The organism is Dyadobacter sp. BE31 (assembly GCF_031457695.1).
In the GTDB taxonomy this organism is placed as follows: Bacteria; Bacteroidota; Bacteroidia; order Cytophagales; family Spirosomataceae; genus Dyadobacter.
The window spans coordinates 1-115,343 of the sequence record NZ_JAVDXA010000004.1 but is presented as its reverse complement, the minus strand read 5'-3'; the positions used below and the strand labels follow the sequence as shown (position 1 = coordinate 115,343).

Below are 115,343 nucleotides of genomic sequence, written 5' to 3'. Positions count from 1 at the left end.
CGGAATGTTCTCGCCGCCGAAGTTATCTGCCTCAAATTCATAATATTCGCGCACATCCACAAGCAAAACCTGTTCGGGATCCGCCTCCCGCAATGCCTCGAATTCGTCGTAGGACATTTCGCGCGTATTTTCCCCGGCAGGTTGTGCAGCTGGTTCCGGAGATTTTGCAGGAATCGCAGCGGCCGATCTCGAAAACTCGAAAATGGATTGAGTATTTGAAAGTGTATTGACAACCAGTAGTTTGCCAGACAGCGGTTCGCCAATGCCGGCGATGATTTTGATGGCCTCATTGGCCATGAAGGTGCCGATAATGCCGGGCAAAACGCCCATCACACCTGCTTCCGCACAATTATCGCCTTCCTCGGCGTCAGGGAAAAGGCACCGGTAGGTAGGCCCGCCCTGGTAGTTGAAAACCGAAACCTGTCCTTCGAAGCGCAGAATGGAGCCGAATACGAAGGGTTTGTCCAGGTTCACGCAAAAATCGTTGATGAGATAGCGCGTTTCAAAATTGTCGGATCCGTCGATGATCAGGTCATAGCCATGGAGCAAATCGGCTGCGTTTTCGGCAGTCAGGCGGTCGGGATAAGCGGTGAGGCGCACAAATGGGTTGAGTACCGAGAGCTTTTCAACCGCGGTAATGGCCTTGTTTTTACCCGTGTCATCGGCAGAGTATAGTATTTGCCGGTGCAGGTTGGTAAGGTCCACCCTGTCGTCGTCGATAATGCCGATCTCGCCCACGCCCGCAGCCACCAGGTATTGCAGCACGGGGCAACCGAGCCCGCCTGCGCCTACCACGGCCACTTTGCCGGCGCGCAGTTTTTCCTGGCCTGCCAGCCCCATTTCCGGCATGATGATCTGCCTCGCGTATCGTTTTCGTTCTATCGGTGTGAACATAATGATTGAATGACCGAATGATTGAATGACCGAATTTGTCTTATTCAGTCATTCAATCATTCAAAATTAAAGAAGCGTCCCAATCCTTCCAAACCGGCTCGTAACCCGCTCTCCGAATCATTTGGGCAATCTCGGCGGGGCTTCGCTCGTCCGAAATCTCGAACTGTTCGAGCGATTCCGGTTCGACCGCGTAGCCGCCCGGATTGGTTTTGGAGCCGGCGCTGATGGATGTTACACCCAATTGAATGCAATGGTTCCTGAATTTTTCGGATTCACGCGTGGAGAGTGACAGTTCTACCTCTTCGTTGAAAATCCGATAGGCGCAAATGAGTTGCACCAACTCCCTGTCGTTCATTTCCACTTTCGGTTCCAGGCCGCCCGAGAACGGGCGCAGGCGAGGGAAGGAGAGGCTGTAACGCGTTTGCCAGTAGGTCTTTTCAAGGTAATTTAAATGCAGGGCGGTGAAGAAACTGTCGGTGCGCCAGTCTTCCAAACCTATTAACACCCCCAAACCCATCTTGTGAATCCCCGCCTGGCCGAGCCGGTCGGGCGTTTCGAGGCGGTAGTTGAAATTCGCTTTTTTGCCTTTCGGATGATGTTTCCGGTAATCGTCCTGGTGATAGGTTTCCTGATAAACCAGCACCGAATGCAGGCCCAGCGGGATCAGCTCCTCATATTCGTCGCGGTCGAGCGGCTGCACTTCCATCGAAACCTGTGCGAAATGCTGGCGGATTAGTTCCAGCACTCTTTTGAAATACTCCACATGCACGGTCTGGTTCGCTTCGCCGGTCACCAGCAGCACGTGTTCGTAGCCCATGCTTTTGATCACTTCTACTTCTCGCAGGATTTCGCTGTCGGTTAAAGTGCGGCGACGCACCTTGTTATCCAGGCTGAACCCACAGTAGGTACATATATTGGTGCATTCATTGGACAAATACAGCGGCACGTACATTTGAATGGTATTACCAAAGCGCTTCCGGGTCAGCTGGCGACTCAGCTTTGCCATGGGTTCCAGGTATGCAGCTGCTGCGGGTGAAATCAGCGCCATGAAATCGTCCAATGTCCTTTTCGGAGCGGTCAGTGCCCGTTCCACATCGGCGGAGGTTTTGGCATAAATGGCTGCCTTCACCGTATCCCAGGAATACCGCGCGAATTCTTCTTTAAAGCTCATCCAAAAATGCGGTTAACGGGCTGCTGGCCACTGCCAGGTTTCCTTTCGATCCTAATCTGGCTTCGTAAGCCATTCTTCCCGACTGTACGGCGAGTTTGAAAGCCTCGGCCATTGCCACGGGATTCCCCGCCACCGCTATGGCCGTGTTGACAAGTACCGCATCTGCGCCGATCTCCATCGCTTTGGCAGCATCCGAGGGCGCACCGATGCCTGCGTCTACCACCACCGGCACTTTGCTCTGCTCGATGATAATTTCAAGAAAATCAATGGTTTTTAAGCCCTTGTTGCTGCCAATAGGCGAGCCCAGCGGCATTACTGCCGACGCGCCTGCTTCTTCGAGCCTTTTGCAAAGCACAGGATCGGCATGAATGTAAGGCAGGATCACGAAGCCCAGTTTGGCGAGCTCTTCGGTAGCCTTCAGAGTCTCGATAGGGTCGGGCATGAGGTACTTCGGATCGGGATGGATTTCGAGTTTCAGCCAGTTGGTCTCCAATGCCTCGCGCGCGAGCTGGGCCGCAAATACCGCTTCTTTCGCCGTGCGTACGCCCGAAGTATTGGGCAACAAATGGATGTGATTGTGGGTCAGGTGGCTTAGGATATCGTCGCCCGCGTCGTGTACATCCACACGGCGCAGGGCGACCGTCACCAGTTCGGAGCCGGAGGCGAGCAGCGCTTCCTCCATCACCGCCGCCGAACTGAACTTGCCGGTGCCGGTGAAGAGCCTGGATTGAAATGTTTTATCTGCGATAGTCAGCATAATGCTTGTTGGATTTGGTAAAATGTTTTTTGCGGATCAGTCGCGCCTATCAATGCGCCCGACATAGCCACGCCATGAAGGCCCGCCTCACGAAGCCCGCCGATGTCGTCGGGCGTAATGCCGCCGATCGCGATAATGGGCGTAGAATGCCCCGCCTCCCTCATTTGGAGCATTAATGTACGATAGCCGTCGATGCCGAGAATAGGGCTGAGGTTTTGCTTGGTATTCGTAAACCGGAACGGTCCGAGGCCGATGTAATCCGCTCCCTCATTGATGCGTCGCACAATATCATCCCAGGTATTGGCAGTGCCGCCGATCACCATTTTCTCGCCCACGAGCATACGCGCCTCGGGTACGGGCATGTCCGTGAGGCCCAGGTGCAGGCCAAAAGACTGCACCGCGAGTGCAACACGCGGAAAATCATTGATAATAAGCCTCGCCCCATAGCGATCACACAGCTGCGTGGCTTCCCAGGCAATGGGCAGCACTTCTTCCTCCGCCCGGTTCTTCACCCGCAGCTGAATCCACTGGCAGCCTGCCTCCAAAGCCAAGCGAATGCTGTCGATATGCGACATCGTGCCAGTTTCATTGGAGATAAAATGCAATCTATCTACAAAACCAGCTTCATCCTTTTTCTCCGGATCCCCGGGTTGAAACCCGGGGCAATGGACTGCTTTTGCTTTGGGTTTAATTTGCTTTTCTGCAAATGCATGCATTTCCAATGCCAAATCTATTGCCCCGGGTTTTAACCCGGGGATGCAGGATGATTGCTGAAATGATGATTGTTGAAATGATGATTGCTGAGATGATTTTAGAGATAATTGCAGTGATTTTAGATTTTCAAATTGAGCAATAGCATTGTCAGGATTTTGCCAGATGCTGCCCAGTACTGCTGCGCTATCAAAGCCCATCTCTAATGCGGATTTTAAGTTTTGTGCATGAATGCCTCCTAATGCAATGACTTCGTTTGGGAAGTTGTGTTTTTGCAATCTGAAACCGGCTGGCAGGTTCGAGGAATAGCCTTCCTTCGAAATACTATCAAAAACCGGCCCCAGGAATGCGTAATCAAAGCAATGGGCGAGTGTTTCAAGTTCTTTCGGATCATGTATGGAAGTGCTGATTGTGAAGCCATTGCTTTTTGATTTTTCCAATATCCCCTCGCTCTGGGTCAGCCTGTTATTTTCCGTAAAATGCAGCCCGGTAATGCCATAGTCATTTGCCAGCTCATGATGGTGATGCAGCGCAACACGCCCACGAAACCGTGGCTCGATCAGTTCCAGCAATGCGCGTAGCTCCGCCTCGGTCGCGCCGGGCTTGCGCACGTGCAGGCGTGCAAGCCCACGTGCGAAGAGCTGGTTGATAATAGTCGCCTCGCCAGGCAACATTTCGGGCCGTGTGATGACGATCAGTTCCATTACAGATAAATTTCGCTGCCTTTCTCCGCAAACTCCCGTGCCTTCTGCTGCATACCTTCCGCCACGGCTTCCTCGGTAGCCAGCCCGTTTTCTTCCGCGTAGTCGCGTACGTCCTGGGTGATTTTCATCGAACAGAAGTTCGGGCCGCACATCGAGCAGAAGTGTGCTACTTTGGCTCCTTCGGCGGGAAGCGTTTCATCGTGGAATTCGCGGGCGGTATCCGGGTCGAGCGATAGGTTAAACTGATCTTCCCAGCGGAACTCGAACCGGGCTTTGCTCAATGCATTGTCGCGGTACTGTGCGCCGGGGTGGCCTTTGGCGAGGTCGGCGGCGTGGGCGGCGATCTTGTAGGTGATCACGCCGTCTTTTACATCCTTTTTATTGGGTAATCCCAAATGCTCCTTCGGAGTTACGTAGCAAAGCATGGCGGTACCAAACCAGCCGATCATCGCCGCACCGATGGCCGAGGTAATGTGGTCGTAACCCGGTGCAATGTCGGTGGTCAACGGCCCGAGGGTATAGAATGGCGCTTCGTGGCAGTGCTGCAACTGCTTTTCCATATTCTCTTTGATCAAATGCATCGGCACGTGTCCGGGACCTTCGATGATAGTTTGCACATCGTGTTTCCACGCGATTTTAGTGAGTTCGCCCAGCGTTTCCAGTTCTGCGAATTGGGCGGCGTCGTTGGCGTCGGCAATGCTGCCGGGGCGGAGGCCGTCACCGAGCGAAAATGCTACGTCGTAAGCCTTCATGATCTCGCAGATTTCCTCGAAATGCGTGAACAGGAAGTTCTCCTTATGATGTGCCAGGCACCATTTGGCCATAATGGAGCCGCCGCGCGACACAATGCCGGTAATGCGTTTGGCCGTCAGCGGAATGTAACGCAGCAGTACACCCGCATGGATCGTGAAGTAATCCACACCCTGCTCGGCCTGTTCGATTAATGTATCGCGGAAAAGCTCCCAGGTCAGGTCTTCGGCTTTGCCATTTACTTTTTCCAATGCCTGGTAAATAGGCACGGTACCAATCGGCACGGGGGTGTTGCGGATGATCCACTCACGGGTTTCGTGGATGTTCTTGCCCGTAGAAAGGTCCATAATCGTATCCGCACCCCAGCGGCATGCCCATACGGCCTTTTCCACTTCTTCCTCTATGCTCGACGATACGGCCGAGTTTCCGATATTGGCATTGATTTTCACCAGGAAATTCCGCCCGATGATCATTGGCTCGCTTTCCGGGTGGTTGATATTCGAAGGGATTACCGCTCTTCCGGCTGCCACTTCTTCTCTCACAAATTCAGCGGTAATGTGGCTTTTTGGCGTGTTTGCCCCAAAGCTATGGCCCGCGTGCTGGTGTGCCAAAGTGCCTGCCTTGCCGTTCAATGATGCCAAATGTGCGTCGAGGCGCTGGTTTTCGCGGATGGCGATGTACTCCATTTCGGGCGTGATGATGCCTTTTTTTGCATAGTGCAGCTGCGATACGTTCTGTCCGGATTTGGCACGCAACGGCTTCGCATTGTGCGCGAATCGCAGATGATCGAGCTTCGGATCGGCGAGGCGCATCCGGCCATATTCGGAAGAGATCGTTTCCAGTTCCTCCACGTCCCCGCGCGAGCGTACCCATTCCGCACGCAATGCGGGAAGGCCCTTTTTGACGTCTATTTCAATATTAGGATCGGTGTAGGGACCGCTGGTGTCGTACACGGTAACCGGCTCGTTAGGCTCGCTTGCGCCGAGCTTGCCATGTATTCTGGTATCATTCAGCGAGATTTCGCGCATGGCTACCGAAATGTCGTGGATCTGCCCTTTTACATATATTTTCTTTGAATTGGGGAACGGGTCGCGGGTGATGGTTTCCGGCGTTTTTTCTGTTTTCATGATATTGTTTTCTGGTGAAATGGTGGATACAGGACAATGCAATGCTAGCCGCCTTGCGTGGCGGTAATGAGCGTGATCTGGTCGTTGGGAGAGAGCTGGCGTGTGGGCCAGTCGGATTTCGGGACTACCGATTGGTTGATGGCTACGGCGATGCCTTTGCCGGACGGAAACAGCTCGGATACGAGTTGCCCCACCGTGTAAGTGACGGCTATTTGCTTTGCCTGACCGTTTAGGATGATTTCCATTCCTGATTCAGTTTTAAATACAAAAAACCTTAGGAATGGACCTATGAAGAAAGAATAGACGGAGCTACGTGCACGGTAACTCCTGCTTTTCCCTTCGGCAGTACTAGCTGCATCAGGTTCAAAGGGTATGATCTCAGTCCGCATGTCGGGACACCCCTAAAGTTGAGGCAAAGCTATTCGAAATTCAGGATTTTCAAAAGAATTAGAAAAAAACGTAATGCGGATTGGGGATTAGGCGTGAAATTTTTTAAAATAATAAGGTATTTTTGGCTTCAATATTAAACCTGTATAACGACCTGCTTTATTTTGATGGATTTGATCATCAGAAGTGCTGCTCCTAAGGATCTGCCTTCGCTGTTGGAAATAATCAACCACGCTATTCTGAACACCACGGCTATTTATGATTACGAAGCCCGGACCTTAGAGCAACAAAAGGCCTGGTTTGAACAGATGTTCTATGACGGTATGCCGGTGATTGTGGCAGAATTGGAAGGCGAAGTGATCGGTTATGGGTCCTACAATATTTTCCGTCCGAAAATCGGATACAAATTCAGTGTGGAGCATTCCATTTACCTCGACGAAAAATCGCGTGGGATGGGTGTGGGAGGCAAGTTGCTCGGTAGCCTTATCCAGCGCGCCAAGGAATCAGGCCTGCACACAATGATCGGCTGCATTGACGCATCCAACCGCGCGAGCATTGAATTTCACAAGAAATACGGGTTTGTGGAGAAGGGATATTTGAAAGAAGTAGCCTATAAATTCGACCAGTGGCTGGATTTGGTTTATATGCAGCTGTTGCTTGAAGAGGATTGATATTTTGGGAGGATGGAACAGGGAGGAAGGGGAGGAAGTCAGGAATAGTCAAGAGTAGAAGCTGGTACAAATCTCCTGATTTGTACATATTATTCGAAGGCCTCCGGCCGGTCAATACAACTGCATCGTTTTGCAGTATTGACCGGCCGGAGGCCTTCGAATATCAGGCGCGAAGGGAACCTTCGCGCTATCTTCGTTTTTAATGGGCCCTGCCCGTTTCTACATAAGTATCTTCATCGCCGGTAGGCTTGCCTTGCCACCAGGAGGCGAGGATGGAGCCGGTAATGTTCATCAATGGTCCGAAAATCGCCGGTGCGAGGCCGACGGTCGCCATTTTACCCATCTCCTTGGCAATACCGGATGCCAGACCGCCATTTTGCATTCCTACTTCAATGGCTATCGTACGGCAGTCGCGCTCGCTCATGCGGAACAGGCGCCCCGACCAGTAACCGAGTGTATAGCCGGATAGGTTGTGGATCAGTACGAGGAGGAGCAATGCAGGCCCGATCGACAACAGACTGTCGCGGCCTGCTGCGGTGATGATCACGATAATGAATGCAATGCCTCCCATCGATACCAGCGGCATTGCGGCGTCGAGCCATTTTACTTTTCCGCTGAAAAGCTTATTGAAGATCAACCCGGCGCCGATTGGAATAATCACCATTTTGATAATATCCCACATCATATGCAGGGTGTCGATTTTCACGAATGCGCCCGCGAGCATACTCATGAGCACCGGCGTTACGATCGGCGCAAGCATGGTGGAAATGGCGGTAATGGTGATAGACAATGCCAGGTTCGCTTTCGCAAGGTAGGAGATCACATTGGAAGCCATCCCGTTTGGTGAGCAGCCGATGAGGATGATACCCGCCGCGATTTCAGGTGGGAAACCGCTGATGTTGGCCAGCGTATAACCGATGGTCGGCATGATGATAAAGTGGCTTACCACGCCGATGAGTACGCCTTTGGGCATTTTAACGACACCCACAAAATCACCGAAACTCATGGAAGTACCCATCCCGAACATGATGATCTGGATGAGTGGAGTGATCAAAGTTGAAAGTTTAAAGTTACCCACGGTGAGGAAATGCTGCGGATAGTACAATGCTGTGGTTACCGCCGCGAAAATCACGGTCGTGTAAGTAAAACCTTTTAATTTTTCATATCCTCTGAAACTGATGGCCAGCGACAGGAAGAATGCAATAAAGAAGGGGCCGGCCGAGGGAAGGCTTCCCGTGAAAGCGAGGTAAAGCGCTATCAGCAGGCAAACCGCGGCGACGGCGGACATGAGCTTGTAAATATTCATATAAATGTATTTAAAATGCAATTTTGAAAAAGCGAAAGAAAATTCCTGTCTGTTTCACCAAACAGGAAATGCTGAAAACCGGGCCGGATTACTCGCTTACCAGGTTCTTTTTTTCATGTATTCGTCTAGTTCCGAACGTTTCATAGGGATTTCGTTCGGGTTTTTATCGAGCCATTTCAGGAAGTCTGTTTTCAGGGCGTCGGTCCATTGGCTGTCGATCTGGCCCGGGGTGTATTTGCCTTCTTTCAGCATCTGAATGCCGAATTTGTCACGCAGTGCAATGAATTCGGCCGTTTGCACCACTTTCTCGACCATATGCGAGGGAATGAAGATCACACCTTCTTTTTTACCTAAAACCAAGTCGCCCGGAAGCACCACAGCGCGGCCGATGCGGATAGGGGTGTTGATGCCGGTTACTACCGCGTCTTTCAGATAGGAAGGATCAAAATCGCGGACGAAAGCATTGAAACCGGGAATTTTGGAAAGCCCGTCGAGGTCGCGTACGGAGGCGTCGAACACCACGCCATTGCCTGTTTTGGCGTAAATAGAGTTGGCAAGGTTATCGCCGATCAGCGTTCCTTCCACGATTTTGCCCATACCGTCGGCTACATATACGTCGCCTTTACCGAGCATGTCGATCGGCCAGGAGTTGGTGTTGCCAATGCGGCCCTGCTTGGCACCGCGATCTTTGATATTCTTCTCGATATCCGGGCGTGATGGCATGAACTGCGCGGTTAATGCGCGTCCGGCGATCACCACGTCGGGGTGTACGATTTTCCAGTTGCCTTCAAACTGGCAGTTGTAGCCTTCGTTTTTGAGTACTACCCAGGCTTCTTCGATATTGATGTCCTTTGCGCGGCGGACGAGGTCGTCGGAGATTTTCGGGCGGCCGTCGGCGAAGCGCTCACCTTTCCATTCGGAGGTCAGGAAAATCAGTTCTTCTTTCGGCATGGTCTGCGCCTTTGCGGTTTGCAGGGCTCCGAAGGTTAGGGTCAGGATGGTCGTTAAAGAGAGAATCGGTAGTTTCATAAGACAAGAAAGTGTACGGCAGGGATATTGAGTAGGTAAAATTAGGCAAAATATGAACGGAAGCCCTTTCGGATGCGGCCGCAAGGAACTTCCATATGCGATTGTTATCTTCTTGAAACGACGATCGGGTTGGTCAGACCGTTGAGGTCGTAAACCACTTTGCCTGCGCGGATGGTTACTTCCGCTTCGAGTTTCTGCTTACCCTGCACTTTCGCGCCGGTGTAATCGAAGAAACCGAATGTGCCGGTGTCGTTCATCTGGAACTTGCCGTCGAGCACACGGAGCACGGAAACGTCCGCACGCGAGCCCGCCGAAAGGTTACCCAGCTCTTCGCGGTGAATGGCTTGTGCGGGGGCCCAGGTACTGGCTTTGATCACGGCCGGCAGGTCCATGCCCATCGCGAGGAATTTGGACATGACATTGAGCATATCCTTCATCGCATTGTTCATACTGCCCGTGTGGATGTCGGTACTGATGGTATTGGGATAGAAACCCGTTTTGATGGCGGGGATCGCCTGTGAAAATGCAAAGCTGATACCGCCGTAACCCACGTCGAAAATGATGCCTTTCTTGCGTGCTTCATACACGAATGGCTTCACTTTACCCGCTTTTACGTCCACGATCGGTTCGCGGCTGGCCAGCTGGCCGAAGCAGTGCGTGAAAATGTCGCCGGGGCGAAGGTGTTTCATAAAAAGCTCTTCGATGGGTAATACCGGCTGGCTGCCGCCGAAGTCGATCATGACCGGGATATTGGCCAGCTTGCCGGCTTCCACAGCGCGGTCGGTAGGCGCCCAGTTGTAGCCGTTGAAGTGGGCGAGTTTGATACCCACAATGTATTCGGGATATTCTTTCGCGACTTTGGCGGTGGCGGCAGCGTCCATGTCCTCGACGTTCTGCTCGTATGTGCCGCCGCGCATACCTTCGCCTACGATGTTCAGGAACGAGAGCACGCGGGTGCGGGAAGCGTCGATGGTTTGTTTCTTGAAATCGGGGAAGGATTTCCAACCGGCGCAGCCTGCATCTACAACGGTGGTAACGCCGGTGCGGAATGTGAAGCCGTCGGGAGGAAGGGCGTTAGGACCGTTGCTGTAAGTCTGGTCCATTTTGGTGCCGAAGAAATTGTGCGAGTGCATGTCGATCAGGCCGGGTGTTACAAAAAGGCCTTTCGCATTCACCACCTGCACACCTTCCTTGGCGTCGATGTTTTTGGCAACGAGCATTACCGTGTCACCTTTCAGCGCGACGTCCATGATGCTGTTGATATTGTTTTTGGGGTCAATCACATGACCGCCTTTGATGACGATCGAATACTTCTGAGCCTGGGCGGCAAAACCGGCAGAACAGAAGAGGGCGGCGGCAATGAATACTTTTTTGATCATGGGTTTTGGTTTAGGAAAGAACTATTATGGTTAAGACAAAAAAACGCATTGTAATACCTCATTCACGGATCGAAAAATTTCAGGCTTAAAAAGCGATACGGACTGCCGATTTTGGTCGGCAATCCGTATCGGTCATTCACTTGGTAAACAGGCGGTGCATGGCTCCGCTTATTTATCCCACCAAACTTTGCTCGAAAGCGTGTTGGTGCCGCCCTGCCGGGTACGGGCTTCGTAGAAATTCTCTCTATTGTACTGCTCCTCCGTATCGGGGATCACGAAACGGGTCGGGATCTGGCCGCCGGTGAGGTTGCCGGGATAGTTGGTCGGCGTCAGCTTGGGATAGCCCGTGCGACGCCAGTTGGCGAAGATCTCGTATTCGTCTTCCAGCAGAAGGGATACCCATTTCTGCGTACCGATCTGTTCCATTTTCTGTGCTGCCGTTCCGGTCGCATTGAATGGGTTCGCTTTCAGGTAAGCGGCGATTTTGGCATCGGAAATGACACCGGCCGTTCCGAATAATGACCATTGTTTCAGACCGGAAGTAACCGCAGCGTTGTAGGATGCCTCGGCGGTAGCGCCGCTGTACCAGCCTCTCAGATTGGCCTCTGCGAGCAGCAGGTGTATTTCGGCAGGGGTCATAACGAGCAATGGCGCATTGTATTTCAAGATAGTCGCGGGGTTCGGCTCCGAGTATTGATCGAAATTGGTAGGCAGGCCGTTGAAAGCGGCATTTTGCATCCCTTTTTGCAGTGCGGTAGCCGTGTCGGCCACGTAAGGGGCTTTGTCGGATGCTCTGGTCCATACCACTGAAATCACATTCAGACGCGGATCGCTTGTGGTTTTCAGATGATCGATCAGCGTTTTTGCAAACTTGCCGCCTTCCACATTATCGCCACCGGGAGACACGTAGTCGGTGCTCATCAATCCGGCGGAGATGAAGTTGCGACTCGCGGTGATGGAGCCGTCCACGTAGTCGATCTTCGCCAGGTCCGCGTCAGCGGTGATTACACCGCCGGCGATTGCTTTCTTCACCCAGGTTTCAGCCATGGCAGGGTCCACCTCGGTCAGGTGCATACCCAGGCGTAGCATGAGCGAATAGCCGAACTTTTTCCATTGCGCCACATTTCCGCCGTAAATCAGGTCGGCAGTGCCGAAGGTAGGCTTGCTGGCGTCGAATGCGGCAATAGATTCTTCGATCTCTTTGAGCATGTCGGCATAGATAAAGGCCTGCGTGTCATACTTGGGAGTGAAGTTTTTGTCCGTAAGGGCCTTTCCCGCGTCTGTGTATGGGATGTCACCATAAAGGTCTGTGAGGCGGTGGTACAGGTATGCTCTCCAAATGCGCGAAACAGACGTTTTGTTCACATTATCCGGCGAGGTTTTCAACGCGTCGATTACCTGGGCAAGATCGATTACGGCTCCGGCCGTCGCAGGGTCGCCACCAAACAATGCCCAGTTGCCGGTTGAGTAGGTGTAATTGAAATATTTGTCACCTGCGGCAGGCACTTCCTTGTAAGTCGAGAAATGCTGCATCGACTGTCCGATCGTCAGGTAAGCCCCGCCGGTATAGTTGTTACTCACGGTCGTCAGCTGCGCCCGGGTAAACAGGAAGCCGGGCACGACATCCCTGGACGCATTCGGGTTTACATTCATTTCCTCGAAATTATTGTCGCAGGAGGAGATGAAGGCGGCCATCATGGCCATATATGATAGTTTCAGGAATTTGTTCATCGTCACAAAAATTTTGAATGATTAAAACTTCACTGTCAGGTTCACGCCGATGTTTCTGGTACGAGGTACACCAAATGCTTCCAGACCCTGCGCGTTGCCATTGGTATAGCTCGATTCCGGATCAAAGTACTTGTTACGCTTGTCTTTGTAGAGCAAAGCAAGGTTACGTCCGACGATCGAGATGGAAGCCGATTGCAGCTTGGCACCCAGTACGGAGAAAGCAGGCAGGTTGTAGCTCAGGATGATCTGGCGGAGTTTCACGAAATCATTGTTGAACGTGAAAATACCTGTGTAGTTTTTATCATTGTCATAGTAGGTATCAATGTCTTTTTTCTCCCATGTTTTAGAGAAAGGAGCCCCTTCCGGAGTTACACCCGTTACCGTCAGGCCGGTTTCACGACCAGGAAGCGTTTCCTTAGGCAAGCCGAAGCGGTAGGCATACTGGTACATGTTCGAATACACCACGCTTCCGAACTTGCCATCGATGAGGATGTTCAGGGAGAAGTTTTTGTATTTGAAGTTGTTGGTGATACCCATCGTCAGCGGAGGCGTACCGTTCCCCAGTTTTTCGAGGTTACCACGCACCGCATAACCGCTGGCCGTGTTGAATACCGTATTACCATTGGCGTCTTTCAGCTTGTTGTAACCCCAGACTTCACCATAGGTACCGCCCACGACGTTGTTGATCAGACCACCACCTACACCGGTACCGATACTCAGGCTTGGCAGGTTGTCGGCCAGCTTGACGATCTCACTTTTGTTGTAAGCCATATTATAGCTGATATCCCACGTGAAATTGGTGCGCTTCATCGCAGTTCCGGTCAGCAAGAGTTCAATCCCCTTGTTGCTCAGCTCACCCACATTCAACAAGGCGGAGGTGTAACCCGACGTCGCTGCGATATTGCTTTGTACGATGTCGTTTGTGGTCTTGCGGTTGTAGAGCGTAAGATCGATTCCCAAACGGTTTTGCAGGAATTTCGCTTCGATACCCGCTTCATAGGTAGTCGAAGTCAGTGGTTTCAGATCCGGGTTTGGTACCACCGCCGACGATAGCTGCTGAACCGGACGGCCGTTGTGGCCGCCTACTGCCATCGCATAGCTTTGGTAGATCTGGTAGGGAAGTACATTCGCGCCGCCCACTTGTGCCCACGAACCACGTAGTTTCGCGAAGCTTACCACTGTTGGCAGGTTGAAAGCTTCGGAGAGAATCAGTGAACCACCAACGGCAGGGTAGAAAATGCTATTGCTTTTGCTATTCAACACCGAGAACCAGTCCTGGCGGCCCGACAAGGTCAGGTACGCAAAGCCTTTGTAACCCAAATCGGCAGATCCGAAGATGGAGTTGATCGCGCTTTTGTTGTAAGTAGGCACCACGGTAGAGGTCGCGAGGTTCGTGAAGCTATAAAAGCCGGGAATCGTGAATTCCGAACCGTTGAAGGCGGTCTGGTCATAAATGCTTCTTTGCATGTTGCCACCCACCAGTGCGGAGAAGTTCAGGTCTTCGGAGAAGTCTTTCGAGTAATTCAGCGTCAGCATTCCGTTGGTTTCCGACGAGGTTACTTTCTTTGCTTCGTAGGTTCCCAGCGGCTGGTAGGCGTTATTGGTAGGTACTACGAACTCATAGTTGAAGTTGTAGTAATCGCGGCTTACGCTTCCCTTAATGAACAAGTTGTCGAGAATGTCATATTTAATGTTGGCCTGACCGAGAAAACGGTTTTTCTGATCTTCATTGATAAACTTGTTAATCACGAAATAAGGGTTCGGTGCGGCGGGTACGGGGTTCCACTCAATTTCTTTGCCGGTAACCGCGTCGTAGCCCGGAGCGAGGCTTCTGATATCCACGGTGTTTGCAACCAGGTAAGTGGCCCAGTGCGGATTGTAATCTGCATAACCAACTTTCGGACGGTTGTGGCCGTTCTCGATATTGTATTGAACAACCGTTTCAATGCTCAATTTTTTGCCTAGAAATGCATTCAGGTTCAGGTTCGCGATTCTTCTGGTAAAAGACGAATTGGGCACAATGCTGTTCGAGCTGGTGTTGTTCAGACCGAAACGGAAGTTGACATGTTCGTTACCTCCCGTAAACGAAAGGGAGTTGATGTAGTTGGTACCGGTGCGGTAGAAGTTTTTCAGGTTGTTTTTCTGAGGCGAATAAGGACGTTCCACCCCATCGAACTGGATTACCGGAGTACCGTCCATTTTCGCACCGTACGACAAGCGGCCTGAGCTTTTCGCTTTATCCTTGTCTGCCGGCTTCACGCCGTCCACACCCTGGCCGTACTCATATTGCCAGTCGGGAATGATCGAGAGGTTGTCTACCGAGAAGTTGCCATTGTATTCCACACCGATGCCTTTTTGCGCGCGGCCTTTTTTGGTGGTAATCAAAATCACACCATTGGAAGCGCGTGCACCGTAGAGCGCCGCTGCCGGGCCACCTTTCAAAACGCTGATCGACTCGATGTCGTCGGGGTTGATACCGCCGATACCGTCACCGCGGTCGGTGTTGTTACCATTACCATCCGAAGCATTGCCGCCGCCCGGAACGCTGTTGTCCATCGGCATACCGTTGATCACGTACAAAGGCTGGTTGTTACCGCTCAAAGAACCATTACCACGGATGATAATGCGGCTGGAACCACCAGGGCCTGTGGACATACCGGTGGCGTTAACGCCCGCGATCTTACCTGTCAACGCATTCGCCACGTTATTTTCACGGGCCTGTGTAAACTCGCTTCCTTTTACCTCGGTCACTGCGTAGGCCAATGCCTTTTTCTCTTTGGAAATACCCAAAGCCGTTACAACTACCTCATTCAGCGCTTTGGCCTCGGGTGCCAGCTGCACGTCCACGCTGGTTTGGCTACCCACTGTAACTTCCTGCGTGGTATAACCTACAAAACTGAAAACCAGAACAGCAGTTGCAACCTCGCCGTCGGGAATATCCAGAAAGAATTTACCTTCCGCATCACTGGAAGTCCCTCTCTGCGTGCCTTTTACGAGCACGCTCACGCCCGGGAGGCCTGCGCCGGTTTCATCCTTCACGGTTCCGGTAACGTTGCGCTTCGGCGACGCTTTAATGGCATTTTCTTCAACAGGTGCCTGTTCGCGGCGCAGGATAATGCGGTCCTGAACCACTTCGTAAGTAACTTTATGCGGGGTCAGAATTTTACTGAGAACTTCGGATAACGATTCGTCCTGAAATTTATAGGATGCTTTCTGATTGTTGAAGATCTGAGGGTTGTACATGAACTTAACCTTCGTCACATTCTCGATCTTTTCCAATGCCTTGTCTATCTCGGAATTGGCTAAACGCAAAGTCACTTTTTGTTCCAGCACACGTTGTCCGCGCACGTCGTTCGCATGAACGAAAGTACTGAACGCAATGGAGAGCAGGGCTTGATACAGAGTAATGCGCATGATTTTCTGTAAAGCATGGTGAAATTGTACTCTTTTTGACATAATTTTGATTTTTGTCGGGTTAAAATTCGGCATAATGATTCCCACAGCAGCCTCGTTCAGATGCTGTTAAGCGTACACAAGCGGGGGGATTGATCGGGTCGGTGGTGTTGCAGCATCATCGACCTTTTTGATGGAATAGTAATTAGTAGTGGTTTTGGGTCATAGGCAAGGGTGAATTTGTCATAAAGTATTGAGAGAAAGGTATTTTCAATAACATCCTTTGCTGTTGATGATGATGCTGGCATCGAGCTGTTCATACTGTGCGCCGATCGTCTTGCAAATCAGGTTGATCTTTTCGAACAGCGGTTCGTCGGAGAGCGAGGCGGTCAGGTAACAGTTCTGCATCACTTCCGCATCGAACACGATCTTCACACCGTATGATTTTTCCAATGCCGCAAACACTTCGGTGATTGGCGTTCCCTTGAATTCAAATGATTGTCTCTGTATTGGTAATTCCAGCAGTTTAGGATCTGGGATGAGGCTTCGGGTGAGTCGTAACTCATTGGGTGCGAATGTGATCTGCTGGTTGGGGGTCAGTACCATTCCACCAAGCTTGTCATCCGCATGCTGGCTCGCAATCGCTTCCTTCGTCATCGGGAATACGGATACTTTACCTGTTTTTACCACCACTTTCACCTCCTGGTCGTCGAATGCACTCACTTTGAAGCTTGTTCCCAGCACTTTCGTTGCAAGCGTATGTGCATACACGTAGAACGGTTTGTCGGGATTTTTGGCCACTTCAAAGAACGCTTCCCCCCTCAGGAACACCTCCCGTTTGCGGCCCTCGAACCGGCGCGGGTAGGTAATGCGGCTGTCGGGTTGCAAGAGCACCGAGCTGCCGTCTTCGAGAATTACCAGCTTAGCCTCTTTCCCGGAGTTCACCGCTTCTATCAGCGGCTCCTTGATCTGGCTGAGTATCACTTTATACTGATCCGATTGCTTCTGAGAAAGGGTCTGCTTGTTGTACCACCATCCCGCAAACATGAGGATCAGCACCGAAGCCGCCATATGGTACCAGTTGGGTCTGAAACGCAGCCAAATGGATGATTTTTTCGCGTTGTTTTCTCCAATGGCGTGCGATAGCCTGTATATTTCATTAGCCACTTCCTCATCCGAAATACGGTCGAATGCCGCTTCCGTCGCCGCCAGGAAGTTCCGGGCGCGATTAACGAGGTCCTGTTTATCCGGATTCTGTTCCAACCACTCGTCCCACAGGGCTTCATCGGCAGGGTTGTTGAACAACACCCAGCGTCTGAAAGATGGATCGGCGGCCAGTTCCTCCGGAAGAAAATTGCGGTAATGGAGCATATCAGGCAAATAATAATGCGGCTAATTTTAATAAGGATGCGAGAACATTACGCCGATACTCTCTTTTCGGAAATTAATTTTTGAAAAATTTTGGAAGGGCGAATAAAAATGCGGAACAACTAATGAAAACCCGGGTAACTAGCCGTTGGTTTACATATATCCACCGAATATTCATTGATTGATTTTTTGGGTATCATAAATTTGATAATCCTGGAACCGGGTTGTATTTTTATGAAACAAATCGAAGATAAATCTGGAAAATAAATTGTTAACTTAGGTAGAGGAACTGATATGAGATATTATATGACGCCGGACTATCGAAGAGCGAAAGGAGAGGCCATTCGTTTGTTGCAACAGTTTGGATTGGAGAAGCCGCCCGTCAATCCGATGGACATTGCGAAGGCTCTTGGTGTAAAGATCTCCTTTGTCGAATTTGAGAAAGATCTTAACAACATATCGGGTTTTTACGATTTCGAGGAGGATACCATATTCGTGAACAAGGACGAATATCCCCTGAGGAAGACTTTCACGATCGCGCATGAGCTGGGTCATAGAATATTGCACGCTGAATGGGCAAAATCCTCTGATTATAAAGTGCTTATGCGAGGTGATGTGCGCACGGACGATCCGAAGGAGGCAGAAGCTAATGCGTTTGCAGCCAACCTGTTAGTACCGCGGTTTATGCTCAATAAGTATTGGGAAGAGTTTTCTGCCACCCAGCTTTCGGAATTGTTCGTGGTATCTGTGCCGGTGATCAGAAACCGGATCTCTTTCGAATATGGAGTCTAAAAGGATTCAGGCTAAAAGGGGAATTGTAAAGGCCGAGTAGACAGACGTAGAGCTAGGGGAGAAGCAACTTGCAGCTCGTCAGATGGAGTTCGAAATTGCAAAAGAGCAAAATCGGCATGAAAAAGATATGCGAAGTACAGACCTTGGCTTTTTGGGTTGGTTCTTCGGTGACGGGCGAAATACACAAACGTTCGTCGCATTGATTGGCGTCCTTTCTGGCCTTGTGATTTTCGGAACTTGTCTGATTGCCGCATACAGAAAGCCTGCCGAGGCACATTTTTGGTCTGATGCGGGTTTGAAAGCGCTGGCATTTGCAGGTACTTCCTTGGGATATCTGTTTGGAAGAGGTGCTGTCAGTGCCAGAAAGTAGTGATCTCTTTCGTTGCGCTAAATGTATTTTTCTATCCACTTTATTTTCTTCAGCGGGATGCTGATGCCCCAACTTCCAAGAAATGCTGCAAGTAGTGTAATCAGAAACTTGCCGAACGCAGAAAAGGGTGCGTCAAGCAATGCATACTGCGTCCAGAGTACAAACGGGTAGTGCAGCAGGTAGATGAGATATGCGTGTTCGGAAAGTGAGTCCCAGGCCCGGTGGTGCCTTTTGGCCAACGCACGGAATGTAGTCATGAAAGCAATGCAGCTGAATGTGCAGGACAAAGTATAAATAGTAAAGTAAATGAGGTATCCCGGGAATTCGGAAAGGGTGCCGGTTTTGACGAGGGTAGTCAGGTAGGGTGACGCAACTGTGAGTGACGTATATAGAAGTCCGCACATGAATATCCAGAGCGGCCAGCGGCAGACGAGCGGAGCGGAAGGGCTGAACATTCCTTCGTTAAAATTCACATGGCCAAGCCACGTTCCCAGCAGGAAGTAGCCGAAGTACAATGCAGCGCGGCTGACTTGGAAATCGAAGGGGCCGAATCCGGTCCATTTATAGGGCCCCAGCCAGAATGCGAATGGAACGTACAATGCAAATGTGAACAAGAACGCGCAAATGATCAGGATGGCCGGTTGGTAGCTTCGCGGTTCTGTGCTTTTGGCACTTTCGAATTTTGACCTGCAAGCCATGTAAATGAACGCGAATATGATGTTGAACACAAACAACACCCATATGAACCATGGCGGCCCGACAGGCCATTGCTCGACGATGAAGAAATCCTCCACGTATGCGAGCGCGCCCATATGCCCGTGGGCGAGCACGTAGGAAGGATAATGTGCAACAAGGTTCAGGAGCGTGCCGCCGATCAGGAATGGAAGGAATAGCCGGTAGAACCTGTCACGGACAAAGGCGCCGGTGCCTTTTCGCTGAATACTCCTGATGACGAATAATCCTGCGATGAGGAACATCAACGACATGAAGAACACATCGTTGAAGTTTTCAAAAATATCCAGTCCAATCCAGCGCTGTGTGTCGACTACCGGGTGCGTAGACCGGATGTATGCAACCTTGTCGAAGCTCGCAAAGGTGGTATAGGCAAGAGATGAGTGGTGAGCAACCACCAGTACGGTCAGAAATGAGCGGAGGTAGTCAATCCAGAGGGTTCGGCTAGGGGTTTGTTGCATGGGCTAGGGATGGTTGCCGAAAAGATGCATTAAATAAAGGCCCGGTTGCATGCAGCCGCAACATCGTGTAAAAATTTGGCAAAGGCTTCGGGGGAGCGAAGGAAATTCGGCTAGAATTGCAGCGCGAAGCAAAGGAACAGCAGATTACTGATCGGATGAATGTGCTGTTTGAGCGCGGTGATCGCTTTAAAAAGGAGGTTTGCGACCGATTGCCTGTTCACCTGCATGAGATCGGCGATCTGCTCGTTGTCCATTCCTTCGAAGTATTTGAGGAAAACGGCTTCCTTTTGGCGGCGCGGAAGCTCTTCGATGGCACACCGCACTTTGACCTGATTTTCACTCATCAGTTCATTCCGTTCAATTTCGGTTTCGACTGTCTGATAATCGGAAATCTGGCGAGCTTCGTCGATGTCGATGAATGGGTGCGAGCCGTTGCTGCGGCGGAATTCCTGCATGAGCTGGTTGCGCAAAGCACGCAGGAAGTAGATGGTAACAAACTGTATTTGAATGTTCTGGCGCCGTTCCCAGATGTGGATCATCAGGTCCTGGATGGCGTCTTTGATGAACTCTCTGTCGGAGGTGAAATTGCAGGCGTAGTTGAAGAGCGTGCGGTATTGTTTGTCGGCTAGCTGGCAAAATGCCAGACTGTCCCCTGCCTGGCTTTGGTGCCAGAGATTTAAAAGAATTTCATTCTCCTCAGCGATGCGTTGTTTCTTGTTCAATTCTTATCGGGTCAGTTAAACAAATTAACTGTTAAATAGCCATAATCTAAAATATAAGTCCGACTTTATTTTTTGTGAGCGAATTTAATCCTGTTTAATTGTATTATTCCAAAATAAAAATTCGTCAAAAATGCCGTAAGTGGTTGATAGGAGTAAAATAGTTACTTTTGAAAGTAGGAAAAAAGGAGGAAAGGGAGAATGGAGGATGGAGAATGGAGGAGAAGAAAACAAGACAATGACTTCTTTCCTTTCTTCCTTTTCTCCATCCTCCCTTTCTCCCCATTCTAAACGTAAGCGATGCAGTCGATTTCAACGAGTGAGTCGCCTGGAACGCCGCCGTATACCGCTACCGTAGTGCGGCATGGTGGTTTGCTGCCGAAACGACCTTTGTAAGCTTCGTTCATGGCTTTGTAATCGTTCAAGTCATGGAGAAATACGGAGCATTTCAGTACTTTTTCCATCGAAGAACCCGCTTTGATCAGCTCTTTTTCCAGCTCATCGAGTACGTGCTTGGTGTGAGCAGTAATATCGCCATCGAAGTGTGCTCCCTTACCGGCCACGAAAACGAGGTTATTGAATTTGGTATGGCCCGAGAAAAGAGGTACATCCTGATACATTTCCACGTCGCCCACTTCTTTTTCAGGTGCAGGTGCTGGCATTGCTGCCTGCACTTTTGATGCAGCGCCGATGCCCGCGATGCCGGCAACCGATGCAAAAAGCTTTTTGATAAGAGATCTTCTTTCAGATTTCATAACAGATTAATTAGAGTTATATGTAGAACGAGATGTATTACGAAGTTTTCTTTTTGGCTTTTTTCGCCAGTTTGTCGTTGGCAGGCAGTGTTATTTTCCAAAGGCTTCCACCGGCCTTGTTACCTCCTTGCTTGCCTCCGTACTCGATGACGTACAGCGTGTTACCAATTAGCAGGGCATCGGTAGGAGCCGTGAAGTTGTTGATAATGCTGGTAGTTTTGGTTTTATAATTGTCGGTCTTTTTGTCGTAAACCATTTCCAGGTGCAGCAGGTCTTTGCCGTAGCGGCGCAAAGGGTTCGGGTTGACGACGCCGTTGCGCGGGCCACCCGTGTAGCGGATCACGAAGCCGTCGCCGGTGAACTCTTTGCCCAATGCGTTGTGTGTATCAAAGAAAAGACCGAGTGGCGACGAGTGCGCATTGAACGTTCCCACAGTAACGCCGGTGGTGTCGCCGTCCATGACCACGCCGGTTTTACGGTCGCGGTACTCGTTGGCGTCCGGGCCCATGTTCTGCACCGAAGGCGAGAACTTCACGCCGGCTGGGCGTTTCGGGAAGTCGGGGTCGTTGTGGAAGTACTTCATGAGGAATGCAAATGCAAACTTGCTCAGGAAGGGATCTTTTTCCGGGTCGGGGTTGAAGTCCGGGAACTGCTGAGGGTTTTCGATGCCGCCCATTACCCAGGGAAACCCGTAGTGATGGCCCTTCCGCACCCAGAACATGTCCTCGGGATGGTCGTAGTCGCCGGAGTTGGAAACGGCAAAGAGGTTACCTTTTGCATCGAAAGCCATGTCGTAGGCATTACGGATGCCTTCCGCGAAAATGTAGCCGTCGGCTTTCAGCTTGGCAAGATCCGTGGACAACAACAGATCTTTGGAATTGATCGGGAAGCGGAAAATGTTCGCAGTGAGCGCATTGTCGCGCGCATTGGGGTATTCGCCGCCGTTATCCTGAACCTCGCCGTGGTCGGTACGAGCGCCGGTGTTGACGTAAATGTATTTGCCGTCCGGACTGATTTCCAGCGCATTCCAGCCGTGGTCGAAGGTGGTCTTGTTGGCGCCGTATTCAACGGTATTGAAAACGACCGTCATTTCCGGTTTGTCAGCACCGGGTGCTCCCGCGCCTTGCTTCATTTCGTAGCGGACCATCCGGCCTTTATTGCCTTTGTTATTGTTGACGCTCACGTTCCCGGCGAGGAAGAGCGTATTGCCATGGAATGCGGCACCTTGCAGGCGGGGAATACCGTGGTCTTCAACGGATAGCAGCTTTTTGCTCACAGGCTTGCCATCCTCGATAACGATTTTAACCACATCACCGAAAAACGTGGTGTAGTACATTTCACCGGTAATCGGGTGCTGGATCAGGCGCACCGCTTCCGGTTCAACTTTCATGTACTCTTCAATGGTAATGTCGTCGCGAAGTGCTTTGGGGACGGAAGTAGTGACCTCCCGTTGTTGTCCGAAAACGTGGAACGTCATGCCCAGGGCGAGCGCCGACGTGAATCCGGATTTAATAATGCGGCTGTAATGTAACATAGTGGTCTTTTATGGGGTTTAGGGGATTTTGACTTGGCTGTCGGCTGTCGGCAATCGGCTGTCGGCTTTTTAAGTTTGATAGCCGATTGCCGACAGCCGAAGTACTACATCACTCTTGTTTGCCCAAGTGCCGGATGTACGCGACGAGCTGCCAGCGCTGCTCGGCCGTGAACACATCCTGGAACGGTGGCATGTTACCGCGCCCGTTGGACATTTTCCAGAACAGTGAGCCATCGCTTTGCGCTTTTACAAGCGTGTCATGAAAATTGGCGGGTTTTTGGCCCAATGCACCGCCAGCGGCGCCGTCGCCATAACCGCCTTCTCCATGGCAGGAAGAGCAGTATAAGGTAAATAGTTCTTCGCCTTGCGCGAGCGTTAGTGGTTCTTCGTGGTAGGGGCTTTTCAGCGTATCAGCCCAGGCGGGTGCCTTCCAGGGCTCCTGGGCATTGTGTGTGAAAATATGCTTTTCGGAAGAAAACCCCGCGAGGCCTATTCCGGAAAGCATAATAAAGCTTGCGGCTATAATGTTGTTTTTCAACATGAATATACAGAAATGGTGAATTAGTTACTTTTGCCATTCTTCCTCCAACCCCTTCAAAGGAATACTCAATTGCCGGAGAGTAATATCCGCTTAAACGGGGTTGGAAGATGAACGGCGTAATATCTCGTTACTTGATCGACGCCCGAACTTTGGCCACTTCTTCGGTTGTGACCGGGCTTGCGTTGTTTCCGAAATTGCTCCGGATGTGGGTCAATACCTCTGAAATTTCTTCGTCTTTCAGGAAGCTGTGTTGCGGCATTACGTTGTTGTAGGCTTGCCCTTTTACCTCGATCGGCCCCTCCAATCCATTCAACAATACCTTAATCAGCCGTTCCTTATCGCCCGTAACCCATTCGGCATCTCCCAGTGGGGGGAAGCGTTGCGAGTCGCCCATGCCGTTGCGTTGATGACATGCAGTGCAATATACACTGTAAACTTTTCCGCCTGCAACGGGTTTGTCTTTGTCAAGGTTATCATTTACAAAATCGGGCGTGCGGATGTGCGTCATCGTTTTGCGCTGCTCCATTTTCGCCAACGCCGTTTTCGTGAATTTCTTCTTGTTGCCTTTGTAGGTTACTTTCCATATCTTGCCCTTTTCTGTCTCGGCAAGGTAGATCGAGCCATCGGGGCCCATGGCGATACCCATCGGGCGGTAAACCGCATCGCTTACGTTCACGATGGGGTCGAGACCCGCAAAACCATCGGCAAAAATCTCATATTCACCGGCTACCTGGCCATTTTTAAAAGGTACAAAACCAATGAAATAGCTCGACTGCGGATACGGAGCCCGGTTGGTAGAGCCATGGAATGCGATGAATGATCCGTTTTTATAATGCTCCGGAAACTGGCTGCCCTGGTAGAAAAGGATGTCATTAGGTGCCCAGTGGCCCGGGAAACCGATCAAAGGTTTCTCATACTGGTCGCATTGACCCACAATTTTACCATCACCCCCGTATTCCGGGTTTAGTACTTTCTTGCCCTGCATCTGGTCCCAGTAGCAGTAGGGCCAGCCGGCGTGTGTACCTTCTTTAATCCTTAAAAACTCCTCGGACGGCAGCATAGCACTCTGCCAGCCATTATAAAGCTGCGGCCAGAGGCGCAAAAGGTCGTCGCGGCCGTGCTGCACTGCATATAAATTGTTGTCCTGGAAATTCCAGTCCAATGCGACTACGCTGCGGAGACCGGTTGCAAACTTGGTACCGTCTTTCTGCAACTGCCCGGTCTTGTTTGCATCGAATTTCCAGATACCACCGTGGTCTTCCAGGATCGGGCAAGGGTCCATACCTTTGGAGCCGGGCGTACGGTTTTGCTCCTGGCAGGCATTGGAATTGGCACCGAAAGGCACGTACATAAAGCCCTTGTCGTCAAATGTGATCGGCTTTGCAATGTGCTCGTGCATACCGTGCGGGTGGTCGTCGGTCAATATCACTTCTTCCGGGCTTTCGGGAACGAGCTTCCCGGGAGTGAGTTTGTAGCGATAAACAACGAGTTCGGAACTGAAATACAGGTAACCCTTGTAAATGCGCATAGCCGTTCCGTAGGCACGCTCTTTGGCAGCACCGCCGAAACGCTTGATAATATCGGCCCGTCCGTCGTTGTTGGTATCGCGGAGCGCGATAACGGACTCACCTTTGTCCGCAAAACGTGCCTTCACATAAATATCGCCGTTGTCATTCACCGCAATGTGCCGTGCGCGACCCGGGAGGCTGTCGACGACCACGGTAGCTTCAAACCCATCCGGCAGGAACAAGCCACCATTTTTGGTATTAACCACCGGCAAATCCCGGTCGGAATGCTGCGTAAACCCGAGCCCAAGCAGCATCAGGAGGGAAGCAGACAGTTTTAAGCGTTTCTTAAACATAGGACAATTAAAGAGGGGTTTAGGGGCCTTCGGCAATCGGCTGTCGGCAGTCGACTTTTTGGGTTTGATAGCCGATAGCCGACTGCCGAAGTACTACTTCAAATATACCGGCTCCGTAATGCCGTTCAAGTCATAAACTATTTTTCCGCCCATTACGGTGAGCTCGCATTCCAGTTTTTCTTTGCCGGTTACCTTATAACCGGTTTTATCGTAAAAGCCGAAGTTGCCTTTCCGCATTGAAAAAACGGCGACGTCGGCGATGGCGCCTTCGGAAATGTGGCCAAGCTGCTCGCGGTGGATCACTTTCGCGGGCTCCCAGGTGCTGGCTTTGATAATCGCCGGCAGATCCATTCCCATGTTATAGAATTTCGACATAATGCTCAGCATGTCCTTCATCGAGCCGTTCATGCTGCCGGTATGGAGGTCGGTGCTGATGGTAGTAGGGTAAAAGCCGGCTTTCATCGCCGGGATCGCCTGCGAATAATTGAAGCTCGCGCCGCCATAACCCACGTCAAAAACAATCCCTCTCTTGCGTGCCTCGATCGCGAATGGTTTTACTTTCTGCGTCGCTTCGTCCACAATCGTTTCTCTGATATTGCCTTCGAGCAATGTGTATGCGTGTGTATAAATGTCGCCCGGGCGAAGGTGTTTCATGAACAGCTCTTCGAGGGGAAGGGGAGGAGTGCTGCCTCCAAAATCGACCATGACGGGCATATTGGCTAATTTACCGGCTTTCACCGCATTGTCCACCGGTTTCCAATCCTTACCCTGGAAATGCGCTACTTTGAAACCGACCACATCGTTGCGGTTTTTGATGGCGACGCCTGCGGCCAGGTTCGGGTCCATATCGGCCGTATCCTGCTCCCAGTTTCCGCCGCGCATGCCTTGCCCCACGATGTTCAGGAACGAGAGTACGCGGGTTTTGGAATTGAAAATTACATTGTTTTTAAACTCTGAGAACGAGTCCCAGCCGGCACCGCCCGCGTCGACGATCGTTGTCACGCCAACGCGGAAGGTGAAGCCGTCGGGTGGTAACGCCACCAAACCATTACTGAGGTAATGGTTTGGCTCGGTACCAAAAAACACGTGTCCATGGATATCGATCAATCCGGGTGTAACATACATCCCTTTGGCATCTACCACCTGGCGAGCCTCCTTCGGATCGATATCCTTCGCCACTTTTTTGATCTTCCCTTCGAAAATACCGACATCCATCACCTGATTGATATTGCTCTTCGGGTCGATCACCGTGCCGCCTTTGATCAGGACGCTGTACGTTTGGCCATGGGAAGCCACACCGAGCAGACATGCCAGAAAAATGAAAAGGATGGACCTGTGTTGCATTTTACTTCTTGAAAAAGGTTTGGGTTTAGGAAGAGTTAAATGGTACTGTACATATTTAAACAACTGCTTTCGACAGTTCTTCTTTCAATCTGGACGCCACGATTTTCTCCTCGCCCGGTTTGAGCATCCAGGTGGTAATGGTCAGTGAGTTGTTCTCACCGGGCATTACCTCAATCGACGGGTTGCCTTTCCGCAGGCTTTCCTGTAATGTTTTCACAGGCAGGCTCACTTTGGCAGCATCCCACGATACTTTCAATGTGGGGGTGTGGTTACCCAGTTCAGGCACGGTTACCTCGGTCGCGACCCCTTTCACGCTTTTTACAGCATTCTCGATCGTCGCTACGCGGTCCTCCCATATTTTCCACTCTTTTTTGTGATCCATCTTCACGAAATTGTCGAGTGCGACATACATGCCGAGGATCTCTTCTTTATTCACTTTCATACCGCGACCGATGGTCGAGCCACGCGGCGGCATGCTGAGGCGGGCTGCATCGATATACTGCTTTTTACCCATGAGGATACCCGCGCTTTGCGGTCCGCGCATCGCTTTCCCGCCTGATACGCACACGAGGTCGAAGCCCAGGTCGTTGAAACGCCAGAGGTTTTCAACCGGCGGCACGTCGGCAGCCATGTCGATCATGGTAGGAATGCCGTTCTTTTTGGCGATTTCGATCCACTGCTCGTGCTTAATCAGCCCTTTATCGGATTGAATATGGAGAAACCACATCAATGCGGTCTTTTCATTGATAGCCTTCTGCAATTCCTCCACCGTTTCAACCTGCACGATTTTGCAGCCTGTGTTGGTCAATGCATGTGAATAGCCGATGTTGTGGCCTTTCTGAATAATCACTTCTGACTTCATGCCGGTGCCCTCCAAATGCGGCAATGCCTCCACTTTCTTCTGATCCATGCCCGTAAGCACGCCCGCGAGGCCGAGCGTCAGTGCCGAGAAGCATCCGGCAGTCACTACCGCGGATTCGGCGTGGGTAATCGCGGCGATTTTCTCGCCAACCTTGGTCTGGACTTCATCGAGCATCATAAACTCCTTTGCCGCGCCCTGGATCGTCGCCACCACATCGTCCTGCATGAGGGAACCGGTCATCATAGTGTAGGTACCCGCTGCATTGATAAAAGTACGAATGCCCAGTTCTTTGGCGAGGTTACGCACGGGCGCCTTGGCCAGCAGGCCGGCAGCCTCGGCGGTGCCATTGCCCAGGAATCCGCCCAGGAGGGGAACTGTGGACAGATGCTTGATTAAATCTCTACGGTTTATCATATTGGTTAAGGACTGAATAGATTGGTTAAAGGCTTTACAAAAGAGGTTGAGACAGTATGCAGAGGAAGGATGCGTTTTATGGGGCCCTATACTCTGTTTGGTAGGATTATTTTTTTAATAATCAAAAAATTAAAAAATAAACTTTGGTCAATACCTGTTTCGATGCCTTTTTATTCCGATTGGGTGTTTTTTGAAAGTGCCTTCCGACGAAAATGTTGCGGAAGGCACTTCTTACTACTCGTCTACTTTAATCTACATCCCACCAGATAGGGGTCGCTGCACTGTCTTTTCCGCCAAGGTGCGTCGCTACGGCCGCTTTAACGGCGTCACCACTGGAATTGGTTACCGCCGAAGGATAAGTTAACCGTTTGATAAACGTACCGGCAGGCAGGTCCGGGTTTTTGGTTACGGCTACCGGATAAAGTTTCGGATAACCGGTTCTTCTGAATTCAGACCAGGCCTCGGTACCTTCCGGATACAGTGCGATCCATTTTTGGGTGATGATTTTTTCCAGCTTGGTTTCAAAGTTGTCAGCATCGCTCCACTTTACAATCACTTTCGTCTGTGCTGGAAGGTTGTTTGCGGTGTTTTTGGGATCAACGTAGGCGATTTGGGTACTTGTGCCCATTAAATACTCTTCAACTCCACTGGCTCCGTTAGCCTTGAATGACGCCTTGATTCCATCTTCATAGAATTTCTGGGCTGTACCCCCCATATTCCAGCCGCGTAATGCGCCTTCCGCTTTCAGGAAATAGCTTTCAGCCACATCGACCTGCTTCACCGGCGATGTCGTGGATACATTTGGCAGTGAATAGAACTGGTAACGGCTTTTTTCCGGTCTGTCGGAGCCGGCGCGAATCCCTTTGATCTTTCCGCCCGCCGCCGCGTCGGTTGCAGGTACCGCATAGAGTGGAAGGCGCGGATCGTTGAACCCGGTCAGGAAAGTTTCGATGGTTGCCGACAACCGTGTATCTGACCACGCGTTGGCCATGGTGTAATACGGGTTAGTTGTAGTAGGTGTGACAGAAAACCCTACGTCGGTAAGCAAGCCTCCGCTTTCTGCTGCTACTGCTTTTTCGCCTTCTGTTTTGGCCATATCCGGTTTCACTTTCGAAATGCGGATCGCCAGGCGAAGGCGCAAAGTGTTAGCCAGTTTGATCCAGTTGGTATATTCACCCAACAAAGACGATTTGTCCCATTTTGCGAAACGCGTCTTGTCGGCATTCGGGTTAGCTGCTTCGGCTGCTTTGAGTGCCGTCACCGCTTTGTCCAGTTCAGCAAAGAATGCGGTATAAGCCTCTTCCTCCGAGTCAAATGCGACTTGTGCAGCGGTGCCATATTTGGTGTATGGGTAAGGGCCGAATGTATCTACCAGGCGATGCGCAGCGGCTACCTTAATAATCAGAGAGATTGCATACAAATCGGGGTATTTGGTTTCATAGCCTTTCTTCCACATTTGCAGCCATTGGTCCATGACGTTTTGCGTAGAGGTATTCCACGCCGTGTTGTTCCAGCCATCGACCATGAAGTAGGTAGTCGTGTTTTCATTGTTCAGAAACGGCGTTGGCGTTTCCAGATAACCTGCGAACGATTCGGCTTGCAGGTTTTGCTGGGTTTGTACCGCCGTAGTCGTAGCGACGATGCGGTTCATCATTAGTGGAAGCAAAATACCTCCCTCATTGGCATCCTGAACAAGCTGCTCATCGGTTATGAGCTTCTCGTCCTGATTCAGGGTTTGCATATAGTCTGTACACGACGATACTGAAAGCAGGCATCCGAGGGCCAGTACGTTGTATTTATGTTTTTCTATAAAGAATTTCATGAGAACGATAGTTATTAGAAGGTTGCACGAACTGTTACACCATAGGAGCGGGTTGCAGGAATGCTGAACCCTTCGATTCCCTGCATGGCGTTTGCGGTGGTAATGCTGACTTCGGGATCGAACGGAGCGTCTTTATAGAAGAAGAATAAGTTTCTGCTGATGAAAGAAACGCTGATGTCCTTGATGGCTTTTGATACCTTGGGGAATGTATAGCCGATCGCGAGCTCACGCATACGTACGTTGGTAGCGCTGAACATGTATTCTTCTGCGGCAGCCGCTACATCACCTTTACCTGAAATAAAGTTATAGTATGTTTCGGCCGGGATCGTTTTGCCGTTAACATTCACCCCTCCTGCGTCGCGCGCCTCGCCAGATCTTTTCGACAGCCCTTTGAAGTCCAGCCATTGCTCTGTCATGGAAGCTATTTTGCCTCCGAAACGGCCGTCTACCAGGAATGAAAGCGTTGCATTCTTGTATTTAAACTGGTTGTTGAAACCCAACAAAAACTTGGGGTTGGCATTGCCGAGGTATTGGTCGGTTCCGGCGGATAGCAGCGGAAGGCCGGTGGTCTCGTTGTATTTGATATTCCCGTTGGCATCTCTTTGGTAGGTTTTTCCAAAAAGATCGCCATATGAGCCGTACTCGCGTCCACCGAGGTTAGGAATACCCGGCCGGGTCAGGAAGAGTTGCAGCATCCGTGTGCTTCCGCCGGCTTGTAATACAAACCAGTCGGATTTGAGCAAACTACTGAGCTCTCTTATCTGGTTTACATTTCGGGAGAAGTTTAATGCAGGGGTCCAGGTAAGGCCGCCGCCGAGATCTGCCTTGTAGCTCAATGTCGACTCGAAGCCTTTATTTCGTATCGTACCACCGTTGATCCAGAAGTTGGAAGCACCCGCACCAGCCGGGGCCTGAATTTGGAATACCTGATCGTAAGTTGTTGCATTGTAATAAGTGAGGTTGAAGCTCAACTTATCCTTGAAAAAACGCAATTCGGTACCGATTTCGTAGGAACGAGTGCGCTCCGGTTTCAGGCTGGTGGTGTCGCTTCCACTGAAAAATGGCAATGTGCCGCGGCCATTTACGTTTTCGTCATTCGATAACGAGTAGGGTGGTGTCCAGTTGGCAACCCCAAATGGCAATGCGTTACCCACTTCTGCGTAAGATGCACGGACCTTTGCAAACGAAAGAATATTGCTAGGCTTCAAATGTTCAGTCAATACGTATGAGAGCCCCACCGAAGGATAGAAGAATGATTGGTTTACAGTTGAAGACCATTCTTTGCGAGCGGTCAGGTCAACAAAGAAAGTTTCCTTGTAGCCTACTGTGGCAGTTCCGAAAAGTGCTTGTGAAAGTCTTTTTTGCAAACTTTCAGTAGCATTGAAGAAACCCTGACCAGTAAGACTTTGCAACGCGTATACCGAGAAATAGTTGGGGTAAGAGAGCGTGTTGGTTGCGCCGTTGTTACCTACGTTCATATCATAAAAGGTATTCTGCGTGTTGCTGAAGCCCAAAGTAGCAGAAAGGAACAAATCTTTGCCGAATGTCTTCGTTCCGCTCAGCAAAAGGTCCGAGTATAACTGGTCGGTGTTGGTGAGATTCTTGCGGTATCCGCCATTGCTTCCTACGAGTGTCGGGTCGGAAGAGGCATATTGGCGCAGTTCATAAGTGTCCTGTACTTTGTCGTAGGTCGTGCGCCCTTGCAGGTTCAGCCAGTCGGTGATTGCCCATTTAGCAGAGAATGCATAGATGGTACGGTTGCGGAACTGGTCGGTCTGGTTGCGTTTGGAAAGCCAGTAAGGATTCTGATTAGAGCTGGCTTCGTTTTTAATATACGGCCAGTTTTGCACGTTCATTAGGCGGGCAGGATCCCATTTCTCGAAATTGTTACCGCTGTATTTAGAAAAGTCATCACCGGTCGGGAACAGGTAAAGGCTGAAAATAGGGCTGTAATAGAAACCCGATTGCGGGCGATTGTATACCTTTTGCTCAATGTAATTGACCGATGCGTCAAGAGAGAGCTTGTTGTTGAAGAGCTGTGTTGTTCCGCGAAGGTTTACGTTGTGGCGGTTGTAGTCGTTTTCCGGAACAATACCGTTCGCTTTTGTATTGGCATAAGATACATAGAATTGGCCGATATCATTGCCATTAGTAATGGAAAGGCTGTTTACGAAAGTCTTGCCGGTGTTGAAGAAATCTTTCAGGTGCTTGTCGCTGCCGTTGGTAATTTTAGGGCCCCAGCTGTCATTGACCGCGGTGTTGGCAACGCCGCCGTAACCTTGTCCGTATGAAGTTTGTACCTGCGGCAACGCAATCGGGTTTTCAAAATTGGCGGTGGAAGAGAAATTGATTGATGCATGCCCTTTCCGTCCTCTTTTAGTGGTTACGAGAATAACCCCGTTTGCTGCCTGGCTACCATACAGAGCAGCCGCAGAAGCTCCTTTGAGAATCGAAATGTTCTCGATATCCTCAGGGTTAAGGTTTGAAATCGCGTCACCTGCATCCCGTGTATCGAACAGGGTGCTTCCTTGCGAACCATTCGCATTGTTCATTGGGATACCATCGATCACATACAAAGGCTGGTTGTTGCCTGTAATGGATTTGTTGCCACGGAGAAGTACTTTGGAAGAGGAGCCTGGTCCACCGGTTCCCTTTGTGATTACTACCCCGGCTGCTTTTCCGGCGAGTGAGTTTACCATGTTGGGGTCTTTCACTCGGGTAAGCTCTTCACCGCCGACGTTCTGTTGGGCATAAGTCATGCTTTTAGCATCCTTTTCAATGCCAAGCGCAGTTACAACAACCTCACCCAGTTGCTTTACATCGTCCAATAAAACGATATCGATCACCGAGCGGCCGCCGACGGTGATCTCCTGACTGGTATAACCGATAGAAGAAATGATGAGGACCGAATTAGGATCAGGTACGTTGATCGAAAACTTGCCGTTGATATCGGTGGTCGTACCCGTAGTTGTTCCTTTCACCAGGATGTTGGTTCCCGGAACACCAGCGCCTTTGGCGTCTTTGATTGTTCCGGTTACCTCTTGGGCGAGTGTCTTTGCTGCCGGAGTCGAAACAGGAGTTTCAATAACGGTGGCACGCGAAACCGGTTTGTCGTTGATTACAATGTTATTGTTAATCTGGGTATAGCCAAGTCCTGTTCCGGCCAGTATAGTTTCCAGCACCTCTTTTACCGTTCTACTTTCCAGGGAAACTGAAATGCGTTTCTTTTTGTCGATTCTTTCGATGCTGGTGACAAACTTGAAATCACTTTTTTTCTCAATAGCTAAAAATGCTTTTTGCAGAGTGACATCTTTAAGGTAAAGTGAAATCTTTACTTCCTCGATACTCTGAACAGAGCCGGGGTTCGTCGCGAAAGCCGGTCTGACGATCGACAGGGTCATGATCATCAGCACGAATAACTTCCAATACCGGCTGGCGGCATGGCGGTGTTGTACTGGTAATAATTTGCTCATACGATTGGGTAGAAAAGGTTAAATTAGGAATTGAGGGATTATATAAAACTGCACATGGTAATTCTGATCGGTAAATGGGATGTTTACACGCGAAGGCTGATAGCCTGTGTTTGTATATGTTTGTTTTTGATTTATCTGCAAGCCCCGCCGCGAATGATAACCTCGTTACCCACAACGTTGTAGCGGAACGAATTTGAAATGCTTAACAGTTTTAGCACATCCTTTAATGTGGCCCCTTCATTGAAGTTAGCCATAACGCGACAATTGTTTAAGTTTTTATCCGTCAAAGTGATCTTAACACCGTAGTGCTCTTCGAGTCTGGCGATTACTTCACTATATGTGTTGTTTCGGAAGACAAGTTGGTCCTTACGCCACGCACCAATGTCGTACGTACTAACGATATCTATATACGTTTCATCTTTTTCGGTGTTAATCACCAGTTCCTGCTGCGGGGTGAGCTGCGTAATGCGGATGGGGGAACCCTTCTCGATTTCCTTACTAACCTCAACTTTCCCGGTCGCAACCGACACCGATGCAGTCTCGTTCCCATTATAGGCTTTTACATCGAACGACGTCCCCAAAACCCTCGTCGAAATCTTTTCGCTTTTCACGATAAACGGTTTCTCCGGATTGGGTACTACCTCGAAAAACGCTTCTCCCTGCAGATAAACCTTCCTTTCGTCCCCGTCGAATGCTTTCGGGTATTCGAGTTTACTGTTTTTGTTGAGCCATACCTGCGTCCCGTCGGGCAGTTCTACGCTCACAATGTCTTTGGAGCCGCTGGTGCGGGTTTCCATGGGCACGCGGGCAATGCCCTGTGAATCATGCTGCTTGCTTACCAGGAAATATCCCAGCCCTGTTGCCAGCAAAACCCCTGCGGCGGCCATCCATGAGCTCAGCTTGAAATACCGGGGTCGCTCCTGCATTTCTTCTTCGGGCCGGCTTTCCTGTTCGGCCATCTTGGCGTGCAGCTTCGAAAGCCCGCTGTCCAGGCCAAATACCGGATCGTTTTCCGGTTCTTTTTCCTGCTTCCACGCCGCTTCTATCTGCCGGAACAACAGCAGGTTATCGTATTCTTCAAGCCACCATTCCATAGCCAGTTTTTCTTCCGGGCTGCATTCGCCAGCCAAATACTTGGCGATAAGGGGCCATGGTGTGTGATCGGACATCAAATTCAGAGCTTTCTAATGTTAGGACAAAGAAAAAATGGGCATACCCCCATCCTTCCAGAATATTTTTTAAATCTGATAAGTTTTTTGCAGAAGTTTCAGCTGCTTAATGGCTTTGCCCATTTGGTTTTCTACTGTTTTGGCAGAAAGGGAGAGGATTTCGGCGATTTCATTGTAGGTAAATCCTTCGAAGCGGTTGAGCTGGAAGATCGCCTTTCTTTTTTGCGGGAGATAATTGATGAGGTCGGTAATGCGGGTTTCGAGCTCGTGATACATCAATTCATCGTCCGGACCGGGCGTTTCTTCGATAATATCGTCGCTGAGCTCCTCCATGATGTGTTTTTCCTGCTTCATGTAGTTAATGCAGGTGTGCCGCGTGGCCGTGAAGAGGTAGGACCGGACATTCTTTTCGACCGTCAGGCTGTCGCGCTTTTCCCAGATCCTGAAAAAAACATCGGCTACGATTTCTTCTGCGAGGTCCTTACGGTTGTTGAGGTAAGTGGCAAAACGGCATAGTGAGTAATAGTATTTCCGGAAGAGGCAGTCCAGCGCCCGGTTATCTCCTTGCTTGATCAGGGAAATAAGAAGTAAATCATCCTGGCCGTTCATCATAAACTGTGGCTAAATTGGGTATCAGGTAATTCCAAAACTTTATTCAATGACCTTGTCGGGGGCGCCCGGAGTGATCGGCTAATGTTAGCTTATTTAGAATCTGTACAAGTCAATTTTTGTGCCAGACATCAAAATAATAATATTTTCTTTGGTGTATTTTAAATAATAACGAAGAATAGCATTAGGATTTCTAAAATTAAAAAAGTTGATAGAAAATAAGCGCCAATCGCTGAAAAATTTATTCAATATTGTTTTTTCAGCCATTGGCGCCCATTTCCTAAGGAGGCGGTATCGGGTGTCGAACTAGTTGAGGAACAGTTGCTTCACGCATACAGGCGTAGGAGCGCTGATCTCTTTCCCGGTATAAGTCAATTGGCCTGTCGCAGCGTCGCGCTTGAAGAACACCGCATTGTCGTTGTCGCGGTTGGTTACGATCGCGAATTCACCCTTCGCGTCGATCAGGAAATTGCGGGGGTGCTTACCGTGCGTATCCGCGTGGCCGGCGACCGTTAGCTTGCCGGTTTTGGCGTCCACGGCGTAAATCGCGAGGCTTTCATGGCCGCGGTTGGATGCGTAGAGAAACTTGCCGTCGGGCGAGAAATGAATATCCGCAGCGTAGCTTTTACCCGTAAAATCCGCAGGCAGCATGGTCACACGCTCGAACGGCACCAATGCACCGCTACCCTTCACGATCTTAAAAGAATTCACGACGGAAGCCAGCTCGCCGGCGGAATAGCCAAAGTTGCCATTGGGATGGATCGCGAAATGGCGTGGGCCGTCGCCGGCTTTCACTTCCGCATAAGGAACGGCACCGGGAGTGAGTTTGCCGGTCTTTGGATCAACGGCGTACACCATGATCTTGTCGATGCCCAGGTCGGAAGCGTAAATGTATTTGCCATCCGCCGAAGGAATAATCGAGTGCATGTGCGGCTTCTGATCTGGACGGCCTTTGTCCTGAATGGTGTCGGCCAGTGCGCCGATGCTGCCGTCCTGGTTCAGTTTGTACACAGCCAGGTCGCCGCTTCCGTAGTTCGATAAATAAATGAAACGACCCTTTGGATCAACGCTGACGTGGCACGGACCGCGGCCTTGCGCGGGCTGGGTATTCAATGCGGTGAGTTTGCCGGAAGTCTGGTCGATGGCATAGGCCGAAACCGTGCTGTTTCCCTCATTGGCGGCGTAGAGGTACTTTTTGTTGGGATGAAATTCAAGGAATGAGGGGCTGGTTTTGCTCGTCAGTACCTGCAACTCCTTGAAGGAATAGTCGCTGCGGTCGAATTCATACACATAAATACCCTCGCCCTTCTGCGTATAGGTACCGAGGTATAGTATTTCCTTTTTGGGTTTCTGCGCAAAAGCTGTCATAGCCGACAATAAAAGGATGAATGAAAGAATGGTTCGTTTCATGATAAGGAATTGATTGAGATAGATTATAATGCGATTATTCGAATATCAACGTGCCGAATTTGTTGAATTCATGGAAGCTGCCGCCGGTTTTTTGCCAGGAGTAATAGGCAGTTTCGCTGTCGTAATCGATGCGGTAGAAATTGCCGCGCCATTTTTCGCCCGGTTTAGGCGCTGTATTGGCAATAGGGTTCATCAATGCGAACGGGATGAAAAATTCGGCTTTCCAGCCTTCTACGGCTGCCATACTTTTCTTCTGCCCACCTTGGGCGCTGGTTTCATGCTGCACGCGGTTGCGCTCGTTGTAGTGCCATGGTTTCCAGCCTTGTGCGCGTCCTTTAATGTTCGGGACGAGGATGGCCAGCTCGTAATTCAACGGTGAAACTTCGTATTCGAGGTAAATGGGTACAGAAGTGTCGGGCCAGAGGAACACTTCGACCACATCCTCTTTGAACAATGCACCGAAATCTTCCATGATTGTAGAAGTCAGTTTCTGATCGGTACAATCGAAGAGGAAATACATGCCCTTGTCGGAGTAGAGGATTTTGACCCGGGTAGGGAACTGTTTGCCGGGAGCGGGTTGGTTGGGGCCTTTCTGGACGGTGAGGTTAAACCACTGCGCGGCCGACCAGTTGGAGGCGGTACCTTCGCCGTTTACTTTGAAGTCTGTCGTTTTCTTAACCGTCAGGGAAGAGTCGGGAACGGGGCTGGCAGCGTGTCCCCGGTACATGAGGCCGCACGCGAGCAGTCCCATGAGAACAATTTTTTTCAACATTCAATAAAAAGGGTTAGGATTGGGAAAACTGGTTCAGGTATGGTCAAGTGTGTTCATTTGCAGTCAGATGGGCAGATAATTATCCGGCGATGCAGGCATTCCGGCGCAACAGGCGACGATTTTTTTTCTTGTTGGCAATTTCAAGAGGTTTTTACATTTTACCAAATCATTATTTTTGTAGTGTCAATTATTGATGAAATCTTTCGACAGGAAAGAGAATAGGGTAGCGGAATATTTTAATAATTTAGGTCGTACGTTTAAAATTGAAACCATTTAACAACAGAACACTGTCATGATACGCGAAAGTGGAGAACTGGCCTTTGCTGACATCAGCGAGGCGATTTTAGAACCAGCTGTTTTCCCTGACTACCAAGGGAGCACAAAAAAGGCCCGTCCGGTAGCGCAAGATCCCTACGGAGATGATGACGACGAAGATGAGGACTTTGACGAGGATGCCGACGATGAAAAAGTCATCGACGAGTATGATGAAGATATAGAAGACCGCGAAGTGGTGATAGAGGACGGTGACGAACTCCTTAGAAGACTGGACGACTTCGATGATGACGACGACGATTTCTGATAATCGTTTGAAAATTAAGACCTGCCTCTGGATCATTTCCAGGGGCTTTTTTATGCATCGGTTATGAGTATTGAAATGAAGGTTGTGCCTTATTCAGCTAAATTGTTTAATTCCTCACCTTTCCTAACCCATGCGTTCAACCGAATCCAATGTTACCCAAAGCATTACGCAGGTAATCGCTGCTTCTTCATTAGGTACTTTAATCGAGTGGTATGACTTCTACATTTTCGGGAGCCTGGCGGTCATCATCGGCCAGCAGCTTTTTCCGAGCGACGCCGGTGCCTCGGCACTGATCAACACGCTGGCGATTTTCGCCGCAGGATTTATTGTACGCCCCTTTGGCGCATTAGTGTTCGGTCGCTTGGGCGACTTAATTGGACGTAAATACACGTTCCTTCTGACGCTCGTATTGATGGGCGGTTCCACGTTTCTCATCGGCCTTATTCCTTCTTACTCGAGCATCGGTTATGCGGCGCCTGTCCTCGTGCTGATCCTCCGTCTCGTACAGGGGCTTGCGCTCGGAGGCGAGTACGGCGGCGCGGCTACGTACGTGGCCGAGCATGCGCCGGTAGGCAGACGCGGCTTTTTTACGAGCTGGATCCAGACCACCGCTACACTGGGGCTATTTCTTTCCCTGGGCGTGATCGTGCTGACCAAAAATATCCTCGGTGCCAAAAACTTTGCCGACTGGGGCTGGCGTATTCCTTTTTTGGTGTCGATCCTCCTCGTGGTGGTATCGATCTACATCCGGATGAAGATGCATGAATCGCCGGTTTTCTCGAAACTGAAAGCCGAAGGAAAAGTTTCCACTAACCCTTTGAAAGAAAGTTTCCAGAAGAAGGCGAATTTCAAGATGGTCCTTGTAGCATTATTTGGAGCTACGATGGGGCAGGGGGTAGTGTGGTACACCGGGCAGTTCTATGCGCAATCTTTTTTGGAAAACACCTGCAAGCTCGACTTCAACGAATCGCGGTATATCCTGCTGTGGGCGATCGTGTTCGCGACGCCGTTCTTCGTGATTTTCGGTTCGTGGAGTGATAAAGTGGGCCGCAAATGGATCATGCTCGCCGGAATGCTGCTGGGCGTGATTTGCTACCGTCCCATTTACCAGTATTTCCTCGATGCCACGAATGTGAAGGAAATGCAGAAAACCATGCTCTTGGGCCAATCCGAGCCGGTTGTAGAGCGCGGGCTGGTGCCGGGCAAGGCCGACTCCCTGATCACGACTACCGTTACTAAAACGCTCACAAACGGCATGACTTTCAAGGAATCGAAGGTTGAGGTGATCACAGAAGACGTATTGGCCGAGGTGGCCGCCGTGGAAACGGTGATCAAGGACGTGACCTTGTCGCAGAGTTCTTATATCGTCATCATCTTGCTGGTGTTCTTCCAGGTGGTGCTCGTAACGATGGTTTACGGCCCGATTGCTGCGTTCCTCGTGGAGCTTTTCCCGACGCAGATCCGGTACACATCCATGTCGCTGCCTTACCACATCGGGAATGGCGTTTTCGGCGGGCTGGTACCATTTATTGCGACGCTCATCGCCTCATTTCAAGGTTCTACGCCGCTTTCCGGGCTTTGGTACCCCATTGGAATAGCCGCATTGTCATTTATCATCGGAGCCGTTTACATCGACAACCGGCGCGACGACAATGTGATGGATTAAGTATCGGACAGCAGCATTTGACATTTAAATAACCAATAAAAAATGAGTGGTTTAAAGAAAATATTAGGTCTCCTCTGGATCGCACTCGGTCCGGTTATTATCATATTTCTTTTCATGCAGGCAGCCGATAAAATCGGTGCGGCAGCGGAAGGCATCGCCCGCACGAACACAACCCTGCAATGGGCGATCATCATCCTGATTTTCATTCCCATCTGTACCGGGCTGGTGATTTTTGGCTATTATGCCTGGAAGGGCGAGTACGATCATTTGCCGGAGAGTTCGGAGGAGCTTTGAGGGCGAGTGAATGAGTGAATAGTCAGGTTTTGTCAGGAGTAGTCAGGTTTTGTTGGTAGATGTTTTAATGATTATTTTCATACCGGACAACTAATGACTATACTTGACCACAACTGACTATTCACTTGTTCAATCATCGCACCGGCGATCCGGTCAAAATTCATCATGCAAACCGACACCTTCATCCTTTCCGCCTCCCGTACGCCCATTGGTAGTTTCGGGGGTGCTCTTTCTCCTGTTCACGCTGCAAAATTGGGTGCTACGGCCATTCAGGGGGCGTTGGCGAAATCGGGCGTCGAACCGGGTTCCGTCGATGAGGTATTGATGGGCAATGTGGTTTCCGCCAATCTCGGACAGGCGCCGGCCCGGCAGGCTGCTATTTACGCCGGACTACCGGTTTCGGTGATTTGCACGACGGTCAACAAAGTTTGTGCTTCCGGTATGAAGGCAACGGCGCTCGGGGCGCAGGCTATTCAGCTGGGTGATGCGAGCATTGTGGTGGCCGGTGGAATGGAGAATATGTCCCAAATCCCTTATTATTTACCCAAAGGCCGGAATGGCTATGGTTACGGTCATGGTGAAATTATCGACGGGCTTCTGAAAGACGGGCTCACCGACGTGTACGACCAGATTGGAATGGGCGTTTGCGGCGATAAAACTGCATTGAAATACAACATTTCGCGGGAAGCGCAGGACGAGTTCGCGATCCGTTCCTACCAGCGCTCGGCGGAGGCTACGGCTAATGGGTCGTTCGCGGATGAAATCGTACCGGTTGAGATCCTATCCGCAAAAGGCGAGGCAAACATTGTAAGTGAGGACGAAGAGTATAAGCGCGTCAAATTCGATAAAATTCCTACTTTAAAGCCGGTGTTTTCCAAAGACGGGACGGTAACTGCTGCCAATGCTTCGACGATCAACGACGGGGGAGCCGCATTGGTATTGGCCGGAAGCATCGCCGTGAATGCACAGAATCTCAAACCCATTGCCCGCATTGTCGCTTACGCCGATGCAGAACAGGAACCGGCCTGGTTCACGACCACGCCTGTGCTCGCAACCGAAAAAGTGTTGAAAAAAGCCGGTCTGAAAATTTCGGATATCGACTATTTCGAAGTAAACGAGGCATTTGCCGTGGTAGTACTGGCTTATATTCAGGCATTGAACCTCGATATTGAGAATGTGAATGTCTTTGGAGGAGCAGTGTCGCTGGGGCATCCGCTGGGCGCGTCGGGTGCGCGCATCATCACCACGTTATTGTCCGTGTTGACCAAAAATAACGGGAAATACGGTCTAGCCGCCATTTGTAACGGCGGGGGAGGGGCCTCTGCTATGATCGTGGAAAGATTGTAACGATCAGCGGATCAATACTTTCAGGCGGTTGTAAAAGCCGGTGCTTTTGAAAGTGAAGGTTTTGTGCAGAATGTAATTACTCACAAAACTGAAACCCATCCCGATCACATAGCAAACCATTTCGGTCACATTCACTTCCTTTTTTGCGAAGGAAAACTTCACCTTGTAGACCTCCATCCCGAAGTAATCGACGAGCAATTTCGACGAACCGATGGTGAATGCCCAGGTAATGAACAGCGAAACGCCCGATACCATGAGGAATTTTACCATTTCGCGACGTGTCTGGTTGCTTTTACGTGCGTCGAAAGCGAAGAGTTTGGTGAGTGTAAAACCCCAGAAAAATCCGATAATGTAAGAAGGAACAATGGAATCGCTCCACGAAATATTGAACCAGTCCTGAATGAGACTGCTGGAAACTAACTGGATCAATGCACCGGTACCCGCGACAAGAAAATAGGCAATGATATCTTTGGGATTGAAGATCTTGTTCTGCTTGATTTGGGTCACTGGTGTGTTAGTTTGTTTGGAACGGCGAACCTGAATGAGGCCCCAATATTAGAAAGAAAATGGTCTGGAAACAAAACAGGGCCTTCGATTTTGAGTAAATGGGTGAGCAGGGGCTATGTGCTCATTTTATGCAGACAGCAGGGCTTGCCTTGAATTTATTACCAAATTCTTTTACTTTAATCCCCGTCTCAGCTTCTGTCTGAGGCATAACTTTTAACAGGATTATCCGTGAAAAAACTTTACATATGGTCTGTAATAGCAGTATTTGCTGCACTGGCCTTCTCTTGTTCAGCCGCATTGCAGCGCCGCTACGACCAGCGCCACGGCATTTCATCTTCTTCATCTTCAACCGACCGCTCTTCACGCGAGCCGGACAATGGCAGGAGTTCCGAAACCTCCAACGCGACTTACCGGAAGGATTATGACCGGGTGGCTGATAGTGGAAATAATGCGGGAAACCTAACATCACCGGCAAGCGGCAGTGCCGATTACAACCAGCGGTTGCTCAATCAATACGCCGATATGGACAAGCTGGCGGAAGTGGTTTTGTATGAATTGGATAACCTCGAAAACCGATACAACAACCTGCTTACCGAATACAAGAATGCAAAGTCGTCGTCCCGACAGGTTATGGCTATGGAGCTGGATAAAATCAGCGACGACCGCCTGGCGCTTTATAAAGCCTACACCAACATTTACCGCAACGGTAAATCCGATTGGGCGAATGTAAAACGCGATGTCGACAATACGCTTCGTGAGTATCGGAAGAAAAACTGATTACCAGCCTGCGCCTTTCGTATTGGTCTTGATGCGGCAAACGTAACCATCGACGGTCATGTACAAGGTAGTTCCGTCGTTGCCCCAGGCGCAATTAGAGGTGAGCTCACCCATTTCGATGCGGCCGAGCAGCTTTCCGGCCGGGCTGATAATGAGCATTCCGCCCGGCCCTGATGACCACAGGTTACCGTCTTTGTCGATTTTGAGGCCGTCGGGCAGGCCTGCCATGCCGCGTTTGCCCATGGGCGTAGCGTCGTATATCAGTTTGCCTTTGCCTGCATTGCCATTGACATCGAGCGGATAAGCCATCCAAATCGACTTTTCCGGATCGGATTGCGCTACATATAATGTTTTGCCATCGGGGGAGAATGCAAGGCCGTTCGGGCGGCTGAGATCGCTTACCTGCATGGTTACCTTGCCGTCTTTATGAATGCGGTACACACCAAACTGCGGGATTTCGCGGGTCGGGTCTTCGTGTTTTTTCATCAGGCCGTATGGCGGATCGGTGAAGTAGTAATCGCCATTGCTGTGCTGTACCACGTCATTCGGGCTGTTGAAACGCTTGCCTTCGAAATTGTCGGCTAGTGTAATTTTTCTTGTTCCGTTTAGAGGCATGGCAGAAACGCGTCGATCTCCGTGCTCGCAGGAAACGAGACGTCCTTTATTGTCGATAATGAGTCCGTTACTTCCCGGTTCGTCGCTATAAACACCACTACCAGTATATCCTGATGGTTCGAAAAATATTGTAAGCCCCTCTTTTTCGTCCCATTTATAAATCTTGTTCTTCGGCACATCCGAAAACAGCAGATAACCACCGTCCTTCACCCAAACCGGCCCTTCCGACCAATCGAACCCCGATGCCAAGACCTCTATTTTAGCGTCTTTGGACAGCAGTTTTTCAAATGCGGGATCTTCATAAACAATCTTGCCCATGGTAGGGTAGGACTTTTGCGCCATAGCAGTACAGGTCAGAAGGACGATCAGACAGGTGGAAATAATACCGGATTTCATAGGGAATGCATTAGCAGTACCGACATCGATTTTAGCAATAAAGAACTGGTATAGTGCTTACCTACTGCTTTGCGGCAGGTTGCGCGTCCCGCGCGCGAGCAAGTATAATGCTTGAATGCGGTGACACCTGGTTTGTTGTCAACCTGGTTTTGTGCAATGGATCAGTGGAGAACAGTACTTCGGTAAACAGCGATTTACCCTCCGGCATTTGAAATGCGAGCTCGGCATCTCCAAGATTATGTATGATCACGAGCGGGCAGCTGGCGTGCGGGAGGAAATAGCCGAGCAACCGGTCGTCGCCGAGTTGCACTGGTTGGATATGCGGGGCCAATATCTGGCGCAGCGCGGGCTCGGTCTTGCGCAGGTGTATGAGGTTTTTGTAATGATTGAAAACAGAGGCAGGGTCGCCTGCCTGTTCCGAAAGGGGCGCCACTGTTTTGACGGTAGTGAACTCCGGCTCGATCCAGCTGGTAAGTTGGGGGTCATCAGGATCGGTCGTCCAGAGGAATGGCTCACGGATATACGGATCCGGTTTCTTACCCAGCATTCCGATTTCTTCGCCATAATATAGATACGGTTGCCCAGGAAGGGTGAGCAAAATGCTGGCCGCGAGTTTGATCTTTTCAATACTGCCGTTCACGACGCTGCCGATTCGCTCCTGGTCGTGATTGGTGAGCATGATCGCATTCACAAACAGCGGATTGTATTGCTGAAACAGGTTGAAACTGGCCTGCAATTTGTCGACAAGCTGCTCATCGCGCCCGGCTATGAGCATACGCTGGAGCGCAAAGCTGAGATCGAAATGGAAAGTGGCATTCAGGTTGCGGAAATAAGGGGCTACTTCCTCGGTATCGGCCCATACCTCACCCACCGTAAATGAGCTTGGTTTGGCCTCGCCGACGATTTTGGAAAAAAACTCCCAGAAAGTAACGCTTTCCGCACTGTCCCAGGTAGGATAAATGTGCCGTGCCGCGTCGAGGCGGAAGCCGTCGACACCGACATCGTTCAGCCAGAAACGGACAATTTTGGCCATTTCTTCCCGTAATGCCTCCGAATGGAAATTGAGATCGGGCATGCCTTTGTAAAACAGGCCATAATACTTTTCGTCGTCGCCGGGGTTTTCATGCCACGGGTATACGATCTGTGAATCATCGGAAGTTTCCCGCTCGGAAATCCCGAGACGGTCGATCTGGTCTTCGGTCATCCACCAGTAAAATTGCCGGTAGGGGCTGTTCTTGCTCTTACGAGCCTCCATGAACCACGGGTGCAAGGTACTGGTGTGGTTGATGATCAGGTCGAGATAAACAGCGATCCCGCGCTCATGCGCACCCGCGAGCAGGCGCTTGAAATCGGCCATCGTCCCGTATTCGGGCTCGATGGCGTAGTAATCGGTGACGTCGTATTTATGATAGCTCGGCGAAGGATGAATGGGCGTGAGCCAGATCGCCTCGATGCCGAGGTCGGCCAGGTAGTCCAACTTAGAGATAATGCCGTTCAAATCGCCGATGCCGTCGCCATTGGAGTCGCAGAAAGAACGGACGAATATCTCATAACAAACTTTCGGGATACTGGCTGACTTGTCTGCGAACATAGCGGGGCATTATTATTGAAAATGCGGTTTCAACAACCGGTAAACGACCTGGACCGGCAAGCCCATGATCGTGTAGAACGACCCCTCGATTTTCTCTATCCCGACCATCCCGATCCATTCCTGAATGCCATAGGAGCCGGCCTTATCGAAGGGTTTGTATTGCTCAATATAGTGGTTGATTTCCCAATCTTCCAAGTCCCGGAAGTAAACTTCTGCCACGTCGGATGTGGTTTCGATGATGTCATCCGATAACAAACTCACCGCCGTAACGACCTTATGGCTTCTACCTGAGAGAATTCTGATCATCCGGAATGCATCCGCGGCGTCAGTCGGCTTGCCTAAAATGTGGTGCTCGGCGATTACCACCGTGTCGGCTGTCAGTACGAGTGAATCGGGGCGGATACCACGGAACTGCTCGGCCTTTTCCCGTGAAATGTAGCCGGCTACCTCCTCCGCAGGAAGGTCGGCTGGGTAGCTTTCATCGGTTGGGAGCACTTCGACGGTGAACGCGAAGCCTGCATCGTGGAGTAATTGTTTTCGTCTGGGGGAGTTGGAGGCAAGGATCAGGGATTTTTTCAGGTCGATCATGTCAGGTGGTTGTCAATCGTCGGGGTGTGGTCAGGCTACTATTATGGGTTGTCAGGTTATGGTCAGGTGTTGTCAGGTGTTGTCAGGCTACGATTATGGGTTGTCAGGTTTGGTCAGGTTACGGTCAGTTGTTGTTATTTAGATAATGATTAATGTTCTTATAATCAGATGGTTATTGTCTATTTGGGCGGGTTGTAAAATTTTTTTTAAAATATTTCCTGCCGCGCTGAACTATTTCTTTGCCAATAGATGTTTCTACATTAAATGTATATACATCATTATTGCATTTAACCCGATTAGTTATGTCTATTGAAACTGATATAAAGCAGAAAAAATTTCGGAGCCCCTTCCAAAAGTTGGCATTAAACTTGGTGTATACCACCAAGTGGCTCGAATATAAGCAGCTTGAGTCTTTCAAAGAATACGACATTACGCCGCAGCAATACAATGTGCTAAGGATTCTGAGGGGACAGCAAGGCAACCCGATCAAGGTGAGCGATATTACCGAGCGCATGCTCGACAAGAGTTCCAACACATCCAGGCTCGTTGACAAGCTGCTGGCTAAGAACCTCGCGAAGCGGACGTCCTGTGAAAGCGACCGCCGCGCTGTGGATGTCGTGATTACCGAGGAAGGTCTCGCATTGCTTAAAGTGCTCGATCCATTTATCGAGGATTGGGAAAACCGGTTCAATATTATTTCCGAAGAAGAGGCCGAGCAGATCAGTGCATTGCTCGATAAGCTGCGGGAAAATGAAAATCAAGCTTAAAACACAATTAACACAAATCAATAAATCAATTTAATTTTTAATCAAAACTACAATGAAATCAGTTAAATTTTTTGTCGCATCTCTTGCAGTAGCATTGTTTGTATCTTCTTCTGTTTCAGCAGACAATGGTAAAAAAGCTACTAACCTGAAAGTGAATCCTGCTAAAAGCGAGCTTACCTGGTTGGGTAAAAAAGTTACCGGCGAGCACACAGGAAAAATCACTTTGAAAGAAGGAACAATCGTTTTGGACGGCGCTAAACTGACTGGCGGTAAATTCGTTGCCGACCTGAACAGCATCACTTGTACTGACCTTACCGACAAAGAATACAACGGCAAACTGATCGGTCACTTGAAATCAGACGATTTCTTCGGCGTTGAAAAACACCCTACCGCAACTTTCGTAGTAACCAAAGCTACTCCAAAAGCAACCGGCGTTTACGATGTGACTGGTGACCTGACTATCAAAGGCATTACCAAACCTGTTACTTTCCCTGTAACTGTGAAAACTACTGCTGCTGGTGCGGAAGCTACCGGTAAACTGGTTGTTGACCGTTCGAAATACGACATCAAATACAACTCGAAATCATTCTTCGATAACCTGGGCGACAAAATGATCCACGACGATTTCTCTATCGACGTGAAATTGGTTGCTGCAAAATAATTACCCGCAGGCGGTTGCCTGGTATCAGCCGCACTGCATTTGTATGACCTGAATGTTAAAAGAACCTGTCCGGCTTGGGCAGGTTTTTTTTGTGGTCAGGGGTTGAAATCGCGGTATTTCGGGAAATCGTCCATGAAGTGGATCTGCCCGTTCACGGCCTGGAAGCAATAATGTGCCATGCCGTTGGTAACTGCCAGGTATTGAGGTTGTAATGTAAAATTATAGCGGCTTATCTGCGCGAATGTGGCGTCGTTTACGCTTACGAACGGCGCTTTGCATTCGACCAGCAGGAACGGCAGCGCATTGTTGGAGAGCACCATGATATCAGTGCGTTTGGAAAGCGTATTGTATTGTAAACCCGTCTCTACCGCGAACAGCGATTTGGGATAACCATAATGCGTAATGAGCAGGTGGATGAAATGCTGGCGCACCCATTCTTCGGGTGTGAGCGTGACGAATTTCCTGCGGATAATGTCGAAAATATGCGGTTTCCCGTTAACCTGCTTAACTTTGTGAGCAAAGCCGGGAAGGTTCAATGATTCCATGAACGAAGATAATGAACCCCGGCTTGCCTCGCCAACAAACCTGCTGAATTCATGACCACCAAAGAACAGATCGTCGAAAACTGGCTGCCGCGCTATACGGGCACGCCTGTGGAGGAGTTTGGAGATTACATTCTCCTGACCAATTTCGGAAACTATGTGACCATGTTTGCCGAGAAGTTCGGGGTGGAAGTACGGGGCCAGGGCCGCGCCATGCAAACCGCTACTGCGAAGGACATTACTATCATTAATTTCGGGATGGGTAGCCCGATGGCCGCTACCGTAATGGACTTGTTATCAGCCATTAATCCCAAGGCTGTTTTGTTTTTAGGCAAATGCGGCGGATTGAAGAAAACCCAGGTAGGTGACCTGATCCTGCCGATTGCCGCCATCCGTGGTGAAGGTACGAGCGACGACTATATGCCGCCTGAAATTCCAGCCTTGCCTTCGTTCCGTTTGCAAAGCACCGTTTCGGCCGCTATCAAAAAACACAAACTCGACTACTGGACCGGTACGGTTTATACCACCAACCGCCGCATTTGGGAGCACGACGCCAGCTTCAAGGAATACTTGCAGGCGGTCCGCGCCATGGCTATTGATATGGAAACTGCTACGATATTCATAGTAGGTTTCGCGAACTCCATTCCGCACGGCGCATTGCTGCTCGTTTCGGATAACCCGCTCGTACCCGAAGGTGTAAAAACCGAGGAGAGCGATAAAAAAGTGACGGCGAGCTATGTAAAGCAGCACCTGGATATTGGCATAGAGGCATTGACAGAACTCGCGCGCTCGGGCGAGTCTGTGAAGCATTTGCGTTTCGAGAACTGATAACTGTCATAATAGCGGCGGGAACCTGTTAAGGCTCGTTGGGGGTTTAACCTCCGGCGGCCAGACAGTTTTCCGCCGTTTATTTTTATGGAACATCAGACCTTATACGAGCGCATCGGCGGCGATGCCGCGCTCCGGCAGCTTACCGATAAATTTTACGACCTCGTATTCAACCACGAGCTCATTTCGCGGCTTTTCAAAACCGATAAAGACCTCATTAAGGAAAAGCAGCGCCTTTTCCTCACCCAATTCCTCGGCGGCCCGCAACTCTATTCCGAAGTATACGGCCATCCCATGATGCGCGCCCGCCACATGCCCCACACCATCACCGAAGACGACGCCGTGGCCTGGCTGCAATGCATGGCCTCCGCCGTTGAGTCGCTGTCATTGCCCGAAGAGCTGAAAAACGAGCTTTTCGACCGGTTTCCAAGGACTGCGTCTTTTATGGTGAATAGTGGAGATTAGTAAATACGGTGTCGGTAATTTTCGTTTCTATTTCAAGTAGAAACTGATGGTAGGCTTTCCACTGGATGAGATCATCCCAAGCCTCAAAATTTTCAACAGAGGAACTTTCAAGTTGAGCTTCAAATGCTTGCAAATCGATTTGGTATTTCTTTTCGAGGACATTCAACTTATCCTCCAATTCTCGCTTCTCCGACAAATAATGCGTCAGTACTGAATCGCCTACCTGTTTTTTTGTCAAGATTACCACGGCCATTAGTCGATTTTGCTTAATTACAAATTTAAACATTGGTGAATATTTAAAAAAATCCATTCTACAACGCGTTATCATTTCAAGATTCTTCCGTCTAAATGATGTTCCCTATTTGGGAACATTGTATTTTTATAAATCGGATCGAGATGAAAAGAATCTTTGCGAAGGGAACGCTTCGCGAGTTTTGGGAACGGCATCCCGAGGTTGAGCAGTATTTGAAGACTTGGTACGAAGATGTGCTTGCCGCAACCTGGAAATCACCTGCAGAAGTTAAGAGCCAGTACGCGAAAGCGAGTATTTTAAAGAACGGGCGGATCGTTTTCAACATTCGGGGTAATTCGTTCAGGCTGGTGGCCCATTTTGATTTTGAGAGACAGATGGTCTACATCCGCTTCATCGGCTCGCATAAGGAATATGACAAAATAGACGCTAATTCAATTTGACTATGCTGAAACTGATTAGGACAGAAGAAGAGTATAAACTTGCATTGAAGCGACTTGGAGAGGTTTTCAACGCGCCCGCAGGTACGCCTGAGGGTGATGAATGCGATGTGCTTGCATTAATAGTTGGCGCTTATGAGGATGAACATTACCCGATTGAACCGCCGGATCCGATCGAGGCAATTAAGGTCAGAATGGAACAAATGCAGCTTAAGCAGGTTGATTTGGTGGATGTGATCGGGAGTAGAAGCAGAGTTTCAGAAATACTTGGCAGAAAGAGAAAACTTAGTCTTGAAATGATCAGAAAGCTCTCGGAGCGGCTCAATTTATCCGTAAATACGCTTGTTCGCGACTATCAGTTGGCACAGTAATCTCCGCACGCTTCATGTCGAACAAGAATTCCCTACCTTTGCGGCATGAATTTTAAAGAGCAGTTGACACCATACCCCGTTCTGGAAAAAGTTGCCGGCGCCGCGAAGGAGCTGGGTGTGGAAGCATATATAATCGGTGGGTTCGTCAGGGACCTGATACTCAAAAGGAATAGCAAGGACATCGACATTGTTTCCATCGGCAGCGGCATTGAGCTCGCCGAAATGGTGGCCAGCAGGCTGGGGCCGGATGTGTTTGTGAGCGTTTTTAAGAATTTTGGGACTGCGCAAATCCGCCAGGGCGATCTCGAAATAGAATTTGTGGGCGCCCGGAAAGAATCCTACCGCTCCGAATCCCGTAAGCCGGCAGTAGAGGACGGTACATTGGCCGACGACCAGAATCGCCGCGATTTTACCATTAATGCCATGGGGATCAGCCTCAATGCAGGCACATTCGGCGAGCTTGTCGACCCGTTCGAGGGTATGAGCGACCTCCGTAAAAAGATCATCCGTACCCCGCTCGACCCTGAAATTACTTTTTCCGATGATCCTTTGCGCATGATGCGCGCGATCCGGTTTGCGAGTCAGCTCAACTTCGATATCGAGCCAGATACTTTCGATGCGATCGTCAAGATGAAGGAGCGCATCAGCATTGTATCGATGGAACGGATTTCTGATGAGCTGAACAAGATCATTCTTTCCAAAACCCCTTCCTACGGTTTTAAACTCCTTTATCATGCCGGGTTGCTGGCCATTATTTTCCCTGAATTAGTGGAGTTGCAGGGCGTGGAGCATATCGAAGGCAAAGGACACAAGGATAATTTTTACCATACTTTACAGGTGCTCGACAACGTCTGCCAGGTGTCCGATGACCTCTGGCTTCGCTGGGCGGCTATCCTGCACGATATTGCCAAGCCGGCTACCAAAAAGTTCGACAAGCGCCACGGCTGGTCGTTCCACAACCACGAGGAAGTGGGCGCACGGATGGTACCAGTGATTTTCCGGCGCATGAAACTGCCGCTGAATGAGAAAATGCGGTTTGTGAAAAAGCTCGTCAGGCTGCATTTGCGCCCTATTGTGCTGTCCAAAGAAGAAATCACCGATTCGGCGATGCGGCGTTTGCTGGTTGAAGCAGGCGAGGACATTGAGGCGCTGATGAACCTGTGCCGGGCGGATATTACTTCCAAAAACCCGGAAAAAGTACGGCGTTTCATCAGCAATTTCGACCTGGTGGAACAAAAACTCAAAGACCTCGAAGAACGCGATAAGCTCCGTAATTTTCAACCGGTGATCACAGGCGAGATGATCATGGAGGCGTTCGGGTTGAAGCCGGCGAAGGAGGTAGGGGTTATCAAAGAAGCGGTGCGCGAGGCAATCCTGGAAGGTATTGTGCCCAATGAGTACGAACCTGCTTTCGCATTCATGATTGCGGAAGGCGAAAAAATGGGCCTCACCCGCGTGTAAGGCACATTTTTTATACTAATCACACCAATGCCAGCGCATATTTGATATTTTTGCGAACTTTTTAATCTCCTCATAGACACATTTCATGGAAAACGCTCAGTTCAAACGTTTTTTCGGCTCTTTGCTCACTATTCTGGGTATTGCGGTACTGCTATTCGCATGCGTGGCATTTTTGTCAGACAAGCCCGTATTGGGTCTCACCGTTTCGAAATGGGAGTCGATCGTTCCGTTTTTGGTGGGAACGGTATTTCTTTTAACGGGTGTAAACCTGGTTAAAGGCTGAGCGCCCCTGGCTGAGCGCCCCTGGCTGAGCGCCCCCCGGACTAGGCGTCCCTTACGAGTGCTGCGCCAACCATGCATTCCAGGCATTGTTTTGGCGTGCAATAGTTGTTAAACCATTCGATCAACGCCTGCGAATCTGCTGCGGTTTTTACGCGCATACCCAGGGAGGCCCACTCGCGTGTGATCCGGTTATCTTCCGCAGGTATTTCCGAAAGCCAGTAAATGGCCCTGTCGAGTAGCTCCGGTTGCTGTCTGTGCTTCGAATAGGCGACCAGCAGGGGCACGGCTGCATTGACGATCAGCAAATGGGCGGCATCGGTACCCAGCACGGGCACCTGGGCCCTCGCTTTTTTCCCTAGTAAGTAATGCTCACGCCAGTAGGCAGATTGTTCGATCCTGAACAGCTCCCGTATTTCATTGAAATGCTCCGAAACAATGAGCCGGTTCAGAATGCTGCCGGTGTTGCACAATAGCCGGGCGAACTGTGCCAGCCGGACTGTGGGAAATCCTGCCGGGCGGAGCCGGGCATATTTCCACTCATGCGCCTGCATGGTTTCGTCCAGTAACTTGTATTTTGCCCCTAGAAAGCGGAATTCCTGTTGCAGCTGGCGTACATATATTTCCTCCGAATTCTCCGAAATGAGCCCGGAGCAGCCAAATAGCAACGCTTCGACCTGAATAAGGCGGTCGGTATGTTTGCGAATGATTTTCCAGGGAACAATCCCAGTTAGCCGCTGAAATGGGGCGTCATTGAGTTTGAATCCAAAATGTCGTCCCAGCCACTGATACGCTGTTTGCTCCCAGTCCTGCTGGTTGGCTTCGAGCAGGTTCTGAATTTCCTGTGCTTTACGTTCCAGCCTTTCCAGCAGTACTCTGTCCAGCATGGCGTATTTGCGGATTTGCTCCACATCTCCGAACTGGCGATTGCAGGGCACAGTATCTCTTTCGTCGAGCAGGCAGCGGTACCTTTCAATGACCGAGGCTTTTACGAGACCATTCAGCGACAATGTCGGGACCATTGTGCCATCGCGTCGCATGACCGGCTGATCATTCTCCCACACCACATGGAGAATCACGCAGTCGTAGGCGCCGTTCAGATGGTGCTCATGGAGGTACCAGTCCGAGGCTTTTACATGGATTTCAATGCTCCCCACCCAAAGCACCTCGTTGATCGTAACGCGGGCCTCGGAGAAATCCGGTCCGGCGTCGGCGTTCCTTTGGCCGGGGCGAATAATGGAGAGTGGCAAATGCTCGTCGGTGGCCAACCCTTTCTTCTCGAAATACTGGAAGCGCCAGATAAAACTCAGTAAATCCTCATTCATATACAGCGTGTTTAAAAATTTGGCGATTAAGGCGCATATTTCTTTGCCTAAACCTGATTAGTTTCTGTTCTTTGTACGCTGTTTTTGTTACTTGGTTTCTGTTTGTAGAAGTAAAAAAGTTTTATGCTCCGCCGTCTGCAATTTATTGCGCTCAAAGTCTTCCTTGCTTTTCTCGTGCTTTCAGTGGTTTGGGTGATTATCCTGAGGTTTTTGCCCATTTGGGTAACGCCCTACATGATCTCCCGGAAGATCGATGCATTCAGGGCAGATGAGGATACCGAGATTTATCACGACTGGGAGCCGTACGAGAATATTTCCAAAGAAGTAGCATTGGCAGTAGTGGCGTCGGAAGACCAAAACTTTCCCAACCACTGGGGTTTTGATTTCGACCAGATCTACAATGCAATGACCGAAGACCGCAAGCGGGCCCGCGGTGCCAGCACCATTTCTCAGCAAGTAGCAAAGAACGTATTCCTCTGGCATGGCCGGAGTTTCGTTCGGAAAGGTCTTGAAGCTTATTTTACCGTATTGATAGAAGTGCTGTGGAGCAAGGAACGTATTCTGGAAGTGTATTTGAATGTAGCTGAAATGGGTAAGATGACTTTTGGGGTAGAAGCGGCTTCACTGCGTTACTATAACAAGTCGGCTAAACGCCTCACCCGCTACGAGGCTGCGCGCATCGCGGCGGTGCTACCGAACCCTATACGGTTTTCGATTCAAAATCCGTCTGCGTATGTGAACAAGCGTACCAACCAGATCGTCCGCCAAATGCGTTATCTGGGCGGACAGAAGTATCTGGCGGATCTTTAACTAATCATATTTACCCCGAGCTAAGGCCGCTCTGCCTCTCTTGACGAACGCGGCGAACTCTGCTGGCGGCCCGATGGTGCCGGCGAAGTGCGAGGCGTTTCCTGGCGAGGCGCTGGTACCGGCCGCGCGCTTGGTGTTTGCCGTGTTGGCCGTTCGATGCTCGGCCGCGATGTTTCAGGGCGTGGCGTTGGTGCAGGCCGTGTCACTTCCGGCCTGGGCGATGGCGTCGGGCGCGTTACCTCGGGCCGTGGCCTGGGTGTAGGTCGGGACACATCCGGGTTGCCTGGACGTGTCGGACGTTCGATGTCCGGCCTAGATACACCCGGATTGGGATCAGAAGGGCGCGTGGTACCCGGGCGTGTGGTACCGCCGTTTCCGGGCCGGGTGGTACCCGGGCGTCCGGTCGATGGGCGTGTAATCACCGGGCGACCTGTATTGTCAAAGCTTGGAAGCCTTTCTCTTGTCGTGGGGGCTTGGGGATATCTTTTTACAAACAATGCAGACCCCTCCCGTGCAGAAGATGGTCGTGAGTAGGTAGCGCGGTAGTCGCCCCGCGTGTAGCGCGTATGCACAATCACCGAGCGCGAACGGAAATTACCGCCATAGTAGTGGGTGTGCCAACCCGGATTGCGGTAGCTGGGCCAGCGGCGGAAATGTCCATTGTAATAGTAATGCCAGTGGTAATGGTAGCCGTAGTAATAATGCCAGTACCGCGGCCTCCACGGACGCCAGTAGGACGGGTAGTAATGCCACCGCCACGGGGATCGCCAGATCACGTATCTTGGCACAAAAATAAATTGTATGACGGGCCAATCGGATACATAAGCGACATTCTGCTGAACCGTGGCAGGCTGAACTTCCCTGTTACCGCTATACCCGGGATTAGGCGTTTCGGTGACCGTTCCTGACTGCGAATTGGGTTCGATAATGTAATCCTTACCATAAAGATCCTCATCGCCCACGAGCTGTATCCATATCTCGCCGTTGTCCTTTTTTTCGACATAAAATGCCGCCACATCCTGATCCTCGCTTTCACTGACTGCCACTTTCAGGCTGATCGTGTGAAGGTTCCCTTCCACATTGTCCTCCACGCGGATGTAATCTGTCTGATTATCGCCATCGAGGTCAAGGTTGTTGATCTCAGAATCTTCCTCATTGAGTTTCCGCTCAAAACCTTCGAGTGTTTCCGATTCCTGGAAAAGTTTTAAAACTGCATAGAGATTGAGGTTGTCACCCGGAAGGTCGAGTTTTTCTTCTTCGGCCTGAGCGAAAGCCTGGTTGCCTGTCCAAAGCATCAATACACTCAGGACGATCAGAAGGAGATTTTTCATAGTGATGTAGTTTCAGAGCAATGTAGCGATTCCAGCTTATTTAACCCAAATCCCATTGAGCATAACCCTTTTAACGTTCCGGGTGGCGGATATGTTCTTCAATGGATCTCCTTTTATCAGGATGAGGTCGGCTTGTTTCCCCTTCTCGATGCTTCCCAACCGGTCCTCTATGCGGAAAAAGCGAGCATTTTGCAGTGTTGCCGCAGCAATTACCTCAGCCGGACGGAGCCCACTCTCGACCAGCAGCTCCATTTCCCGCTGGAATGCCCACCCGGTTTCGGCGTAGGGGATCATCGCATGCGACCCGACTACAATCCTCGTGCCTGCGCGATGCAATTGGCCTGTGATCTTTTTCATTTTGATGAATCCTTCCAAACGGGAAGTATCTAATGGCTGGCCTGTTGCAGCCTGATATTCGAACGCGCCGAGCGTCGGGCTGACGAACGTACCTTTGTTTTTCAGGAAAGCACCTAGCGAATCAATGGCGGGGTTATCCGGGTTAATGCTTTTCCAAACGGCGTATCTTCCCGGCTTCCGCGCATTGTTGTCGGCCAGGACCATTTGGCGGTATTTTTCGCCTTCTCTTTGCGGTACGAGTGTCAGGCCGAAGGAGGTGATATGCTCAACACCGTCAAGCCCGGCCTCAATGGCCTCGCGGGCTTCCGTGGTTTCGAGGTGCCCGGTTACCGGAATGCCCCGTGCATGAGCAGCTTTACACACTTCGCGGATGATGGCAGGCGGCAGACGGAAATACACTTTGATCACCGACGCCCCCTGATCGATCAGGTGATTGACCTCGCGTACGGCTTCGTCCGCGTCCCTGACCACATAGGCGTCGTGTGGGTAGGCGGGAGGGAACATATCGATATGCGGCCCGGCGAGGAAAAGACGCGGGATGCGTTTGCCGCTTTTTCTTTCTTCATCGTAAGCTTCGATCCACGCACCGGGATCGCGCAGCGACGTTACGCCATTTTGAAGAAACTGTGCCGGAAGGCCGTGGACTCCATCCAAATGAAAATGCGAATCGATAAAGCCGGGCAGCAATGTGAGGCCGCTGGCATCTACAATTTGCGCATTTCCAGGTATCGCAATGTCTGTTTTTTTATCCACGGCGCTGATCATGCCGTCCGTTACGATCACGCAACCGTTTTCGATCGGAGCACCGCCGGTCCCGTCGATAATAGTTGCACCGGTGATGGCGATGACCGCTTTTTTTGCAATGATCTCTTTTTGGTTGATTTCTCTGATCCGGGACAACTTTTCCGCAGGGCTGCCGGGATCTTTGCTGCAACCGCAAAGGGCTGCAAGTAAAGCAAGTCGGCAGCTCAATAGTCTGAGGGGGCGTGTCCGCATTACTTTTAGACGTTATGGGAATGAATCAAATTTACCTTAACACCTTGCCGTAGGGTATTATGAATCTCCGCGACCTCATCCGTGTGCCTGACCAGTTCTTCAATTTCTGCTTTTGAAGCATTTGATGTAACCCGAACCTCGTACCGGAAATTGCTCCCCGGCTCCCCGGGGCCTCCAAAATCTGCGAACGACGTAACCTCCACGCTTTCAACATTTATATTGCGCTTGGCAGCTTCACGGTAGATGTCGTTGCAGTAGCAGGTAGCGAGGGCCAACAGCAACATTTCCCCGCCGTTGACTGACGATCCGTAACCCGCTTCCCGGGGTGCGATCTGCAATTGCTTTTCCGAGCCGTTGGTAGCGACTGTCACGGAATGCCTGTTCAAACTGCTTTTGATGCTTGCGGAGATCTCCATTTGTCGGGAATTATGATTAGAACGCAAAATATTAACTTCTAAATTGAATGCTAATCAATTGATATAAAGAGAAAAGTAACTCTTTTTTAATGTACGAGGATGTGGTTAACTGATACGCTCTGTTTCGAACTTGCCGTGATCAGCGCCATTTGCGTGGCGGGCAATATGGTTTTCGGGTAATGGCTGGCCCGGAACGCCCAAGTGGGAGTACTATGAGTTTTGAGGGGATACCGATGTTTTCGGTAAAGAGTAGCCGCTTTTTTCTGCTATTTCCGTTGCACGGATGGCGCGCTTTTGACGATCCCAATGTTACGTTCTTTTAAAAACCGATAGTTCCTGTGATGCGCCAGCGAGCGGTCCAGCTTTTCAAACAGATTTCTGTTTTTGAGTGCAAACCAATTGACTTTCAATAGGTATAAACTGACGTAAGATTTGGGATGGTTTGTAATAAAATCAGCCGTTGTGTCCCAAAGCTTTTCACGCTCCGTCGCTTGCACGAGCGATTGATACTCCTGCCATTCTTCATTGCTTTTCGAATGAGTAACTGCCGACTTGGAAAGGTTGGAAGTATCCAGCCGTATTTCAGTACCCGGGTCAAAGAAGAATGTCAATGCCCCTTTTTTCTGCGAAACCTGAAACTGATATAAGTCCGGCAATAAATCCGCATCCATCATCAGGTGCGTCGTATCGAACCCCAGCTTGATTGAATGTACCACCGCTGCGAAGCCCTTCTCCCGCGTGAGCAAAAGCGCTTTCCTGTCATTCCAGGCTTTCGGGGCAATAATTTTGATTTTGACGCGCTGCGTCGACGTCAATGCGAGACATGCTAATACGCAAATGATCAGGAGGTTCGTACGACTTATCACAGGATATATGCTTGGGAATGGCCCCTACAATTTAGTATTTATCTTTGCATTACACATGCACTATGATCAATATGAAATATTACTTGGTGAGACGGCCCTGACTTACGAATTTGTAAGCCATGGACCGAAAGGTAATGTCAAAAAGGTTGTAATTTACAGTCCAAGAGGGGTAGATAATCTCTTCAATCTTGGATTTGGAGATAAAAACGAAGAGACTGGACAACTGGATGATCGTGTTGCCACAAATAATGGAGATAGTGTAAAGGTGTTGGCGACGGTCGCCTCAACGGTTTACTTGTTCACCAATCTGTTTCCCAACGCGTTGATTTCGGCCACGGGCAGTACACAAGCAAGAACGAGGCTTTACAGAGTGGTTATTTCCAATAATTTGGAAACTATTAAGCGAGACTTCGAGGTTTTTGGGTTACTGGGTGATGAATGGGAAACTTTCCGTACAGATACGGACTATCAAGCATTTCTAATCAGAAGAAGAAAACAATCATAATAATGGGAAAGAAGCTTTCAGGTCCATTTACGCCAAAAATTAAGGGAGTTGATAAAAGTCTTGACAAATATCTCGAGCAGGATGTGTTCAAAGAGAAATTTGATAAGATGAATCGGCTAATTGATAAATACGGCCTCCCGGATTTCGACAAAAAATAGCAGCAGCCAGCTCCGGAGATAAAACATTCTTCCAATCCCCCAAAGCTGGCTGCCGAAGTTCGAAGCCGAAGTCTGTTTTACTTAATCTCCACCTTCACCAACACCGGCTGGTGATCCGATGGGTAGCGCTGCTCTTTGGAGTCGGTCAGCACGCCATATTTTAGTACATCTACATTCTTGCTCACAAAAATGTAATCGATCCGGGTCTTCATTTCAGCATCGAATTTGAAGCTGTTAAAGGTGCCTTCCGGGCCGTATGGAGCTTGTTTGGTGACGTCGTGGGTGTCGTTGAGCACGCCGGCGATCGTTTTGATCTGCTCGGTATCCGGTGACGAGTTGAAGTCGCCGGTGAGGATGGCGGTGCTATTTCCTGCGATTTCCTTGATTTTTTTCACCATCAAATGCCCCGACTGACGGCGCGCTTCAACGCCCTGGTGATCGAAATGCACATTGAAGAAATAGAATTTCTTTTTGGTATTCATATCCTCGAACTGCGCCCATGAGCAAATACGGTTGCAGCATTTGGCATCCCAGCCGAGGCCTGGTTTATCGGGTGTTTCACTCAGCCAGAAATCGCCTGATTTGAGTAGTTTGAAGCGGTCTTTTTTGTAGAAAATGGCTGAGTGTTCTCCACCTTCTTTGCCATCGTCGCGGCCTTTGCCATAGTAGGCAAACTCGGGCAGTTCGGCAACATCTTTCAGCTGGCCTACCAGCGCTTCCTGCACACCGAAAATGTCGAATTCATGGAAACGGATGAGGCCTTTCACGTTCTCCTTGCGGTTGGGCCAGGCATTTACGCCATCGTTGGGGGTGTTGTAGCGGAGGTTGTACGAAGCTACATTAATAGTTGCGGTTTTCTGCGCATACGACGCGCTTGCGAGCGAGACGAATGCCAGTAGATAAAGGGCAATTTTTTTCATTGGGTATAGAGATGATTAATTAACTATAAAACAAAAGACCCCGAAGGGTCTCCTGTTGTGATGCCAAAAATATGCCATTAATGTTAACTCATGATGAAAATTCGCGTTCGCAGTGCGATTACCATCCCGGCGTCTGCTTATAGGCGCCGTTGCTGCGTGAAATTTCATCCGGGTTCATCGGCCAGGCCATGTGCTTACCCGGGTCGAAATTGCGGGCCGGCCAGATTACCTGGATTTTGTAGGGCGAAGCCGGATCGGTCTTATTGTCGTGGATGCGGCCGTGGAGCGGCATGTTGATCTTGTCGTAATCGCCCCAGCGTTTCAGATCGGCCAGGCGGTCGGTCCATTCGCAGGCAAGCTCTACGCGCCGTTCGTGTTTGAGGTCTGCCAATGTCGGCGTTGCAATCGGAGCGAGTCCGACGCGGGCACGGATTTCGTTCAATGGCGCGGCGGCTTCCGCATTTTTACCTTGTTTGATCAATGCCTCCGCTTTGAAGAGCAGTATCTCTGCATAGCGCATCAGCGGCAGGTTCAGGCGTGTTGAAGGCCCATCACCGCTCTGATTGATCATCGTGTTGCTGCCTGCATTTTCATTGGTTCCGTAGCTGTAAGGCTCCATGTACTTGCGGATCTGGAAGCCCGAGAGGCTGTTGGTCGAGAAGTAAGAGCGCTCTTTGCCGAAGTAGGTGAATTTGTCCCCGAATTTCAGGATAGTCACCTCGCGGCGCGGGTCTTTGGCCTCATACTCTTCATAAAGTTCTTCGGTAGGCTGGAAATAGCCCCAGCCATTGAAAATCCCCCAGCCTTTGTTCTCCAAAGCCACGCCAGGGAATATAGAACCACCCTGGACACCGGAGTTCACAGACCAGATGTATTCGCTCGTCCAGTTGTTTTCAATGGTGAAAACGGCCTGATAGTTGGCAGCCGGGCTACCCTTGCCGGTAATGAGGGCACGGGCACCTTCGTTCTTGATTTTATCGGCCAGTTCCGGGATTAGCGTCCATTTGGAAGCATCATATTGCGCCCAGTAAGCATAGGTTTTCACCATATAGCCCCATGCGGCGGCCTTGTGCGCGCGGCCCTGGTCGCCTGCACCGTAGGTTTGGAACAATGGAAGCAGGTCGGCGGCTTTTTGCAAATCGCTGATGATCTGGGCATAGTTGTCGGTTACCGAAGGGAGCTGCGGCGGAATGCGCTTGCCGAATTCTGCATTCTCCGGGCCGTCGAAAGGTACGCCCAGGTCTTTGTGGCCCCACGAATAGGCCAGCCAGAAATGTGCAAACCCACGGATAAAATAGGCCTCGCCCAGTGCACGGTTTTTCACGGCATCGGATACGCCAGTCGCTGTGGAAATGCCCTGGATCACCTGATTGGCCTTATTCAGCATCCAGTACACGTCGTTCCAGCAGTTGGAGATGGAACCTTCGCGACCGGTAATGTTGAAGTTTTTGATGTTATCACTTTCTGCGCGCACGCGGCCCGTCACGATGTCGTCGGAGGCGTTCTGCATCCAGAACAGGTTGCGGCCCCAGGTATTTTCGTACCCCATCGGCGCGTACATCGCAGCCACGGCCTTGTTCAGATCTTCGTCGCTTTTCCAGAAGAATGCAGTGGTAGGGGAGCCGTTGGGTTTGGTATCTACCCAGCTTTCGGTACATGCGGATGCACTCACGGCCATTACAATGGCAAGACCCGCATTTTTAATGATATGTTTCATGAGTCAAAGTCTTTGTTTGGTCGAATTGGGTGTTAGAATTTGAGCTTCACACCGGCTGAATACACGCGTGCTACCGGGTACTGACCGCCGTCGAGGCCTGGTGCGGTGTAGCGGCCATCGATGAGCTGGCTACCGATTTCAGGGTCCATACCCGAATATTTGGTAAATGTCAACAGGTTGTCGCCGCTCACGTATACGCGCAGGCTAGGCTTGCCCGGCTTGCTTTTGAATGTGTAGCCAATAATCAGGTTTTTCAGACGCAGGTAATTGCCGTTTTCGAGGTACCAATCGGAGTTGGTCGAGAAGTTCTTGTTCGGATCGTTGGCGCGAATCTTAGGGATATCGGAGCCGGTATTGGTTTCCGACCATGCGTCCAGAATTTTGTCCCAACGGTTGTAGCCCTGCTCGGCACCGTTCAATGTTGATTGCTTGAATGCGTTGAACAATTTCACGCCGCCTACACCCTGGAAGAAAATGCTGAAATCGAAGTTTTTCCAGTTCGCGTTCGCCGTAATGCCGTAAGTGATTTTCGGGAAAGCATTGCCCATGTACACGCGGTCCAAATCATCGATTTTGCCGTCGCCGTTTTCATCTACAAATTTCAGGTCACCGGCCTTCGCATTAGGCTGGATACGATCTCCCTTCGGACCCACGTAGGCCGCAGCGGCTTCGTCGGATTGGAAAATTCCCGCATTTTTGATCAGCCAGTAAGAGAAATAAGGCTGGCCGACCGTCGAGCGGAACGGTACCAGAATGCTTCTCCAAGCATCGCCATGCGTCCATACCGAGTTCGGGTTTTCATCGATGTAGTCGACGCGGTTTTTAAGGGTAGCAAAGTTACCGCCAATCTCATAGCTGAACTCGCCTACCTGGTCGCGCCAGTTGGCAGCAAACTCAAAACCGGTATTCCGGATCTTGCCCTGGTTAATGAAGGGAGCGCCGTAGCCGTTGGTGTTCGTCCATTCGGTATCCTGCTGTTTGATCAGGTCGTAGGTCAGCTTGTTAAAGTAATCTGCGGTGATGGTCAGTTTTTCTTTCAACAGACTGATATCCAAGCCGAAGTCCGTCTGTTGCGAAGTCTCCCACGACAATTCAGGGTTAAATCTTGAACTCACATATAAACCGTTGCTGATAGGCGCGCCATTACCAACCTGATAGGTTTGGTTCGGCGTAAGATTAGGATAACCATAATATCTTCCGATGGAACCGATGTTACCGATTCGGCCCCAGCTTGCGCGGAGTTTCAGTAGGTCGAGGCCTTTAACATTGAAGAATGGCTCGGAGCTAAGCTTCCAGGCACCTGTGAAACCCGGGTAACCTTTGGCACGGTAACCTTCTGCGAGGCGTCCGGCAATGTCGTAACGATAGCTGGCAGTCACGAAATAGCGGTCGGCCCAGCTGTATGACAAACGGCCTACATAGGATGCATTACGGTCTTTCCATTCGTCATCCGAAGGCCGGTTCTGGTCAAAAATGGAGGCATTTACAAAGAATTGTGCCCAATCGGCTTCGTTTTCAAAACCTCGTGCGGCAATGCTGAAATAGCGGTTACCATTTTCCTGAGCAGTCATGGAAGCCATCGCACCTACATTGTGGCGGCCAAATACGCGGGAATAGTTGGCTGTATTTTCCCAAATCCAGTGGTAGCCACGGTTGGTAGAGTAGGAGAGCGTATTCTGGTTATTCGGCTTGCCCGGCTCTGTTCTTTTAGGATCAAAGCTTTTCCATAACGAGCTGTTCTGGCGGTAGCTGAAACGGGTAAGAAAGCTCAGGCCCGGAATAATGTCGGAATAGCCAAGCTCTGTAACCGACTGCATATCGTTGCTCTTATTGTAAGGTCTGTTGCGCAGCAATGTGCCTACGGGGCTGATCGCATCGCCGTGGATACCCAGGTATTGCGAGTCGCGGGGGCCTACACCGCCGAAAGTTCCGTCATCATAATAAGCCACGGCCGAGCGCGGCATGTAAATGGCCGAAAGCACGGTTCCACTATAACCGCTCGTCGTTTCAGTTCCACGGTTGTCATTGTTATTATAAAAAAGCTCCTGACGGAGTTTAATCCTATCCGTGAACTTATACATCGCATTGAAGCGTACAGACAAATTCTGCGCGTAAGTGTTGATGAGCGTGCCTTCGTCGCGTTCGTAGCGGCCTTGCAAAAGGGTCGAGAACTTATCGGTACCGGCATTGAAACTGATATTGTGGCGCTGAATGAGGCCCGTGCGGAAGATTTCGTCGATCCAGTCGGTGCGGGTCACTTGTGCGTACGGGTTTTTGGTGGCATCCCAGCCGTCGAGCGGTGCGAGGCCTGCATTGGTATAAGCCAGGTTGGACACTTTGGCTTCATCGGCCGCGGTAAGCGATTGCGGTAGTTTCCAGGCCTGTTTCATCCCCATAAAACCACTGTATTCAATGCTGGGTTTACCTTGCGCAGCCTGGCGTGTGGTAATCAGGATAACCCCCGCCGAGCCGGAGAATGCACCGTAAATAGCCGCCGAAGCCGCATCTTTCAAAACGGTAATGGATTCGATATCGGCCGGGTTGTAGGGTGCATTGGGCACGCCGTCGACTACGTACAGCACGCTTTCGCCCCCGCGCGAGCCCGTTCCGCGAATGGTGATATTGGGCGTCTGGTTGGGGTGGCCGCCGTTGCTGATCGCCGTTACACCCGCTACTTTACCCTGGATCATGCTGCCCACGTTAAGGACCGGCCGGTTTTTGATCTGTTCCATATCGGGTACCGTCGCAACCGAAGCCGACAAATCGGCCTTCTTAACCGTTCCGTAACCGATAACCACCACTTCCTGCAACGACTTCGTATCCGAAAGGAGCGTTACATCCAGTTCCGACTGGTTTCCCACGCTCACTTCCTGCGCGAGGTAGCCTACAAAACTGAAAATCAGCTGTGCATCGCCGTTGGGGACCTCTATTTCGAATGTTCCGTTCACTTCCGTGGACGTACCGCGCTGGGTTCCTTTTACCACCACGCTTACGCCCGGCAGCGGCTCCTTGGTGTCGGAGGCGATAACTTTCCCGCGCACCACGCGATCTGCGATGTCATCGTCTTCGGAGATTTCGAGCAAGCTGGTGTCGTTCGAACCAGCCGTTTTGGTGGGCTTGCGGTTGAGGATAATGTAATCTCTGGAAACCGAATAGCGGATGTTAAGCGGCGAGAGCAGCTGGTCGAGGACGACCGAGAGCCGCTGGTTTTCGGCCGTAACGCTCACTTTCTGGTTCCGCACGAGCGAGGGCACATACGAGAAGCGCACGCCTGTGGATTTTTCGAGGTTGGTAAGCACCTGGCGCAGTTCCTGGCGCTCGGCTTTCAGGGTTACATTGCGTTGCAGCAGCTCCTGTGCAAGGCCGTTACTGGCGAGCGACAGACTGCTGAACAGCAGGGTCAGTATGAATGGTATGCATGCAATTTTCATCACAGTCACCAGGTACGTTAGTGGTCGACTACTTTTTTTCATAAATTCGAATGGTTTTGATGAATTCTGGACAAAGCCCTCCCGTGCTCCGATTTTGGCGGAACTGTCCTTCTGTTGAAATGAACCGGGAGAATCAGGCCGGTAATGCTGCAATCATTGCCGGCTTTTTAATGAATCTGGGTCAAGATTTTGCCATAAGGTAGAAGGGTTGTTTTGGTTGAAAGGAAAACTTGGTTTATTCGCAGCCTTGCCCCGTGATAACGACCTGTCCGTCGGTTACCTGGTAGCTTGCTTCGATCGTAGAGCAGATTATTCCTAACTTGTCAAAGAATGGCTCGTCGCGCAGCGCCACGCGCAGGTAGCAGTTTTCGAGCTTCGTGGAATCGTATAAAATGGGTATTCCGTAAGTTTCCCGCAACAACTTGAATGCCTCTCCAACCGGCTGATTGTCAAATGTGAAATCAGGCTTTACGACCGGGCGCGCGATGGCTACCGGGTTTTCGGTAATGCTGCGTGCCAGCAGCGGCTGTTCGGGCGTAAATACCACCTGCTGATTAGGTGTTAGAAGCATTTCGATGCCTGGCTTATCCTCGTTCAGGTCCTTGGCTTTCATAACCGCCACCTTCCCCGTACGTACGATCACCTCCACACGTTCCGAAGAAGATTTGATGGTAAAACTCGTACCTACTACCCGCGTAACGAGGTCATTGGCATACACGAAAAATGGATTGGCTTTGTCTTTCTGCACTTCGAAAAACGCCTCTCCCGAGAGAAATATCTCTCTTTTATGGTTTTGAACAAAAACCGGGGCGTAGCTGACAGCCGCACCGGGCATGAGCCGTATTTCACTGCCGTCCGGCAAGCTCACCTCCATCGGCGTTTTTCCCTTGTTGACGACCTCTTTCAGCGGAACGGGAGATACCGCCACGTAGCGCTTATACGTGTACCGGCTTTTTGGGAATGCCTGTTCACCGGAAACCAGCCAGCCTATTCCCACCAGAACGAGCACTGCTGCGGCGGCATACCACCACCGTAGCCGAACGACATTTGCTTTCCGGGAGGCTATCGTGCGCACCACCGAGTCGTTCAGGATCCGGTTCACCTCGTGGTCGAGCTCCTCGTGGGTAAGGTCGCTGGGTTGTTTTTCCCAGGTAAGGATCAGCTCGGCCGCCTGGTCCATCAGCAGTGCTTTTTCCGGGTACTCCGAGCGGAGCTTGGCCCAGAAAAAGTCGTTGCGCGGCTGGCCGTTTTTTACCCATCCCCTGAAATCGTCGTCAGTCAGAAAGTCTTCCAGGTTGTAGTGGTAAAATGGATGCATCGGCTTGTCGGGAATGTGTTCTAAAAGTATAATCCGCCACGATCGCCAGGATCATGGAAGAATCATGAAAAATTTTAAAATTTTTTAGATCAATATCCCCGCACGAGGAATAACAAGAGCAGGCCGGCGAGCAGAAGCCACTTCTGACGGAACATTTTCAGGCTCTCGTACAGGAGGTTAGCCGTAGCCGGGCGTGATATATTGAGGATTTCGGCAATGCGCTCGTTGGGAAGATCCTGGTAGAACTTCAAATGGATGATTTCCTGCTGCCGCGGGGTGAGCGACTGGATAATATGCTGGATGCGCGAATGCTTCTCCGCAGCGAACTCGGTCAGGATCAGTTCGCTTTCGATGGAGTTGGCTGTTTCGTGAAAATCTTCAGGAGTGTGTTCCAATGCCAGGAAAATTTCGGGACGGGCTTCCAGGCGGTTGCTGTTCCTGAAAATGCGGTTGCGGAGGCTCGTAAGCAGGTAGGGTTTGATCTGGTCGGTCTTGCCAAGAGATTCCCTTCGTTCCCATAAGTAAAGGAAAAGATCGTGCACGAGATCTTTCAGCACATCGCGGTCGCTGACGAAACGCCTTCCGTAATCGAATAACGGCCGGTAGTAATTGCGCAGGAGTTGCTCAAAGGCAAGCGGGTCGCCTTCCCTGAACTTCTGCCAAAGTACCGAATCCTGTTCCACGAAAAATGGGTTACGTTAAGAGCAAATGTACCATTTTTCTTTGTTGGCAAAAATCCGGTGCGCGCAGCGGCGATTATTTAATGTTAAGGTAATATTTTAAGTAACCGCATGACTAAAAAAATACAGGGCAGCAAACCGGTAGATCTGCTGCCCTGAGATGCATTACTTATTTTTTTTCGGGATCAGGAACTTCCCCACCAGTTCACCATCGTCGCGGATCATTTTCAGGTCCAGTTGCTTACGCGTCGCATGGAGTTTAATGAGCGTCCGTTTGCCTTCGAGCGGCCCGCCCCCGATCACGATCGGCCAGTTATGGTCGGCATCGGGCTCGTGCGTCATATACCGGTGCGTGTGCCCCGAGATTTGGAGGTCGATTTTGGCTTTGTTCAAAACCGGTCCGAACAATGCCCGACAATGCATCGTGCCATGCCAGTCACCCGAGTGGTACGGCGAAATGTGGATCAGCAGCACGCGGAAGTCCGCCTTTTTAAACTCCGGTGATTCGATTTCCTTTTCCAGCCATTTCTTCTGCACCTCGCGGTAGCGGTCAAATGCCGATAAGCCGCCGTACTCTACGCTATCGTCGGTTTTATCCTCGCCCGAATCGAGTACGATGAAATGTACCGGGCCGCGGGTGAACGAGAAGTAATATTTGTTGTCGGGATAGGCATAGTACTCGGGAATGTGCCGCGAGAAACTGCCCCGGCATTCGTGGTTGCCTTGCGTGAGCAGGAAGGGGAACTCCGTCGCGAAAATGTCCACCGACGGTTTTATCAGGTGATCGACCATTTGCTGCTCCTCGGTAACCCAGTCGAAGCAGTCACCGTTGAAAACCACGAAATCGTAATCTTTGGTATTACCGGTATAGCCGTGGCGGTACAATAGCTGCGGGATGATCTGCGGGCGATCGTGGATGTCGTTGAACACCACCATTTTGAACTCGTCCTCATTTTGCCCCCACGTTTTGAAACCGAACATGGGGCTGGCGATCGTTTCCCCAAATTCCACTTTCGAACCTTTGTAACCCAGTACTTCGGTAGACACGATTTTGTATTTGTGTTCCGTTCCCGGCGTGAGATTGGTTAATGTAATTTTATTAATGCGGTTGTTCGCCTCGATAAGCCCGTTGTTGTAGCCGAATTCGCGCTTGCTCGTGTAAGTGCCTGCGCCGTACTCGACCCAGCTGAAACAATTTTTATGGGTGATCCACATGATCGTGACCTCGTTGGCGCCCATATTCTGTAAATAGGGCCCCGCTACGAAATGGTTTTTCTCTTCCACTGCTGCGGGTGCCGCTTCTGCCGCCATCGGCAACAGGCTCAGCGCCCCAAGCCGGGACATTTTTTCAAGAAACGACCTTCTGTCTGAAAGCATAAAGTTAAAGGTTAGGAACAGTCGATAATGGTTTACTCCCAGTTAGGGTTTTGCGTCAGGTTGGTGTTCAACAGACGCTCCTGCTTGGGGATCGGGTAAAGGTAATCACGGTTTTCTATGAATTTCTTGGTGATATGGCCGTTGATTACGATGTTACCGCCCTTGGCGCCGTTTTCGAGCACAATATCGCTGCCCAGTTTCAGCAGCTGCGCGCCTTTGATATCCGGCTTAGTGCCTTCGTAAATGACCACGTCAATTGTCCCGCTCTTATCGAGGTCATATTGGCCGGCACCCGGGAAGTACATCCCTTTGTATTGTTTGGTCAGAGCCTGGCCTTCTTTCCAGCGGATAATGTCATCCCAGCGGAAGAAATTCTCCATGACCAGCTCAATGCGACGCTCGCGACGGATTTCGAGAATTACCCCGAGGTTTTTGCCGCTGATTTGCGTGTATTGTTCGGCCTGGTAGGGGTCCGGGTTGGCATTGGCCTGTTCCAGATTGATATTAGGCATTCCCACGCGGTCGCGGGTGAGCTTGGTGGAAATGTCGAGATCGGCCTGGGTCAATGTGCCTTTTTCGGCTTTGGCTTCGGCATAGTTCAGCAACACCTCGGCATAGCGGAAGATCGGCATGTCGGTAATGTCTTTCGAGAAAGTATCCCATTTCGGTGCCGACACAAATTTGATCAGCTGGTAGCCCGTCACAGTAGCCCCGAATTCCGGGACGAGGGGCGTGTTCTCGCCGATGCGCGTGTAGCCAGGGGTGCGGATCGTCTGCGTGAGGCGCGGATCGCGGTTTTGAACTTCATCAAAAAATTGCATGGTTTCGTAGCCCTTCTTGTCGGTAAAACGGGTGCCGTCGGCCATGAGGTAGCTATTCACGAGTTTCTTTTCCAGCCCCGGCCGGCCGTATGAAGCGGTCATTGTGTAGTAGTTCAGGTTGTGGTAAACCTGTAACTCGTCGCTGAAATCGCGGGCGAGGATCACTTCGTCGGGGATCGCATTGTCCGACGAGAACAGTTTCATGTAGGCCGTTGCCGGTGTGGCTTTGTAAATGGAATAACCGCTGTTTTTCATCAGGTCTTCCGAAGCAGAAATACAGGCGTCGAGGAATTTGTCGGCATTAGGCAGGTTAAATTCCGGGTGGTATTTGCGGAAAGTACCTTCATACAACCCGATGCGCGATTTCAATGCCAACGCCGTGTATTTGGTCACGGTTGTTACCTGACGGCTGGCGTCGAGGTTGGCGATCGCGTAATCGATATCGGCCATCACCGAATCCATCACAAGCGTGCGCGGATCGCGGGCCTTCGTGAGCAACGCCTGGTCTTCGAGCTCGATGGTCGTCGAGTACCAGGGCACATCACCGAAACGTTTGACCATCCCGAAATAGAAATAGGCACGGAAGAAGCGAGCCAAGCCATTGTATTTGGCAACGGCTTTCTTATCGGGGCATTTGCCGGAATTTGCGAGGAAATAGTTGATGTTCCGTAAGTTTCCCCAGGCCCATCCGCCACCGCTCGTAGGTACTACCCGTGTCCCCTGCAACTCGTCGCGCAAGCTGGTTTTGATAACGTTATCGACGTCCTCATTGTACACGTCCTCCGCAGTGGGCAATGCATTATAAAACGAGTTAGTATAAAGCAAAAGGTCGTTTTCGGTATTAAAGAAAGTCTCCGGCGAGATCGCGTCCTGCGGGAGCTGATCCAGGTCACAAGCCACCAGGCCGAGTGAAATGGCGATAATGCTAAGTATTTTTTTCATCGGTATGAGTGCCTTTTAGAATGTGAGGTTAAGACCGGCTGAAATGGTTTTCGACAATGGATAGGTACGTCCATTGGTTCCGTCGCCGTCGAACTGCTCGGGGTCGATGTATTTCGAGCGGAGCGGGGTGTAGGTCAGCAGGTTCTCGCCGCTGATGTAAATTCGCGCTCTCGGAATGCGCACCAGCTTGCTGATACGCTCCGGTACCGTGTAGCCGATCACCACGTTTTTCAGGCGCAGGTAACCTACGTTCTGGATGTAGCGGTCGTTGGTGGAACGGAGGTCGCCGCCGTCGTTAAGCGCCGTATAGCCGCGCAGCACCGGGAAATATGCGTTGGGGTTTTCAGGTGTCCAGATATCGCTTCCGAAGTCTTTTGGGATAAACGAGTAGTACGGACGTGAATAGGGGCCCCAGAATTTGTCCGCATTGTTGCCCGGATACCAGTTCCTGCGGAGAATTCCTTGCGCCAATGCTGAAATATCGAAGCCATTCCACGAAGCACCCAGGTTGATACCGTAGCGGAAACGTACGCGGTTGTTACCAACGATTTTCAAGTCGCCAGGATCGGCGAGCGTGTTGGAGCCGTTGTTGATCTTGCCGTCACCGTTCAGGTCCACGAAACGCAGGTCACCGGCTTGGAGCTTGGCCCATTCGCCGGGTGCGCTCAGGCGCTGCTTGTTCACGAACGACTGGTCGATCTTGAAAGCCTGTGCCTCTTCGTTGCTCTGGAACATCCCGTCGATCGAGTACCCCCACATTTCACCGATCGTCTGGCCTACGTATGGGCTCGAAAGCACTTTGTTCGGGTTATCGTATTTGGTGATTTTCGATTTTGAATCGGAAACGATGAAGGACACATTGTAGCTGAGCGGTTTGCCGGCCAGTTTAACCATATCCGCCCAGGCGATCGAGAGTTCAAAACCTTTGGTTTGGAGGTCTCCCGCATTCTGGGTAGGAACCGTTGCACCATATACCGAAGGAAGGACCTGGCCCGGAATAAGCATGTCGGTGGTTTTACGTACATATCCGTCGAATGAAAGGTTCAGGCGATTTTTCAGCAATGTCGCGTCCAACCCGATGTTCGATGTCGTGGCCGATTCCCAGGTCAACCCCGCGGAAATAGGGGAAGGGCTGCTCACATATTGCAGTTTCTGGCCATTGGTGATCCAGCTCGACTGCGCCGTAGGCATCATCGGAACGTAAGGATAGAAACTGGCCGAGCTCGGATTGTTGTTGAAGTTCGGAGGCAGCTGGTTACCCAATGTACCATAAGAAGCACGGATTTTCAGGTTGTTCACCACATTGCGGACCGGTTCGAAGAAGTTCTCCTCGCTCAGGCGCCAGCCTGCCGACACAGAAGGGAAGAATCCGTAACGCTTGCCTTCGCCGAAACGCGAGGTACCGTCGTAGCGGCCATTCACTTCGAGCAGGTATTTGCCCTGATAGTCGTAGTTAGCCCGGAAGAATGCGCCGAACAACTCATACTGGTAAGCGCCGCCGCCCGAAAGCTGTTCGCCCGTTCCGAGGTTCAGGTCGTTGAGGCTTTCCGAAAGGAGGTTCTTGCGTGAGCCGGCCAATACCTGGTGTTTCCGCGACTCATAGTTGATACCCGCCGTAGCGCTGAAAAAGTGTTTGCCGAAAGTGTGGTTGTAGGATGAGAACACATTGACCACATTCTGCGGATCGAACCACATGGTTTTCTTGAATTGGTCCGTATTGTAATTGGGGACCGTCGTCAGAACGCCTGGCTGGATCGAGTACGTCGCTACGGCCGAACGGTACCAGTCGTCGGCAATGTAGAACGAGTAGGAGTGGTTCGCAGTGACGTTCCAGTTTTTGGCCAAATCCATCTGAATTGTGTTGATGGTCGTCAGCTCGTGTACTTTCTGCTCCCCGCCCGCTACGCCTTTCAAAAGGTTGGCAAACAAACCGTCACCAATGGAGTAGTTGTTTTTCAACGTGTTGTAGGTAGGCGTGCCGTCCGGGTTGCGCGGCGCATAGATAGGCAGCGCGTGCACGGTGATCGCCACGAAGTTGGAGTTGGCACCGCCTTCCAGACCCGGATATTTGTATTTGGAATCAAAATACTGGGTATTGTTGCTCACTTTCAGCCAGGGCGTAAGCTGGGCGTTGATCTTGCTGCGCAATGTGTAGGAAGTAAATTTATCCGTGTTAATGCGCATGATCCCGTCCTTTTCAAATACAGAACCCGAGAGGAAGTAATTGATTTTGTCGGTACCGCCCGAGAGGTTCAGGTTATGCTGGCGCGACGGCTGGCTCATATTGAAAATCGTGTTCCACCAGTCGTAGTTACCGTAGTAGTTGTAAATGTCTTTTCCATTCACATTCTTCACCACTACCCAGGGACGTGCCGGATTTTCGGTTTTATCGTAACGACGTGCTTCGATTTCCTTGTAATCTTCCTCCGAATAGCGGGTATAGCTGTTACCGGTCGCGCGGATGAAGGCTTCGTCATTAATCTTCACGTAGTCATAGCCATTGGTCATGAAATCGGTGTTGATCGTCGGTTTCGACCAGCCGAAGTTGTTGCTGTAAGAAACGGTAGTCTTGCCGTTTTTGGCGGTTTTGGTGGTAACCAAAATCACCCCGAAAGCACCGCGTGCACCGTAAATGGCCGAGGCTGCTGCGTCTTTCAGTACGGATACCGACTCCACGTCGCCGGGGTTAATGCGGTTGATATCGCCCGGGATACCGTCGATGAGCACGAGTGGTGAGCCGCCGTTTACGGAAGTTTCCCCGCGAACGTTGAGCGAACCGCCCTTACCCGGCTGCCCGGTGCTGAATGTAATGTTGAGGTTGGGTACCATACCTTGCAGGATCTGCGACATGTTGTTCAAAGGCCTGTTTTCGAGGTCTTTGGATTGTACCTGCGAAACGGCACCGGTCAGGTTTACGCGTTTCTGTGTGCCATAACCCACCACTACCAGTTCCGACAATGCCTTGTTATCCGCCTGCAAAGTCAGGTTGATCTCCGTGCGGTTGCCCACCACGATTTCCTGGGAAACATAACCCACAAAGCTGAAAACCAATGCCGATTCCACATTCGGTACGGTGATTTCAAACTTCCCGTTTCCGTCGGTTGTAGTTCCCTGCGAAGTCCCCTTCACGACGATGCTTACTCCCGGTAACGTGCCCTGGCCGTCGGACGAGCTTACGGTTCCGCGTACCTGGATTTCAGTGGGCAGTACATATTGAAGCAGTTTCTCTTCCAAGTCGGGGATCACCGATTCTTCCCGGCTCACGCGCGTCTTGGCAAGCACGATCTGGTTGTTGATCACCTTGTAATTGATTCCGCGAGGCGCCAGCAACTGGTCCAGGATCCTGGAAAGCTTCTGGTTCTTCACGTCGATGGTTACGTTTTCCTTCACGGAAACCCGGCTGCTGTACACAAAGCGGGTATTGGCACGGGCCTGGATCTCATTCAAGGCCTGTTTGAGCGAAACATTGCGGAGTGTGAGCGTCATGTCCTTGCTCAGCACAGACTGGGCCGCAGTTTCCTTCGCATAGCTGCCGGCTGCAAGCGAGACGGCAAGAATCCATTGAAGCAGTCCAATGCGCATAATTTTTCGCCAGTCGACCGGCTTGTTACGTACTGTTTTTTGCATAATTTTGATTGTCTGATGGTTAGGCACTATTGGATAAAACATCCTTTTGAAACGGTGGTACGAAGAAAAAGGATGGCATTTCGGGCCGGGTAGTGGTGGTACACTTCCGGCCCTTTTTACGGTGGTACGGATGGGTTCATAGGGAGATGGGTGGTATTAAGGATTATTCACATGGTTCGCCGTTTATGGTGATGTTGTTGTCTGAAATTGTGTAAGTTACTTCGAGCGAAGTGCACAGGATTTCGAGAATGTTGGAAAAAGTCTGTGACTCGAAATTGGCTGTCAGGCCGCATTTGGCGAGGCCGGGATTTGCAAGGGAGATCGATACATTGAAGCGCTTTTCGAGCTGTTCGATTACCTTGTTCAACGGCGTTTCTTCAAATACGATGGTTAGCGGCTCGTAAATTTCCTTTTTTGCCTGTGTGGGCAGTGTCTTGGAAATAAGCCGTTTGGAATCCAGCTCGAACAATGCCTGCTGCTGTGGTTTGAGAATCACCTCCTGCTTGTCGAACGATTCACCCTGCGCCGTTACCTGCACGCTACCTGTCACGACATCCACCTGGAATTTTTTCTGGTTTTTGACTGCCTTCACGTTAAAGCTCGTTCCGAGCACGCGAATCACCATATCGCCGCTTTTGATATTGAATGGGCGTGTTTTGTCTTTTTTTACATCGAAAAATCCCTCTCCCGAAAACGCTACAAACCGCTTGTTGTTGGCAAAACCTGCGCGGTATTCGATCACGGCGTTCGGATGCATGGTCACTACGCTGCCATCGGGGAGCTCGTGCCGGACGATTTGCATACCGGTGTTTTCAAATACGGTTATAGGTAGCGGGGCGGTTTTTGTGTCAGTTTTTGCGGTAATGTCGGGTTGTGGGATGGTTCGCAGGTTTACAGCAAGGTATACACCGAGTACAATGGCAACGGACGCCGCGATGCCCGTCACGAGGCGCCATGGAAGTGCCCGCCACAAGGAAGTTTGTACAGGCTCTTCTTCCCCGAAATTCAATTCCCGCCGGATGTTCCCGAACGCCTCTTGCCGTATTTCGTTCTGTTCCGCATCGGGCAAATGGTCGAGATAGCGCGGCTCACCTTGCAGCGATGCATACCATGCTTCGACGATTTCTTTCTCTGCCTCGGTGCATGCACCAGACAGGTATTTTTCGAGTAATGCGGGCGGAATACCGTTTGGCTTCATGAGATCGGGGATGTTGTCAACCCAGAAGTCGCGTGCCGGAAAGGGAACCCTTAGTAGTTTTTGAAAATTTTTTTAAAAAGAAGCAAAAACGATCAGCGCACAGATCATATGCTCCTTCAAATGCTCTTTGAGGATGCGTAATGCCTTGGTAATGTGCTGTTCTACTGTTTTTTCGGAGATGTTGAGCTGTTCGCCGATCTGTTTATTGGAAAAACCCTGGCGGCTCAGCGTAAAAACTTCATGGCATTTCGGAGAAAGCAAATGCAGGCCTTCCTCGTACCGGTTTTGCAGGTCGGAGGCGAGGGTAGGCTGGTCGGCGAATTCGGAGGTTTCGCTGCGGTGGATTTCCCACTGGCCGTAATGGTGCTGGCGGGTGTACTCTTTCCGGTAGAAAGATATGATCAGCCGCTTGGCCATCGTAAACAGGAATGACCGGCCGCATTGCACCTGGTTTTGACGACGCTGCTGCCATAAGCTCACAAAAAGCTCCTGGACTATTTCCTGCGCCGTGAACCGGTCGTTGACCTTGGAGTAAGCGTAATTGAACAGAGTTTTGAAGTAACGGTCGTAAAGTTCCGCAAAGGCCAGCTCATCGTCCCGCTCACCGATCAGCGCAAGGATATTTTCATCGGAACAGGTAGCGTAAAAGTTGTTCATCATGAAGATAGCCTTTTAATAATCTGATTATTTTCGCTGAGAAGCGGTACAAAATTCGTACTTAAATTTGTTACTTAACTCTTTAAACAGATTAAGTATTCTCGTACTTTTTTTTACTTTCTTAACATAAACTTAACATTTTCCGGGATTCCCCGTGAAAATATTTTGTAACTAGTAGTTGAGTTAGTGCCTTGAATGATAATACTTCTACGACACCGTATTAGATGAATAACTATCCCCAGGCCTCCCGCATTCTTGTGGCCATCGACTGTATTATTTTCGGATTTGACGGAAAGGATATCAAGCTGCTGTTGATCAAAAGGAATTTCGAACCCGAAAAAGGAAAATGGTCGCTGATGGGTGGCTTTTTGAATGCCGACGAGGATCTCGCCGACGGGGCGGTTCGTATTCTGTACAATCTGACGGGCCTCAAAGATATTTACGTCGAGCAGCTGGAAACTTTCGGGAAAGCGGATCGCGACCCGGGTGAGCGCACGGTTTCCGTCGTGTTTTTTGCGTTGATTAAAATCGACGACCACGATTCGGAAGCCGTGAAGAGCCACAATGCTTCCTGGATCACCCTCGATGCCCGCCCGAAACTGATTTTCGACCACGAAAAAATGGTAACCCGGGCTATCGAGCACCTCAAATACAATGCGGCCTTGCATCCGATCGGCTTTGAATTGCTGCCCGAGCGTTTCACAATCCCGCAATTGCAGAAGCTATACGAAGCCATTTACAACATTCCGATAGATCGTCGGAATTTCAGCCGGAAGCTGCTCTCTACTGGCTTGCTCATCGATACGGGCCAGAAGAACAACAATAGTGCTACAAAGAAGGCGACACTCTATAAACTCGACGCCGAACGGTACAAGACGAAATTCCACTCATTCTGGAATTTTATGCCGGATTCGATGAAGAGCAATTAAGTGCGCTTGCGCGCTGGTGCAAATCTCTTGATTTGTACATAATATTAGCAGGCCTCCGGCCGGTCGGTACGGCAACGTCGTTCTTGCGGTATTGACCGACCGGAGGCCTGGTAATAGTAGGCACTAAGGTGGTTCTTCGCGCCTGACTTCTCAAGTCGCGTAGCGATGTAATATTGGTAGGAAGTTGATGCAAGCATTATCGGAAATCCCGTTAGGGATGTAACGACGAAAATTGCGGACGCAAATGGCGCCAATGCGCGGTTGTTACATGCCCAAGGGCATTTGACGGTGAGGTGGCGACGATATGTTGCTACCAATATTACATGCCTGGCGGCATTTATGCGGAATCCGCTGGTGCAAATCTCTTGATTTGTACATAATATTAGCAAGCCTCTGGTCGCTACAACGACTTTGTTCTTGTGGTATTGACCGGCCGGAGGCCTGCGAATGGTAGGCACGAAGGCAGACCTTCGCGCCAGCTCGCTTCGCTCGCTCAAAATTTAAATTGTGTCAATACTACACTAAAAACAAAATTATTTATATTTGTTAGGTGATTAGTTAAATAAATACGTCAAATTGGTCTGAGAACATCCTAAACCGATATTATGAAGGAGAATTACGTCATTGGTATTGATTTCGGTACCGACTCTGTGAGGGCATTGGTAGTGAATGCGGACACGGGTGAGCAGGCGGGAACCGCCGTACAGGAGTATCCTCGGTGGAAGCAAGGCAAATATTGTGATGCGGGCGTTTCGCAGTTCCGGCAGCATCCGCTCGACTATCTCGAAAGTCTGGAAAATGCCGTTCGCAGTGCGCTGGACCAGGCTTCGCCGACCGTAGGGCAAAATGTGCGGGGAATTTCGGTGGATACGACAGGCTCCACACCCGTAGCCGTAGACAAAAACGGTACGCCGCTGGCGTTGCTTCCGGAATTTGCAGAAAATCCGAATGGGATGTTCATCCTTTGGAAAGACCATACCGCCAATGCGGAGGCAGAGGAGATCAACCGGCTGGCGCACAGCCATGACATTGATTTTACCAAGTATGTAGGCGGCATCTATTCTTCCGAATGGTTTTGGGCGAAAATTCTTCGCACGCTGCGCGTGGACGAGGCTGTACGCGAGCATGCATTCTCCTGGGTAGAGCATTGCGACTGGATTTCGGCTGAGCTGACCGGCATTACCGATCCGCTTCTGTTGAAACGGTCCCGCTGTGCGGCAGGGCACAAGGCGCTATGGCACCAGGATTTTGATGGCCTTCCATCCAATGCATTCTTCCGCGAACTCGATCCTTTGCTCGACGGCCTGCGCGACCGGCTTTTCGCCGATACTGCCACCTCCGACCAGCCGATGGGCACCATTTCCCAGGAATGGGCTGCGAAATTGGGCCTTCCCGCGGACGTAGTCATAGGTGTGGGCGCATTCGACGCGCACATGGGCGCGGTGGGCGCGCTGATAGAGCCATATTCATTATGTAAGGTAATCGGTACTTCCACTTGCGATATGCTCGTGGCGCCGAATGAAGAGGTGGGGCATTTGCTGATCAAAGGCATTTGCGGGCAGGTCGACGGCTCCATTGTGCCCGGTATGCTGGGTATGGAGGCGGGGCAATCGGCATTCGGGGATATTTATGCATGGTTTTCCAAACTGATCACCGAGCCCGTTCGCGCATTGCTGGGTGAGGAGGAAGCGGCGAAACTCTCGCAGAAGCTAATCCCGCATCTTGCCGAACAAGCAGCGAAATTACCCGTAACCGAAAAAGACATTATTGCCATCGACTGGCTGAACGGCAGGCGCACGCCCGACGCGAAACACACGCTCAAAGGCGGTTTGCTCGGACTGAACCTCGCCAGCGACAGTGCACGCATATTTAAAGCATTGGTGGAGGCCACGGCGTATGGTTCCAAGGCCATTGTCGAACGGTTCCGGAATGAAGGTGTGCCCATTCACCAGGTGATCGCGATCGGCGGGGTGGCGAAGAAGTCAGCATTCGTGATGCAAACACTCGCCGATGTGCTCAATATGCCTATTAAAGTAGCGGCTTCCGAGCAGGCTTGTGCATTGGGCGCGGCGATGTTCGCGTCGGTGGCTGCGGGCGTGCATGCCAATTTGCAGGAGGCGCAGGAGGCAATCAGTTCAGGCTTTGATGCCGTGTATCAGCCGCGCGAGGCGCAGTCGGCCGTGTACCAGCAGCTTTACCAGAAGTACCTGCAAGCCGGGGCTTATATCGAAAATGAATTTTTACAAAAAGGATATTTACAACTCACCTGATGCTTGATTTAAAACAGTTTGAAATCTGGTTTATCACCGGAAGTCAGCATTTGTACGGCGAGGAAACACTCCGCCAGGTCGATGAACATTCACAGATCATCGCCCGCTACCTCGACCAGGCCCCGCAGGTACCTGTGCGGGTGATTTTTAAGCCGGTCGTGAAATCGCCGGATGAAATCTACAACATCATCCAGGAAGCCAACAGCGCTGCCCATTGCATTGGTATCGTAGCCTGGATGCACACTTTTTCCCCAGCCAAAATGTGGATCCGCGGGTTGCAGATCCTCCAAAAGCCGCTTTTGCATTTGCATACCCAATATAACCGTGATATTCCCTGGGCCGACATCGATATGGATTTCATGAACCTGAACCAGTCGGCGCACGGTGATCGCGAATTCGGCTTTATGATGACGCGTATGCGATTAAACCGCAAGGTGATCGTCGGGCATTGGCAGCAGGAGCATGTGCTCGAAGGGCTTGGCCAATGGGCGAGGGTAGCGGCCGGCCGTCACGACCTGAAAGGGGCAAAATTCGTTCGTTTCGGCGATAATATGCGCGAAGTGGCGGTAACGGATGGCGATAAAGTCGCTGCTGAAATGACTTTTGGTTTCTCAGTCAATACTTATGCGGTGGGCGATCTGGTAGCGGTGATCAACCAGGTGTCGGATGCCGAAATTTCGGCATTGATCGGGGAGTATGCCGACGCTTACCAACTCGCTTCCGGCCTGGAAAACGGCGGGCATCGGCATCAGGCTTTGCGTGACGCCGCGAAAATAGAGCTGGGTTTGAAATACTTTCTCAGAGACGGAAATTTCAAGGGCTATACCAATACGTTCGAAGACCTGCACGGTATGAAGCAGTTGCCGGGCATAGGCTCGCAGCGCATGATGGCGGCGGGGTACGGCTACGCCGGCGAGGGCGACTGGAAGACATCCGCGATGGTGCGTGCTTTGAAAGTAATGGCCAGCGGCCTTCCGGGCGGTAACTCGTTTATGGAGGATTACACCTATCATTTTAATCCCAATAATAACCTGGTGCTGGGCTCGCATATGCTCGAAATCTGTCCGAGCATCGCGAAAGGCCAACCTTCCGTGGAGGTGCATGCATTGGGAATTGGAGGCAAGGAGGACCCCGTGCGGCTCGTGTTTAATGCACCTGCCGGGCCTGCATTGAACGTCTCGCTTGTGGATATGGGTAACCGTTTCCGCCTGCTCGTGAATGAAGTGGAAGCCGTTGAAGCAACCGAACAACTACCCAAACTGCCGGTGGCGCGCGTGCTCTGGAAGCCGCAACCCGACATGCAGACGGGCTGCGCGGCCTGGATTTACGCCGGCGGCGCACACCACACGGCATTCAGCCAGAACCTTACGACGGAACATATTGAAACCTTCGCCGAAATGGTGGGGGTTGAACTGGTTGTGATTGATAAAAATACCACGCTGCGCCAGATGAAAAACGAGTTGCGGTGGAGTGAAGCTTATTACAGATAATCCGAAATGTCGAAATATCAATATCTCAAAGAACAGGTTTACGAAGCCAATATGGAAATCCCGCGGGAGGAACTGGCGATCGTGACGTTTGGCAATGTAAGCGGTATCGACCGGGCCGAGGGCGTGGTGGCGATCAAGCCCAGCGGCGTGCCGTACCACCGGTTGAAAGTAGAAGACATTGTAATTGTAGACCTGGATAACGTGCTGGTGGAGGGAAATATGCGCCCGTCGTCAGACACCAAAACACACACATTGCTTTATAAAAGTTTCCCGACGATCGGGGGCGTGTGTCATACTCATTCTACGTACGCGGTGGCGTGGGCGCAGGCGATCCGGCCTATCCCAAACCTGGGAACCACACACGCCGACCATTTAACGTGTTCTATTCCGGTGACGGAAGTGATGTCCGACGAAATGATCCAGCGCGATTACGAGCACGAAACCGGTAACCAGATCCTCGACCTTTTTGGCAAGGAAAAGCTAAGTTATGAAGAAGTGGAAATGGTGCTGGTAGCTTGCCATGGGCCATTTACCTGGGGAAAAGACCCGGCCAAGGCCATTTACAATTCAATTGTACTGGAAGAGATCGCGAAAATGGCTTACCTCACGTTGCAGATCAATCCGTCCGCAGCGGCCATCAAGCAAAGCCTGTGCGACAAGCATTATTTCAGGAAGCACGGCAAGGACGCCTATTACGGGCAGGGCTGCTAGTTCTTCTTGGTTGAGCTACCGTTCCCCGACCGGCGGCTTGCGATGTTCCGCATTTGCTGCAATGCTTCCTGGCGGGTCATCGCTTTTTCGTTGGACTTGGCTTCTTCGATCGCGTCTTTGGAGAAACGTCCTTTCAGCAGTTTGAAAATCGTGAAAATCATATTCTTTAAGCTAGTAGGGTCAGGTAACCCTTTATCTACCCAAACTTAACAAAGAACGCGCTATAAAAAAAGAGCTGCCGGTGTTCCCATTCACCGGCAGCCTCAGTCATAAAACGTTGAGTATAATGAGTGCTTGTTTGCTATTCAGGACAGAGCCTCTTTGCGTAATTTTTTTCCGGGATGAAATTCGTCCTGGATCCAGCGTACAAAATTGTGGGAGTTAGTTTTGTAAATCTCCATGGATAGGGGCTTGATGCCACTGAACTCAACCTCTTTAACGTACTGTGCGTGCAATTTCAAAATCTCGGCCAGGGTTTTGCTATCAGTTTTCATTAAACATTGTGTTAAAGTTTGCACTGGTTGTCGGACAGTATGCAATAAGAACGTACCCAACCCTTCATAAAATCTTTTAATATTTGAAAAATCATATTGTTGATTCGAAAGCTTATAGTATGGTTTAGGAAATAGCTTTCCTCCGACGCGTTGTTTCAGGTAACGGTCGTGCCGATTGTTACATTATAGGACAATTTGTGGAGGTGTGTTGGATTTTGTAAGTCAGCTTATTGGCTTGACAATCAACGGATAGGAGGTCGGTTTGCTGTTTTGTTCTTCCAAGACCTGCACAGGAGGCCTTTTAGGGTCACACACGACGGTAATGGCGGATAAGGATGCTGGTAGTCCTGTCCACTTAATTTAATGTCCTAAAAAAATTATACTACAAGGATTTTAGATTGCCAGCTTCTTTTTCAGGAAAGGAATCTCCAATGGTTTCGGCAGCAGGTCGATAATGTGCTGGCTGGCTTTGGCTTTCTCAATGTCGCGCGTGTCGATCGTCGAAGAGAGCATGAAAATCCTGATCTTTTGCCGAAGCGTTTCCGGCAGCTGATCGAATTCATCGATGAACTCGAAGCCGTTCATGTCGGGCATCTGGAGATCGAGCAGAATGATGGTATCCGGCAGGCTTTCGGCCTGGGCAATGAGGTGTTTGAGGGCGTCGCGCGCCGAGTTGAAGGTTTTGACTGAATTTGTAATCCCGCTTTTGATCAGTAACTTTTCGTAGATAAACAGGTCGAATGCGCTGTCATCTATCAAAAAGAAGTTAAGCAGTGGCTCCATGTCGGGTTATTTGTTAATAGAAGGAATGTTGATTTCAAAAATACTACCCTGTCCGATTTTTGAAGTTACGCTGATTTCCCCTCCCAGTTTCGCTATTGCCTCATGTACGATGTAAAGTCCTATCCCTGAGCCACTGTTGGTAGCACCTGCGCGGTAAAACATTTTGAAAATTTTATCCTGGTCCGACTCCTTAATACCCGTTCCGTTATCTTCCACGATGATTTGCGCGTCGGAATCGGTGGATTTTACGGTCAGATGAACGAATGGGTTGGGTTTGTTCTTATCCTGGAATTTGATGGCGTTGTTGATGAGGTTATTGAAAATGATCCGCAGCTTCATCACATCCGAATGAAATATGCCGTCCTGCTGAATATCCGTCGTCATTTTCAGGTTGCCGTATTCGGGCAGGTACTGAATCGTGGCCTGCACCTCGGTAACCAGCTCTTCGAAGCTGATGTCCGTCACGACAGGTACGCCGCGTGCATTTTTGTAATAATCAATGATGTTGATGATGAATGTATCCAACTTCTTCACCGACTGCCGGATCAGTTCCAGGTATTCATTCTGCGATTTGACGTCCTCTTCCAACAATGCCAGGTTCACAATGCCGAGTACCGACATCAGCGGCGCACGCAGATCATGTGAGGCGCTGTACACAAACTTATCGAGCTCCTCGTTGGCCTTTTGCAGTTCGATGTTCCGCTGTTTCAGGTCCTCACGGGTTTTGTAAATGTCGTATGCATTCGAAATCGCATTTTCGACATACTTGTAATCCCAGGGCTTGTCGATGAACCTGAACACTTCCCCTTTGTTGATCGCGTCGATCGCCGCGCCGATATCGGTATGCCCGGTAATGAGGATACGTATCGGTTTCGGGAATTTGGTCCTGATCTTTTCAAAGAATTGTACGCCCGTCAGCCCCGGCATTCGCTGGTCGGCCAGAATGATGCAGAAATCCTTTTCGTCGAGCATTTGCTCCGCTTCCACTACCGAGGAGGTAATTGTGATATCGTACTGCTTGCGGAACGAAGCCTTGAACGAATGCAGGTTGTGCTCCTCGTCGTCAATGTACAGAATGGTTATGGCTTTTTCGCTCATTGAAAATCAGGGATTGGGCGTGCTTTTCTTTTAACTGGCAGCGTGATCAAAAATTCTGTTCCTTGTCCTACTTCGGTATTCACCTGGATGTTACCGCTGTGAACTTCGATAATTTTAAAGACAATTGAAAGTCCCAATCCGGTACCGTCGCCTACCTGCTTGGTGGTGAAGAACGGCTCGAAAATCTTGGCACGCACCTCCGGTGTCATGCCCGGGCCGTTGTCGCGCATCGATATCGCCACCGTCTCAGGGTCTTTCAGCCATGATTTTACCCAGATAGTCGGGGTCTTGCCTTCTTGCTTTTCCTTTTGCAGCGCGTAGATCGAGTTGGTCAGGATATTCATAAACACCTGATTGAGCTTGCCTGCGTAGCATTCGATGCTCGGAATATTGCCCAATTCCTTCACCAGCGTGATCGAATTCCCCATCTGGTAATTGAGGATAATGAGTGTGGACTCGATTCCCTCATTGACATTCACCAGGTTGAGATCGGTTTCGTCTACACGGGAGAATATTTTCAAACCTTTCACGATCTCGACGGTCCGGTGGGCGCCGTCCTCCATTCCTTTCAGCAAGGTGCCCAGCTCGGTTTTGAGGTAGTCCAGGTCGAGGTCCTCTTTGAGGCGTTCGATTTCCTTCACTTTGCCCTGAAGTCCTTCCATGGAATCGACCTCCCTGATACCATCGTAAGAGTCGAGGATTTCCAGTACATCGTCGATGTCTCTCCGCAGCGGACGGATATTGGAGCTGACGAAGTTGATCGGGTTGTTGATTTCGTGTGCGATCCCGGCGGTGAGCTGACCGAGCGATGCCATTTTCTCGGAGTCGATCAGCTGTGTTTGCGCGTCTTTGAGCTTGGTAAGCGTCAGATTGAGCTCGGTGTTGGCAAACTGCAATTCGGCAGTGCGCTCGTTGACACTCTTTTCGAGGAAGGCGTTCTGTTCGAGGATGATTTTCTCGTTTTCCATCGAAATCCGCAGCGCCTGCGCCTGGGATATTTCCTTCTCCTTCTTGAAAATGTTGATCTTGTCGGCCAGAGCGAACGATAGCAATATCACTTCAATGGCAGTCCCGGCCTGCATCGTGTAGTTGGTGAAGCTGTTGTAAGGCAGGATGTTAAGGTTTCGCAGCGAATAAAGTACGATCCCGACCAGGAATATCGACCATGCCACCAGGAAGAATTTCGCCGGACGATAACCTTCGAGGGATAACATCAGCGCCACCACGAGCGCAAAAAGCGCGGCCGAAGGTGCCAGCAGATCGATGATCCGGTAGCTGACCATATTCAGTCCCAGCAGGTTGAATAGCACCGCTACACCATAGGTGACGATGATCGCGATGATGATCCGGTAATTGGTGGTCGACCGCTCACGGATATGCAGGAAATTCTGGAAGAACATCAATGCAAAGCTTCCGGCCAGCGCCGGGAACAGGATGATCGAATATTCGTTGAACGCCGGCGTTTCGGGCCAGAGGAATTTAAACGTGTACCCCGTAATGGTCGTTTGGGTAAGCCCGATGAACAGGATATACAAAACGTAATACAAATAGCTCTTTTCGCGGATCGAGAAGTATACGAAGAAGTTGTAGAGCATCATCACGAAGAGCACGCCGATGTGAATACCGGATATGATTTCGTTGGTGAGTGCAAACTGGAAAAAGCCCATCTCGCTGCGGACGATGAGCGGAACCACGATCTGCTCGCTGCCGTGGATTCGCAGGTAATAGGTCTGGGCCGTTTGCCGCGGAATATCGAGTTTGAAGACGATATTCTGGTGTTTTACATGCCGCTTGTCGAAGGCCTCGTTCCAGGAAATGGTTTCCGCTTTGGCTTTACCGCGTTCGGTCGAATACAATGTTACGGATTCAATGCGCGGGTAGGCGAGTTCAAGAAACAAATTGTCCTCGTCGCTGTCGTTTTTGATATTCAGGCGTACCCAGAATGCGGAAGCGCTGACGCCGAAGTTGGGCGTATCCTCGAAGCTGGGCGTAAATTTTCCGTGGGCTTTTACGTCGTCGATCGTCAATGCGGCCGAAGTGTCTTCGAGTATTTCCACCTGCCTCCCGATCGTCACGTCGCTCCCCTTGAACACAACTTCCCCTGCATGAGCGCGGGCAAGCAGGCTCACGAGCAACAGAAGGGTTCCAATAATCCTGCGGTAGAACTTTACATCCATTTATTGATATCGTAAACTATGGTTAAGTCCCCGCGACGACCGGTTTCAACAACGGTTTGCGTAGGGTTTGCCCTCAGGCTGAATATCTTTTCACGTTCCTCATCGGTGGCGAAAGGCAGGTTGATCAGGTCCCGCGCGATCAGCGACGTAGCGATCAATCCTTCTTTGGGATAATAAAATGTCCCGTTGTTGCCCAGGTCTGTCAATACCTCGAACCCGATCCGCTGGCTGATAACCAGGGTGATAGGCGAGCAAAGGCCCATCAGGTATTGAATCCCGACCTTCGATGCGATGGCCATGGCTGTTCTCCCCAGGTATACGCTACCGATGCCATAACCGGCTACCTCCTTTGAGTTGAAAAGCCCGCAAAATTCTGCCACGTTATAGTCGCCGATCTTGTCGACATAACCGTAAATGCTCTTGTCGATCTTCGCGATCGCATCCTCCATCGGCATTTTGAGGTTTTCCGAGCGGACCTGCACCCGGGTACCTCCATAAATGTCCTTGCCATCTTCCGATTGCACGATGATCACATAAGTATTCGGGTCCTCCAACCAGGTGTGATTGGCCGATGTCACCTGCTTCACGCCGTATGCTTCGAGTACCTTGCGGTGCCCTTCGACATATCTCAGGCTCGTTTCCACATCATCCGGTGCACGGTATGCTTTTATATGTGCTACCATGTACTGTTATGGGTTTACAATAAATAGTGTTTCGTTTAACGGCAATCGGTAACTTTTGATCCCGGGCTTTTCCGCTTTTGCAATCTTAAACAAGAACACCTCCGCCACTTCCTCTCCATACGGGACAAGTTCCATGAATCTCTTTCTTAAAGTTCGTAATCTGGCTGCCTCGGCTTCGTCCAGGCCTGCATTGTTGCCCTTTGTAATGCGGGGGAACAAATAAAACGGGGAAATTAATGGATGGATCGCAAATTGCAATTGTTCGGCCTGAAGCCAGAGGCGCTGCATGGCCATTCCGCCCAGGAAAAAATCCTTGTAACTGTATTTCGGCATGGTGATCATGCCTAATGCAGAGGCTGTGCTGACGGATTTGAGCGCCGCGTCCACCAATGCACCGCCTCCTTGTACGCCTTTCAATGTCTGGGAAATTTCACGGTCGCGGATGATCGAGAGCGCGGCTATCTGCGCATTGTTGAGCCCGAGCGTGCGAACGTCAATCCCATCTCTGGACAGTTCCGCTTCGGTGGGCGACCATTTCATTTCGCGGTGTACGAAATCGTAGTGCCCTTCGGGGTTGAGCAGGCGCACGCGGTCGCATTCTCCGATGATCTCGCCGATGGCCATAATGTCCTGCTTTTCAGAAAAGTAATGGAATTTTGCCCCGCTGACACTTTCGGCGGCGTCTTTCAATTGCTGAAAAACAGCTTCTGGAATTTCTACCGGTGTCGACGGGTTGCGGTTTGTGCAACGTTCGTAGATCACCCCGACGGCCTCGGGGGCAAACACGGGCTCGGCACCATTTGAGTCACTGCGCTGAAAATCGATCGCTGCAATGAGCGGTGAATCTTCGCCCAGCGGGAAAGTTTCAGCTTTTACGCCGAGGCCGGCCTCGCGGGCCTTTAACAATATATTTTCATACGAAGCTCCGAAAGAAATGTTGGAAGCGATCTGGTCGAAATCTCCAAAAGAGAAGGAACGGAAACGGTCGTGGAAAAGGAATAGTCTTCCGTGGTGATAAAGCCATTTCCAGGGCTGGTCGTTCCCTGTTGAAGGAGCCTGGCAGGCGGCATTTACAATGTCGGCCAGTATGTTTTCGGGAATAGTTTCGGCCTGTTTTTGAGGTAACGACTCAGCTATACGAACAGCTTCGGTGAAGTCGAAAGGGGCATGGGGGTTATGCCTGAAAGCACCCTGAGGTTTCTCAGATTTATCGCCCACGAGTTCTTCGAGGTCAATGTAATACCTGCCCGACTCATGAAACTGATTGAGCAGAATGCGCCGGCATACATCCGTTACCACCCCGCCTCCGAGCGTCACCGCACTGGCCAGCTGCGGCCAGGTACCAATGCTCTGTCCGATTTCGACGAGCGATACTTTCCCTCTTTTGGAGCCGTTGATCGCGTTCACGATCCGTAGCACGAGCGGAAGCCTGTCTTCTTCGGAAATATGTTCGAATTTGTCCAGCGGGAGCCCTTGTAAATAGCCGTGGAAGATCGGCCGTTCGGGTTCGGTGTCGAACCGCTCGACGTCGAGCATACCGCGGTCGCTGGTTTCCATCACCACCGGAATGCTGAGCTGCGCCGCGCGGACACGTGCGCTTATTTTCAGCGCAATATCGTCGCATTCGTCGACGAGGATGTCGAGTTTTCCGCCGTCGAGCAGGAAACCGTCCAGGTTTTCTTTGGTGATACCGTCGGGAAAGCACTCGATGTCCAGGAAAGGGTCGATCTCGGCAATCTCACGGGCGGTTACAATGCATTTGTTGACACCGATGTTGTGGAGTCCTGTGCGTATACGGTTAAGGTTGCTGAGCTCAATTGTATCAAAATCAGCCAGTTTGAGTTTGCCGCACGCCCGTTCGGTCGCAATGCTCAGCGCGACGGAATGCCCCACCGATAGCCCGATAATGCCGATTGAGCGTTTGGAAAGGTGTAGCTGCTCATCGGGTGTGATTTTATATTGGTTACGGCTGGTCCGGAGTTCAATGAATTCGGCTTCGTCGACCAGGTGCAAAAGCCGCTCCGACCATGGATAGTATACCCAAACACCTTCGGCATCGATATCTTTGCCTTCGGCCCATTCGCGGTACTTTTGTTCTGTTTCCGCGGCATTGAGCCGTTTTTTGGGATGCCGGATCCGAATGAGTTCTTTTTTCTGGGAAGCAAACAAATCCAGGATGGTTTTGCCGCGATAATCTGCAATGAAGGAGAGGAAACTTGTTTTATCTGCGTGGCGCTCTTTGGAGATGAAAACCGGTTTGTAGATATAGTTGATTTCTGTGTTATGGTGCATTTTAGAATAATTGTGAAGCCTGTCCTTCAATGGGCCGTGGCCGGATTTAACAAATCACAAAATTGTGCCGATCTTCGTATTAAATTCACCGGACCGGCTATCGCATACCCTGAATCTCGTATATTCACGCATTTTTACTCGCTTCAATAATTACACAAATTGCTGAATTTATTTTTGTAAAACTAACCTCTGGTTCAATGGGGGACAAAATATTTGGACACAAGTCCGTAAAATTCCCTTATTAGCAGAAGCTTGCACCTATGCATCGTGTAAAAAAATTGTCGAAAGTGCTGTGGCTGTTGATGCGAATATAGAATTAATATTATAATATTATCAATTAGTTCGGGGTGGAGCAGCTCCTTGCCCCGGCAAGCACCAAGTATTCAGAATGGAAAAAGGAAAAATAAGCGTACTGTATGTAGATGATGAAATCAACAACCTCAACTCATTCAAGGCCGCTTTCAGACGAGACTTCAATATTTTAATTGCGACTTCGGGAAGGGAAGGTCTTGAACTTTTGAAACACAACGTCGTGCATGTGATCATTACCGATCAGCGCATGCCGGAAATGACGGGCGTGGACTTTCTGATCGAAGTGTTAAAGGATTACTCCGATCCCGTGCGCATTCTGCTCACAGGCTACACCGATATTACCGCGGTGATCGACGCTGTGAATAAGGGACATATCTATTATTACCTCAACAAGCCCTGGGACGAGCAGCAGCTCCGCATCATCATTAAAAATGCCTACGAGATCTTCCACTTGCGGGAGGAAAACAAGGAGCTGATCGAAAAGCTGATCGATGTCAATGGCCAGCTTGAATTCCTGCTCCGGCAAAACCTGCTGTCGTAGGCGCTAGCGCGATGTATGTTTTTTCCTGACAAAGCTTTTGATCCCGGCTACCGATGGCCGGGTGCCGCGGAACATGTATGTCAATACCGAAAACGCGGACGAAAATGCGACCGCCAGCAGGAGTATCGCTGCGAAAAGAAGGTTGCCGATTGCTTTGAGAAAGATGATGATATCCATGACTTCATATAGTGGGTGACTGCCGGTACCTTGTAAAAACCGTACCAGGAGCATTGCAGCACTTCCATCGTCGGCTGGTGCTGGTATCTTTTTTGTAAATGACCCGTCTTTTGAAATCAACAAACTAAACGGGTATCAATCATGAAAAAGAGCATAACCATTGGTATCATCACCGGGATCGTCCTGTTCCTGTTCGTGATCTCGTGCGGGAAGCGCATGCAGGCGGGCAACACGGAAAAGGAAGGTGTGGCCAAAAAGAACAAAACCGAGGGGTATTTCTACCACCAGGCAGAACAGGACACTAGCAAGGACTCGACTACGATCAGAAAAAACATAAATAATTAAGTCGATCGCGCCGGGAGTGGACACATTTGAAGCGAAAACAGCGTATTTTCGTGTACGGATTGGCCGGATGGCGCAAAGACGGCCGGTATTCATTGCCCGGCCGTCTTTCTGTTACCACGAACCGTATCAGAATTTATTAGCCCTACAAATGTTGAAACAACTTTACTGGACGTATGGTCTGGTTATATTGATCGGGATGATTGCAAGCTGCCGTTACCCGGCCTCGGATCCGGGACCGATAGATGGCGGGAATGACACGACGGTACCTAACAAACCCGATACCGTGATTGTCGACACGATCCCGGCCAAGAATCCCGATTCTTCCCTTGCCAATACTGCCCGCTTCGGCGCGGACAAGATTTTTACCGACATCAATCTCAAAACAAGCGAAGGCGTTTTTGATACCGCGACCGATTACCGCGGAAAGGCCACACCATTGAAATTCAAGTTCGTCGCTCCCAATAACGACACGCTGCGATACCGTCCTTTTGTGTTGATGCTGCATGAAGGTGCATTCATTTTTGGGGATTTGGACAACGAAATGGGGATGGCCCGCGGACTCGCACAGCGAGGTTATGCGGCGGCTTCGATCAACTATCGCCTGGGCTTCAACGGGGCGAGTGAAACTTTCGCGTGCGGGGGCAGTGGCCAGGATGCGGTACGCGCTGTGTACCGTGCGGTACAGGATACCTATGCGGCAATCCATTACTTTGTAGATCGTGCGGAGGAGTTTGGCATCGATACGCGCCAGATCATGCTGGCCGGCAGCAGCGCCGGAGCTATTACGGTTACTGCATTGGTTTATATGAATGAAGCGGATTTTGAAGCGCTGGCGCCGGGTATTACCAAGGCATTAGGCCGCCTCGATCCCCAGGCAGAGGACAGCCCTTTCCGCGTGCGTGCACTGCTCACGCAGATGGGTTACGGGATATTCAGAAGTGAATATATCAATGCTTCGAATGCCATGCCGACGGTCTTTTTCCAGCGGATAGGGGATAATGTGCTCCCGTATTATGGCGGTACCTTCCTTTCGTGCCCGACTTATCCCGGAATGGTGGGCGCAAAAGTCGCTTCGGATCAGCTGAAAAAGTTTAAGATCCCACTTGAACTGAACTTCGAAAACCTGGAAGGCCACCACCTCAGCTATCCGGAGGAGTATGTGGTAGGACGTTATGCCGGTTTCATGAAACGGCTTTGGTCACAGAACCCGCGGCAGATCACCAACAACGGCTATAAAACCGTGGAAGATGTAAGACTCCGTTGAGCCTAGCTGTCGGCGTGTTCCTTTACGGGCTGCTTCTTGCTTTCGCGAAGCCATCGGCTGAGGTAGGAGGTCAGTTTTACCTCAATGTATTCGTAGGAAAGGTAAGAGCCGATGAGTGTAAGGGCCAGTGATAACAGGAACATTGCCGTGCCTTCGCTATAAACCGGAAAACCCAGCTTGCGGAACAGGAAACCCAACCCCACGACGATCGGAACGTGCAGGAGGTAAATCGAGAACGACATGTCTCCTAAACGGACCAGCCACGACGGGAATTGCTGAATGCGTTCCTGGTAATGGAACACAAACGTGGCAAAAACGAGGGTAGACCCCAAACCCCATTCCAGTGGCCCGAACCCGCCCAGGAAGCCTGAAAGAAATTGCCATATGGCCAGGCAGAGCAGAGTGGGTGCTACCATTTTGATGGAAAGGAATGCGCGGATCCGCTCATGCAGGGCGTCGTGGTAATAGGCCAGCCCGAGGAACACCCCACAAACAAAGTTCCAGATGATAGGGTTAGTGATCATATTGATGTAAGGAGCGCCCAAATCCTGCATTTTATCCGCTTTAAGTGTGAAGGCTCCGTAATAGGTCGGAATGCCCACCAGGGTAACCGCGATCATCAGGAAGAATGCGTACCAGCGGAGACGCGAAAAAAGCATCGAAATAGCAATCAAAAGATAGAAATAGATCTCATAATTAAGACTCCATCCTACATTGAGCGTGGCATAGCCGTAAAAAGGCGCGGGTGTATTGGATAAAGGAATGAAGAGAAGGCTTCGCAGAAGTTCGGACGGCCATTCGGGGTTGGGCGACATACGGCTGTGGAGCAGGCAATACGCCAGTGTGATGATTGCGTACGCAGGCCAGATGCGGATCAGTCGTTTGGCGGTGAAGCGGAAAATGCTCCTTCCCGACGGCACGGTATTGCGGGTGATGTACACCATGATGAAACCGCTGATCACGAAAAAGAGGCTTACCCCTGCCGGGCCGGATCCCGCTATGAAGTTAATTTCATTCCGGAAAGGAGCGCCACCCGGGATTACGTCTTTTAAATGATAAATCGTGACATACAATGCAGCAATGCCCCTCAAAACCTGAATGCTGTCTAATTTGGATTCACGAATGACGCGGCCCGGGCCTTGTTCTTGTCCCATTCCGATGAGAATTGATAAGTTATTTGTTCGTTATTGAATACTTAGACACTGAAATTGGTCACGCCGTGTCAGCGGGAAAGATAGCAAAAAGTGTTTTTCCTTCACAATAAGGAAATATCAGTACTTCTGATACGGCACAGTTTTTTGGCTAATCGGGAAAAGAACGTTAAACATCGTTTTATGGCACAAGAGCTTACCGTCAGCAAGAAAATTACCATTGAAGCACCTGTGGCGAAGGTGTGGGAAGTGTTGATAGCCCCCAAATATATCCGGCAATGGGACGATCTGCCGAACGACTTCGAAGACTACTATCTCGAATACGGAAAAGTGATCGATTGGTCGGGTATGACGCGGCTCACTGTTACCGGGTACGAGCCGAACAAGCTGCTCATTTTCTCGTTGTACGTATCGAAATGGGAGCAATCGCCTTCGCATTACGATATAGCCTACCGCTACCGGCTGGCGGAAGAAGGGGATAGCACGCTTCTGGAACTGGAAATAGGTGATTTTTCGGTATTGCCGGATGGGAAGGATTATTACGCTTCCTCGGAAGCGTTCGCGGAGACTGCCCTCGAGAAAATCAAAAATTTGTCGGAAAACCGGGTTTAACAGCGGGTACGATTATCTTTGTAATAACCGCTTTGAACCTATGGAACCCAATACCAAATTATACTACGACACCAACGAAGTTGCTGAAATGGTAGGCTGCGAGCCTTCCGCCTTACGCTTCTGGGAAAAGAAATTCCCGCAACTCAACCCCAAACGCGACTCGCGCAACCGCAGGCGTTATACCGAGCGCGACATCGAGATTATCCGCAAGATCATGCACCAGCGCGACAAGCAGGGGCGCACGATCAAAGGCACGCGCGAGCAGCTGCGGCGTAAGGAAGAGGCTCAACTGCTGATCCAGCGCCTCATGCGGGTAAGGAAATTTTTGACGGATATTCAGGAAGTGCTGTAGGGGCGCTGCGCGTCGACCATGGACCGCCGACCGCCGATGCGGCAATGAAATGATGATCTGCGCCCGATCTGCCGTGGTATTCTTTCCGATAATACCTGTTGGCATCTGCCATCCATGATCACGATCCAACGTTCCAACAATGCACTAGGCGGTCTATGGTCGGCGGTCCATGGTCATTAATTCCAACGATTCCAAAATGTAATCGGCCGTCGGCGGTCGGTCGTCGGCCGTCAAATTAACCAAAACAAACACCGCACAAATGCAACACCTTCTCTCAATTTTGCTCGCATTCACGTGCGCTTCGCATACTTTCGCACAGCGGTTTCAGGTCGCGCCGATCCGAAAGCACATTGAATACCTTGCTTCCGACGACCTCGAAGGGCGCGGGACCGCCAGTTTGGGCGAAGTGCGGGCAGCCAATTACATAGCTGCGGCTTTCAGGGAAATCGGTTTGAAGCCCGCCGGAACGAAAGGGTATTTTCAGCCATTTGAAGTTTCAATGGGCATTGATGGCGAGGCACACGACCTGACCGGCCGGAATGTGGTAGGTTTTCTGGACAATGGCGCTGCTAAAACCATTGTGATAGGCGCCCATTACGACCATTTGGGCAAGGGCTTTCAGGGGAGCTCACTTTCGCCGGATAGTAAGAACAAAATACACAACGGGGCCGACGACAATGCGTCGGGCACAGCGGGTGTGCTGGAATTGGCGCGGTATTTTGCCGGTAACAATGTGAAAGAGAAGCATAACTACCTGTTTATTACATTTTCAGGGGAGGAGCTGGGGCTGTTGGGATCCAAGCATTATGTCGAAAAGCCGACGCTTCCGCTGAATACCGTCTCGGCCATGATCAATATGGATATGATCGGCCGGTTCGATGCGCAGAAAGGCATTATCGTTTCAGGCTGGGGCACCAGTAAAGTTTGGGGCAAACTGATCCCGGACCTGGCCAAACGTCAGAACCTGAAATACACGGTGGATTCATCGGGGGTAGGGGCGTCGGACCATACTTCATTCTACCTGAAAAACATCCCGGTGGTGCAGTTCTTCACCGGCGGCCACGGCGATTACCACAAAATATCCGACGATCCCGATAAGATTAATTATGAAGGCGAAGCCGGCATACTCACATTGATTTCGGAGTTGCTGGAAGCGCTGGACAAAGAAACCACCGAACCGGAGTTCCTCACCGCAGGTAACCCGCATTCCGGAAACACTACCAGTAATTTCAAGGTGACGCTCGGCGTCATGCCGGATTACAGCTATACCGGTAAAGGTTTGAAGATCGACGGTGTATCCAAAGCACGCCCGGCTGAAAAGGCGGGAATATTGGCGGGCGACATCATCACCAAACTAGGCGGCGAGCCGATCGGCACCATTTACGATTACATGGAAATCCTCGCTAAACACGAAAAAGGCCAGACCGTTGAGGCGGAATTGCTGCGCGGAAGCGAAACGAAGGTAGTTAAGGTGACGTTTTAAATGATGCTGTCAAATGTTGTCATTAATAGTCATGTTTTGTCCGGTGTTGTCATGGTCATGTATTGTCATATAATGTTCAGCATCGTCAAGTGTTGTCAATTTTGATTGGAGGACTCTTAACCTTTGACTTACTGACTACTCTTGACCCCTCTTAACCATTCCAGATTACCCTTCACGCTTCCTGACTATTCTTGACTAAACTCCTGACCATTCCTGACTACTCTTAACCATTCCAGACTACACCACCGCCCCCCGCTTGCCCAGTTCAATCGCCTCCATCTGGCTGATCAGCCCTTCATGCAGGTTGAAACGGAGCAGCGTACGAAACTTGTGAAACCCTTCACGCCCCGCAGCACCTGGGTTGATATACAGCATATTATTCAAAGACTTGTCGCGGATTACCCGGAGAATATGGGAGTGGCCGCAGACAAAAATGTCGGGCGTATTCGACTTCAACGTTGGCATCACCTGCGGATTATAGCGCGGAGGCGCCCCGCCGATGTGCGTGATCCAGACTCGGAAGCCTTCGACTTCAAAATGCAGGTTCTCATCGGTGACTGCGCGCACCTGAGGGGTATCGATATTTCCAAAAACAATACGGGTAGGCTTAAACGCCTGTAACTGGCTCACGATCTCCGTCGAGCCTATATCGCCTGCATGCCATATTTCGTCACAATTGGCAAAATGATCGAAAACGCGTTCATCCAGGTAGCCGTGCGTGTCTGATAATACTCCGATACTTTTCATTTCAACACTAAAACAATAACAACTAGAGGGCAAATATGGTCAATGAAATCCAGCCGGGAATAATTTAACAAAAAAATTATCGAATTAAAGTAACTTATATATACCAAAAAGAGTACTTTCACAGTTGTTATTCTTAATAAAAGTTAAATAATTCTCGTTTCGGTGCAAAATCACGTTTTAACTATATTTTTAGTTGTAAACTTGATTTGCATTCTCTATAATTGCAAAAATGTAATACCTCAGTTACAACCTCTACTCACATAACCACCAAAAACTGGCCTTGAAAAAAATCCTACTTCTGTTATGGTTATGCCTTCCCATGCTCGCTGCGCACGCGCAGACCGGAGGGCGATTTACGTTAAAAGGAACCGTCACCGATACTTCCGGGACGATATTACCCGAAGCGACGATCATGTTGCTGTTGCCGAAAGACTCCTCGCTCGTCAACTTCGGAAGGACCGCCAAAGACGGATCATTCGAAATGAAGAACCTCAAACGTACAACTTACATTTTTAAAGTTTCTTACGTAGGTTATGTACCTTATCAGGAGATAGTAGATCCTAAGAATCAGGAAGTTGTAGATATTGGTAAGGCCAAAATGAAAGTCCTGCAAAAAGAATTGTACGAGGTGGTAATCAAAACCGCCCGTGCCCCTTTGAGCATACGCGGGGATACTGTGGAGTTTGATGCAAAAGCATTTAAGGTACCGCCGGGCTCATCGGTTGAGGACCTTCTGCGCAAGCTTCCGGGCGTGCAGGTGGATGGTGACGGTAACATTCGCGCACAGGGCGAAGAGATCAAACGTGTAACGGTAGACGGTAAGCGCTTTTTTGGCGACGATCCGAAGATGGCCACCAAAAACCTCCCTGCTGAGGCTATTAACAAAGTGCAGGTTTTTAATGGCAAGACGGAACAGGCCAAGGCGACAGGCGTGGACGATGGCAAACGTGAGAAAACGATGAACCTTGAATTGAAGGACAGCCATAAAAAAGGCGGTTTCGGTAAGGCGGTTGCGGGCGTCGGAACGGATTCGCGGCTCGAAGGCAAAGTGAGTTACAACCGCTTCGATGAAAAACAGCAATTCGCCGTGCTTGGATTTGGAAATAATACGAACCAATCGGGTATTGCGCGGAATGATTACCAGGATTTCAAGGGTAGCCAGTCGTTCAACTGGGGAGATGATGGCGATTTCGGTTTCAGCAGCGGCCGCTATTACGGTGGCGACGATATCACGATCCAGCCGAACTGGGGCGGACAGGGCTCCGAAGGTTTTACCAAAAACTGGGCCGGAGGCGCCAACTACAACTTCGATACGAAGAAAACGAAGCTGAGCACCAGCTATTTTTATAACTCTACGCGCTCGGTTACGGATGTGGAGACCAGCTCCGAGAACTTTCTGACAAATGATTCCTATATCACCGCAGGTAAAAATAAAACGCTCGGGTTTACAGGCAACCACCGCCCTGCATTCCGGTTCGAGCACAATATCGACTCGCTTAACACACTCATTCTGATCAGCAACTCGCGGATCAATGGTGGCGATAACGACTATTCGAGTGAAACGCGGTCGTATCGCAACGAGAATATGCTCACCAACCGATCGGATGTGAAGAATCTGAGCGATTACAACTCGTTCGCCATGGCCAACTTGCTGTTGTACCGTCACAAATTCAAGAAAAAGGGACGGAACTTTGCGGCCAGCGTAGGTTATAACATCAACAATTCGGATGAGGACCGCCGTCAGAACTCGGTGAACCTGTTCTTACAGGATTCTACCAAGAATAGTGTCATCAACCAATTGCAACAAACCGAGAGTACACGGGGAAATTTCAAAGGAAGCTTGTCGTACGTAGAGCCTTTCGCCAAGAAGTTTTTCTGGGAGACGTTCTACAATTACAGCATGCGGAAAGATAAAGTGGACAGGGATGTGTTTGATGTGGAAGGAAGCGGGGACAAAGTGAACCCGTTCCTGACGCGCTATTACACCAACGACTTCACGTTCAACCGCCTTGGAACAAGCGTGCGGTATTCACACAAGGGATTGAACCTCGCATTGGGACTCGCTGGCGTGCAGTTTGATCTGAAAGGCAAGTTCGCGCTCGACGAGTCGCAGCAGAACATGACGCGTGTGGACAGGACATTCAAAAAGCTGGTACCGAATGTTTCATTGAATTACAGCCTCAAAAACAACAAGTATCTCTATGCAGAATACGGGCTCAACGTGCGGGAGCCGTCGATTACCGACCTCCAACCGATCGTGGACAATAGTAACCCGCTCTACATCGTGGAAGGTAATCCGGACCTGATCCCGCAAACGACGCATAATGCATATGCGGGTTTCAACATGTTCAACCCGGCGAGCTTCACCAACCTGTATATCAATGCCTATTACAATTATAACGAGGACCAGATCGTCTATAACCGGACGATCAACGCTGACCTGGTAACGACAACCAAGCCAATGAATATCAGCGGAGGAAACAACTACGGTACCTACATTGGTTTCGGGTTCCCGTTGAAGAAGACCAAGGCGACATTTGGGGTGAATACAGGTATTAATTTCAGTAATAACCTGACTTATATTAATAACATCAAAAACGAAACGAGTACCGACGGCTACAACTTTGGAGCACGACTGGATTTGACGCCAAGCGATGTGTTTACACTTTATACCAATGCAAACTGGAATATCAGTGAAACAAAGTACTCAATTAACACGAATCAGAACCAGAAGATCCTCAATGCGAATTACAATGCCGACATGAATGTCAAGATGCCGAAAGAGATCTATTTCAACGGCCGCCTCAATTACCGGACTTATAAAAACGATCAGTTCGGTTTCAACCAGCAGGTACCTATTTTGACGCTTTCGGTTTACAAATTGATCTTGAAAAACAAAAAAGGGGAAATCCGTCTCACTGCTAACGACGTGTTTAAAAGAAACCTGGGCATCAGTCAGAATGCTAATCAGAACTACTATTCTGAGCGCCGCGTAGCGACATTATCGCGGTATTTCATGCTGAGCTTTACCTACAACATGAGGGGCATGTCGGCTTCCGTAAAACGCAGTGGATTCTATTAATCAGTTATAAACCAAGTCATGAGAACAATCAGAATATGGATATTCATGATGGCGCTTACCTCAGCGCCATTATTTGCGCAAAACCTGGAAGGCGAGATTACCTACGAGAGGGTGTATTACTGGACAAAAATCAACTCCCGCCTGAGCTTTCTGAGTAATGAAGAAAAAGACCGCATGAAGCAAACCTGGGGCAAGAGGGACGAGTATAAGCAAAAAATGACCCTGTATTTCAATGAAAAACAGAGCTTCTATGGTTATCCGAAAGTGATTGAGAATGAGGAGGGCTGGTCGTGGTCCGAGGCGGATTACAAGATTTACCGGAATTTTGAGAAAGAGACCAGGACTGATATCATTGGAATGCTGGGCAAGACCTATGTGATAGAGGACTCACTCAAAGCGCCGAGCTGGAAAGTAATGAACAAGATCAAGGAAGTGGCGGGGCGTATGTGTATGATGGCCGTAACGGAGGATACGATCAAAAACCAGAAGATCACAGCATGGTTCGCCAATGATCTGCCGGTATCGGGCGGGCCGGAAATGTACACCGGCTTACCAGGTATGATTCTCGAACTGGACATTAATGACGGAGATATTATTATCAGCGCCATTGATATTAAGATGAAACCGGTTGCGGCAGAGGATATTAATCTTCCGAAAAAGATCAAAGGACGTAAGATTAACAATAAACAGTATCAGGATATTGTGTCCGTACACATTCGTGACAGCATCAAGGCACGCAGGAACCCGTTCTGGTCGATGCCTTATTAGGTAAAATACTATATTACATTGCGAAAAAGGGAAAGTGTCGCTACGACATTGTTCCCTTTTTTTGTACTTTCGCGTTTTGAAAGCACCCCGGGCGGCGACTTTTAATGTCTGTGGCTCGATTATTGATAGCGATCAGTGTAGTTACCAAATGTTTTACTTAACAGTGTTTATCTATTTTTAACAACCCTAGACGATTATGAAACAAACGCTTTTAGCCGTTGCTATGCTCTTTGTACTGGGCTCATGTGCCAGCAAGAAAAAATTGCTTTCCGCACAGAAGCAAGCCAATGAGATCCAAATCCAACTGGACAAAGCAAGAGCCGACCTGAATGATTGTGACAGCAGAACTGCTAGCTTGAATAATGATTTGAAGGCCAAAAATGACGAACTGACCAGCAAAAATGCAAAAATGAAAGAGCTGGAAGAACAGGTTGAATTCCTTAAAAAGAACAACAACAACCTTCTTGACCGTATGTCCGATCTTTCGGTAATCTCGAAAGAAGGTTCGGAAAGCATCAAGAAGTCACTCGCGATGATGGACCAGCAAGGTGCCCAGATCCGCGACCTGAACAAGAGCATCCAGCACAAAGATTCTTTGAACATGGCGCTGGTACTGAACCTGAAACGTTCATTGGCTGATGTAAGCGATGAAGACGTTCAGATCGAAGTGAAAAAAGGTGTGGTTTACGTTTCTCTTTCCGACAAGATGCTTTTCCGTTCGGGAAGCTCTGTTATCAACTCCGCAGCTGATAACGTGTTGGGTAAAGTGGCGAAAATCCTGAACGACTACAAAGAAATCGAAATTCTGATCGAAGGTCACACGGATAATGTACCTATCTCAACTGATAAAGTAGCGGATAACTGGGATCTTTCAGTACTGCGCGCAACGGCTGTTGCACGTACGCTGCAAAAGAAATACGGTGTTGAGCCGGTTCGTATGATCGCTGGTGGCCGTGGAGAATATCTCCCCAAAGTGGCTAACGATTCAGCGCCTAACCGCAGCCTGAACCGTCGTACGGAAATCATCATTACGCCGAAATTGGATCAGTTCTTCAACCTTTACACACCAAATGCTGGTAAATAAGGTAAACTGAGAAATTTTTCAGATGAGAGGGCCCGTCGGTAGCAAGACGGGCCCTTTTTCTTTTTATTGCAGGAACAATTTTCATAATATACACCGACATGACAGGAACTGTACCTACCAGAGTAACCATTGAGGCGGCGCACGCGCTCGTCAAACCCTATATTCATCACACACCTGTTTTTACTTCTCAATTCCTTAATGAGCTGTCGGGCGCAGAGTTGTACTTCAAATGCGAAAACCTGCAAAAGATCGGTGCGTTCAAAGCCAGAGGTGGGTTGAATGCGGTACTTTCTTTATCGGCGGAGCAGCTCGCGAATGGCGTCGTTACGCATTCGTCGGGTAACCATGCGCAGGCGATGGCGTTTTCGGCGCAGAAGGTAGGGGCCAAGTGTTATATCGTAATGCCCGACAATTCCCCGAAAGTAAAGATAGCTGCGGTGGAAGGTTACGGAGCAACCATTACATTTTGTAAAAACACGCCCGAAGACCGGCAGCGGACTGTCGATGAGATTGTTGCAAGGACGGGAGCCACTTTTATACACCCATTTAATAACTACGAGGTGATCACCGGGCAGGCTACTGCCGCCAAGGAGCTGATCGAAGATGTAGCCGTAACGCTGGATGCGATCATCGCGCCGGTGGGAGGAGGGGGCTTGCTAAGCGGGACCGCGCTGTCGGCCAAATACTTTTCCCCGCACACGAAGGTGTATGCGGGCGAGCCCGAAGGCGCGGCGGATGCCGTACTGTCTTTCAGAAGCGACAAAATCGAAAAGGCGCCCTACGTGAATACCATTGCGGACGGCCTGCTCACATACCTGGGCGACAAAACTTTCCCGATCATCAAGGCAGAGGTGACGGATATTTTGACGGTTTCCGACGAGGAGATCGTCCAGGCAATGCGGTATTTGTGGGAGCGGATGAAAATCGTGGTGGAACCTTCCGGGGCGGTGTCTACTGCCGCTGTTTTGAAAAATAAGGCCGTTTTTGAAGGTAAAAAGGTGGGTATCATTATTTCCGGCGGCAATGTCGACCTGGGTAAACTGCCGTTTTGAAATGAATAAATAATTGCCCCGATATGCGTATCCCGGGGTAGTGCCGTTATAGTAGGAAATTTAGGATGCGTGTTTATATTTGAAAATTGTTTACTCTTAAAATTGAAGTATGAAAAAGCTGATTTTTTGCTGTCTGGTACTACTAATGGGCGCTTGCAAGGACGACAAGAAAGACCCTGAACCGGAAACGGATTATGCAACAAGCTTTGTAGGAGTTTATGAAACCACCACCGTGGAGGGAGGGATCACCAGTAATTATAAATGGGACATCACCACCGAAGCGAAAAACCAGTTGAACATCAAATACACGAAAGCAACGAAGGTAACAGTATCGGGTACTACCATTAACCTTACCCAGGAATATCCATTGGTAGCTGTGAAAACCACTGCACAGGACAATTTCGAGGTGAATGAGAAAGTAAACGTGACCCAAAGCACGGGCGAGGCCCTGAGCGTTCGGCTGAGCGGTCTCGGCAGCCGGATCGTGAATGGGAGCGGGGTGTCGCAGATTAACATTACCCTGAAATCGTCGGAGGCCAGCAGCGGAGCGCCCAACGAGGAAGTTTACCTGGAATTCAAAAAGAAATAGTGCATTTTCAATGCAGCAAAAAGGCGGATGAGATCACTCACCCGCCTTTATTTTTGAGAGGCATTTCGACTTGATATTATAAGGATACTTCTTTAAAGTGCATTTGAAACTTGTCGAACAGGACAATCACCGGGAACGTAATGCCTACGACGAGGCAGGTGACGACAAAGGCCATTAGCCAGATAATGAAGAGGGTCAACTTTGCAACAACGATCATACCGTAAACGATTTTTTTTAAAAAGATCGCTTTGTTCCGGCAATGGTTGTAAGGCTTCGCGGGTATTTTTCGAGCGGCAAACTACCGCCCGCAAATGCCGGTGAAGTCGCAAAATTTGCAGGTCGTGAGGTCGTCGGTTTTGCGGAAGGGGACGTCCGGATCGAGCATCACATTGAGGATATCCGTCAATATCACCTCCGATTTTTCGATGAATTCCTGCGGCGCCAGCTGCTCGGTAATTTCCAGCGGATTGGCAATGAGGTTTTTCGGGTCACGGAATGAATAGAAGCCCGATTTAACAGCGTACTCGCCGAAATTGTAGGTCGTACCACGCAATTTCAGGCCGTTTTCTTCTTTCATCCGGCGGTACATCAGGTATTCATAAATCCAGAGCTGGCGCACGTAACCCATTTTGCGATCGGGATCGACGCGGATCACTTCTTCGCGGCCTGCCGGATCGGCGAGTTTTTGCTTGCCCGTCAGTTCCACGCTGCCGGTTTTGTAATCCATCACATACAACGTACCGTCTTCCGCAAGCTCAATGCGGTCGATCTTCCCACCTACGCGCACGGGCGTGTATGCGCCTTGCAGCACGAGCTGTATGCGCGTGTGCAGCGGTTGCTCGGCTGCGAGGATTTTCCGGCGAGGCTTTTGTGCCATATGATGGCGAAGGAAGGTCAGGATCTGCTGCTCGCCGATCTGATAGTAAATGCGGTTGAGGCCCAAATCGGTTACGTAACCTTTAAAAAGCCGGTCGAATTCCTCACGGAGCACGGTCGCGATCTGTTCTTCCGTCGGGTCGTTGTCGAGCAGAAAAAATTCATGGTCGAGACGTTCGAGTGACGCGTGCAGCCATGTACCGATTTTGTCCATCCCGAGCTCTTCTTCGACCTCCTCTTTCTCTTTTACTCCGGCAATGTGTTTGAGATAAAACTGCATGGAGCAGCGGATAAACTCATTGAGGTGTGTAGGGTAAATGCCTTTGCCGTCGAGGTACACCCGGATGGCGGCTACCAAGGCATCGTCCTTATGTACAACTTCTTCGAGTTCCTGCTGCTGCTTGGCTTCGAAAACGACGGTCTTGTTTTCAATGCGGATCAGCGGGTTGTATTCTGCCAGTTCGTATTCGATTTGCCTTAGAAACCGGCTTTTTTCGCCCCCGCCCGGCGCGTCGTTGGTGCTGGTGTATAAAATATGTACTTCCGAAGCCCGTTGCAGCAAACGATAGAAATGGTAGGACATCACGGCTTCCTGATGCTGGTGCGTCGGCAGCCCCACAGCCTGCGCTGCGTCGAACGGGATCAGCGAGTTCTGCCGCTTCGCCTGGGGGATAATGCCTTCGTTGACGGACAATATAATGATCCGTTCGAAGTCCAGCGCGCGGGTTTCGAGCATCCCCATGATTTGCAGGTTGCTGATCGGTTCGCCGCTGAAAGGAATGCGCGTTTGCCGGATCAGTTCGAACATAAACGATTTGAGCGTCCGCAACGTGATCAGCTCCGCCCGTTCTTCGATCGTCTGCTCGAATTGTTTGAGTAGTGAATAAAAAAGGTAGAGGTATTCGGTTTCCAGCGCATTCTTGTAATCCTTGTAAACCTCGCGCAAGAGCTCAATGAGCTGGTAAAACGAGCGGATCACTTGCTGTGCATTGTTTTTCTGCCAATGCGTGAAAAGGATTTGGAATAATGGATTACTATCTCCCAACGCGACGAGTTCTTCCGAGCTGAGGAACACCTGGTTGGTTTCGGTGATTTCGCGGAGCGTTCGCTGGATGATTGTCTGCCCGTCTTCGAGCGGCGTGAGCGCTACGTGCTCGTAATGCCGTATGAAGGGGTGGTTCAGGATTTTATCGACGGATTTGTGCCCGAATTTCGGAACACGGATCATTTTACCACTCTTGGTCCGGAACTCCACCACGTTTTGCTGTAATTCAAAAATGCCGTCCACCAACGTGTAAAGCAGCGAATTGCGCATCGAAAGGCCCATCGTAACGTTCAGGTCGCGCACGTCCTGGTCCAGCGAATACAGCATCGGGAGGAGCAGGTTCTCGTCGGCGAGGACAATGGCGGTCGGGATAGGAGCGTCGTCCGGATCGAAGCGCTTCATTTGCTGGTAAAGCTCCCCCGCGACTTTCGTTTGCAGGGTTGCATTGGGCACGCCGTAAATGGTAATGTGCTTTTCGGTAGAAAGCAGGTCGTCGCCGGTCCAGTTCCATTCGCCGAACTCCTTGCTTCGCTGGTACTCGCGGAGGCTCTTGCCGGCTTCTACCACAGTATTCTCCGACATATAATACCGGTCCGAATCCCACAGCACCTCGGCCTTTTTAGCCTTGATCAATGCAGTAACGATAGTCTGTTCCGAGGTGGTGAATGCATTGAAAGCCGCAAAATAGATCCGTTCGTCTTCCGGGCGTGCTTCCGTGAGGCCGCCAATGTCCTCGGCCAGCTCGCGGTAGGCCATTCCGCGGTAGGCCTTTCCTTTGGCGATCAGCCGCTGCCTGAACGACCGGTATACCTTATTAATATGCTCGAAAAGGGAGAAGTATTGTCTCGAACCGCCTTCTCCTTGCAGCGATTTCCCTTCCGGGAGGCTTTCCTGCCAGCGCGCGAGCGCGTGCGCCTCCGAGAGGTATTCAAAAAGGAAATCTGTTTTGACGAGGTACTGGTCAATTTTGTCGAGATCGCTCAGCAATACCGAAGCCCAGCCCATAAAGCGGTCGAACTGTACATCCGGGTCTATTTCCCGGAATGTTTCGTACAAATCGAAGAGCAGGTGTACCGGGTCCTCGATTTCCAGGCTGCAAATGCTTTCCACAAAGTCGTCGATGGCCATAATGTCGGGGCTCATCATTGCCTCGCTGGTTTCGCTTGCCAGCTCTTGCATGAGGAAAAACGCGGCCCTCCGCGTCGGAACCACTATTTGCACGTGGTCGAGCGAGGTATGGTTGGCCAGGATCCGTTTGGCGACGAGGTTCAGGAATGATGGCATCGGGAATGCGGATGTAAATGTCAGTGAATGCGGTCGCCGCGAGGTGACAGCGATAGCATGATCTCGGCTTCGGCGTGCAGGAGTTCTTTCCAGCGCGCCCTTACCTTCTCTGCCGGGACGTAAGTTTCGGCGAGTTCAAGAAATGTGCGGTAATGCCCGGCTTCGGAGATCATCAGTTCACGGTAGAACTTTTGCAGCGATTCGTCTTCCAGGTTTTCCGAAAGCAGCTTGAAACGCTCGCAGCTCCGTGCCTCGATCAACCCGCAAATGAGCAGTCTGTCGAGGAACATTTTGTTAGCGTCGCCTTTGGTGACAAGTTGCATGAGCTGGTTCACGTACTCGTCCTTGCGTTGCCGGCCGAGCGGGATATTTCTTTTCTTCAATTCCTTCAAAACCCTCTGGAAATGCCCCCATTCTTCGGCAACGATGGGCGTGAGTGTTTCCACGAGCAGCGCTTTGTCGGGATAATGCACGATGAGCGAAATGCAGCTGGAAGCAGCTTTTTGCTCACAATAGGCGTGATCTATCAAAACATCGCCGATCTGCATGGAAGCAATGTCGGTCCAGCGGGGATCGGTCGGAAGTTCCAGTCCGAGCGTTGTAAGTGATGTAGCCATATTGGTCAAAAGTTTGTTCAGCTAGTCGAACATCGGCCAATTGATCCCGAATGAAAATGACCTTGCCAGACCCAGGTAATTGGGGGTAATGTAATACCCTTTCGGAAAAAGGCCGAAGTTGCCGCCCTGGTTAAGATAAGACATTTTAAAGAATAACCTTACCCGTTTGATCCGCACATTGGCAAAGCCGTCGACTACCGCATTGCCGGCTAGTCGCGTACTGTCTTGTAAATGAAATTGTTGTGTGATAGGCATGTACGCATCGGCCATGTAAGACGAGCGGTAGCGCGCCGCGAGGCCTAGTTGGATGAAAAGCACTTTGGCATACACAAAATCAAAAGTGACCTCGCCGCTCGCGAAGAACGTCGGAATGCGCATCACGTCCTTATTATCGTTCAGCGTGAGGTAACCCATGGTCGTGAAATTCCAGCGGTTGAGGTGAATACCCGAATTGAAGCCCAGGCGCAGCAACCTGAAACCGGCATTAAGTTGCCGGGGCACCGCCGCTGTATCGTAATAAATGTAGTCGTTGATTTGATGTATCTGTGCTTCCGGCACGAACTCGATCTTCTTCGTTTTCAATACGAGCGATGCGAAAATCGTCTGGACCTTGGTAGGATCAAAGTTGTTACGCCAGTCGAAATGGTTGTTCAGATAGCGCTGTACCAGCAGGTCGGGGGCGGTTTGAATGCTCTGGAACCCGGCTTTTCCCCAGCGGGTATTCAGTTCGCCTTTGAGGCGGTATTCCACATTTTTGGCGAGGTTGAGGTCGGCCTCGGCCGTCAGGTACTGCACCGAATCTTTCAGGTAATAACCCAGCCACGCGCCGATAATGTTGTCGAATTTAAGCCCCGTGCGGTAAGTCGCATAAGGATCGCCCGTTTCGTTTTTCGACTGTGCCCCGCCGCGCATTCCGTAAAACCGTTGCCGCACATAAGCCCGGTAATTGAACCCTTCGTAAAAGCCTTTGATCCCGACTTTGTTGTCCAACAGTTTGTAGTAAATATCCTGACGCGTTTGCTCGGTACTGAATTTAGCGTCGGGATAAATCCCTTTTTCAAGTCCCCGGTCTATTTGCAGGTCGGTATAATGGTCGATGGTACTCTGCAAATCGGCCTGTTGGAAAACCTGGAACCCATTGAGCAGCCGGTATTGCTGGTACACATGGAAAACATGGCGCCGCTCCCAGGAATTGGCATTATCGCTGATTTTGGCCGCACCATCATAAGAATATTTGTCAACCACACCCGCCTCGTCCACATTCGGTATCACGCCGCCCTGTTCCGCCACCTTCATGTTCAAATGTCGGTAATGCGCCAGGATGAGGTATTTTTTGTTTTTGGAAAAGAAGCTGGTATGTGCCAGAAAAGTCCAGTTCTTGCCGAGCAATGCGGCAGAGGAAATGGAATTGGCAAAGCCGTATATTTTGTTGGAAGTCAGGCGTGTAGCCCGCATCCCGAAGTTGAACCGCGAATGCACGTTCTGGGTATAGGCGAACGTTCCGAGCGAGGTCTTCTTGGGCCCCGACATAAAATCCAGCTCGGTATGCTGCGATTTGGTGTCCACATAAGCCACGTCTTCCTGCTTGATCGCATAGGCGTCGTACACACGAAGGCCCAGCTGCGCGCCGATGTCCTCGCGCGGCTGGAAAAACAGGTTGCGTGTGGCCGTTACGTTGTTACCAAGGTCGACGAGCTTGCCCCACGCCTTGTCCATCGGCATCCACCGGTGGAAATTGGTCATACCCGTATCCACGCGGTACCGGACCGAGTCGCGGTTGTTGAGAATGTCGTGTTCGTAAAAATGCAGGGTCGAATGCGGGCCGTAGACGTTTTTGGTACTATCGTCGAGAATGGATTGTCCTCCGCCCCCGCGCGAGCCGCCACCCCCTCCGCCACCGCTCGGCATCCGGATATTGCCCGGAAGCTTCACCTGGCCGCTGGCTGTCGGGATGGTTAGGATGAAGCTGCATAAAACACACAGGAAGCTATATAAAACAATTCTCATAGAGGGAAACTCGTTCTGCCGTTGCTAAAACCGGTCGGTGGTCTGTGATGTGACCCATTGTGCAAAAGCCTGTTCGTCGTCCCCGAAATCCACGGAAACCGGAACGTACGCAAAGCGTGCTGCGCAGCCTTTTGCAACAACCAACGGTTTTAATTTGACCATATCCTTTTCAGTCGTGACCACAAAAGTATCGTTTTTTAGGTTCTTAATCAGGTCTTCGACGTCACTTGGCGTGTAATTGTGATGATCCGGAAAAACCTTTTGATCTGTAACGCTGAACCGGGTGGTCAAATATGCGGCGAATGGCTGCGGATTTGCGATTCCGGCCACCATTTTAACATTCTTTAACTCAACAGCCCCGCCTTCATACGACTGTGGGACATCGTAGCGGGTGGTAGCAAAGAAAACCGGCACGCCTGGCCGGGTATAGCGGCGGATATTTTCCATAATATACTCTTTTTCCGAAACCGGGAGGTTGGCCGGGCATTTGGTGACAATCACGGCATCGGCGCGCCGTGCGCCATGCCGCCGTTCGCGCAGCCGTCCGGCAGGGAAGGGGTGGTCCTCGTAAAAGGGCCGGTTGTAGTCGTTGAGCAGGATGTTGACGTCCCGTTGAATGGCACGGTGCTGGAATGCGTCATCGAGCAGCAGCAATTTGTTTTTGGGATAAAAGTTAAGGATCCTTTCTGCCCCCTCGACCCGTTTTTCACAAACAGCCACAACCACCTCATTTTGAAATTTGCTGTAAAACTGAAATGGTTCATCGCCGATTGTATCAGCGGAAGAGGAGTTGTCTGCGAGGTGGAAGCCTTTGGTTAGCCTGCCGTACCCGCGGCTCAATATGGCAGTGGGGGCTTTCGGAGCAAAGTGCCGTGCGAGGTATTCAATGACTGGCGTTTTACCGGTTCCGCCGACAGTAAGATTGCCTACCACGATGACTTTTTGTAGTACTTTTTCGGAACGTAAAATGCCCTTGTCGAACAGGAAGTTACGTACATCTGTGACGGCGCCGTAGATCCACGAGAGGGGCAGCAGTGCATTTTTTATCCAGGGCAGCTCTTTCATCCTGGTGCATAATTACGTAAATTTTGTCTAATATTGTGCCCCTTTTAAAATCTGACACCGCAAAATCATGCCGTTAAAAATTGTGTATAAGCCACATACGCTTCATTTTCGCAAAGAAGCGGGCACCTCTCGCGGGGTACTTACACAAAAGACATCCTGGATCGTCGTCATTACCGACTCCGAAAAACCCGGGGTGGCCGGTTATGGCGAATGCGGACCGTTACCCGGCCTGAGTGTCGACGATATCCCGGACTTTGAGGCGCAGCTTGCGGACGTATGCAGCATCTTCAATGAGCTCGACCTGGATGTATTTCCATTCAACCTTAGCATTATCCTCGAACAGCTGATTCCCGAAAACCTGCCCTCCATTCGTGCGGGTATTGAAATGGCCCTGCTGGACATTATGAACGGCGGGCAGCGGATGTTGTTCAAGAATGGTTTTTCCGGAAACGACGAGGGCATTCTGATGAACGGGCTGATCTGGATGGGTTCGTATGAAAACATGCTCACGCAGGTAGAGGAAAAGCTCTCGCAAGGTTTTACTACCCTTAAAATGAAGGTGGGCGCGATTGACTTCGAGCAGGAATGCCGGATTCTGGAAGCTGTTCGCCAACGATTTGATAAAAACACGATTACGCTGCGCGTCGATGCGAACGGGGCATTTACAGCACAGAATGCAAAAGAGCGACTTGAAAGACTGAGTGAATTCGACTTGCATTCGATTGAGCAACCTGTGAAGGCAGGCCAGCACGAGCTGATGGCCGACCTCTGCGCGTCGTCGCCGGTGCCGGTTGCGTTGGACGAAGAGCTGATCGGCGTTCCCAACTACCGCGACAAGTTTGCGCTGCTGAAAAAGCTGGCGCCACCTTTTGTTATCCTTAAACCTACATTGCTCGGCGGCTTCACGGCTACCAGCGAATGGATCGAAATCGCAAACCGACTGCATATCGGCTGGTGGATCACCTCCGCATTGGAATCCAACATTGGCCTTAACGCCATTGCGCAATACACCGCATCATTCAACAATCCGCTACCGCAGGGACTGGGTACCGGCCAGCTCTATACCAACAACTTCGATTCCCCGCTGACGGTCGAAAACGGTCATTTGTATTATCGCAAAGAGATAGCCTGGCAGCTACCAGGCCACGCCCTTGCGGAGCCAGTTTAAGGTTTCCGCTTCCGCAGTTCCCGGCTCCGGTATGAAATTGTATTCCCAGTTGGCCTGAGGCGGCAAACTCATCAGGATCGATTCCGTACGGCCATTGGTTTCCAGCCCGAACTTCGTGCCACGGTCCCACACCAGGTTGAACTCCACGTAACGCCCGCGGCGCAGGTACTGCCACTGTTTTTGTGCTTCGGTAAATGGCTTGTTTGCATATTTCTGCATTAATGCTGTGTAAATAGGGGCAAAATTCTCGCCTACCTCTTTTACAAACTCAAAAAGCTCTGTTTTGGACAAACCCTGACCGTTACCCGGTTCATCGGGTTTGAGGTAGTCGAAGAAAATGCCTCCTACGCCACGTGTTTCATTGCGGTGCTGGATGAAGAAATAGTCGTCGGCCCAGGTTTTGAACTTGGGGTAAAACGCAGGGTGATGCTTGTCGCAGGCGGCTTTCAACGTCTGGTGAAATGCGCGGGCGTCTTCTTCCACCACATAATGCGGTGTGAGGTCGATACCGCCACCGAACCAGCAGGTACCATTGTCGAGTTCGAAATAGCGTACATTCATGTGTATGATAGGCACGTGCGGGTTACGCGGGTGCATTACGATGGACACGCCCGTAGCCGTGAATTGAGGGTTTGCGTCCTCGGGCAGGTTCATCTGCGCGCGCAGCCTGGGATGTACCTCACCTCTTACGCTCGAAAAATTAACCCCACCCTTTTCGATCACCGCACCGTTCTGAATCAGTCGCGTACGGCCGCCACCGCCGGAATGGTGCTGCCATAGGTCTTCATGAAATTGTGCGCCCCCATCGGTCGTTGCGATGGCCGTGCAAATGCGGTCTTGTAAATCCTTGAAAAACGATTCTATATCTTCCACTTTCATAGTAGGTAGTCAATGCTGCGAGCGGCAAAAGTACGACGTTTCCCCTATGTGGTGCACGATTATTTCCCCTTTTTGGGCGCTTCTTTCGGGGTGAACCAGCCTATACGCGTGATGATGACCCTGTTGTTAACGCGTTCATCATACGTTTTATCGAAATAGTCGTTGGTAAGAATATCGAGCTGATATTTGTAGCCTCTGCCTTTCAATGCCGCGCCATAGAGTTTACTTAAATCATATTCGGCAATGTCTGAATACTTGTATTTGTTCAACTGCGAGTTTGGTACATGCTTGTTATTCAGCCATATTCCAAAAAGATCCATCCTTTTCCAGTTTTCGAACATTTCGGGCGTTGGCGCTTTTTTGACCGGAATATCCATTCTGAACACCGAGATTTCTTTTGCTTTGATCTGTGCTTTTTGTGCATCGCTCATTCGTTCGTAGACAGCGTAAAGCCGGTTTTCTTCGGGAGGGCTCAGTTCAATGTGAAAGTCAGTACGGCCTTTTCGATTTTTAACAGCCCTAGTGTTTTTCCCGATTGTAGCGAAGAAGTCTTGCATTTCCGCTTCTGAAACTCCGTCGTGTGCGGTTTCAACTTTTCGATCCGGTGAAAATGCCTTTCCGGAATCAGGTTGCTGCGAATAAGTCTTCTCCGACAGCGCCAATGCAAGCACCGGCAGCAGCAATGCAATAAACACCTTTTTGGCAAACTGAATGCGGCGGTTAATGTTCGTGGTCATCATGGCTAATCGTTTTTTGGTGACAGGATAATTGAAAGAACTGGCAAGAACGGTTCCGTGCTGAGCGAGAAGGGAATCGAGTAGCATGAGCTGGTATTCTTTTACGCCCGTCGGGCCGGCCAGAACGGCGTCGTCGGCGAGATATTCGTGGTTCAGCCGAATGGCCCGGCGATAGAGAAGCAGCAGCGGATTGAACCACCATAATGCGATCAGCAATTCCGTGAAGAGAATATCCAGCGAATGCATTTGCCTTGCATGGGCAAGTTCGTGCGTGAGGATTTCTTTTGGAACAGACTGGTTTTCAAATGCTTCTTGAGGTATGAAAATGAATTTGAAAAAGCTGTAAACAGGCGTGTCGCCCTGCGTGAGTACGAGTTGCGCGGTTTCAAAAGGAACGACCCGCCGCCCCGATTTGGATCTGAGAATAACCAGCATTTGGAAACCCGTTCGCATGAGTAATACGGCGGCAACCAACCCGTAAAGCAGCCAGGAAAGGTAAGCGGGCAGCGCGGCGCGCTCTTGGGCAGTAGCTCTCTGCACCGCATTATCCGCCATGGTACCCACAATGTTATGGTTTACCGGGTTATCAATAATTGCTTGGCTGGCGGTTTGTGAAGGCATTTCAATGGTCACCAGCGGGACGAGTAATGAAAATGCCATCGCCGCGAGCAGGTAAAACCGGTTGAATTGCAGCATTTTCTCCCTTTTCAGAATGAAATGGTACACCGCGAACAAGAGCCCGGAGCAAATAATGGATTTGATGAGATAGCTAACCATTTTGCTTGCGTTTGATTTCTTCGTCGATGATGTTCCTCAATTCTTCGAGCTCCTGCGTGCTCATGCTCGTGTCGCGCGCGAAAAAAGAACCGAACTGCGCCACCGAGTCGTTGAAGAAGTTTTTGATCATGCCACTCATTTGCTTGGAGAAATAATCCTTCTTCTCAACCAGCGGATGGTATTCGCGGGAGTTGCCATATAGGGTGTAGGCCACAAAACCTTTGTCCTGCATTCTTTTAAGCAGCGTCGCCACGGTCGTCGTGGCCGGTTTAGGATCGGGGAAACATTCGATCAGGTCCTTCATAAAGACCTTTTCTTTTTGCCAGATGTATTCCATGAGTTGTTCTTCGGCTTTGGTGAGTGACATGACGAGCGTGCTTTGTTCTACAAGAAGATATGTTGCTCTACAAATGTAGAATTAAAATTGAAAAATAAAAATGTCCGGTGCAACGATTCGCTTTATTTTTGTAACTGATAGTTTTGAATATCAACGTCCCCCTATGATCCGTACTATTTTACTGCTCCTTCTTTCCGTCAATTTGGTGTTTGCCCAGGAATTTACGTCCGTCGTCCGCGGGAGCGTGAAGGACGCTGACACCGGCCTGCCGTTGGCACAAGCGACCGTGCAGCTCGATGACCAGGGAAATGTAACGGACGAAGCAGGGCACTTCCGTTTTGAGGGGGTAAAGGTAGGACGGCACATTCTGACCATATCGTTTGTTGGTTACCAGACCCTCGTGATCCAGGAGATATTGCTCGAATCGGGGAAGGAAAACGTGCAGGAAGTGCGGCTCAGTGCCGCTGGGCGGCAGTTACAGGAAGCAACCGTGTCGGGGAGCAGGCCGCCGGCATTCAACAGTGTGCAGGCCATTACCGTCGAGCAGACCCTCCGCTATGCTGCCACCTACCTCGATCCCGCACGCGTGGCGACCTCCTTCGCCGGAGTAGCCGCTGCCAACGATCAGGCCAACGGGCTGGTAGTGCGCGGCAACTCACCGAACAGCATGCAATGGCGCCTCGAAGGCGTGGAGATCGTAAATCCGAATCACTTGTCGAATGCAGGCACGTTTAGTGATAGGCCGACGTCCACAGGGGGTGGGGTGAATATTTTGAGTACCCAACTCATGGGAACATCCTATTTTATGAGTGGACCTTTTCCAGCCCAGTATGGCAATGCGATGGCGGCTATTTTGGATATGTCGTTACGGAAAGGGAATAATGAAAAGAGCGAATTTACAGCACAGGCGGGGCTGATCGGGTTGGATATTGCTGCGGAAGGGCCGCTATCGAAGCGTAATAAAGGCTCCTACCTCGTCAATTACAGGTATTCATTTACCGGTTTGCTGGGGGCGATGGGTGTCAATTTCGGTGGTGAAGACATTCGTTTCCAGGATTTGTCGTGGAACGTGTCCATACCCACCAAAGGCAATGGGAATTTTACTTTTTTCGGCCTGGGTGGCGTAAGTAGCAACGATTTTAAGGCGGACGCCGATTCCCTGCAATGGGAAAATGACAAGGATGCCTACAACATTAAATACAAAAACAAAATGGGCGCATTGGGTGTCACGCTCACACAGCCCATCGGTACGCGCGGGACTTACCACGCCGCTTTCGCCATTTCGGGGCTGCATACCACGCGGTTGGCAACACCATTGTACCAGCAGTGGCAGCCTTATGGCGACATTGAAGGGAGCAGCAGGCTGACCAACAACAAGATCTCGGGCAATACCTCGTACGCCCACCGCATGAATCCAAACCATAGGCTGACGCTCGGCACATTCCTGCTGTTCCAGGAGGCAGAGCGGCCGACGCTGACGAATCAATCCCTGCACGTGTGGACAGTGCAGCCGTATGTAAACTGGGGCTGGAAAATCAGCGAATCGCTGTCGGTGGAGGTGGGCTTGCATTCGATGATCAGCAAAGTGCGGTCGGACCGGGCTGATATGCATGCTTCCGTGGAACCGCGCCTGGCACTCCGCTGGCAATCCTCGGCCGACACGAGGTGGAGCTTTTCGTATGGTATACACAGCCAGCTGCAAAGCGCGGATTTGTATACCGCTTATTATGGTGTGAGCGATAATTACAAAAATTTCCAACTGGCACCGTCGAAGGGACATTATTTTACATTGGGCTACCAGCGTAATTTCTCCAATGCCAGTATGCTGAAAATAGAGGCCTACCTGCAAAACCAGTACGACATTGCCGTTGGAACGGATCTGGAAAGGACATATTCGGCCGTTAATCTTGTGGAGCAGATCCCCAATATTTATTATGAAAACAAAGGCAAAGCCCGGAATTACGGCATTGAGGTAACTTATCAGAAACTTCTTACCAACCAGTTTTACCTTCTCGCCACCGGCTCGTTGTACAAAGCCACCTACGCCACCGCGGCTGGCCTGTGGAGCGGTACACGGTTCGACGGCCGCCACACGCTAAGCCTCACCGGCGGAAAAGAGATTAAAAGCGGTGCGCGCGGCATCTGGGGTTTCAATGCCAAAATCCTCTGGATCGGGGGCTTCAAAGAGCGCCCTATCGACGAAGAATATTCCAGAAAGCTGAATTACACCATTGAAAGTAGCGACAGTTACTCCGTCAAACTCCGCGACTACTTCCGGCCCGACCTACGCATTTACTGGAAAAAAAGCCACCGCAGCTACAACCGCACGCTGGCGCTGGATTTGCAGAACGTCTCGGGCACGCAAAATGAGGCTTACCATCGCTACGACGCATTTCAAAAGAAAGTGGTGGTACAGAAACAGCTGGGGCTGATCCCTGTGCTCAGTTATAGATGGGAGTTTTAATGATTGAATGATTGAATGATTGAATGATTGAATATTTTTTTGGTCGAAGGTGGTGTTTATCAATGGTTTGTTTCTGATGATTCAGGAATTTTTGAACATGGCTGAACTTTCCGGATTTTTAATTTGTAAACTTATCTGCAATCAAACTTTGGCTTTGTCCGAGGCTGCACTACCAAATGGGGGTGACTGGTTTTGACAGCGGGCTGAGGGCTTGTGTGTAAGCATGTCGGGAGTTGAGAGTACCTCCCGTAAATAATATTCTCAAACAATAACTGGCGAATCTACTTACGCCATGGCTGCTTAATCCGGAGGATTAACCAAATGCCATCATCTCTCCACCTAACGTGCTGCCGGGTGGGTCCAGAGGTGTCGAACCGCAGCGCTGGTTGGTATATTGATGCGTAAAACCAACGAGACCCTTGCATCTAAGGCTATGACGCAGGTCCGCCGGGAACCTTGTCAGGCTCGAAAACCGAATCACGGATAAGCATGTAGAAGGCGCAGGTTTTCCCTGTTCTGGACCGGGGTTCGAATCCCCGCATCTCCACAATTAGACGTCTGTAACTCAAAGAGTTGCAGACGTTTTTTTGTTACCATAAAGATGTAAACACGGATCAGTCCGAAAACTTGGGGGGCGATAAAAAAGTAGTTGTTTTGCGATGAATCAATATTGAATGCATTGCAAGAGTCATATTTAGCCCTAGCC

General features: G+C 50.4%; 100 protein-coding genes, 1 other RNA gene and 1 riboswitch (1 of these 102 running past the window's edge). Of the genes, 37 read left to right on the top strand and 64 right to left on the bottom strand.

Going from position 1 to position 115,343, the window contains the following annotated elements:
- The 6 genes in view from J2Y43_RS21205 to thiS are tightly spaced (at most 52 nt apart) and all read right to left on the bottom strand, a layout consistent with a single transcriptional unit that may run on beyond the window.
- Positions 1-894, bottom strand: the 5' portion of a protein-coding gene (locus J2Y43_RS21205; RefSeq protein ID WP_309987755.1) for a HesA/MoeB/ThiF family protein. The gene continues 150 nt to the left of window position 1, outside the view; the window shows 894 of its 1,044 coding nt (coding positions 1-894); it begins with the start codon at positions 892-894; its stop codon lies off the left edge, out of view.
- Between the two features lie 52 nt (positions 895-946).
- Positions 947-2,065, bottom strand: coding sequence for a 2-iminoacetate synthase ThiH (thiH, locus tag J2Y43_RS21200; RefSeq protein WP_309987757.1), 1,119 nt, complete (start codon positions 2,063-2,065; stop codon positions 947-949).
- Positions 2,055-2,822 (bottom strand): thiazole synthase, encoded by a 768-nt coding sequence (locus J2Y43_RS21195; RefSeq protein ID WP_309987759.1) that lies wholly within the window; start codon positions 2,820-2,822, stop codon positions 2,055-2,057. The genes thiH and J2Y43_RS21195 overlap by 11 nt, the downstream gene beginning before the upstream one ends.
- Complete coding sequence (locus J2Y43_RS21190; RefSeq protein WP_309987761.1) at positions 2,816-4,237, bottom strand: thiamine phosphate synthase; 1,422 nt, start codon at positions 4,235-4,237, stop codon at positions 2,816-2,818. Before J2Y43_RS21190 ends, J2Y43_RS21195 begins: the two co-directional genes overlap by 7 nt.
- On the bottom strand, positions 4,237-6,114 hold the full coding sequence (thiC, locus tag J2Y43_RS21185) for a phosphomethylpyrimidine synthase ThiC (protein ID WP_309987762.1): 1,878 nt from the start codon (positions 6,112-6,114) through the stop codon (positions 4,237-4,239). The genes J2Y43_RS21190 and thiC overlap by 1 nt, the downstream gene beginning before the upstream one ends.
- 44 nt (positions 6,115-6,158) lie before the next feature.
- Positions 6,159-6,359, bottom strand: a complete 201-nt coding sequence (gene thiS / locus J2Y43_RS21180; RefSeq protein WP_309987764.1) for a sulfur carrier protein ThiS — start codon at positions 6,357-6,359, stop codon at positions 6,159-6,161.
- A 72-nt stretch (positions 6,360-6,431) separates the two neighbouring features.
- Positions 6,432-6,527: riboswitch (TPP riboswitch) on the bottom strand.
- 141 nt (positions 6,528-6,668) lie between these two features.
- On the opposite strand from thiS, the gene J2Y43_RS21175 reads away from it, so the two are divergent.
- Positions 6,669-7,172, top strand: coding sequence for a GNAT family N-acetyltransferase (locus J2Y43_RS21175; protein ID WP_223403222.1), 504 nt, complete (start codon positions 6,669-6,671; stop codon positions 7,170-7,172).
- Positions 7,173-7,371: 199 nt separating this feature from the next.
- Here the strand turns inward: J2Y43_RS21175 and J2Y43_RS21170 are convergent, their stop codons facing one another.
- The 6 genes from J2Y43_RS21170 to J2Y43_RS21145 all read right to left on the bottom strand — a co-directional run bounded on the left by J2Y43_RS21170 (position 7,372) and on the right by J2Y43_RS21145 (position 17,381).
- On the bottom strand, positions 7,372-8,478 hold the full coding sequence (locus J2Y43_RS21170) for a bile acid:sodium symporter family protein (RefSeq protein ID WP_309987766.1): 1,107 nt from the start codon (positions 8,476-8,478) through the stop codon (positions 7,372-7,374).
- A gap of 96 nt (positions 8,479-8,574) precedes the next feature.
- Positions 8,575-9,507: an RraA family protein gene (locus J2Y43_RS21165; RefSeq protein WP_309987768.1), complete on the bottom strand. Its 933-nt coding sequence runs from the start codon at positions 9,505-9,507 to the stop codon at positions 8,575-8,577.
- A gap of 104 nt (positions 9,508-9,611) precedes the next feature.
- On the bottom strand, positions 9,612-10,886 hold the full coding sequence (locus J2Y43_RS21160) for an amidohydrolase/deacetylase family metallohydrolase (protein ID WP_309987770.1): 1,275 nt from the start codon (positions 10,884-10,886) through the stop codon (positions 9,612-9,614).
- Between the two features lie 168 nt (positions 10,887-11,054).
- Positions 11,055-12,617: a SusD/RagB family nutrient-binding outer membrane lipoprotein gene (locus tag J2Y43_RS21155; RefSeq protein WP_309987771.1), complete on the bottom strand. Its 1,563-nt coding sequence runs from the start codon at positions 12,615-12,617 to the stop codon at positions 11,055-11,057.
- A 21-nt stretch (positions 12,618-12,638) separates the two neighbouring features.
- Positions 12,639-16,073 (bottom strand): SusC/RagA family TonB-linked outer membrane protein, encoded by a 3,435-nt coding sequence (locus J2Y43_RS21150; protein ID WP_309987773.1) that lies wholly within the window; start codon positions 16,071-16,073, stop codon positions 12,639-12,641.
- Between the two features lie 207 nt (positions 16,074-16,280).
- Positions 16,281-17,381 (bottom strand): FecR family protein, encoded by a 1,101-nt coding sequence (locus tag J2Y43_RS21145; protein WP_309987774.1) that lies wholly within the window; start codon positions 17,379-17,381, stop codon positions 16,281-16,283.
- Between the two features lie 303 nt (positions 17,382-17,684).
- Between J2Y43_RS21145 and J2Y43_RS21140 the strand changes: the two genes are divergently transcribed.
- Together J2Y43_RS21140 and J2Y43_RS21135 are read left to right on the top strand one after the other, a co-directional pair.
- Complete coding sequence (locus tag J2Y43_RS21140) at positions 17,685-18,170, top strand: ImmA/IrrE family metallo-endopeptidase (RefSeq protein ID WP_309987776.1); 486 nt, start codon at positions 17,685-17,687, stop codon at positions 18,168-18,170.
- A gap of 82 nt (positions 18,171-18,252) precedes the next feature.
- Complete coding sequence (locus J2Y43_RS21135) at positions 18,253-18,540, top strand: hypothetical protein (RefSeq protein ID WP_309987777.1); 288 nt, start codon at positions 18,253-18,255, stop codon at positions 18,538-18,540.
- A gap of 17 nt (positions 18,541-18,557) precedes the next feature.
- Here the strand turns inward: J2Y43_RS21135 and J2Y43_RS21130 are convergent, their stop codons facing one another.
- The 14 genes from J2Y43_RS21130 to J2Y43_RS21065 all read right to left on the bottom strand — a co-directional run bounded on the left by J2Y43_RS21130 (position 18,558) and on the right by J2Y43_RS21065 (position 37,018).
- The gene (locus J2Y43_RS21130) at positions 18,558-19,733 is read right to left on the bottom strand and encodes an acyltransferase (protein WP_309987779.1); all 1,176 of its coding nucleotides are present in this window, start codon (positions 19,731-19,733) and stop codon (positions 18,558-18,560) included.
- Between the two features lie 110 nt (positions 19,734-19,843).
- Positions 19,844-20,455, bottom strand: coding sequence for a sigma-70 family RNA polymerase sigma factor (locus tag J2Y43_RS21125; protein WP_309987781.1), 612 nt, complete (start codon positions 20,453-20,455; stop codon positions 19,844-19,846).
- A 284-nt stretch (positions 20,456-20,739) separates the two neighbouring features.
- The gene (locus tag J2Y43_RS21120; protein WP_309987783.1) at positions 20,740-21,207 is read right to left on the bottom strand and encodes a RidA family protein; all 468 of its coding nucleotides are present in this window, start codon (positions 21,205-21,207) and stop codon (positions 20,740-20,742) included.
- Between the two features lie 37 nt (positions 21,208-21,244).
- Complete coding sequence (locus tag J2Y43_RS21115; protein ID WP_309987786.1) at positions 21,245-22,741, bottom strand: cytochrome c class I; 1,497 nt, start codon at positions 22,739-22,741, stop codon at positions 21,245-21,247.
- Positions 22,742-22,850: 109 nt separating this feature from the next.
- Entirely contained in the window at positions 22,851-23,282 is a 432-nt protein-coding gene (locus J2Y43_RS21110; RefSeq protein WP_223403199.1) for a cytochrome c, read from the bottom strand.
- Between the two features lie 127 nt (positions 23,283-23,409).
- Complete coding sequence (locus tag J2Y43_RS21105; protein WP_309987789.1) at positions 23,410-25,143, bottom strand: PQQ-dependent sugar dehydrogenase; 1,734 nt, start codon at positions 25,141-25,143, stop codon at positions 23,410-23,412.
- 93 nt (positions 25,144-25,236) lie between these two features.
- A complete protein-coding gene (locus J2Y43_RS21100; protein WP_309987791.1) occupies positions 25,237-26,487 on the bottom strand; it encodes an amidohydrolase/deacetylase family metallohydrolase in 1,251 nt (416 codons plus the stop codon).
- A gap of 55 nt (positions 26,488-26,542) precedes the next feature.
- Complete coding sequence (locus tag J2Y43_RS21095) at positions 26,543-27,763, bottom strand: aminotransferase class V-fold PLP-dependent enzyme (RefSeq protein WP_309987792.1); 1,221 nt, start codon at positions 27,761-27,763, stop codon at positions 26,543-26,545.
- 247 nt (positions 27,764-28,010) lie between these two features.
- Positions 28,011-29,585 (bottom strand): SusD/RagB family nutrient-binding outer membrane lipoprotein, encoded by a 1,575-nt coding sequence (locus J2Y43_RS21090; RefSeq protein WP_309987794.1) that lies wholly within the window; start codon positions 29,583-29,585, stop codon positions 28,011-28,013.
- A gap of 14 nt (positions 29,586-29,599) precedes the next feature.
- Positions 29,600-33,058, bottom strand: a complete 3,459-nt coding sequence (locus tag J2Y43_RS21085; protein ID WP_309987796.1) for a SusC/RagA family TonB-linked outer membrane protein — start codon at positions 33,056-33,058, stop codon at positions 29,600-29,602.
- Positions 33,059-33,189: 131 nt separating this feature from the next.
- Entirely contained in the window at positions 33,190-34,227 is a 1,038-nt protein-coding gene (locus tag J2Y43_RS21080) for a FecR domain-containing protein (protein ID WP_309987797.1), read from the bottom strand.
- Between the two features lie 69 nt (positions 34,228-34,296).
- On the bottom strand, positions 34,297-34,839 hold the full coding sequence (locus J2Y43_RS21075) for an RNA polymerase sigma factor (RefSeq protein WP_291194596.1): 543 nt from the start codon (positions 34,837-34,839) through the stop codon (positions 34,297-34,299).
- A gap of 303 nt (positions 34,840-35,142) precedes the next feature.
- Entirely contained in the window at positions 35,143-36,246 is a 1,104-nt protein-coding gene (locus J2Y43_RS21070; RefSeq protein ID WP_309987799.1) for a lactonase family protein, read from the bottom strand.
- Positions 36,247-36,280: 34 nt separating this feature from the next.
- Positions 36,281-37,018: a carbohydrate-binding family 9-like protein gene (locus tag J2Y43_RS21065; RefSeq protein WP_309987800.1), complete on the bottom strand. Its 738-nt coding sequence runs from the start codon at positions 37,016-37,018 to the stop codon at positions 36,281-36,283.
- Between the two features lie 292 nt (positions 37,019-37,310).
- Between J2Y43_RS21065 and J2Y43_RS21060 the strand changes: the two genes are divergently transcribed.
- From J2Y43_RS21060 to J2Y43_RS21045, 4 genes are all read left to right on the top strand, one after another.
- Positions 37,311-37,598 (top strand): hypothetical protein, encoded by a 288-nt coding sequence (locus J2Y43_RS21060; protein ID WP_309987803.1) that lies wholly within the window; start codon positions 37,311-37,313, stop codon positions 37,596-37,598.
- Positions 37,599-37,728: 130 nt separating this feature from the next.
- A complete protein-coding gene (locus J2Y43_RS21055; RefSeq protein ID WP_309987805.1) occupies positions 37,729-39,264 on the top strand; it encodes an MFS transporter in 1,536 nt (511 codons plus the stop codon).
- Between the two features lie 42 nt (positions 39,265-39,306).
- Complete coding sequence (locus tag J2Y43_RS21050) at positions 39,307-39,558, top strand: DUF6814 family protein (RefSeq protein ID WP_223403175.1); 252 nt, start codon at positions 39,307-39,309, stop codon at positions 39,556-39,558.
- A 165-nt stretch (positions 39,559-39,723) separates the two neighbouring features.
- Positions 39,724-40,905 carry an acetyl-CoA C-acyltransferase gene (locus tag J2Y43_RS21045; RefSeq protein ID WP_309987809.1) on the top strand — a complete coding sequence of 394 codons (1,182 nt, stop codon included), beginning with the start codon at positions 39,724-39,726 and terminating at the stop codon, positions 40,903-40,905.
- A gap of 3 nt (positions 40,906-40,908) precedes the next feature.
- Here the strand turns inward: J2Y43_RS21045 and J2Y43_RS21040 are convergent, their stop codons facing one another.
- The gene (locus J2Y43_RS21040) at positions 40,909-41,412 is read right to left on the bottom strand and encodes a GtrA family protein (protein ID WP_223403173.1); all 504 of its coding nucleotides are present in this window, start codon (positions 41,410-41,412) and stop codon (positions 40,909-40,911) included.
- Positions 41,413-41,640: 228 nt separating this feature from the next.
- Between J2Y43_RS21040 and J2Y43_RS21035 the strand changes: the two genes are divergently transcribed.
- On the top strand, positions 41,641-42,189 hold the full coding sequence (locus J2Y43_RS21035; protein ID WP_309987811.1) for a hypothetical protein: 549 nt from the start codon (positions 41,641-41,643) through the stop codon (positions 42,187-42,189).
- On the opposite strand, the gene J2Y43_RS21030 is transcribed toward J2Y43_RS21035, so the two are convergent.
- The 3 genes from J2Y43_RS21030 to J2Y43_RS21020 all read right to left on the bottom strand — a co-directional run bounded on the left by J2Y43_RS21030 (position 42,190) and on the right by J2Y43_RS21020 (position 45,379).
- Positions 42,190-43,200, bottom strand: coding sequence for an SMP-30/gluconolactonase/LRE family protein (locus J2Y43_RS21030; protein WP_409014475.1), 1,011 nt, complete (start codon positions 43,198-43,200; stop codon positions 42,190-42,192).
- A 61-nt stretch (positions 43,201-43,261) separates the two neighbouring features.
- On the bottom strand, positions 43,262-44,791 hold the full coding sequence (locus J2Y43_RS21025; RefSeq protein WP_309987813.1) for an alpha-amylase family glycosyl hydrolase: 1,530 nt from the start codon (positions 44,789-44,791) through the stop codon (positions 43,262-43,264).
- A 12-nt stretch (positions 44,792-44,803) separates the two neighbouring features.
- Positions 44,804-45,379 (bottom strand): Maf family nucleotide pyrophosphatase, encoded by a 576-nt coding sequence (locus J2Y43_RS21020; RefSeq protein WP_309987815.1) that lies wholly within the window; start codon positions 45,377-45,379, stop codon positions 44,804-44,806.
- 302 nt (positions 45,380-45,681) lie between these two features.
- On the opposite strand from J2Y43_RS21020, the gene J2Y43_RS21015 reads away from it, so the two are divergent.
- Together J2Y43_RS21015 and J2Y43_RS21010 are read left to right on the top strand one after the other, a co-directional pair.
- Positions 45,682-46,146, top strand: coding sequence for a MarR family transcriptional regulator (locus tag J2Y43_RS21015; protein ID WP_309987818.1), 465 nt, complete (start codon positions 45,682-45,684; stop codon positions 46,144-46,146).
- Between the two features lie 52 nt (positions 46,147-46,198).
- Positions 46,199-46,807 carry a YceI family protein gene (locus J2Y43_RS21010; RefSeq protein ID WP_223403164.1) on the top strand — a complete coding sequence of 203 codons (609 nt, stop codon included), beginning with the start codon at positions 46,199-46,201 and terminating at the stop codon, positions 46,805-46,807.
- A gap of 95 nt (positions 46,808-46,902) precedes the next feature.
- On the opposite strand, the gene J2Y43_RS21005 is transcribed toward J2Y43_RS21010, so the two are convergent.
- Positions 46,903-47,352: a type I restriction enzyme HsdR N-terminal domain-containing protein gene (locus tag J2Y43_RS21005; protein WP_309987819.1), complete on the bottom strand. Its 450-nt coding sequence runs from the start codon at positions 47,350-47,352 to the stop codon at positions 46,903-46,905.
- 51 nt (positions 47,353-47,403) lie between these two features.
- On the opposite strand from J2Y43_RS21005, the gene J2Y43_RS21000 reads away from it, so the two are divergent.
- Together J2Y43_RS21000 and J2Y43_RS20995 are read left to right on the top strand one after the other, a co-directional pair.
- A complete protein-coding gene (locus J2Y43_RS21000) occupies positions 47,404-48,177 on the top strand; it encodes an AMP nucleosidase (protein ID WP_309987821.1) in 774 nt (257 codons plus the stop codon).
- Positions 48,178-48,264: 87 nt separating this feature from the next.
- Positions 48,265-48,642 carry a globin gene (locus tag J2Y43_RS20995; protein ID WP_309987823.1) on the top strand — a complete coding sequence of 126 codons (378 nt, stop codon included), beginning with the start codon at positions 48,265-48,267 and terminating at the stop codon, positions 48,640-48,642.
- On the opposite strand, the gene J2Y43_RS20990 is transcribed toward J2Y43_RS20995, so the two are convergent.
- The gene (locus tag J2Y43_RS20990) at positions 48,620-48,952 is read right to left on the bottom strand and encodes a hypothetical protein (protein WP_309987825.1); all 333 of its coding nucleotides are present in this window, start codon (positions 48,950-48,952) and stop codon (positions 48,620-48,622) included. The genes J2Y43_RS20995 and J2Y43_RS20990 overlap by 23 nt on opposite strands.
- 86 nt (positions 48,953-49,038) lie before the next feature.
- On the opposite strand from J2Y43_RS20990, the gene J2Y43_RS20985 reads away from it, so the two are divergent.
- From J2Y43_RS20985 to J2Y43_RS20970, 4 genes are all read left to right on the top strand, one after another.
- The gene (locus J2Y43_RS20985; RefSeq protein WP_309987827.1) at positions 49,039-49,335 is read left to right on the top strand and encodes a type II toxin-antitoxin system HigB family toxin; all 297 of its coding nucleotides are present in this window, start codon (positions 49,039-49,041) and stop codon (positions 49,333-49,335) included.
- A gap of 2 nt (positions 49,336-49,337) precedes the next feature.
- On the top strand, positions 49,338-49,703 hold the full coding sequence (locus tag J2Y43_RS20980) for a transcriptional regulator (protein WP_309987829.1): 366 nt from the start codon (positions 49,338-49,340) through the stop codon (positions 49,701-49,703).
- Positions 49,704-49,748: 45 nt separating this feature from the next.
- On the top strand, positions 49,749-51,164 hold the full coding sequence (locus J2Y43_RS20975; RefSeq protein ID WP_309987830.1) for an HD domain-containing protein: 1,416 nt from the start codon (positions 49,749-49,751) through the stop codon (positions 51,162-51,164).
- 85 nt (positions 51,165-51,249) lie between these two features.
- Positions 51,250-51,447, top strand: coding sequence for a hypothetical protein (locus J2Y43_RS20970; RefSeq protein WP_015811882.1), 198 nt, complete (start codon positions 51,250-51,252; stop codon positions 51,445-51,447).
- 40 nt (positions 51,448-51,487) lie between these two features.
- On the opposite strand, the gene J2Y43_RS20965 is transcribed toward J2Y43_RS20970, so the two are convergent.
- Entirely contained in the window at positions 51,488-52,768 is a 1,281-nt protein-coding gene (locus tag J2Y43_RS20965; protein WP_309987832.1) for a DUF2851 family protein, read from the bottom strand.
- Between the two features lie 123 nt (positions 52,769-52,891).
- Here J2Y43_RS20965 and mtgA point away from each other — a divergent pair, with 123 nt between their 5' ends.
- On the top strand, positions 52,892-53,578 hold the full coding sequence (gene mtgA, locus J2Y43_RS20960; RefSeq protein WP_106598476.1) for a monofunctional biosynthetic peptidoglycan transglycosylase: 687 nt from the start codon (positions 52,892-52,894) through the stop codon (positions 53,576-53,578).
- A 20-nt stretch (positions 53,579-53,598) separates the two neighbouring features.
- On the opposite strand, the gene J2Y43_RS20955 is transcribed toward mtgA, so the two are convergent.
- From J2Y43_RS20955 to J2Y43_RS20940, 4 genes are all read right to left on the bottom strand, one after another.
- Positions 53,599-54,909 (bottom strand): hypothetical protein, encoded by a 1,311-nt coding sequence (locus tag J2Y43_RS20955; RefSeq protein ID WP_309987834.1) that lies wholly within the window; start codon positions 54,907-54,909, stop codon positions 53,599-53,601.
- A gap of 36 nt (positions 54,910-54,945) precedes the next feature.
- Positions 54,946-56,166: an amidohydrolase family protein gene (locus J2Y43_RS20950; RefSeq protein ID WP_309987835.1), complete on the bottom strand. Its 1,221-nt coding sequence runs from the start codon at positions 56,164-56,166 to the stop codon at positions 54,946-54,948.
- A 101-nt stretch (positions 56,167-56,267) separates the two neighbouring features.
- Positions 56,268-56,678, bottom strand: a complete 411-nt coding sequence (locus J2Y43_RS20945) for an OsmC family protein (RefSeq protein ID WP_309987837.1) — start codon at positions 56,676-56,678, stop codon at positions 56,268-56,270.
- Between the two features lie 266 nt (positions 56,679-56,944).
- Positions 56,945-57,544 carry a hypothetical protein gene (locus J2Y43_RS20940; protein ID WP_309987839.1) on the bottom strand — a complete coding sequence of 200 codons (600 nt, stop codon included), beginning with the start codon at positions 57,542-57,544 and terminating at the stop codon, positions 56,945-56,947.
- 7 nt (positions 57,545-57,551) lie between these two features.
- Between J2Y43_RS20940 and J2Y43_RS20935 the strand changes: the two genes are divergently transcribed.
- Together J2Y43_RS20935 and J2Y43_RS20930 are read left to right on the top strand one after the other, a co-directional pair.
- Entirely contained in the window at positions 57,552-58,049 is a 498-nt protein-coding gene (locus tag J2Y43_RS20935) for a DUF6934 family protein (RefSeq protein WP_309987841.1), read from the top strand.
- Positions 58,050-58,051: 2 nt separating this feature from the next.
- On the top strand, positions 58,052-58,207 hold the full coding sequence (locus J2Y43_RS20930; RefSeq protein WP_309987843.1) for a hypothetical protein: 156 nt from the start codon (positions 58,052-58,054) through the stop codon (positions 58,205-58,207).
- A 77-nt stretch (positions 58,208-58,284) separates the two neighbouring features.
- On the opposite strand, the gene J2Y43_RS20925 is transcribed toward J2Y43_RS20930, so the two are convergent.
- The 10 genes from J2Y43_RS20925 to J2Y43_RS20880 all read right to left on the bottom strand — a co-directional run bounded on the left by J2Y43_RS20925 (position 58,285) and on the right by J2Y43_RS20880 (position 74,898).
- Positions 58,285-59,127 (bottom strand): endonuclease/exonuclease/phosphatase family protein, encoded by an 843-nt coding sequence (locus J2Y43_RS20925; RefSeq protein WP_309987845.1) that lies wholly within the window; start codon positions 59,125-59,127, stop codon positions 58,285-58,287.
- 118 nt (positions 59,128-59,245) lie between these two features.
- Positions 59,246-60,844 (bottom strand): RagB/SusD family nutrient uptake outer membrane protein, encoded by a 1,599-nt coding sequence (locus J2Y43_RS20920; RefSeq protein WP_223403131.1) that lies wholly within the window; start codon positions 60,842-60,844, stop codon positions 59,246-59,248.
- A gap of 32 nt (positions 60,845-60,876) precedes the next feature.
- Positions 60,877-64,317 carry a TonB-dependent receptor gene (locus tag J2Y43_RS20915; RefSeq protein WP_309987848.1) on the bottom strand — a complete coding sequence of 1,147 codons (3,441 nt, stop codon included), beginning with the start codon at positions 64,315-64,317 and terminating at the stop codon, positions 60,877-60,879.
- 193 nt (positions 64,318-64,510) lie between these two features.
- A complete protein-coding gene (locus tag J2Y43_RS20910; RefSeq protein ID WP_309987849.1) occupies positions 64,511-65,593 on the bottom strand; it encodes a FecR domain-containing protein in 1,083 nt (360 codons plus the stop codon).
- Positions 65,594-65,682: 89 nt separating this feature from the next.
- Complete coding sequence (locus tag J2Y43_RS20905) at positions 65,683-66,276, bottom strand: sigma-70 family RNA polymerase sigma factor (RefSeq protein ID WP_309987851.1); 594 nt, start codon at positions 66,274-66,276, stop codon at positions 65,683-65,685.
- Between the two features lie 162 nt (positions 66,277-66,438).
- Positions 66,439-67,650 (bottom strand): metallophosphoesterase family protein, encoded by a 1,212-nt coding sequence (locus J2Y43_RS20900; protein ID WP_309987853.1) that lies wholly within the window; start codon positions 67,648-67,650, stop codon positions 66,439-66,441.
- Between the two features lie 32 nt (positions 67,651-67,682).
- On the bottom strand, positions 67,683-69,413 hold the full coding sequence (locus J2Y43_RS20895) for a RagB/SusD family nutrient uptake outer membrane protein (RefSeq protein ID WP_309987856.1): 1,731 nt from the start codon (positions 69,411-69,413) through the stop codon (positions 67,683-67,685).
- A 15-nt stretch (positions 69,414-69,428) separates the two neighbouring features.
- The gene (locus J2Y43_RS20890) at positions 69,429-73,040 is read right to left on the bottom strand and encodes a TonB-dependent receptor (RefSeq protein ID WP_309987858.1); all 3,612 of its coding nucleotides are present in this window, start codon (positions 73,038-73,040) and stop codon (positions 69,429-69,431) included.
- Positions 73,041-73,203: 163 nt separating this feature from the next.
- A complete protein-coding gene (locus J2Y43_RS20885; RefSeq protein WP_309987860.1) occupies positions 73,204-74,238 on the bottom strand; it encodes a FecR domain-containing protein in 1,035 nt (344 codons plus the stop codon).
- 72 nt (positions 74,239-74,310) lie between these two features.
- The gene (locus J2Y43_RS20880) at positions 74,311-74,898 is read right to left on the bottom strand and encodes a sigma-70 family RNA polymerase sigma factor (protein ID WP_309987862.1); all 588 of its coding nucleotides are present in this window, start codon (positions 74,896-74,898) and stop codon (positions 74,311-74,313) included.
- 221 nt (positions 74,899-75,119) lie between these two features.
- Between J2Y43_RS20880 and J2Y43_RS20875 the strand changes: the two genes are divergently transcribed.
- From J2Y43_RS20875 to J2Y43_RS20860, 4 genes are all read left to right on the top strand, one after another.
- Positions 75,120-75,824 (top strand): NrtR DNA-binding winged helix domain-containing protein, encoded by a 705-nt coding sequence (locus tag J2Y43_RS20875; RefSeq protein ID WP_309987864.1) that lies wholly within the window; start codon positions 75,120-75,122, stop codon positions 75,822-75,824.
- A 605-nt stretch (positions 75,825-76,429) separates the two neighbouring features.
- Positions 76,430-78,094, top strand: a complete 1,665-nt coding sequence (locus J2Y43_RS20870) for a ribulokinase (protein ID WP_309987866.1) — start codon at positions 76,430-76,432, stop codon at positions 78,092-78,094.
- Positions 78,094-79,584: an L-arabinose isomerase gene (araA, locus tag J2Y43_RS20865; RefSeq protein ID WP_309987868.1), complete on the top strand. Its 1,491-nt coding sequence runs from the start codon at positions 78,094-78,096 to the stop codon at positions 79,582-79,584. Before J2Y43_RS20870 ends, araA begins: the two co-directional genes overlap by 1 nt.
- A 6-nt stretch (positions 79,585-79,590) precedes the next feature.
- Entirely contained in the window at positions 79,591-80,295 is a 705-nt protein-coding gene (locus J2Y43_RS20860; RefSeq protein ID WP_309987870.1) for an L-ribulose-5-phosphate 4-epimerase, read from the top strand.
- Here J2Y43_RS20860 and J2Y43_RS20855 read toward each other — a convergent pair.
- The 6 genes from J2Y43_RS20855 to J2Y43_RS20830 all read right to left on the bottom strand — a co-directional run bounded on the left by J2Y43_RS20855 (position 80,292) and on the right by J2Y43_RS20830 (position 87,822).
- Positions 80,292-80,456, bottom strand: coding sequence for a hypothetical protein (locus tag J2Y43_RS20855; RefSeq protein WP_309987871.1), 165 nt, complete (start codon positions 80,454-80,456; stop codon positions 80,292-80,294). The genes J2Y43_RS20860 and J2Y43_RS20855 overlap by 4 nt on opposite strands.
- 726 nt (positions 80,457-81,182) lie before the next feature.
- On the bottom strand, positions 81,183-81,572 hold the full coding sequence (locus J2Y43_RS20850; RefSeq protein WP_309987872.1) for a response regulator: 390 nt from the start codon (positions 81,570-81,572) through the stop codon (positions 81,183-81,185).
- Between the two features lie 6 nt (positions 81,573-81,578).
- Positions 81,579-82,670, bottom strand: a complete 1,092-nt coding sequence (locus J2Y43_RS20845; protein ID WP_291194471.1) for a hybrid sensor histidine kinase/response regulator — start codon at positions 82,668-82,670, stop codon at positions 81,579-81,581.
- Positions 82,667-84,847, bottom strand: a complete 2,181-nt coding sequence (locus tag J2Y43_RS20840) for a 7TM diverse intracellular signaling domain-containing protein (RefSeq protein WP_309987876.1) — start codon at positions 84,845-84,847, stop codon at positions 82,667-82,669. Before J2Y43_RS20840 ends, J2Y43_RS20845 begins: the two co-directional genes overlap by 4 nt.
- Positions 84,838-85,530 carry a hypothetical protein gene (locus J2Y43_RS20835; protein ID WP_309987878.1) on the bottom strand — a complete coding sequence of 231 codons (693 nt, stop codon included), beginning with the start codon at positions 85,528-85,530 and terminating at the stop codon, positions 84,838-84,840. The genes J2Y43_RS20840 and J2Y43_RS20835 overlap by 10 nt, the downstream gene beginning before the upstream one ends.
- 6 nt (positions 85,531-85,536) lie before the next feature.
- A complete protein-coding gene (locus tag J2Y43_RS20830) occupies positions 85,537-87,822 on the bottom strand; it encodes an Rv1355c family protein (protein WP_309987880.1) in 2,286 nt (761 codons plus the stop codon).
- Positions 87,823-88,210: 388 nt separating this feature from the next.
- On the opposite strand from J2Y43_RS20830, the gene J2Y43_RS20825 reads away from it, so the two are divergent.
- Positions 88,211-88,675 (top strand): response regulator, encoded by a 465-nt coding sequence (locus J2Y43_RS20825; RefSeq protein WP_019940883.1) that lies wholly within the window; start codon positions 88,211-88,213, stop codon positions 88,673-88,675.
- A gap of 3 nt (positions 88,676-88,678) precedes the next feature.
- Here J2Y43_RS20825 and J2Y43_RS20820 read toward each other — a convergent pair whose 3' ends face one another.
- Positions 88,679-88,852 (bottom strand): hypothetical protein, encoded by a 174-nt coding sequence (locus J2Y43_RS20820; protein ID WP_309987884.1) that lies wholly within the window; start codon positions 88,850-88,852, stop codon positions 88,679-88,681.
- 141 nt (positions 88,853-88,993) lie between these two features.
- Between J2Y43_RS20820 and J2Y43_RS20815 the strand changes: the two genes are divergently transcribed.
- Positions 88,994-89,197, top strand: a complete 204-nt coding sequence (locus tag J2Y43_RS20815; RefSeq protein WP_309987885.1) for a hypothetical protein — start codon at positions 88,994-88,996, stop codon at positions 89,195-89,197.
- 148 nt (positions 89,198-89,345) lie between these two features.
- Entirely contained in the window at positions 89,346-90,461 is a 1,116-nt protein-coding gene (locus tag J2Y43_RS20810) for an alpha/beta hydrolase (protein WP_309987887.1), read from the top strand.
- Positions 90,462-90,463: 2 nt separating this feature from the next.
- Here the strand turns inward: J2Y43_RS20810 and J2Y43_RS20805 are convergent, their stop codons facing one another.
- Complete coding sequence (locus tag J2Y43_RS20805) at positions 90,464-91,615, bottom strand: acyltransferase (RefSeq protein ID WP_309987889.1); 1,152 nt, start codon at positions 91,613-91,615, stop codon at positions 90,464-90,466.
- 180 nt (positions 91,616-91,795) lie between these two features.
- Here J2Y43_RS20805 and J2Y43_RS20800 point away from each other — a divergent pair, with 180 nt between their 5' ends.
- The 3 genes from J2Y43_RS20800 to J2Y43_RS20790 all read left to right on the top strand — a co-directional run bounded on the left by J2Y43_RS20800 (position 91,796) and on the right by J2Y43_RS20790 (position 94,059).
- Positions 91,796-92,224, top strand: coding sequence for an SRPBCC domain-containing protein (locus J2Y43_RS20800; protein ID WP_309987891.1), 429 nt, complete (start codon positions 91,796-91,798; stop codon positions 92,222-92,224).
- Between the two features lie 40 nt (positions 92,225-92,264).
- Positions 92,265-92,576, top strand: a complete 312-nt coding sequence (locus J2Y43_RS20795) for a MerR family transcriptional regulator (protein WP_188935454.1) — start codon at positions 92,265-92,267, stop codon at positions 92,574-92,576.
- A gap of 259 nt (positions 92,577-92,835) precedes the next feature.
- Positions 92,836-94,059, top strand: coding sequence for a M20/M25/M40 family metallo-hydrolase (locus J2Y43_RS20790; RefSeq protein ID WP_309987892.1), 1,224 nt, complete (start codon positions 92,836-92,838; stop codon positions 94,057-94,059).
- 237 nt (positions 94,060-94,296) lie between these two features.
- Here J2Y43_RS20790 and J2Y43_RS20785 read toward each other — a convergent pair whose 3' ends face one another.
- The gene (locus J2Y43_RS20785) at positions 94,297-94,806 is read right to left on the bottom strand and encodes a metallophosphoesterase family protein (RefSeq protein ID WP_309987893.1); all 510 of its coding nucleotides are present in this window, start codon (positions 94,804-94,806) and stop codon (positions 94,297-94,299) included.
- A gap of 280 nt (positions 94,807-95,086) precedes the next feature.
- On the opposite strand from J2Y43_RS20785, the gene J2Y43_RS20780 reads away from it, so the two are divergent.
- From J2Y43_RS20780 to J2Y43_RS20760, 5 genes are all read left to right on the top strand, one after another.
- Positions 95,087-97,888: an outer membrane beta-barrel family protein gene (locus J2Y43_RS20780; protein WP_309987895.1), complete on the top strand. Its 2,802-nt coding sequence runs from the start codon at positions 95,087-95,089 to the stop codon at positions 97,886-97,888.
- 18 nt (positions 97,889-97,906) lie between these two features.
- Positions 97,907-98,656, top strand: coding sequence for a GLPGLI family protein (locus tag J2Y43_RS20775; protein ID WP_309987897.1), 750 nt, complete (start codon positions 97,907-97,909; stop codon positions 98,654-98,656).
- Positions 98,657-98,852: 196 nt separating this feature from the next.
- Entirely contained in the window at positions 98,853-99,740 is an 888-nt protein-coding gene (locus J2Y43_RS20770; protein WP_223403087.1) for an OmpA family protein, read from the top strand.
- Between the two features lie 98 nt (positions 99,741-99,838).
- Positions 99,839-100,792, top strand: coding sequence for a threonine/serine dehydratase (locus J2Y43_RS20765; protein ID WP_309987899.1), 954 nt, complete (start codon positions 99,839-99,841; stop codon positions 100,790-100,792).
- 109 nt (positions 100,793-100,901) lie between these two features.
- Positions 100,902-101,381, top strand: a complete 480-nt coding sequence (locus J2Y43_RS20760; protein ID WP_309987900.1) for a hypothetical protein — start codon at positions 100,902-100,904, stop codon at positions 101,379-101,381.
- A 76-nt stretch (positions 101,382-101,457) separates the two neighbouring features.
- Here J2Y43_RS20760 and J2Y43_RS20755 read toward each other — a convergent pair whose 3' ends face one another.
- From J2Y43_RS20755 to lpxK, 5 genes are all read right to left on the bottom strand, one after another.
- A complete protein-coding gene (locus J2Y43_RS20755; protein ID WP_309987902.1) occupies positions 101,458-101,598 on the bottom strand; it encodes a hypothetical protein in 141 nt (46 codons plus the stop codon).
- A gap of 81 nt (positions 101,599-101,679) precedes the next feature.
- Entirely contained in the window at positions 101,680-104,586 is a 2,907-nt protein-coding gene (locus J2Y43_RS20750; protein ID WP_309987903.1) for a PD-(D/E)XK nuclease family protein, read from the bottom strand.
- 20 nt (positions 104,587-104,606) lie between these two features.
- The gene (locus tag J2Y43_RS20745) at positions 104,607-105,203 is read right to left on the bottom strand and encodes a tRNA-(ms[2]io[6]A)-hydroxylase (RefSeq protein ID WP_309987905.1); all 597 of its coding nucleotides are present in this window, start codon (positions 105,201-105,203) and stop codon (positions 104,607-104,609) included.
- Between the two features lie 21 nt (positions 105,204-105,224).
- Entirely contained in the window at positions 105,225-107,210 is a 1,986-nt protein-coding gene (locus J2Y43_RS20740; RefSeq protein WP_309987906.1) for a putative porin, read from the bottom strand.
- Between the two features lie 24 nt (positions 107,211-107,234).
- Entirely contained in the window at positions 107,235-108,275 is a 1,041-nt protein-coding gene (gene lpxK, locus J2Y43_RS20735) for a tetraacyldisaccharide 4'-kinase (protein WP_309987908.1), read from the bottom strand.
- A 67-nt stretch (positions 108,276-108,342) separates the two neighbouring features.
- On the opposite strand from lpxK, the gene J2Y43_RS20730 reads away from it, so the two are divergent.
- Positions 108,343-109,443, top strand: coding sequence for an o-succinylbenzoate synthase (locus J2Y43_RS20730; RefSeq protein ID WP_309987911.1), 1,101 nt, complete (start codon positions 108,343-108,345; stop codon positions 109,441-109,443).
- Here J2Y43_RS20730 and hemF read toward each other — a convergent pair.
- The 3 genes from hemF to J2Y43_RS20715 are packed head-to-tail and all read right to left on the bottom strand — an operon-like array spanning position 109,411 to position 112,203.
- Positions 109,411-110,322 carry an oxygen-dependent coproporphyrinogen oxidase gene (gene hemF, locus J2Y43_RS20725; RefSeq protein ID WP_309987912.1) on the bottom strand — a complete coding sequence of 304 codons (912 nt, stop codon included), beginning with the start codon at positions 110,320-110,322 and terminating at the stop codon, positions 109,411-109,413. The genes J2Y43_RS20730 and hemF overlap by 33 nt on opposite strands.
- 59 nt (positions 110,323-110,381) lie before the next feature.
- Positions 110,382-111,836 (bottom strand): M56 family metallopeptidase, encoded by a 1,455-nt coding sequence (locus J2Y43_RS20720; RefSeq protein WP_309987914.1) that lies wholly within the window; start codon positions 111,834-111,836, stop codon positions 110,382-110,384.
- A complete protein-coding gene (locus J2Y43_RS20715; protein WP_309987915.1) occupies positions 111,829-112,203 on the bottom strand; it encodes a BlaI/MecI/CopY family transcriptional regulator in 375 nt (124 codons plus the stop codon). Before J2Y43_RS20715 ends, J2Y43_RS20720 begins: the two co-directional genes overlap by 8 nt.
- A 133-nt stretch (positions 112,204-112,336) precedes the next feature.
- Here J2Y43_RS20715 and J2Y43_RS20710 point away from each other — a divergent pair, with 133 nt between their 5' ends.
- The gene (locus tag J2Y43_RS20710; RefSeq protein WP_309987918.1) at positions 112,337-114,637 is read left to right on the top strand and encodes a TonB-dependent receptor; all 2,301 of its coding nucleotides are present in this window, start codon (positions 112,337-112,339) and stop codon (positions 114,635-114,637) included.
- Between the two features lie 178 nt (positions 114,638-114,815).
- Positions 114,816-115,187: a transfer-messenger RNA gene (ssrA, locus tag J2Y43_RS20705) on the top strand.
- Positions 115,188-115,343 lie beyond the last annotated feature (156 nt).

What these genes read in the sequence shown, in the direction of transcription:
- thiH (WP_309987757.1), bottom strand. Translation starts at nt 2,065, where the DNA reads ATGAGCTTTAAAGAAGAATTCGCGCGGTATTCCTGGGATACGGTGAAG.
- J2Y43_RS21195 (WP_309987759.1), bottom strand. Translation starts at nt 2,822, where the DNA reads ATGCTGACTATCGCAGATAAAACATTTCAATCCAGGCTCTTCACCGGC.
- J2Y43_RS21190 (WP_309987761.1), bottom strand. Translation starts at nt 4,237, where the DNA reads ATGGAACTGATCGTCATCACACGGCCCGAAATGTTGCCTGGCGAGGCG.
- thiC (WP_309987762.1), bottom strand. Translation starts at nt 6,114, where the DNA reads ATGAAAACAGAAAAAACGCCGGAAACCATCACCCGCGACCCGTTCCCC.
- thiS (WP_309987764.1), bottom strand. Translation starts at nt 6,359, where the DNA reads ATGGAAATCATCCTAAACGGTCAGGCAAAGCAAATAGCCGTCACTTAC.
- J2Y43_RS21175 (WP_223403222.1), top strand. Translation starts at nt 6,669, where the DNA reads ATGGATTTGATCATCAGAAGTGCTGCTCCTAAGGATCTGCCTTCGCTG.
- J2Y43_RS21170 (WP_309987766.1), bottom strand. Translation starts at nt 8,478, where the DNA reads ATGAATATTTACAAGCTCATGTCCGCCGTCGCCGCGGTTTGCCTGCTG.
- J2Y43_RS21165 (WP_309987768.1), bottom strand. Translation starts at nt 9,507, where the DNA reads ATGAAACTACCGATTCTCTCTTTAACGACCATCCTGACCCTAACCTTC.
- J2Y43_RS21160 (WP_309987770.1), bottom strand. Translation starts at nt 10,886, where the DNA reads ATGATCAAAAAAGTATTCATTGCCGCCGCCCTCTTCTGTTCTGCCGGT.
- J2Y43_RS21155 (WP_309987771.1), bottom strand. Translation starts at nt 12,617, where the DNA reads ATGAACAAATTCCTGAAACTATCATATATGGCCATGATGGCCGCCTTC.
- J2Y43_RS21150 (WP_309987773.1), bottom strand. Translation starts at nt 16,073, where the DNA reads ATGTCAAAAAGAGTACAATTTCACCATGCTTTACAGAAAATCATGCGC.
- J2Y43_RS21145 (WP_309987774.1), bottom strand. Translation starts at nt 17,381, where the DNA reads ATGCTCCATTACCGCAATTTTCTTCCGGAGGAACTGGCCGCCGATCCA.
- J2Y43_RS21140 (WP_309987776.1), top strand. Translation starts at nt 17,685, where the DNA reads ATGACGCCGGACTATCGAAGAGCGAAAGGAGAGGCCATTCGTTTGTTG.
- J2Y43_RS21135 (WP_309987777.1), top strand. Translation starts at nt 18,253, where the DNA reads ATGGAGTTCGAAATTGCAAAAGAGCAAAATCGGCATGAAAAAGATATG.
- J2Y43_RS21130 (WP_309987779.1), bottom strand. Translation starts at nt 19,733, where the DNA reads ATGCAACAAACCCCTAGCCGAACCCTCTGGATTGACTACCTCCGCTCA.
- J2Y43_RS21120 (WP_309987783.1), bottom strand. Translation starts at nt 21,207, where the DNA reads ATGAAATCTGAAAGAAGATCTCTTATCAAAAAGCTTTTTGCATCGGTT.
- J2Y43_RS21115 (WP_309987786.1), bottom strand. Translation starts at nt 22,741, where the DNA reads ATGTTACATTACAGCCGCATTATTAAATCCGGATTCACGTCGGCGCTC.
- J2Y43_RS21110 (WP_223403199.1), bottom strand. Translation starts at nt 23,282, where the DNA reads ATGTTGAAAAACAACATTATAGCCGCAAGCTTTATTATGCTTTCCGGA.
- J2Y43_RS21105 (WP_309987789.1), bottom strand. Translation starts at nt 25,143, where the DNA reads ATGTTTAAGAAACGCTTAAAACTGTCTGCTTCCCTCCTGATGCTGCTT.
- J2Y43_RS21100 (WP_309987791.1), bottom strand. Translation starts at nt 26,487, where the DNA reads ATGCAACACAGGTCCATCCTTTTCATTTTTCTGGCATGTCTGCTCGGT.
- J2Y43_RS21095 (WP_309987792.1), bottom strand. Translation starts at nt 27,763, where the DNA reads ATGATAAACCGTAGAGATTTAATCAAGCATCTGTCCACAGTTCCCCTC.
- J2Y43_RS21090 (WP_309987794.1), bottom strand. Translation starts at nt 29,585, where the DNA reads ATGAAATTCTTTATAGAAAAACATAAATACAACGTACTGGCCCTCGGA.
- J2Y43_RS21085 (WP_309987796.1), bottom strand. Translation starts at nt 33,058, where the DNA reads ATGAGCAAATTATTACCAGTACAACACCGCCATGCCGCCAGCCGGTAT.
- J2Y43_RS21080 (WP_309987797.1), bottom strand. Translation starts at nt 34,227, where the DNA reads ATGTCCGATCACACACCATGGCCCCTTATCGCCAAGTATTTGGCTGGC.
- J2Y43_RS21075 (WP_291194596.1), bottom strand. Translation starts at nt 34,839, where the DNA reads ATGATGAACGGCCAGGATGATTTACTTCTTATTTCCCTGATCAAGCAA.
- J2Y43_RS21070 (WP_309987799.1), bottom strand. Translation starts at nt 36,246, where the DNA reads ATGAAACGAACCATTCTTTCATTCATCCTTTTATTGTCGGCTATGACA.
- J2Y43_RS21065 (WP_309987800.1), bottom strand. Translation starts at nt 37,018, where the DNA reads ATGTTGAAAAAAATTGTTCTCATGGGACTGCTCGCGTGCGGCCTCATG.
- J2Y43_RS21060 (WP_309987803.1), top strand. Translation starts at nt 37,311, where the DNA reads ATGATACGCGAAAGTGGAGAACTGGCCTTTGCTGACATCAGCGAGGCG.
- J2Y43_RS21055 (WP_309987805.1), top strand. Translation starts at nt 37,729, where the DNA reads ATGCGTTCAACCGAATCCAATGTTACCCAAAGCATTACGCAGGTAATC.
- J2Y43_RS21050 (WP_223403175.1), top strand. Translation starts at nt 39,307, where the DNA reads ATGAGTGGTTTAAAGAAAATATTAGGTCTCCTCTGGATCGCACTCGGT.
- J2Y43_RS21045 (WP_309987809.1), top strand. Translation starts at nt 39,724, where the DNA reads ATGCAAACCGACACCTTCATCCTTTCCGCCTCCCGTACGCCCATTGGT.
- J2Y43_RS21030 (WP_409014475.1), bottom strand. Translation starts at nt 43,200, where the DNA reads ATGAAATCCGGTATTATTTCCACCTGTCTGATCGTCCTTCTGACCTGT.
- J2Y43_RS21025 (WP_309987813.1), bottom strand. Translation starts at nt 44,791, where the DNA reads ATGTTCGCAGACAAGTCAGCCAGTATCCCGAAAGTTTGTTATGAGATA.
- J2Y43_RS21020 (WP_309987815.1), bottom strand. Translation starts at nt 45,379, where the DNA reads ATGATCGACCTGAAAAAATCCCTGATCCTTGCCTCCAACTCCCCCAGA.
- J2Y43_RS21015 (WP_309987818.1), top strand. Translation starts at nt 45,682, where the DNA reads ATGTCTATTGAAACTGATATAAAGCAGAAAAAATTTCGGAGCCCCTTC.
- J2Y43_RS21010 (WP_223403164.1), top strand. Translation starts at nt 46,199, where the DNA reads ATGAAATCAGTTAAATTTTTTGTCGCATCTCTTGCAGTAGCATTGTTT.
- J2Y43_RS21005 (WP_309987819.1), bottom strand. Translation starts at nt 47,352, where the DNA reads ATGGAATCATTGAACCTTCCCGGCTTTGCTCACAAAGTTAAGCAGGTT.
- J2Y43_RS21000 (WP_309987821.1), top strand. Translation starts at nt 47,404, where the DNA reads ATGACCACCAAAGAACAGATCGTCGAAAACTGGCTGCCGCGCTATACG.
- J2Y43_RS20995 (WP_309987823.1), top strand. Translation starts at nt 48,265, where the DNA reads ATGGAACATCAGACCTTATACGAGCGCATCGGCGGCGATGCCGCGCTC.
- J2Y43_RS20990 (WP_309987825.1), bottom strand. Translation starts at nt 48,952, where the DNA reads ATGGATTTTTTTAAATATTCACCAATGTTTAAATTTGTAATTAAGCAA.
- J2Y43_RS20985 (WP_309987827.1), top strand. Translation starts at nt 49,039, where the DNA reads ATGAAAAGAATCTTTGCGAAGGGAACGCTTCGCGAGTTTTGGGAACGG.
- J2Y43_RS20980 (WP_309987829.1), top strand. Translation starts at nt 49,338, where the DNA reads ATGCTGAAACTGATTAGGACAGAAGAAGAGTATAAACTTGCATTGAAG.
- J2Y43_RS20975 (WP_309987830.1), top strand. Translation starts at nt 49,749, where the DNA reads ATGAATTTTAAAGAGCAGTTGACACCATACCCCGTTCTGGAAAAAGTT.
- J2Y43_RS20970 (WP_015811882.1), top strand. Translation starts at nt 51,250, where the DNA reads ATGGAAAACGCTCAGTTCAAACGTTTTTTCGGCTCTTTGCTCACTATT.
- J2Y43_RS20965 (WP_309987832.1), bottom strand. Translation starts at nt 52,768, where the DNA reads ATGAATGAGGATTTACTGAGTTTTATCTGGCGCTTCCAGTATTTCGAG.
- mtgA (WP_106598476.1), top strand. Translation starts at nt 52,892, where the DNA reads ATGCTCCGCCGTCTGCAATTTATTGCGCTCAAAGTCTTCCTTGCTTTT.
- J2Y43_RS20955 (WP_309987834.1), bottom strand. Translation starts at nt 54,909, where the DNA reads ATGAAAAATCTCCTTCTGATCGTCCTGAGTGTATTGATGCTTTGGACA.
- J2Y43_RS20945 (WP_309987837.1), bottom strand. Translation starts at nt 56,678, where the DNA reads ATGGAGATCTCCGCAAGCATCAAAAGCAGTTTGAACAGGCATTCCGTG.
- J2Y43_RS20935 (WP_309987841.1), top strand. Translation starts at nt 57,552, where the DNA reads ATGCTTGGGAATGGCCCCTACAATTTAGTATTTATCTTTGCATTACAC.
- J2Y43_RS20930 (WP_309987843.1), top strand. Translation starts at nt 58,052, where the DNA reads ATGGGAAAGAAGCTTTCAGGTCCATTTACGCCAAAAATTAAGGGAGTT.
- J2Y43_RS20925 (WP_309987845.1), bottom strand. Translation starts at nt 59,127, where the DNA reads ATGAAAAAAATTGCCCTTTATCTACTGGCATTCGTCTCGCTCGCAAGC.
- J2Y43_RS20920 (WP_223403131.1), bottom strand. Translation starts at nt 60,844, where the DNA reads ATGAAACATATCATTAAAAATGCGGGTCTTGCCATTGTAATGGCCGTG.
- J2Y43_RS20915 (WP_309987848.1), bottom strand. Translation starts at nt 64,317, where the DNA reads ATGAAAAAAAGTAGTCGACCACTAACGTACCTGGTGACTGTGATGAAA.
- J2Y43_RS20910 (WP_309987849.1), bottom strand. Translation starts at nt 65,593, where the DNA reads ATGCATCCATTTTACCACTACAACCTGGAAGACTTTCTGACTGACGAC.
- J2Y43_RS20900 (WP_309987853.1), bottom strand. Translation starts at nt 67,650, where the DNA reads ATGCTTTCAGACAGAAGGTCGTTTCTTGAAAAAATGTCCCGGCTTGGG.
- J2Y43_RS20895 (WP_309987856.1), bottom strand. Translation starts at nt 69,413, where the DNA reads ATGAAAAAAATACTTAGCATTATCGCCATTTCACTCGGCCTGGTGGCT.
- J2Y43_RS20890 (WP_309987858.1), bottom strand. Translation starts at nt 73,040, where the DNA reads ATGCAAAAAACAGTACGTAACAAGCCGGTCGACTGGCGAAAAATTATG.
- J2Y43_RS20885 (WP_309987860.1), bottom strand. Translation starts at nt 74,238, where the DNA reads ATGAAGCCAAACGGTATTCCGCCCGCATTACTCGAAAAATACCTGTCT.
- J2Y43_RS20880 (WP_309987862.1), bottom strand. Translation starts at nt 74,898, where the DNA reads ATGATGAACAACTTTTACGCTACCTGTTCCGATGAAAATATCCTTGCG.
- J2Y43_RS20875 (WP_309987864.1), top strand. Translation starts at nt 75,120, where the DNA reads ATGAATAACTATCCCCAGGCCTCCCGCATTCTTGTGGCCATCGACTGT.
- J2Y43_RS20870 (WP_309987866.1), top strand. Translation starts at nt 76,430, where the DNA reads ATGAAGGAGAATTACGTCATTGGTATTGATTTCGGTACCGACTCTGTG.
- araA (WP_309987868.1), top strand. Translation starts at nt 78,094, where the DNA reads ATGCTTGATTTAAAACAGTTTGAAATCTGGTTTATCACCGGAAGTCAG.
- J2Y43_RS20860 (WP_309987870.1), top strand. Translation starts at nt 79,591, where the DNA reads ATGTCGAAATATCAATATCTCAAAGAACAGGTTTACGAAGCCAATATG.
- J2Y43_RS20855 (WP_309987871.1), bottom strand. Translation starts at nt 80,456, where the DNA reads ATGATTTTCACGATTTTCAAACTGCTGAAAGGACGTTTCTCCAAAGAC.
- J2Y43_RS20850 (WP_309987872.1), bottom strand. Translation starts at nt 81,572, where the DNA reads ATGGAGCCACTGCTTAACTTCTTTTTGATAGATGACAGCGCATTCGAC.
- J2Y43_RS20845 (WP_291194471.1), bottom strand. Translation starts at nt 82,670, where the DNA reads ATGAGCGAAAAAGCCATAACCATTCTGTACATTGACGACGAGGAGCAC.
- J2Y43_RS20840 (WP_309987876.1), bottom strand. Translation starts at nt 84,847, where the DNA reads ATGGATGTAAAGTTCTACCGCAGGATTATTGGAACCCTTCTGTTGCTC.
- J2Y43_RS20835 (WP_309987878.1), bottom strand. Translation starts at nt 85,530, where the DNA reads ATGGTAGCACATATAAAAGCATACCGTGCACCGGATGATGTGGAAACG.
- J2Y43_RS20830 (WP_309987880.1), bottom strand. Translation starts at nt 87,822, where the DNA reads ATGCACCATAACACAGAAATCAACTATATCTACAAACCGGTTTTCATC.
- J2Y43_RS20825 (WP_019940883.1), top strand. Translation starts at nt 88,211, where the DNA reads ATGGAAAAAGGAAAAATAAGCGTACTGTATGTAGATGATGAAATCAAC.
- J2Y43_RS20820 (WP_309987884.1), bottom strand. Translation starts at nt 88,852, where the DNA reads ATGGATATCATCATCTTTCTCAAAGCAATCGGCAACCTTCTTTTCGCA.
- J2Y43_RS20815 (WP_309987885.1), top strand. Translation starts at nt 88,994, where the DNA reads ATGAAAAAGAGCATAACCATTGGTATCATCACCGGGATCGTCCTGTTC.
- J2Y43_RS20810 (WP_309987887.1), top strand. Translation starts at nt 89,346, where the DNA reads ATGTTGAAACAACTTTACTGGACGTATGGTCTGGTTATATTGATCGGG.
- J2Y43_RS20805 (WP_309987889.1), bottom strand. Translation starts at nt 91,615, where the DNA reads ATGGGACAAGAACAAGGCCCGGGCCGCGTCATTCGTGAATCCAAATTA.
- J2Y43_RS20800 (WP_309987891.1), top strand. Translation starts at nt 91,796, where the DNA reads ATGGCACAAGAGCTTACCGTCAGCAAGAAAATTACCATTGAAGCACCT.
- J2Y43_RS20795 (WP_188935454.1), top strand. Translation starts at nt 92,265, where the DNA reads ATGGAACCCAATACCAAATTATACTACGACACCAACGAAGTTGCTGAA.
- J2Y43_RS20790 (WP_309987892.1), top strand. Translation starts at nt 92,836, where the DNA reads ATGCAACACCTTCTCTCAATTTTGCTCGCATTCACGTGCGCTTCGCAT.
- J2Y43_RS20785 (WP_309987893.1), bottom strand. Translation starts at nt 94,806, where the DNA reads ATGAAAAGTATCGGAGTATTATCAGACACGCACGGCTACCTGGATGAA.
- J2Y43_RS20775 (WP_309987897.1), top strand. Translation starts at nt 97,907, where the DNA reads ATGAGAACAATCAGAATATGGATATTCATGATGGCGCTTACCTCAGCG.
- J2Y43_RS20770 (WP_223403087.1), top strand. Translation starts at nt 98,853, where the DNA reads ATGAAACAAACGCTTTTAGCCGTTGCTATGCTCTTTGTACTGGGCTCA.
- J2Y43_RS20765 (WP_309987899.1), top strand. Translation starts at nt 99,839, where the DNA reads ATGACAGGAACTGTACCTACCAGAGTAACCATTGAGGCGGCGCACGCG.
- J2Y43_RS20760 (WP_309987900.1), top strand. Translation starts at nt 100,902, where the DNA reads ATGAAAAAGCTGATTTTTTGCTGTCTGGTACTACTAATGGGCGCTTGC.
- J2Y43_RS20755 (WP_309987902.1), bottom strand. Translation starts at nt 101,598, where the DNA reads ATGATCGTTGTTGCAAAGTTGACCCTCTTCATTATCTGGCTAATGGCC.
- J2Y43_RS20750 (WP_309987903.1), bottom strand. Translation starts at nt 104,586, where the DNA reads ATGCCATCATTCCTGAACCTCGTCGCCAAACGGATCCTGGCCAACCAT.
- J2Y43_RS20745 (WP_309987905.1), bottom strand. Translation starts at nt 105,203, where the DNA reads ATGGCTACATCACTTACAACGCTCGGACTGGAACTTCCGACCGATCCC.
- J2Y43_RS20740 (WP_309987906.1), bottom strand. Translation starts at nt 107,210, where the DNA reads ATGAGAATTGTTTTATATAGCTTCCTGTGTGTTTTATGCAGCTTCATC.
- lpxK (WP_309987908.1), bottom strand. Translation starts at nt 108,275, where the DNA reads ATGAAAGAGCTGCCCTGGATAAAAAATGCACTGCTGCCCCTCTCGTGG.
- J2Y43_RS20730 (WP_309987911.1), top strand. Translation starts at nt 108,343, where the DNA reads ATGCCGTTAAAAATTGTGTATAAGCCACATACGCTTCATTTTCGCAAA.
- hemF (WP_309987912.1), bottom strand. Translation starts at nt 110,322, where the DNA reads ATGAAAGTGGAAGATATAGAATCGTTTTTCAAGGATTTACAAGACCGC.
- J2Y43_RS20720 (WP_309987914.1), bottom strand. Translation starts at nt 111,836, where the DNA reads ATGGTTAGCTATCTCATCAAATCCATTATTTGCTCCGGGCTCTTGTTC.
- J2Y43_RS20715 (WP_309987915.1), bottom strand. Translation starts at nt 112,203, where the DNA reads ATGTCACTCACCAAAGCCGAAGAACAACTCATGGAATACATCTGGCAA.
- J2Y43_RS20710 (WP_309987918.1), top strand. Translation starts at nt 112,337, where the DNA reads ATGATCCGTACTATTTTACTGCTCCTTCTTTCCGTCAATTTGGTGTTT.